The sequence below is a fragment of the Dyella lutea genome, assembly GCF_024158035.1.
Taxonomy (GTDB): Bacteria; Pseudomonadota; Gammaproteobacteria; order Xanthomonadales; family Rhodanobacteraceae; genus Dyella_A; species Dyella_A lutea.
The window spans coordinates 115,147-228,075 of record NZ_JAMZEK010000002.1 but is presented as its reverse complement, the minus strand read 5'-3'; the positions used below and the strand labels follow the sequence as shown (position 1 = coordinate 228,075).

At 68.1% G+C, this 112,929-nt stretch carries 103 protein-coding genes, 1 tRNA gene and 1 riboswitch (2 of these 105 cut by a window edge); of the genes, 36 read left to right on the top strand and 68 right to left on the bottom strand.

Annotated elements, in window-relative coordinates:
- The 3 genes in view from NC595_RS08225 to NC595_RS08215 are tightly spaced (at most 43 nt apart) and all read left to right on the top strand, a layout consistent with a single transcriptional unit that may run on beyond the window.
- A protein-coding gene (locus NC595_RS08225) for an ABC transporter permease (RefSeq protein ID WP_253565888.1) crosses the window boundary here: on the top strand, positions 1-1,195 show its 3' portion. Its footprint begins 1,289 nt before the window's first position; the window shows 1,195 of its 2,484 coding nt (coding positions 1,290-2,484); its start codon lies beyond the left edge, outside the window; it ends in the stop codon at positions 1,193-1,195.
- A gap of 43 nt (positions 1,196-1,238) precedes the next feature.
- A complete protein-coding gene (locus tag NC595_RS08220) occupies positions 1,239-1,868 on the top strand; it encodes a glutathione S-transferase family protein (RefSeq protein WP_253565887.1) in 630 nt (209 codons plus the stop codon).
- Entirely contained in the window at positions 1,862-3,001 is a 1,140-nt protein-coding gene (locus NC595_RS08215; RefSeq protein WP_253565886.1) for an SLC13 family permease, read from the top strand. The genes NC595_RS08220 and NC595_RS08215 overlap by 7 nt, the downstream gene beginning before the upstream one ends.
- Positions 3,002-3,011: 10 nt before the next feature.
- Here the strand turns inward: NC595_RS08215 and NC595_RS08210 are convergent, their stop codons facing one another.
- Positions 3,012-3,785, bottom strand: a complete 774-nt coding sequence (locus NC595_RS08210; RefSeq protein WP_253565885.1) for a DUF4097 family beta strand repeat-containing protein — start codon at positions 3,783-3,785, stop codon at positions 3,012-3,014.
- Between the two features lie 131 nt (positions 3,786-3,916).
- Between NC595_RS08210 and NC595_RS08205 the strand changes: the two genes are divergently transcribed.
- Entirely contained in the window at positions 3,917-4,432 is a 516-nt protein-coding gene (locus NC595_RS08205) for a tetratricopeptide repeat protein (RefSeq protein WP_253565884.1), read from the top strand.
- Between the two features lie 41 nt (positions 4,433-4,473).
- On the opposite strand, the gene mazG is transcribed toward NC595_RS08205, so the two are convergent.
- The 5 genes from mazG to NC595_RS08180 form a co-directional block, all read right to left on the bottom strand.
- Positions 4,474-5,289 carry a nucleoside triphosphate pyrophosphohydrolase gene (gene mazG / locus NC595_RS08200; protein ID WP_253565883.1) on the bottom strand — a complete coding sequence of 272 codons (816 nt, stop codon included), beginning with the start codon at positions 5,287-5,289 and terminating at the stop codon, positions 4,474-4,476.
- 64 nt (positions 5,290-5,353) lie between these two features.
- Positions 5,354-6,169: a 3'(2'),5'-bisphosphate nucleotidase CysQ gene (gene cysQ, locus NC595_RS08195; RefSeq protein ID WP_253565882.1), complete on the bottom strand. Its 816-nt coding sequence runs from the start codon at positions 6,167-6,169 to the stop codon at positions 5,354-5,356.
- Positions 6,166-6,723 carry an ADP compounds hydrolase NudE gene (nudE, locus tag NC595_RS08190; protein WP_253565881.1) on the bottom strand — a complete coding sequence of 186 codons (558 nt, stop codon included), beginning with the start codon at positions 6,721-6,723 and terminating at the stop codon, positions 6,166-6,168. The genes cysQ and nudE overlap by 4 nt, the downstream gene beginning before the upstream one ends.
- Positions 6,724-6,762: 39 nt before the next feature.
- Positions 6,763-7,539, bottom strand: a complete 777-nt coding sequence (locus NC595_RS08185) for an inositol monophosphatase family protein (RefSeq protein WP_253565880.1) — start codon at positions 7,537-7,539, stop codon at positions 6,763-6,765.
- Positions 7,536-8,321: a type II secretion system protein N gene (locus NC595_RS08180; protein WP_253565879.1), complete on the bottom strand. Its 786-nt coding sequence runs from the start codon at positions 8,319-8,321 to the stop codon at positions 7,536-7,538. Before NC595_RS08180 ends, NC595_RS08185 begins: the two co-directional genes overlap by 4 nt.
- Before the next feature lie 69 nt (positions 8,322-8,390).
- Here NC595_RS08180 and NC595_RS08175 point away from each other — a divergent pair, with 69 nt between their 5' ends.
- Together NC595_RS08175 and NC595_RS08170 are read left to right on the top strand one after the other, a co-directional pair.
- Positions 8,391-9,755, top strand: coding sequence for an adenosylmethionine--8-amino-7-oxononanoate transaminase (locus NC595_RS08175; RefSeq protein WP_253565878.1), 1,365 nt, complete (start codon positions 8,391-8,393; stop codon positions 9,753-9,755).
- An 18-nt stretch (positions 9,756-9,773) separates the two neighbouring features.
- A complete protein-coding gene (locus tag NC595_RS08170) occupies positions 9,774-10,508 on the top strand; it encodes a 16S rRNA (uracil(1498)-N(3))-methyltransferase (protein WP_253565877.1) in 735 nt (244 codons plus the stop codon).
- Positions 10,509-10,567: 59 nt separating this feature from the next.
- Here the strand turns inward: NC595_RS08170 and NC595_RS08165 are convergent, their stop codons facing one another.
- The 7 genes from NC595_RS08165 to pilG form a co-directional block, all read right to left on the bottom strand.
- Positions 10,568-11,044: a chemotaxis protein CheW gene (locus tag NC595_RS08165; protein ID WP_253565876.1), complete on the bottom strand. Its 477-nt coding sequence runs from the start codon at positions 11,042-11,044 to the stop codon at positions 10,568-10,570.
- Positions 11,044-12,591 (bottom strand): chemotaxis protein CheB, encoded by a 1,548-nt coding sequence (locus tag NC595_RS08160; protein ID WP_253565875.1) that lies wholly within the window; start codon positions 12,589-12,591, stop codon positions 11,044-11,046. The genes NC595_RS08165 and NC595_RS08160 overlap by 1 nt, the downstream gene beginning before the upstream one ends.
- A gap of 121 nt (positions 12,592-12,712) precedes the next feature.
- Positions 12,713-18,736, bottom strand: coding sequence for an Hpt domain-containing protein (locus tag NC595_RS08155; protein ID WP_253565874.1), 6,024 nt, complete (start codon positions 18,734-18,736; stop codon positions 12,713-12,715).
- 74 nt (positions 18,737-18,810) lie between these two features.
- A complete protein-coding gene (locus NC595_RS08150) occupies positions 18,811-20,841 on the bottom strand; it encodes a methyl-accepting chemotaxis protein (RefSeq protein ID WP_253565873.1) in 2,031 nt (676 codons plus the stop codon).
- A gap of 121 nt (positions 20,842-20,962) precedes the next feature.
- Complete coding sequence (locus NC595_RS08145) at positions 20,963-21,502, bottom strand: chemotaxis protein CheW (RefSeq protein WP_017462745.1); 540 nt, start codon at positions 21,500-21,502, stop codon at positions 20,963-20,965.
- Positions 21,499-21,870, bottom strand: coding sequence for a response regulator (locus NC595_RS08140; RefSeq protein WP_253565872.1), 372 nt, complete (start codon positions 21,868-21,870; stop codon positions 21,499-21,501). Before NC595_RS08140 ends, NC595_RS08145 begins: the two co-directional genes overlap by 4 nt.
- A gap of 32 nt (positions 21,871-21,902) precedes the next feature.
- A complete protein-coding gene (pilG, locus tag NC595_RS08135; protein ID WP_052329397.1) occupies positions 21,903-22,262 on the bottom strand; it encodes a twitching motility response regulator PilG in 360 nt (119 codons plus the stop codon).
- Between the two features lie 365 nt (positions 22,263-22,627).
- Here pilG and gshB point away from each other — a divergent pair, with 365 nt between their 5' ends.
- The 7 genes from gshB (at position 22,628) to NC595_RS08100 (ending at position 28,924) form a co-directional block, all read left to right on the top strand.
- Entirely contained in the window at positions 22,628-23,605 is a 978-nt protein-coding gene (gshB, locus tag NC595_RS08130) for a glutathione synthase (RefSeq protein ID WP_253565871.1), read from the top strand.
- Positions 23,602-24,465, top strand: a complete 864-nt coding sequence (locus tag NC595_RS08125; RefSeq protein ID WP_253565870.1) for an energy transducer TonB — start codon at positions 23,602-23,604, stop codon at positions 24,463-24,465. The genes gshB and NC595_RS08125 overlap by 4 nt, the downstream gene beginning before the upstream one ends.
- A gap of 41 nt (positions 24,466-24,506) precedes the next feature.
- Positions 24,507-25,085 (top strand): YqgE/AlgH family protein, encoded by a 579-nt coding sequence (locus tag NC595_RS08120; RefSeq protein WP_253565869.1) that lies wholly within the window; start codon positions 24,507-24,509, stop codon positions 25,083-25,085.
- Positions 25,086-25,095: 10 nt separating this feature from the next.
- Positions 25,096-25,527 carry a Holliday junction resolvase RuvX gene (ruvX, locus tag NC595_RS08115; RefSeq protein ID WP_253565868.1) on the top strand — a complete coding sequence of 144 codons (432 nt, stop codon included), beginning with the start codon at positions 25,096-25,098 and terminating at the stop codon, positions 25,525-25,527.
- A 26-nt stretch (positions 25,528-25,553) separates the two neighbouring features.
- A complete protein-coding gene (locus tag NC595_RS08110; RefSeq protein ID WP_063672667.1) occupies positions 25,554-26,480 on the top strand; it encodes an aspartate carbamoyltransferase catalytic subunit in 927 nt (308 codons plus the stop codon).
- Positions 26,481-26,547: 67 nt separating this feature from the next.
- The gene (locus NC595_RS08105) at positions 26,548-28,329 is read left to right on the top strand and encodes a hypothetical protein (protein ID WP_253565867.1); all 1,782 of its coding nucleotides are present in this window, start codon (positions 26,548-26,550) and stop codon (positions 28,327-28,329) included.
- Positions 28,330-28,555: 226 nt separating this feature from the next.
- Positions 28,556-28,924, top strand: coding sequence for a BON domain-containing protein (locus NC595_RS08100; RefSeq protein WP_253565866.1), 369 nt, complete (start codon positions 28,556-28,558; stop codon positions 28,922-28,924).
- Between the two features lie 71 nt (positions 28,925-28,995).
- Here NC595_RS08100 and NC595_RS08095 read toward each other — a convergent pair whose 3' ends face one another.
- Together NC595_RS08095 and NC595_RS08090 are read right to left on the bottom strand one after the other, a co-directional pair.
- Positions 28,996-30,162 (bottom strand): PilT/PilU family type 4a pilus ATPase, encoded by a 1,167-nt coding sequence (locus tag NC595_RS08095; RefSeq protein ID WP_017461545.1) that lies wholly within the window; start codon positions 30,160-30,162, stop codon positions 28,996-28,998.
- Positions 30,163-30,255: 93 nt separating this feature from the next.
- Positions 30,256-31,293, bottom strand: a complete 1,038-nt coding sequence (locus NC595_RS08090) for a type IV pilus twitching motility protein PilT (RefSeq protein ID WP_253565865.1) — start codon at positions 31,291-31,293, stop codon at positions 30,256-30,258.
- A gap of 264 nt (positions 31,294-31,557) precedes the next feature.
- Between NC595_RS08090 and proC the strand changes: the two genes are divergently transcribed.
- Together proC and NC595_RS08080 are read left to right on the top strand one after the other, a co-directional pair.
- The gene (gene proC, locus NC595_RS08085; protein WP_253565864.1) at positions 31,558-32,376 is read left to right on the top strand and encodes a pyrroline-5-carboxylate reductase; all 819 of its coding nucleotides are present in this window, start codon (positions 31,558-31,560) and stop codon (positions 32,374-32,376) included.
- A gap of 16 nt (positions 32,377-32,392) precedes the next feature.
- Complete coding sequence (locus NC595_RS08080; RefSeq protein WP_253565863.1) at positions 32,393-32,968, top strand: YggT family protein; 576 nt, start codon at positions 32,393-32,395, stop codon at positions 32,966-32,968.
- A gap of 16 nt (positions 32,969-32,984) precedes the next feature.
- Here the strand turns inward: NC595_RS08080 and NC595_RS08075 are convergent, their stop codons facing one another.
- The 10 genes from NC595_RS08075 to NC595_RS08030 form a co-directional block, all read right to left on the bottom strand.
- Positions 32,985-33,953: a potassium channel beta subunit family protein gene (locus NC595_RS08075; RefSeq protein ID WP_253565862.1), complete on the bottom strand. Its 969-nt coding sequence runs from the start codon at positions 33,951-33,953 to the stop codon at positions 32,985-32,987.
- A 50-nt stretch (positions 33,954-34,003) separates the two neighbouring features.
- Positions 34,004-34,528, bottom strand: a complete 525-nt coding sequence (locus tag NC595_RS08070) for a phosphatidylglycerophosphatase A family protein (RefSeq protein ID WP_253565861.1) — start codon at positions 34,526-34,528, stop codon at positions 34,004-34,006.
- Positions 34,525-35,517: a thiamine-phosphate kinase gene (gene thiL, locus NC595_RS08065; protein ID WP_253565860.1), complete on the bottom strand. Its 993-nt coding sequence runs from the start codon at positions 35,515-35,517 to the stop codon at positions 34,525-34,527. Before thiL ends, NC595_RS08070 begins: the two co-directional genes overlap by 4 nt.
- Positions 35,517-36,086 carry a GNAT family N-acetyltransferase gene (locus NC595_RS08060; protein WP_253565859.1) on the bottom strand — a complete coding sequence of 190 codons (570 nt, stop codon included), beginning with the start codon at positions 36,084-36,086 and terminating at the stop codon, positions 35,517-35,519. The genes thiL and NC595_RS08060 overlap by 1 nt, the downstream gene beginning before the upstream one ends.
- A complete protein-coding gene (gene nusB, locus NC595_RS08055) occupies positions 36,086-36,532 on the bottom strand; it encodes a transcription antitermination factor NusB (protein WP_253565858.1) in 447 nt (148 codons plus the stop codon). The genes NC595_RS08060 and nusB overlap by 1 nt, the downstream gene beginning before the upstream one ends.
- Positions 36,532-36,993, bottom strand: a complete 462-nt coding sequence (gene ribH / locus NC595_RS08050; protein WP_253565857.1) for a 6,7-dimethyl-8-ribityllumazine synthase — start codon at positions 36,991-36,993, stop codon at positions 36,532-36,534. Before ribH ends, nusB begins: the two co-directional genes overlap by 1 nt.
- A gap of 85 nt (positions 36,994-37,078) precedes the next feature.
- Positions 37,079-37,990, bottom strand: a complete 912-nt coding sequence (locus NC595_RS08045) for an LD-carboxypeptidase (protein WP_253565856.1) — start codon at positions 37,988-37,990, stop codon at positions 37,079-37,081.
- A gap of 155 nt (positions 37,991-38,145) precedes the next feature.
- Complete coding sequence (gene ribBA / locus NC595_RS08040) at positions 38,146-39,237, bottom strand: bifunctional 3,4-dihydroxy-2-butanone-4-phosphate synthase/GTP cyclohydrolase II (RefSeq protein WP_253565855.1); 1,092 nt, start codon at positions 39,235-39,237, stop codon at positions 38,146-38,148.
- Positions 39,238-39,400: 163 nt separating this feature from the next.
- The gene (locus NC595_RS08035; RefSeq protein WP_253565854.1) at positions 39,401-40,042 is read right to left on the bottom strand and encodes a riboflavin synthase; all 642 of its coding nucleotides are present in this window, start codon (positions 40,040-40,042) and stop codon (positions 39,401-39,403) included.
- Between the two features lie 78 nt (positions 40,043-40,120).
- Positions 40,121-40,269, bottom strand: a riboswitch (FMN riboswitch).
- Positions 40,270-40,363: 94 nt separating this feature from the next.
- Positions 40,364-41,275 carry a LysR family transcriptional regulator gene (locus tag NC595_RS08030; RefSeq protein ID WP_253565853.1) on the bottom strand — a complete coding sequence of 304 codons (912 nt, stop codon included), beginning with the start codon at positions 41,273-41,275 and terminating at the stop codon, positions 40,364-40,366.
- A gap of 89 nt (positions 41,276-41,364) precedes the next feature.
- Between NC595_RS08030 and NC595_RS08025 the strand changes: the two genes are divergently transcribed.
- Positions 41,365-42,375: a zinc-dependent alcohol dehydrogenase family protein gene (locus tag NC595_RS08025; RefSeq protein WP_253565852.1), complete on the top strand. Its 1,011-nt coding sequence runs from the start codon at positions 41,365-41,367 to the stop codon at positions 42,373-42,375.
- 42 nt (positions 42,376-42,417) lie between these two features.
- Here NC595_RS08025 and NC595_RS08020 read toward each other — a convergent pair whose 3' ends face one another.
- The 5 genes from NC595_RS08020 to NC595_RS08000 all read right to left on the bottom strand — a co-directional run bounded on the left by NC595_RS08020 (position 42,418) and on the right by NC595_RS08000 (position 47,332).
- Positions 42,418-43,440: a Gfo/Idh/MocA family protein gene (locus tag NC595_RS08020; RefSeq protein WP_253565851.1), complete on the bottom strand. Its 1,023-nt coding sequence runs from the start codon at positions 43,438-43,440 to the stop codon at positions 42,418-42,420.
- Complete coding sequence (gene ribD / locus NC595_RS08015; RefSeq protein WP_253565850.1) at positions 43,437-44,537, bottom strand: bifunctional diaminohydroxyphosphoribosylaminopyrimidine deaminase/5-amino-6-(5-phosphoribosylamino)uracil reductase RibD; 1,101 nt, start codon at positions 44,535-44,537, stop codon at positions 43,437-43,439. The genes NC595_RS08020 and ribD overlap by 4 nt, the downstream gene beginning before the upstream one ends.
- A 48-nt stretch (positions 44,538-44,585) precedes the next feature.
- Positions 44,586-45,113: a transcriptional regulator NrdR gene (gene nrdR, locus NC595_RS08010; RefSeq protein ID WP_253565849.1), complete on the bottom strand. Its 528-nt coding sequence runs from the start codon at positions 45,111-45,113 to the stop codon at positions 44,586-44,588.
- A gap of 10 nt (positions 45,114-45,123) precedes the next feature.
- Positions 45,124-46,392, bottom strand: a complete 1,269-nt coding sequence (gene glyA / locus NC595_RS08005; RefSeq protein ID WP_253565848.1) for a serine hydroxymethyltransferase — start codon at positions 46,390-46,392, stop codon at positions 45,124-45,126.
- A 67-nt stretch (positions 46,393-46,459) separates the two neighbouring features.
- A complete protein-coding gene (locus NC595_RS08000; RefSeq protein ID WP_253565847.1) occupies positions 46,460-47,332 on the bottom strand; it encodes a DUF817 domain-containing protein in 873 nt (290 codons plus the stop codon).
- Positions 47,333-47,505: 173 nt separating this feature from the next.
- Here NC595_RS08000 and ettA point away from each other — a divergent pair, with 173 nt between their 5' ends.
- The 3 genes from ettA to pyrF are packed head-to-tail and all read left to right on the top strand — an operon-like array spanning position 47,506 to position 50,498.
- Positions 47,506-49,164 (top strand): energy-dependent translational throttle protein EttA, encoded by a 1,659-nt coding sequence (ettA, locus tag NC595_RS07995; protein ID WP_253565846.1) that lies wholly within the window; start codon positions 47,506-47,508, stop codon positions 49,162-49,164.
- 13 nt (positions 49,165-49,177) lie between these two features.
- On the top strand, positions 49,178-49,654 hold the full coding sequence (locus NC595_RS07990) for a cupin domain-containing protein (RefSeq protein ID WP_253565845.1): 477 nt from the start codon (positions 49,178-49,180) through the stop codon (positions 49,652-49,654).
- A gap of 28 nt (positions 49,655-49,682) precedes the next feature.
- The gene (gene pyrF, locus NC595_RS07985; RefSeq protein ID WP_253565844.1) at positions 49,683-50,498 is read left to right on the top strand and encodes an orotidine-5'-phosphate decarboxylase; all 816 of its coding nucleotides are present in this window, start codon (positions 49,683-49,685) and stop codon (positions 50,496-50,498) included.
- Positions 50,499-50,624: 126 nt separating this feature from the next.
- Here the strand turns inward: pyrF and NC595_RS07980 are convergent, their stop codons facing one another.
- From NC595_RS07980 to NC595_RS07950, 7 genes are all read right to left on the bottom strand, one after another.
- A complete protein-coding gene (locus tag NC595_RS07980) occupies positions 50,625-51,650 on the bottom strand; it encodes a hypothetical protein (protein WP_253565843.1) in 1,026 nt (341 codons plus the stop codon).
- A gap of 607 nt (positions 51,651-52,257) precedes the next feature.
- The gene (locus tag NC595_RS07975; protein WP_253565842.1) at positions 52,258-52,635 is read right to left on the bottom strand and encodes a hypothetical protein; all 378 of its coding nucleotides are present in this window, start codon (positions 52,633-52,635) and stop codon (positions 52,258-52,260) included.
- A 215-nt stretch (positions 52,636-52,850) separates the two neighbouring features.
- Complete coding sequence (locus NC595_RS07970; RefSeq protein WP_253565841.1) at positions 52,851-53,957, bottom strand: acyltransferase family protein; 1,107 nt, start codon at positions 53,955-53,957, stop codon at positions 52,851-52,853.
- Entirely contained in the window at positions 53,954-54,706 is a 753-nt protein-coding gene (locus NC595_RS07965; RefSeq protein WP_253565840.1) for a queuosine precursor transporter, read from the bottom strand. Before NC595_RS07965 ends, NC595_RS07970 begins: the two co-directional genes overlap by 4 nt.
- Before the next feature lie 76 nt (positions 54,707-54,782).
- Positions 54,783-55,064: a DUF427 domain-containing protein gene (locus NC595_RS07960; RefSeq protein ID WP_253565839.1), complete on the bottom strand. Its 282-nt coding sequence runs from the start codon at positions 55,062-55,064 to the stop codon at positions 54,783-54,785.
- A 1-nt stretch (position 55,065) separates the two neighbouring features.
- Positions 55,066-55,602, bottom strand: coding sequence for a peptide deformylase (gene def / locus NC595_RS07955; protein ID WP_253565838.1), 537 nt, complete (start codon positions 55,600-55,602; stop codon positions 55,066-55,068).
- Between the two features lie 76 nt (positions 55,603-55,678).
- Positions 55,679-56,497, bottom strand: a complete 819-nt coding sequence (locus tag NC595_RS07950) for a DUF4197 domain-containing protein (protein WP_253565837.1) — start codon at positions 56,495-56,497, stop codon at positions 55,679-55,681.
- A 168-nt stretch (positions 56,498-56,665) separates the two neighbouring features.
- Here NC595_RS07950 and NC595_RS07945 point away from each other — a divergent pair, with 168 nt between their 5' ends.
- The 3 genes from NC595_RS07945 (at position 56,666) to NC595_RS07935 (ending at position 59,612) form a co-directional block, all read left to right on the top strand.
- A complete protein-coding gene (locus NC595_RS07945; protein WP_253565836.1) occupies positions 56,666-58,744 on the top strand; it encodes a carbon starvation CstA family protein in 2,079 nt (692 codons plus the stop codon).
- Complete coding sequence (locus NC595_RS07940) at positions 58,741-58,968, top strand: YbdD/YjiX family protein (RefSeq protein ID WP_253565835.1); 228 nt, start codon at positions 58,741-58,743, stop codon at positions 58,966-58,968. Before NC595_RS07945 ends, NC595_RS07940 begins: the two co-directional genes overlap by 4 nt.
- Before the next feature lie 137 nt (positions 58,969-59,105).
- Positions 59,106-59,612 carry a DUF2127 domain-containing protein gene (locus NC595_RS07935; protein WP_253565834.1) on the top strand — a complete coding sequence of 169 codons (507 nt, stop codon included), beginning with the start codon at positions 59,106-59,108 and terminating at the stop codon, positions 59,610-59,612.
- A 2-nt stretch (positions 59,613-59,614) separates the two neighbouring features.
- Here NC595_RS07935 and NC595_RS07930 read toward each other — a convergent pair whose 3' ends face one another.
- The 21 genes from NC595_RS07930 to NC595_RS07830 all read right to left on the bottom strand — a co-directional run bounded on the left by NC595_RS07930 (position 59,615) and on the right by NC595_RS07830 (position 76,759).
- Positions 59,615-60,178, bottom strand: coding sequence for a GNAT family N-acetyltransferase (locus NC595_RS07930; protein WP_253565833.1), 564 nt, complete (start codon positions 60,176-60,178; stop codon positions 59,615-59,617).
- 9 nt (positions 60,179-60,187) lie between these two features.
- A complete protein-coding gene (locus tag NC595_RS07925) occupies positions 60,188-60,877 on the bottom strand; it encodes an HAD family hydrolase (RefSeq protein ID WP_253565832.1) in 690 nt (229 codons plus the stop codon).
- A gap of 91 nt (positions 60,878-60,968) precedes the next feature.
- Positions 60,969-61,044: transfer RNA gene (locus NC595_RS07920), tRNA-Lys, on the bottom strand.
- A gap of 75 nt (positions 61,045-61,119) precedes the next feature.
- The gene (queC, locus tag NC595_RS07915; RefSeq protein WP_253565831.1) at positions 61,120-61,803 is read right to left on the bottom strand and encodes a 7-cyano-7-deazaguanine synthase QueC; all 684 of its coding nucleotides are present in this window, start codon (positions 61,801-61,803) and stop codon (positions 61,120-61,122) included.
- An 87-nt stretch (positions 61,804-61,890) separates the two neighbouring features.
- On the bottom strand, positions 61,891-62,562 hold the full coding sequence (gene queE / locus NC595_RS07910) for a 7-carboxy-7-deazaguanine synthase QueE (RefSeq protein WP_253566794.1): 672 nt from the start codon (positions 62,560-62,562) through the stop codon (positions 61,891-61,893).
- Positions 62,563-62,593: 31 nt separating this feature from the next.
- Complete coding sequence (ybgF, locus tag NC595_RS07905) at positions 62,594-63,460, bottom strand: tol-pal system protein YbgF (protein ID WP_253565830.1); 867 nt, start codon at positions 63,458-63,460, stop codon at positions 62,594-62,596.
- Positions 63,460-63,966 (bottom strand): peptidoglycan-associated lipoprotein Pal, encoded by a 507-nt coding sequence (gene pal / locus NC595_RS07900; RefSeq protein ID WP_253565829.1) that lies wholly within the window; start codon positions 63,964-63,966, stop codon positions 63,460-63,462. The genes ybgF and pal overlap by 1 nt, the downstream gene beginning before the upstream one ends.
- 253 nt (positions 63,967-64,219) lie before the next feature.
- The gene (gene tolB, locus NC595_RS07895) at positions 64,220-65,536 is read right to left on the bottom strand and encodes a Tol-Pal system beta propeller repeat protein TolB (RefSeq protein WP_253565828.1); all 1,317 of its coding nucleotides are present in this window, start codon (positions 65,534-65,536) and stop codon (positions 64,220-64,222) included.
- 8 nt (positions 65,537-65,544) lie between these two features.
- On the bottom strand, positions 65,545-66,486 hold the full coding sequence (tolA, locus tag NC595_RS07890; protein WP_253565827.1) for a cell envelope integrity protein TolA: 942 nt from the start codon (positions 66,484-66,486) through the stop codon (positions 65,545-65,547).
- Positions 66,473-66,922 (bottom strand): protein TolR, encoded by a 450-nt coding sequence (gene tolR / locus NC595_RS07885; RefSeq protein WP_253565826.1) that lies wholly within the window; start codon positions 66,920-66,922, stop codon positions 66,473-66,475. The genes tolA and tolR overlap by 14 nt, the downstream gene beginning before the upstream one ends.
- Before the next feature lie 13 nt (positions 66,923-66,935).
- Positions 66,936-67,622, bottom strand: coding sequence for a protein TolQ (tolQ, locus tag NC595_RS07880; RefSeq protein ID WP_253565825.1), 687 nt, complete (start codon positions 67,620-67,622; stop codon positions 66,936-66,938).
- A 33-nt stretch (positions 67,623-67,655) separates the two neighbouring features.
- Positions 67,656-68,057, bottom strand: coding sequence for a tol-pal system-associated acyl-CoA thioesterase (gene ybgC, locus NC595_RS07875; protein ID WP_017461503.1), 402 nt, complete (start codon positions 68,055-68,057; stop codon positions 67,656-67,658).
- Between the two features lie 44 nt (positions 68,058-68,101).
- On the bottom strand, positions 68,102-69,148 hold the full coding sequence (gene ruvB, locus NC595_RS07870; protein ID WP_253565824.1) for a Holliday junction branch migration DNA helicase RuvB: 1,047 nt from the start codon (positions 69,146-69,148) through the stop codon (positions 68,102-68,104).
- Positions 69,149-69,284: 136 nt separating this feature from the next.
- Positions 69,285-71,201 carry a potassium transporter Kup gene (locus NC595_RS07865; protein WP_253565823.1) on the bottom strand — a complete coding sequence of 639 codons (1,917 nt, stop codon included), beginning with the start codon at positions 71,199-71,201 and terminating at the stop codon, positions 69,285-69,287.
- 16 nt (positions 71,202-71,217) lie between these two features.
- Positions 71,218-71,814, bottom strand: coding sequence for a Holliday junction branch migration protein RuvA (ruvA, locus tag NC595_RS07860; RefSeq protein WP_253565822.1), 597 nt, complete (start codon positions 71,812-71,814; stop codon positions 71,218-71,220).
- Entirely contained in the window at positions 71,811-72,332 is a 522-nt protein-coding gene (ruvC, locus tag NC595_RS07855; RefSeq protein WP_253565821.1) for a crossover junction endodeoxyribonuclease RuvC, read from the bottom strand. Before ruvC ends, ruvA begins: the two co-directional genes overlap by 4 nt.
- A 40-nt stretch (positions 72,333-72,372) precedes the next feature.
- Positions 72,373-73,107 (bottom strand): YebC/PmpR family DNA-binding transcriptional regulator, encoded by a 735-nt coding sequence (locus NC595_RS07850; RefSeq protein WP_253565820.1) that lies wholly within the window; start codon positions 73,105-73,107, stop codon positions 72,373-72,375.
- An 81-nt stretch (positions 73,108-73,188) separates the two neighbouring features.
- Positions 73,189-73,836 carry an esterase/lipase family protein gene (locus NC595_RS07845; protein ID WP_253565819.1) on the bottom strand — a complete coding sequence of 216 codons (648 nt, stop codon included), beginning with the start codon at positions 73,834-73,836 and terminating at the stop codon, positions 73,189-73,191.
- Between the two features lie 97 nt (positions 73,837-73,933).
- Positions 73,934-75,700, bottom strand: coding sequence for an aspartate--tRNA ligase (gene aspS / locus NC595_RS07840; RefSeq protein ID WP_253565818.1), 1,767 nt, complete (start codon positions 75,698-75,700; stop codon positions 73,934-73,936).
- Positions 75,701-75,819: 119 nt separating this feature from the next.
- Positions 75,820-76,416: a DUF3011 domain-containing protein gene (locus tag NC595_RS07835; protein WP_253565817.1), complete on the bottom strand. Its 597-nt coding sequence runs from the start codon at positions 76,414-76,416 to the stop codon at positions 75,820-75,822.
- A 67-nt stretch (positions 76,417-76,483) separates the two neighbouring features.
- The gene (locus NC595_RS07830) at positions 76,484-76,759 is read right to left on the bottom strand and encodes an FmdB family zinc ribbon protein (RefSeq protein ID WP_253565816.1); all 276 of its coding nucleotides are present in this window, start codon (positions 76,757-76,759) and stop codon (positions 76,484-76,486) included.
- 257 nt (positions 76,760-77,016) lie between these two features.
- Here NC595_RS07830 and NC595_RS07825 point away from each other — a divergent pair, with 257 nt between their 5' ends.
- Positions 77,017-79,452, top strand: a complete 2,436-nt coding sequence (locus NC595_RS07825) for a TonB-dependent receptor plug domain-containing protein (protein ID WP_253565815.1) — start codon at positions 77,017-77,019, stop codon at positions 79,450-79,452.
- Between the two features lie 69 nt (positions 79,453-79,521).
- Here NC595_RS07825 and clpB read toward each other — a convergent pair whose 3' ends face one another.
- Entirely contained in the window at positions 79,522-82,110 is a 2,589-nt protein-coding gene (gene clpB, locus NC595_RS07820) for an ATP-dependent chaperone ClpB (RefSeq protein ID WP_253565814.1), read from the bottom strand.
- 176 nt (positions 82,111-82,286) lie between these two features.
- On the opposite strand from clpB, the gene otsB reads away from it, so the two are divergent.
- Genes otsB through otsA form a run of 3 tightly spaced genes read left to right on the top strand, consistent with a single transcriptional unit; the run spans position 82,287 to position 86,198 of the window.
- Positions 82,287-83,057 (top strand): trehalose-phosphatase, encoded by a 771-nt coding sequence (gene otsB / locus NC595_RS07815; protein ID WP_253565813.1) that lies wholly within the window; start codon positions 82,287-82,289, stop codon positions 83,055-83,057.
- Positions 83,017-84,822 (top strand): glycoside hydrolase family 15 protein, encoded by a 1,806-nt coding sequence (locus tag NC595_RS07810; protein WP_253565812.1) that lies wholly within the window; start codon positions 83,017-83,019, stop codon positions 84,820-84,822. The genes otsB and NC595_RS07810 overlap by 41 nt, the downstream gene beginning before the upstream one ends.
- Entirely contained in the window at positions 84,819-86,198 is a 1,380-nt protein-coding gene (gene otsA / locus NC595_RS07805) for an alpha,alpha-trehalose-phosphate synthase (UDP-forming) (protein WP_253565811.1), read from the top strand. Before NC595_RS07810 ends, otsA begins: the two co-directional genes overlap by 4 nt.
- A gap of 3 nt (positions 86,199-86,201) precedes the next feature.
- Here otsA and pgeF read toward each other — a convergent pair whose 3' ends face one another.
- Both pgeF and rluD read right to left on the bottom strand, forming a co-directional pair.
- The gene (gene pgeF / locus NC595_RS07800; RefSeq protein ID WP_425493092.1) at positions 86,202-86,978 is read right to left on the bottom strand and encodes a peptidoglycan editing factor PgeF; all 777 of its coding nucleotides are present in this window, start codon (positions 86,976-86,978) and stop codon (positions 86,202-86,204) included.
- Positions 86,965-87,945 carry a 23S rRNA pseudouridine(1911/1915/1917) synthase RluD gene (gene rluD / locus NC595_RS07795; RefSeq protein WP_253565810.1) on the bottom strand — a complete coding sequence of 327 codons (981 nt, stop codon included), beginning with the start codon at positions 87,943-87,945 and terminating at the stop codon, positions 86,965-86,967. The genes pgeF and rluD overlap by 14 nt, the downstream gene beginning before the upstream one ends.
- Before the next feature lie 71 nt (positions 87,946-88,016).
- Here rluD and NC595_RS07790 point away from each other — a divergent pair, with 71 nt between their 5' ends.
- Positions 88,017-88,841, top strand: coding sequence for an outer membrane protein assembly factor BamD (locus NC595_RS07790; protein ID WP_253565809.1), 825 nt, complete (start codon positions 88,017-88,019; stop codon positions 88,839-88,841).
- 193 nt (positions 88,842-89,034) lie between these two features.
- Here the strand turns inward: NC595_RS07790 and sucD are convergent, their stop codons facing one another.
- Together sucD and sucC are read right to left on the bottom strand one after the other, a co-directional pair.
- A complete protein-coding gene (gene sucD / locus NC595_RS07785) occupies positions 89,035-89,907 on the bottom strand; it encodes a succinate--CoA ligase subunit alpha (protein ID WP_253565808.1) in 873 nt (290 codons plus the stop codon).
- 14 nt (positions 89,908-89,921) lie between these two features.
- Complete coding sequence (gene sucC, locus NC595_RS07780) at positions 89,922-91,085, bottom strand: ADP-forming succinate--CoA ligase subunit beta (RefSeq protein ID WP_253565807.1); 1,164 nt, start codon at positions 91,083-91,085, stop codon at positions 89,922-89,924.
- Between the two features lie 326 nt (positions 91,086-91,411).
- Between sucC and NC595_RS07775 the strand changes: the two genes are divergently transcribed.
- The gene (locus NC595_RS07775) at positions 91,412-93,049 is read left to right on the top strand and encodes a sensor histidine kinase (protein ID WP_253566790.1); all 1,638 of its coding nucleotides are present in this window, start codon (positions 91,412-91,414) and stop codon (positions 93,047-93,049) included.
- Here NC595_RS07775 and NC595_RS07770 read toward each other — a convergent pair.
- On the bottom strand, positions 93,042-94,001 hold the full coding sequence (locus NC595_RS07770; RefSeq protein WP_253566788.1) for a LacI family DNA-binding transcriptional regulator: 960 nt from the start codon (positions 93,999-94,001) through the stop codon (positions 93,042-93,044). The two genes, NC595_RS07775 and NC595_RS07770, sit on opposite strands and share 8 nt — an antisense overlap.
- A 364-nt stretch (positions 94,002-94,365) precedes the next feature.
- Between NC595_RS07770 and pgmB the strand changes: the two genes are divergently transcribed.
- The 5 genes from pgmB (at position 94,366) to NC595_RS07745 (ending at position 103,987) form a co-directional block, all read left to right on the top strand.
- On the top strand, positions 94,366-97,407 hold the full coding sequence (gene pgmB, locus NC595_RS07765; protein WP_253565806.1) for a beta-phosphoglucomutase: 3,042 nt from the start codon (positions 94,366-94,368) through the stop codon (positions 97,405-97,407).
- A 68-nt stretch (positions 97,408-97,475) separates the two neighbouring features.
- On the top strand, positions 97,476-99,995 hold the full coding sequence (locus NC595_RS07760; RefSeq protein ID WP_253565805.1) for a TonB-dependent receptor: 2,520 nt from the start codon (positions 97,476-97,478) through the stop codon (positions 99,993-99,995).
- 86 nt (positions 99,996-100,081) lie between these two features.
- Entirely contained in the window at positions 100,082-101,347 is a 1,266-nt protein-coding gene (locus NC595_RS07755; protein WP_253565804.1) for an MFS transporter, read from the top strand.
- Between the two features lie 51 nt (positions 101,348-101,398).
- Positions 101,399-102,505, top strand: a complete 1,107-nt coding sequence (locus tag NC595_RS07750; protein ID WP_253565803.1) for an alpha/beta hydrolase — start codon at positions 101,399-101,401, stop codon at positions 102,503-102,505.
- 72 nt (positions 102,506-102,577) lie between these two features.
- Positions 102,578-103,987, top strand: coding sequence for a sigma-54-dependent transcriptional regulator (locus tag NC595_RS07745; RefSeq protein ID WP_253565802.1), 1,410 nt, complete (start codon positions 102,578-102,580; stop codon positions 103,985-103,987).
- A gap of 38 nt (positions 103,988-104,025) precedes the next feature.
- Here NC595_RS07745 and NC595_RS07740 read toward each other — a convergent pair whose 3' ends face one another.
- The 4 genes from NC595_RS07740 to NC595_RS07725 form a co-directional block, all read right to left on the bottom strand.
- Positions 104,026-105,585 (bottom strand): hybrid sensor histidine kinase/response regulator, encoded by a 1,560-nt coding sequence (locus NC595_RS07740; protein WP_253565801.1) that lies wholly within the window; start codon positions 105,583-105,585, stop codon positions 104,026-104,028.
- A gap of 68 nt (positions 105,586-105,653) precedes the next feature.
- Entirely contained in the window at positions 105,654-106,100 is a 447-nt protein-coding gene (locus tag NC595_RS07735) for a response regulator (protein WP_063672779.1), read from the bottom strand.
- Positions 106,097-107,890 (bottom strand): sensor histidine kinase, encoded by a 1,794-nt coding sequence (locus NC595_RS07730; RefSeq protein WP_425493090.1) that lies wholly within the window; start codon positions 107,888-107,890, stop codon positions 106,097-106,099. The genes NC595_RS07735 and NC595_RS07730 overlap by 4 nt, the downstream gene beginning before the upstream one ends.
- A gap of 88 nt (positions 107,891-107,978) precedes the next feature.
- The gene (locus NC595_RS07725) at positions 107,979-110,294 is read right to left on the bottom strand and encodes a GH92 family glycosyl hydrolase (protein WP_253565799.1); all 2,316 of its coding nucleotides are present in this window, start codon (positions 110,292-110,294) and stop codon (positions 107,979-107,981) included.
- Between the two features lie 133 nt (positions 110,295-110,427).
- On the opposite strand from NC595_RS07725, the gene NC595_RS07720 reads away from it, so the two are divergent.
- The 3 genes in view from NC595_RS07720 to NC595_RS07710 are tightly spaced (at most 48 nt apart) and all read left to right on the top strand, a layout consistent with a single transcriptional unit that may run on beyond the window.
- Positions 110,428-111,483 (top strand): LacI family DNA-binding transcriptional regulator, encoded by a 1,056-nt coding sequence (locus NC595_RS07720; protein ID WP_253565798.1) that lies wholly within the window; start codon positions 110,428-110,430, stop codon positions 111,481-111,483.
- 48 nt (positions 111,484-111,531) lie between these two features.
- Entirely contained in the window at positions 111,532-112,842 is a 1,311-nt protein-coding gene (fucP, locus tag NC595_RS07715; protein ID WP_253566786.1) for an L-fucose:H+ symporter permease, read from the top strand.
- 10 nt (positions 112,843-112,852) lie between these two features.
- Positions 112,853-112,929 carry the 5' end (the start) of a carbohydrate kinase family protein gene (locus NC595_RS07710; RefSeq protein ID WP_253565797.1) on the top strand. The gene runs 901 nt beyond the window's last position, so only the first 77 of its 978 coding nucleotides appear in the window; it begins with the start codon at positions 112,853-112,855; its stop codon lies beyond the right edge, outside the window.

Here is a 112,929-nt window from a genome sequence, read left to right as displayed (position 1 = left end):
CGCCCTGGCGGCGCTGCTGCTGTGGCTGGCACGGCGCGTGGCGCCCGGCGCGCATCCTGCCCTTCGCCTCGGCCTCGCCGCGCTGGCCCGGCGCCGGGGCCTCAGCCTGATCCAGGCCACCGCGCTGAGCCTGGGCCTGGTCGCCCTGCTGCTGCTCGCCGTGGTCGCGCCCTCGCTGCTGGACGGCTGGCGCCGCGAACTGCCCGCCGACACGCCGAACTGGTTCGTGCTGAACCTGCAGGACGACCAGCGTGTCGGCTTCGACGCCGCCCTGCAGAAGCAGGGCGCGAAGGAACTGAACATGCTGCCGTTGGCGGTCGGCAAGCTCGCCGCGATCAACGGCGTGCCGGCGGATCAATTGAACTTCGCCGACCCCCGCGCGAAGGACTGGATCGACCGCCAGCTGCGGGTGTCCTGGGCCGGCGCGCTGCCGCCATCGAACCAGGTGGTCGCCGGTACCTGGTTCGCTCCGCAGCCGACACACGCCGAGGTCTCGGTGGACACGATGTGGCGCGACATGTTCCACCTGAAGCTTGGCGACACGATGCGCTTCACCATCGGCGAGCGCAGCCTGGATGCCACCGTCAGCAGCGTGCGGCAGGTCGACTGGAGCTCGTTCCGGGTGAACTTCTTCCTGCTGCTGGATCCGGCGCACGCCGACACCCTGCCGCACACCTGGCTGGCCAGCTTCTACCTGCCGCGCGATCGCGCCGACGGCCTGGCCCGGGTGTCACGCGACTACAGCAACCTGAGCCTGGTCGATGTCGACTCGCTGCTCGACCGGGTGCGCGAGATCGTGCAGCGGGTGAGCAACGCGGTGCGCTGGATCCTCGGCTTCAGCCTGCTCGCCGGTGCGCTGGTGCTGGCGGCGGCGCTGGCCTCCAGCGCCGCCGAACGCCGGCACGAAGCGGCCCTGCTGCGCACGCTGGGCGCCCGGCGCGGGCAACTGCGGGTGGCGGCGGCCTGCGAGTTCGCCCTGCTCGGCGCGGTGGCCGGACTGACGGCGGCGATCGGCGCGGCCGGAGCCGGTTGGTGGCTGGGGCGTTCGGTCTTCCACATCGAGCATTTCGTGCCACCACTGGGTGCGCTGGCGCTGGAAGCACTGGTTGCCGCGATCGTGGTGATGCTGCTCGGCCTGGCGGGCACGCGGCGGGTGACCCGCACATCGCCCATGCGACTCTTGCGCGAGGGCTGAGCCGCCAGCCACCATCGACGGATTCCCCCGCCCGGAGCAGGCCATGTACACCCTCTACTACTCCCCCGGCACCGCCAGCATGGTGGTGCACATGGCCCTGATCGAGAGCGGTGCGCCGTTCGAGCTGAAGCTCGTGGACATTGAGCGCGGCGCGCAGCGCGACCCGGCGTATCTCGCACTGAACCCGCGTGGCGTGGTACCGACCCTGGTGATCGATGGCCAGTCCCGGCACGAGTCCGCCGCGCTGCTGATGATGCTGGCCGACCGCCATCCGGAAGCCGGACTCGCCCCGGCGCCCGGCACGGCCGCCCACGACGCTTTCGAGCAGTGGCTGGTCTATCTGAGCAACACCCTGATGTCGGCGTACCGCTTCTGGTTCTACCCGCCGGACCTCGGGGCCACCGAGCATCCGCCGCAGGTCCGAGCAGCGCTGGCGGCGAAGATCGAGGGCGTGTGGGATTACCTCGACCGCACGCTGGCCGCGCAAGGCCCTTATCTGCTCGGGGACGCCTTCAGCGCCGCCGACCTGCTGCTGGCGATGCTGATGCGCTGGTCGCGCAACATGCCGCGCCCGGCCAGCCAGTGGCCTGCACTGGCCCGGCTGGCCGACCTGATCCGTGCCCGCCCGAGCTGGCAGCAGGTGTATGCCGTCGAGGGCCTGAGCGGGTGGTGAGATTCCTGCGCGACCGTCTGGTATCGCATCTCTTGCCCTGGCTGCGCACCGAGTGGTTGCTGGCCGCATTCGGCTCGCTCGCCGTCTTGCTCGCGCTGGCCGATCCGCAGCCGCTGGACCGCTACCAAGACTGGCTGCAGGTGCCGACGCTGGCCGGCCTGATGGGGCTGATGATCGCGATCCAGGGCATCCGCGACAGCGGCCTCGTGCAGCGGGCGGCGATCGTGCTGGTGACTCGTGCGCAGTCGCTGCGCGGGCTGGGACTGATGCTGGTGGCCAGCGCCGAAGTGCTGGCCATGGTCCTGACCAACGACGTCAGCCTGTTTCTGCTGGTGCCGTTGACGGTCGCCATCGCCGGCCTGTCCAACCTGCCGCTGGCGCGGATGGTGGTGCTGGAGGCGCTGGCGGTGAATGCCGGTTCGACGCTGAGCCCGATCGGCAATCCGCAGAACCTGCTGCTGTGGCAGTCCTCGCATCTGCCGTTCCTGCACTTCGTTCAGGGCATGGTGCCGGCGTCGGCGCTGGCGTCGCTGCTGCTGTTGGCGCTCACCGCGCTGTGGCTGCCGGGAGGTCGGGTCGAGCTCGATCGTAACGCCCTGGACAGCCGGCCGCTGTTCCCGCCGCTGGCGGTGCTGTCGCTGGTGGCGCTAGCCTCGATGGTGCTGATGATGGAACACGGGCTGGCGCTGGAAGGCGCGCTCGGCCTGCTGCTGCCGTTCGCCCTGCTGGCACGCGACAGCCTGAAGCGGATCGACTGGCCGCTGTTGGCGACCTTCGCGGCGATCTTCGCCGGGCTCGGCCACTTCGCCGCGCTGCCCGTGGTGGGCGCGGTCCTGGATCATTTCGACTTCGACCAGCCGCTGACCCTGTTCCTCGGTGGCCTACTCGGCTCCCAGGTGATCAGCAACGTGCCGGCCACCGTACTGCTGCTGGACCGCGCGCATGACCCGCTCGCCCTGGCCATCGCCGTCAACGTGGGTGGCTTCGGGCTGGTGGTCGGCTCGCTGGCCAACCTGATCGCCCTGCGGCTGGCGCGCCTGCCGCAGGGCCTGCGGCAATTCCACCGCGTGTCGATCCCATTCCTGCTGGTGTGCGCGCCGCTGGTCTACCTGGCGGCGCGCTGGTTGGCCTGAGGCAGACGGCTCAGTCGTCGTCGCGGGGCACGCTGACCTTGCCCTTCACGCCGCTGTAGTCGACATCGCCGCTGCCCTTGGCGCCGAGCGAAAGATCACCGGTGACATCGCGCACGTTGAGGTCGCCCGAGCCGAGCGTATCGGCACGCACGCTGCCACCGACGCGCTTGATGGTCACATCGCCCGAACCGATGCTGCCCACGCGGGCATCGCCGCGCACGCCATCGATACGGGCATCGCCCGAACCGACCGAACCGATCGACAGGCTGCCGATGTCGTTGGCGTCGACGTCGCCGGAGCCCACGCTGGTGGCGAAGCGCCCGGCGATGCGCTTGACGTGCAGGTCGCCGGAGCCGACCTGGCTTTCCAGTTGCTGCACGTCGCTCACATCGGCGTCGCCCGAGCCCACGGCCACGGTGAGCGGCATGCCGGCCGGCAGCTGCACGTTGACGTCGAGGCTGCTGTACGAGCTGCCGAACAGGTTGAAGTGCATGCCCTCGTGGCGGGCCAGTTCGATGATCAGCTGGTCGCCGTCGCGGTGCGATTCCACCGTGAGGCTGTCGAGCACGTCCTTGCTGGAGGCACAGGCGCGGCCATCCAAGGTGAGCGCCGTGGCGGACCGGCTGCCGGTCACGTGCAGGTCTTCGGCATGCACGGCGATCTGCACGCTGCGCACGCCCTTCAGGTCGTCGTGCAGTTGGCGCGGCGCCTCGTACTTGCACTGGTTGGCCGCCAACACGGGCAGCGGGGCGAGCAGGGCAGCGAACAGCAGGAGGTGGCGCATGTCGATCTCCGGTGGAAGGAATACCCCGCTCAGATGCATCCCGGCGCCGAAAGGTTGCAATCGCTCCGGCCGGTCAACGGCGACGGGGGCACCACGTTCATGAGGTCCACGCATTCCTCGTGGGGATCCCCATGCAGCACAAGACCCTGCTCGCTTCCGCCCTGGCCCTGCTGATCGCGGGCAGCGCATCCCTCGCCTTCGCGCAGGACAAGACGCCCCAGGCTCCGCCGGCACCGATGGCCGGTCCGCACGGTATGCCTGGCGCACCCGGCATGGGCCGCCACGGCGACTGGATGCACCACGGTCCCGGCATGCGCCGGATGGGTGACCAAGGCAGCGGCGTGATCGCCGACCTGCGCGGACTGGAGCACCTCTACCGCCAGGCCGGCCGCACCCGCGACCTCGCCGCCGTGTACAACGAAGTGCTGGCCAGGTCGCAGGACCCGCGGGTGCGCGCCTACGCCTATCACCAACTGGCGCGCGCGCAGGCGCAGCCGATCAATCTCGATGCCGCCATCGCGACCATGCGCAAGAGCCTGGACGAGAGCCTGGCCAACGAGGCGAAGCACCGTGCCGAGATAGAACAGATGCGCGCGCGCTGGGAGCAGAAGCAGGGTGCGACGGCAAAGGATGGCGGCGGCAGGTAAAGCCGCGGACGGCGGCGGCGGGTGCGGGCGATACCTGCGTCCTACGCCTGGCCGCCGCGATCCTCTTCGCGCTTGACGGCGTTCCAGAGCAGTTCCTGTGCCGCCAGATCGCGCTGGTCCAGCGGCTGGCCCGCCTCGTCCGCCAATGCTTCCATGCGCCGGAAGCGGCGCTCGAACTTGGCGTTGGCGCGGCGCAGGGCCTGCGAAAAATCCACGCCCGCATGCCGGGCGAGATTGACCAGTACGAAGGCGACGTCGCCGATCTCGTCCTCCAGCCGTCCGGTATCGGCGCCGGCGGCAAACTCCGCGCGTACCTCCTCGACCTCCTCGGCCAGCTTGTCCAGCACCGGCGCCGGGTCCGGCCACTCGAAGCCGGTCCGCGCGGCCTTCTCCTGCAGCTTCTGCGCCCGCTTCCACTCCGGCAGGCCGCGCGACACGCCGGCCAGCGCGCTGGCATCGTGCGTCTCGCCCCTGGCCGCGCGCTCCTCGGCCTTGATCGCCTCCCACGCCGCCTTCTGCGCCTCGACGTCGTCATAGGCGACATCGCCGAACACATGCGGATGGCGGCGGATCATCTTGTCGCTGATCGCATGCGCGACATCGGCAAACTCGAACAGTCCGCGCTCGCGGGCCATCTGCGCATGAAATACCACCTGCAGCAGCAGGTCGCCGAGTTCGTCGCGCAGGTCGGGCCAGTCCTGGCGATCGATCGCATCGGCGACCTCATAGGCCTCCTCGATCGTGTACGGGGCGATGGTGGCGAAATCCTGCTGCAGATCCCACGGGCAGCCGCCCCGCGGATCGCGCAGGCGGGCCATGATGGCGAGCAGGTCGTCGAGGCTGTGGCGGTCGGTCATGGGTATGCGGTCGGCGGCGATGAAGACCGAAGCACCCGAGCGGGGCTCCGGCGGAGCGCGAAGATCAGTGCTCGCTCTGCGCGAGCCGTTCGACCCAGTCGATCTCCGAATCGCCCACGGCGACGAACTCGGGATTGAGCAGCGACTCGCCCCGGTTGTAGCGCAGCGGCATGCCCTCCAGGTCGAGCACCGCGCCACCGGCCTCCTCCAGCACGCACTGGGCGGCCGCGGTGTCCCACTCGCTGGTCGGACCCCGACGCAGGTACAGGTCGGCGTCGGCACGCGCGATCAGGCAAAACTTCAGCGACGAACCCATCGCCAGCGTGGTGAACGGGCCGCCCAGCAACTGCTCGAGCAGCACCGCATCGCTGCCGCCGTGCGAGCGGCTGCCGGCCACCACCGGCGGATCGGACAGCGCCCGGCTGCGCATCGGCAGCCAACCTTCGTCGTCGCGGCGCATCCACGCACCGCCACCACGCTCGGCGGCATAGACCTCGTCCATCGCCGGTGCCAGCACCACACCGAGCACGGGGCGATGGTGGTCGATCAGCGCGATGTTCACGGTGAACTCGCCGTTGCGCTTGACGAACTCGCGCGTGCCGTCGAGCGGATCGACCAGCCAGTATCGATCCCAGCCCCTTCGCACCTCCCAGTCGCTGGCGCGGGCTTCTTCGGAGATCACCGGCAGCACCTCGTCCAGCGCCGCCAGGGCCTGGGCGATCACCGTCTGCGCGGCGAGATCGGCGGCCGTCAATGGCGAACGGTCGTCCTTGTGCTCCACGTCAAAGTCGCCGGCGTAGACCGCCATGATCGCCTCGCCCGCCTGGCGGGCGATCGCTGCGACACGGGCCAGCAGCGGGGAGAACGGCACGGCGCTCATGAGCGTTCGAACCGGCCGGCGAGGTATTCGCGAGCCATGAAGAGAGCCGCGATCGAGCGCCCCTCGGTGACGTCGTCGCGGGAAATCAGGGCATGCAGCTCATCCAGCTTCCAGGGCACCACTTCCAGTTCCTCCGGTTCGTCGCCCTGCAGGCGTTCGGGATACAGGTCCTGCGCCAGCACCACGTGCGCCATGTGGGTCATGTAGGCGGGCGCGAGCGACAGGTGGTGCAGGATGGTGAGCTTGCGCGCGCCGTAGCCGACTTCTTCCTTCAGCTCGCGGTCGGCGCCCTGCTCAACGGTCTCGTCCTGGTCCAGCCGCCCCTTGGGCAGGCCGAGTTCGTAGCGACCCAGGCCAGCGGCGTACTCGTTGACCAGCAGCACCGTCTCCTCATCGATCATCGGCACGATGATCACCGCGCCGAGACCGTGCGACTTCAGCCGCTCGTAGGTGCGCCGTTCGCCATTGGAGAACTCCAGGTCGAGCTGCTCGGCGCGCAGGAACGTGCTCTGCGCGACGTCGCGCCGGGCGTGGATGATCGGGAGCTTGGCCATCGGCCGATTGTAGCCGGTCGCCGGCCGCCCGGCTGCGGCTCAACGGCGCAGCCGCGCCAGCGCCTCGTCGTGCAGCGCCGGCACCCCGGCCAGCACGCTGCGCGTATCCAGCGTGAGCGGCGCACCCTCCAGGTCGGTGAACACGCCGCCGGCCTCGCGCACGATCACCGCCAGCGCGGCCACGTCGAGGATATTCACGTCCGACTCGATCACCAGATCCACCCCGCCACGCGCGAGCAGGTGGTAGTGGCAGAAGTCGCCGTAACCGCGGATGCGGTTGGAATCGCGGATCAACTGGCCCAGCGCGTCCCAGCGCGCGTCGGCGGTGAGCGTCTTGATATTGCCGGTGGAGATCGCCGCCTGTGCCATCGTCGCCGTCGGCGCCACCTCGACGCGGTTGCCATCCAGCCAGGCACCACCACCGGCATGCGCCCACATCGTCTCGCCGTACACCGGCGCGCTGGACACGCCCAGTACCAGTTCGCCCCGGTACATCAGCGCAATCTGGGTGGAGAAGAACGGCGTGCGGCGGACGAAGCTCTTGGTGCCGTCCAGCGGATCGACCAGCCACAGCAGACCGTCGCGATCGCCATCCAGGCCGAACTCCTCGCCGTAGATCGCCGCCTCCGGCAGCGCCTTGGTCAGAATGGCGCGGATCGCCAGCTCGGCCTCGCGGTCGGCCACGGTTACCGGGGTATCGTCGGATTTCAGCTCCACGTCCACGCCCCGGCGCCAGTAGTGCAGGATCACCTCGGCGGCGGCCGCGGCGGCCTCGCGGGCAGCGGCCAGGGCGGGGGCGAGATCGGGGTGGCTCATCGGGAGACTCCGTCGGAAGCAGGGACGGCGCCGAGTCCGGCACCGCGCTGCAGGTGAATGACGCCCTGGGCGTCCGGTGGACCGAAGCGGGCCAGCCAGCGGGCCAGCGCAGGATGATCGCCGCGTGGCGCCAGCTCGGCCTGCAGGCGCCAGCCCAGCGGACTGGCCTGGAGGCGCCCGTCCAGCCGCAGCGGCCCCTGCCCTTCATCGTGCAGGCTCGCCTGGATCACCCCCGCGCGGGCGGTGATCGTCGCGGTCAGGTTGCCCAGCGGCAGAAGGCTGTCCGCACCGTCGACCGCCGCGTCCTGCCAGCGCAGGTGGCCATCCATCGATACCGGCCAGCCGCCGCGCAGGGTGGCGTGTGCCAGTTCGCCGCGGAGCTCGCCCCGCGGCCGTCCGAACGGCGTGGCCGGCGGCGGCATGAGGCGATCCAGCGCCAGCCGCAGCCGCACGTCATGCCAGCGCAGCGTGTCGCCTTCGCGGATGAAGCCGCCCTGCGCAAAGAGCATCGACCCGGCGAGCTCGACGCTGCCCTGCGGCCGTCCCAGCAGGGCGCGGCGCGACAGGGTCCAGCGCAGTCGCCCCAAGTCAGTGCCGTCGGCCGCCACGAGCGCCTCCGCCTGGCCGTCCCAGACGCTGCCGGAAACGCCGCGCAGCGCGACGCCGTGCATGCGTGCGTTGAGCCAGGGCGCAATCCAGCGCGCCGGCGCGGACCACGCCAGCAGCGCGAGCGCCAGCAGCAGCGTCACCAGGCACAGCAGCAGGACTTTCCACCACTTCAACGGGCCGGACTCCGGGATCGGGCGATGCCGCGGCTTGAGTGCCCGGCGCCAGCCCACGATCATAGCCGGATGAACAAGCACGACCGCAGCAACCGCGAGCTCGCCGCGCGCGATCTCCGCCACGTCTGGCACCCCTGCACCCAGATGCACGACCACGAACGCGTCCCGATGGTGCCGATCGTCCGCGGCGAAGGCGCCTGGCTGATCGACGCCGACGGCCGCCGCTACCTCGACGGCATCAGTTCCTGGTGGACCAACCTGTTCGGCCACGCCAACCCACGCATCGCCGCGGCGCTGGCCGACCAGGCCCGTCAGCTCGAACACGTGATCTTCGCCGGCTTCACCCACGAGCCGGCGATCGCGCTGGCCGAGGAGCTGGTGCGCCTCACCCCGCCGGGACTGGAGCGGGTGTTCTTCGCCGACAACGGCTCGGCGGCGATCGAAGTGGCGCTGAAGATGAGCTTCCACTACTGGCTCAACCGGGGCCATGGCGAGAAGACCCGCTTCATCGCGCTCACCGGCAGCTACCACGGCGAGACGCTCGGCGCGCTCTCGGTGAGCGACGTGGCGCTGTATCGCAAGACCTACGCGCCACTGCTGCTGACGCCGATCCTGGCACCCTCGGCCGATACCTACGAAGGCGAGCCGGGAGAGACCCCGCAGCAGCTCGCCGCACGCCGACTGGGTGACTTGCGCGCGCTGCTGCAGCAACACGCCCACCAGACCTGCGCGGTGATCGTCGAGCCGCTGGTGCAGTGCGCCGGCGGCATGCGCATGTACCATCCGGACTACCTCAGCGGCCTGCGCGCGCTGTGCGACGAGTTCGACGTGCACTTCATCGCCGACGAGATCGCGGTGGGCTTCGGCCGTACCGGCACGATGTTCGCCTGCGAACAGGCCGGCGTGTCGCCGGACTTCATGTGCCTGTCCAAGGGGCTCACCGCCGGCACCCTGCCGCTGGCGGTGGTGCTCACCACCGACGGTGTCTACGACGCGTTCTATGCCGAATACAGCGCCGGCAAGGCCTTCTTGCATTCGCACAGCTACACCGGCAATCCGCTGGCCTGTCGGGTGGCGCTGGAGACGCTGGCGATCTTCCATGACGAGCCGGTGCTGGAGCGCAACCGCGCGCTTGCAGCGCACCTGGCTGGGCGGCTGGCGCCACTGCGCGATCATCCGCACGTCGCCGACGTACGCCAGACCGGAATGATCGCCGCGGTCGAGCTGGTCGCCGACAAGGCCAGCCGCACGCCTTTCCCGGCCGGCGAGCGGCGCGGGCTGGAGGTCTACCTCTATGGGCTGGAGCACGAGGCGCTGCTGCGCCCGCTCGGCAACATCGTCTATTTCATGCCGCCCTACGTCACGACGCAGGCGGAATTCGATCACCTGGTCGACACCGCCCTCGCGGGCATCGAACACGCGCTCGCGCGCTGAACGTTCACGGGCCCCTTCATGCGCACGATTCGTATCCACGTCGAACAGTCCCTGGCACCCGGCACCGCGGTCATACTGCCGGCGCAGGCGGCGGAGCATGTGGTGCGCGTGCTACGGCTGGCCGCCGGCGAGCCGGTGGTGCTGTTCAACGGCGATGGCCACGACTACGGCGGACGTCTCGCCGAAGTGGGCAAGCGGCAGGTCACGGTGGTCGTGGAGGGGCGCGAACCGGTCTCCTGCGAATCGCCGCTGCCACTGGTGCTTGCACAAGGCGTGGCACGCGGCGAGAAGATGGACCTGATCGTGCAGAAGGCCACCGAACTGGGCGTGGCGGCGATCGTGCCGCTGGTCACCGAGCGCTCCGAGGTGAAGCTCGATGGGGAGCGGGCCGCCAAGCGCCTGGCGCACTGGCAGGCGGTGATCGCCAGCGCCTGCGAGCAGTGCGGGAGAGCCGTCCTGCCGCGCATCGTCGCCCCCTTGCCACTGACGGCCTGGCTCGGCGGACTGCCGGATGACGGTGCCCTGCGGCTCGCGCTGCTGCCGGAAGGCCACGGGCGCGGGCGCGATCTGGTGCCACCTGCCGCAGGGGCGATTCTGGTCGTGGGGCCGGAGGGTGGTCTGGGCGAGCGCGACGTCGCCAGCCTCACGGCACGCGGTTTCCGCGGATTGCAGTTGGGTCCGCGCATCCTTCGCACGGAGACCGCGGGGCTGGCGGCACTGGCTGCGCTGCAGGCGCTGCACGGCGACCTCTGATCGCGAAAAGACGAACGGCGCGCCCACAGGGCGCGCCGTCCAAGAGCACTGGGGCCGGCTCAGGCCTCGGTCAAGAGCACGCCGGTGAGTTCGCGCTCGAGCATCTCCAGGTCGGGAATCACCGCGAGATCGTCGCGCACGAGCACCTGGGCGCGCACGCCGGGGGGCAGCGCCGTGCCATCGTGGGTGGGGATGATCAGTTCCGCATTGAGCGTGGTCAGGCGGGGGAAGCCCCGCGTCACCACGGCGATGAACGGCAGTTCCGGGTTGTCACCCAGTGCCTTCAGCACGGCGACGCGAACGGCCAGCTCCTGGTCGCCTTCGCCGGCACCGGCCAGCTTGGTGAAAGCCACCAGAGGCACCCTCCAGCCACGCCAGGCGATGCGTCCGAGCACCCACTCCGGGGCACCCTCGACCGGCTCGAGCGCCGGCATGGTGATCACTTCGGCGATCGTGGCGTTCGGCAGCAGCAGGCGCAGGTCGCCGGCCGGCACCAGCACGCAGCGGATCTCGCGCGGTAGGGGCTGTTCGCTCATCAGTATTCCTCGATCAGGCGCGCCGCCAATTCGGCCGGCGTACCGGAAAAGTCCACCAGGTGCTCGGCCATCACGCCGCTGACCATGTCGGCAAAATGTTCGCCCGGGGCATCCTCCACCCAGATCCGGCCACCGCGATCATGCACGGCCTGACAACCCGCGACCGCATCATTGGCCTGCCCGGCGAAGACGATCGCCAATGCGTCCACGCCGAACACGTTGGCCAGGGCGCTGAAGGTGGCGTCGATGGAGGGAGTCGCCGAGGGCGTCGCCTGCGCCGGCTTCAACTCCATCCGCCCATCGCGCGTGACGCGCAATTGATGATCGGCAGGCACCACGATCAGATCGCCGGCGCGGGCCTGCTCGCCCTGTCGCGCGACGCGGCTGTTCAGCGGGCAAGAAGGGGCGAGCGACTGGAGCAACTCGTCCACCGGACGATCGCCCTGGTGCTGCACGTGGATGATCGTCGCCCGCATGCCCGCCGGCAGTTGCGACAGGAACGAGCGCACCGAATCGTGGCTGGCGAACGTCGCACCCAGCAGCACGACCCGGCTGAGTCCGCCACTGAGCTCCTCGAGCATCATCTCGCCACCGCCGAGGGACTCGTAGGGCTTCGGCGCGACCGCCTCTTCCATCGACACCAGCTCGAGCGTCATGAGTGGCTCGACATTCAGTGCCTCATCCCCGGACTCCGGCGCCAGAAAATCCAGCGCGCTGATCTTCTCGATCCCGAACTCGTCGGCCGAAGGCTTCGATGGGTTCGGAAGCGGTGGCGGCCCCACGGTATCCTCATCGTCGACCAGCGACCAGCCGTCAGTTCGCTGGAAAAGCTCATCGGCCCCTCCGGCCGGCGGCGGTGCCGGCACGGCGTGAGGACTGTGGTCATCCGCATCGGCCAGCCGGAGCACGTCCTCGATCAGACCATCATCGACACCGTCGGCGGCGCGCGATACCGGGCCTTCCTCCGAAACCGCTCCGGTGGCCCCGTCGGTGAAATTGCCATCGTAGAGCGGCGGATGGTCGTGGGAATCCAGCAGCAACTCGTCGAGTTCGAAGTCGTCCAGCGTGTCGTCCCCCTCCAGCGGCTGCGAAGCCGTGACCGGCGCAGTCGCTGTGGCGGTGTCGCCCGCAAGCGGATCGTCACCAGGCAGCGGCGCGCCCGAAAGCAACGCCTCCAGTTCCGCCTCGAGCGATTCGGATTCCGCAGCGACTTCGGCATCATGGCCACTGGGTGAGCTTTCGTCTTCCGCGGCGTCCCCAACTCCTTGCATGCCGGACTGCACCGCCTCCGGCGATTCCGTGGCGGGAACGTCGACAACACCTGGCGGACGCGGTGGATCGACGTCCTGACTGGCCAGCACCTTGGCCGCCAGGTGACGCGCCCAGCGCGCCCTCGCCCAACCGTCGAGCGCACGGCTGGACTCAGCCTCGTTGAAAACCACCCGCGGGTGGTCTCCCTCGATCGCCGAATCGAGCCGATCCATCACCTCGTCGACGTCGTCGCCCAGGTTGATGACCAGGACGTCTGCACCGACCCGCTCGACCAATGCGCGATCGAGCTCGCCGGGGCCACCTTCGTGGACGATGCGGGCGCCACGCTCCTGCAGCACGTCGCGCAGCAGCGCCCCAAGATCCGTGTCACCGAACAGCAGGACGACGGCCGTACCTTCAGCCATTGGCCAGCTCCATCGCCTTCTGCTCCAGCACCTCGTGGATCTGCGCCAGCAGGTCGGCCTCCTGGTAAGGCTTGCCGAGATAGCGGTCCACGCCCAGATCGAACGCGCGCTGGCGGTGTTTCTCGCCCGTGCGCGAAGTGATCATGATGATCGGCACGTCGCGCAGGCGCGGATCCGCCTTCATGTGCTCGGCCAGCTCGTAGCCGTCCATCCGCGGCATTTCGATGTCCAGCAGCATCAGGTCCGGCACCCGCTGCTCGTGCAGCTTCTCCAGGGCGTCGACGCCGTCCTTCGCGGTGTTGACCTCGAAGTCGTGGCGCTCGAGCACGCGGCCGGTGACCTTGCGCATGGTGATCGAGTCGTCCACCACCATCACCAGCGGCTTGGTGCGGACCTCCTCCACCACCGGCGCCATCACCGGCGCGAGACCCTCGGCCAGGCGCTGCTCGCGACGGGCGATGCCGTGGCGCACCAGCGGCGGCAGGTCGAGAATCATAAGCACCGAACCGTCGCCCATGATGGTGGCGCCGAGCAGCCCGGGCACCGAACTCACCTGAGGGCCGACCGACTTCACCACGATCTCGCGCGAGCCGATCACCGCATCGATGCGGATCGCCGCGCGCAGGTCGCCGGCGCGGGTCAGCAGCAGCGGCAGCTGGGGCTCGTCCGCGGCGTAGCTCGACGGCAGGCCGAGCAGCTCGGCCAGGTCGTGGATGCCGTAGTCCTCGCCGTTGTGCAGGAACGAGGGTTCGTCTGAAGCGAGATGGATCGCCAACTCGTCCGGGGTGATGCGTGCCACGCCCTGAACCGAGGTCATCGGGATCGCGAAGGTGGATTCGCCGATGCGCACCAGGATCGCCTGGGTCACTGCAAGCGTGAACGGCAGGCGCAGCACGAAGGTGGTGCCTTTGCCCTCGTGCGACTCGATCGACAGCGAGCCACCGAGCTGCTTGATCTCGTTGGCCACCACGTCCATGCCCACGCCGCGACCGGCCAGCTGGGTCACCGCGCTGGCGGTGGAGAAGCCCGGCTGGGTGATCAGGGCGAGCAGTTGGTCGTCGCTCGGCCTGGCCTCGGCGCGCAGTAGACCGCGCTCGACGCCGCGCTTGCGGATCGCCTCGCGGTTCAGGCCACGGCCATCGTCGGTGACGCGGATGACCACCTCGGTGGCTTCGCGTGCAACGCGAATGCGTACCGATCCCTCTTCCGGCTTGCCGGCCTTGCGGCGGTTCTCCGGCGACTCGATGCCATGGGCGATCGCATTGCGCAGCATGTGCTCGAACGGCGCCTTGATGCGGTCGAGCAGGTTGCGGTCCATTTCGCCGTGCGCGCCCTCGACGAACAGCTGGGCGCGCTTGCCTTCTTCCTGTGCCGCCTGACGCAGCGTGCGGCGCAGGTTCGGCACCATCGTGTCGAACGGCAGCATGCGGGTGCGCAGCAGGCCTTCCTGCAGGTCTGCGCTCACGCGCGACTGCTGGATCAGCAGCGTCTCGGACTGACGGGTCAGCTCGTCGAGCATGCTCTGGATCGACACAAGGTCGGAGACCGACTCGGCCAGCGCACGCGAGTACTGCTGCAGCTGCGAGAAGCGGTCCAGCTCGAGCGGATCGAACACCGCCATACCGGCTTCGCGGTGCTCGCGCTGGAAGCGCGCGATGATCTGCGCCTCGGTCTCGATTTCCAGCATGCGCAGCTGGCTGCGCAGGCGCACCACCGTCTGGTCCAGCTCGACCAGGTTGAAGCGGTAGCCGGCAACCTGCTGCTCCAGGCGCGAGCGGTAGATGGCCACCTCGCCGGCGTGGTTCACCAGGTTGTCGAGCAGCTCCGCGCGGACGCGGATCTGTTCCTGCGGCGAGCGCGACTCGTCGTAGCCTTCGGCGGCCACGTCGGGCAGCAGTTCGGGCAGGTTCTCCGCCGCCGGAACCGGGGTCGGCGCGGACACCGCCGCGGCAGCCGCCGGCGCCTCTTCGCGCTCGACGAGGGCCTCCTCGCCAGCGAGGACGAGCAGCCGGTCGATCATGGCCTGCGGGTAGCGGATGCCCTTGTTCTGGCCAATCCGCTGCACCAGCGCGTGCAGCTGATCGAAGCCGCCCTCGAGCGCACCGATCAGCGCCGCCGCCTGCTCTGGATCGCCGCTGATCGGCTTCTCGAGAAGCGTTTCGATCGCATGCGCCAGGTCGCCCACCGGCACGAAGCCGGCGATGCGGGCACCGCCCTTGAGCGTATGCAGGTCGCGCTGCAGTACCGGGACCTGGGCCAGGTCGCCCGGATCGGCGCGCCACTCGGCCAGCGCACCGTCGGCGTGGTCGAGGATCTCGCGCGCCTCTTCGGTGAACACCTCCAGCAGGTCCGGATCGATGTCGCCATGCCAGAGTTCACCCGATTCGTCCTCGCTTTCGCCGGCGTCGAGCACCGGCTCGGCCGCGGCGGGCGCCGACTCGGTGACGGACTCCGGCTCCCGGGCATCGACAACCTCAGCCTCAGGCTCGCTCTCGGCGACAGGCTCCGCGGCGAACTCCTGGTCGAGATGGCCAATGTCCTCCTGCGGCTCCGCGGCATCGGCTTCAACGGCTTCGGGGACCTCGCTCGATCCGGTGCCGTTGTCCAGCTCCGCCATATCGGCAGCGCCGGACGACTCGGCGACCTCGTCGACGGCGGGTGCTGCGGCCCCGGACGCAGCATCGATCGGGGCAGCTTCCGGCGTCTCGCCAAATTCACGCCCGTCGACCAGCCCGGCGAACATGGACGCGAAATCGTCCTCGGCGGCAGGCGGCGCGACCGGCGGCTCCGGCGTGGGCGCGGCCTGGCCTCGCGGGTCGAAAGCGTCCAGCGCCGCCAGCATCTCGCTGGCCAACTGGTCGTGATGGGCGTCTTCCAGCGCCTGATCGCGCTCCGCCTCCTCCGCGGAGGTGGCGACGGCCTCTTCCTCGTGCGCTTCCTCGTCCTCGTGCGCATCGAATACCGCGTGGGCCACCTGCGGCTCGGGCTGGGCGTCACGCAGCTCGGTCAGTCGCGCGATCAGCGTGTCGCAATCGGGCAGCTGGGGATCGGCGGCATCGAACTGCGCCATCACCTGATCCACCGCATCGGCCGACTGCGCCAACAGGTGCACGCCTTCCGAGGACAGCGGAACCCGCGCGGCGCGCAGGCGCTTGAGCAGACTCTCCAGCGGCGACAGCAACTGGGTCAGCAGGGGGATGTCGACCATGGCGATCGCGCCGTGCAACGTGTGCACTGCACGCAGCAGGCCGTCCTCGACGCGAAGCTCGTTGCTGCTGCGGCTGACATAGGAGCGGATCGTCTGCAGGTACTGCGCCACTTCGCTGCGCAGGATCTCCAGCAGGACCGAGTCCACCGGGGGCAGCACCGGCATCGGGATGCTCTCGTCCGTTACGGCGGCCACGGGCGGAGCGGAATCCTCCACATGGGTCAGCGTGGCCGCCGGAATCTCGGCGGCGGCAGCGGCCGAACTCGGCACACGGCGACGCACGACCCGGCGAACCGTTTCGCTGCGGGTGGCCAGCAGGCCGGCCAGGTCCGGATGCTCCCCGGCGGCCACCTGATCGGCCGCCTGCATGATCCCGCTCAGCGGCGCGGTCGGCATGCCCTCGCCGCGCAGGGCCTTGTGCAGTTGCGGCAGCGCTTCGATGGCGTGACGCACCACCGCGACGACGCCATCGTGCGGCTCGACGGTATGGTCGAGCACCCGGTTGAGCATGTTCTCCAAGCGCCAGGCGAACTCGCCCAGCACGCTCGCGCCGACCAGACGTCCGGACCCCTTGAGGGTGTGGAACGAGCGGCGGATGGGAGTGAGCGCGGCAATCTGGGACGGATCGGCCAACCAGGCCTGCTCAGCCTTGATCAGGTTGTCGATCTCTTCCTGCATCTCCTCCAGGAAGATCTCGCGGATGTCGTCGTCGATGCCGTCGGAGGAGTCCTGGAACCCGGCCTGGGAGGCCAGCGGATCGGAGGCTTGTTGCTGCTCGACGACCGCTTCCTCGACCTCCACCCACTCGTCGCCGCCATCCGGCGTCGTGTCATCGGGCATCACCGAGTGCTCGGTCTCCGCCAGGCGCAGACCGGCCACGTCGTCCGCCGGCTCGGCAGGCGCGGTGGCCTCGCCGATGAGCAGTGCCCCGAGATCATCGCCACCGGCCAGGCTGACCGACTCCGACAGCGCCGGCTGGGATGCCAGCTCTTCGTCGAGCCCGGCCAGCGCGGAGGGAACTTCGTTCACACCGTGGTCGCCAGCGGCGACGCCGCCGGTTTCGTCCACCTCGGCGACCAGCGGCTCGCGTGCCGGCGGCACCGGCCAGTAACCGAGCATCTGCAGGCTGTGTTCGGCGACATCGAGGATGTGTTCGAGTCCACCGCGGTGCTCACGCGCTGCTTCGAGGTAGTACTCCAACGCGGCCAGCGCGTCGGCGAGATGATCCATCTGGGCGCTGCCCGGCACGCGGCGGTCGACCAGCAACTCGTTGCCGATGAAGCGACCGATACCCTCGGCCAGTTCGGCCGGGCGGCTGTTGGCCAGCATGCGCAGGGCGCCGGCCACCTCGTCCATCTGCGCCGGCGCTTCCTTCAGGTGCTGGTGCTGCCAACCGGATTCCACGAAACCGACGATCGCATCCTTGACACGAGTGGTGTTGGAGGTGGCCTCCTGCATCAGCGTGGACAGGATATGACGGGCCTCGCTGCGCGGCAGCGTCGGCGCCGCGTGGGCGTCGGAAGCCAGCTCTTCCTCGTTGCTGCCCAGGCTTTCGATGTGATCGTCCAGCGACGCCTCGACGTAGAGCAGTGCGCCCGCGACATCGAGCAGCGTCTCGTCTTCCGGCGCGCGCATGCGACTGGCAATTTCCTCCAGCACGCGGCGCTGCTCGTTGACCACCCGCCGCGGCACGGTGAGCGCCAGCATGCCCAGCGTGTCACCGACCCGCTCAAGCACCTCGCTCTGCGCAGCCAGTTGGGACGGATCGGCGTCGCTCTGGCGCAGGAACAGGTCCAGCGCCTCCTTCACGCGCAGCAGGTCGTCCTTCAGCGCCCGCGACACCGAATCGAGCAGCGCCCGGTTGTGGCCGGCCATCGAGCCACGCGCATGCTCCAGCTCCGCGGCATCCGGCAGCAGACTGTCCAGCGCGTAGGTCCTGCGCAGCAGCTCCATCTGGGGGCTGCGCTGCTTGGCCTGCGCCACGATGAACAGCAGCTTCCGGGCCAGATCGTCGGCGTCGCCACCACGCAGGCTTTCCTCGCCATGCTCCAGCATCTGGCGGATGCTGCGGTCGACCTTGCCGATCAGCTGGCGCACTTCGGCCGATTGCTCCTTCAGGCAACCCTGCTCGAGACCTTCGACGGTACCGGCGGCGATCCACCAGAGCCGGCGACCGGCGGTGCTGTGGCAGCAGCCGGTGATGGCATTGAGGGTGTCGCGCATGCCCTGCAGCTGCTGAGCCGGATTCTGGCCACGGAACCAGCCGAGCAGATGCTGCTGGAAACGCAGACGCAGGTCGGCGACCCGGCTGCGCAGAGCATGTGCCTGGGCTTCGCTGACCGCCGGCGGCGCCTCGGCCGGCAGCGGGTTGTCCAGCCGCGGGCTGAACAACGCCACCTCGGTCAGTGCGGCTACCTTGCGGCTGGCACGCAGATCGTTGAGCAACGGCAGTAGGACCACCGGCACGTCGCGATGCCCGCTGGAAAGGCGTTCGAGGTAGTCCGGCAACTGCATCAGTCCGCGCATCAGCGCGGCGTAGGCTTCCTCGCGTTCGGCGACGTGATCCTCGAGCAGGGCGATGGAGAGCGTCTCCATTTCATCGGCAACCATCGCCGCGCCGTACAGCTCGACCATCTGCAGAGTGCCGTGCACCTGGTGCAGGCTGTCCGCACACGAGCGCATCGCATCCCGGTTGCCCGGATTGTCGACGTACGACTCCAGTGCGTCACGGGCGGCCGCGAGCGTGTCGTCGAGCTCGGGCTTGACCCACTGCAGGGTGGTGAAATCGATATGGTCTTGAAGTCTCATGCGCCCCTCTCTGCGGCTGCGCCTTTAAGGCATAGCGCAACCGGCGAGGTTGCCCCCTGTCGTGAATGCCCGAATCAACCCGGCAGCTTGAAGTGAGCCACCGAGCGGCGCAGATCGCTCGCCAACTGCGCCAGGTAACCGATCGAGTCCGCGGTCTGGCTGGCACCCTGCGAGGTCTGCGAGGTGATTTCCTGGATCGCGTTCATCGACTGGGAGATGTCGGTCGCCGCCGCGGACTGCTGGCGCGCCGCGGTGGAGATGTTCTGAATCAGTGCGGACAGGTCATGCGACACGCGCTCGATGTCTCCCAGCGCGCTACCGGCGTCCTCGGCCTTGCGGGCCCCGGACACCACCTCGGCAGTGGTCTGTTCCATCGAACTCACCGCCTCGTTGGTGTCGGACTGAATCGCCTGCACCAGCGTCTCGATGCGCTTGGTCGCGCTCGCCGAGCGTTCGGCGAGGCGCTGCACTTCGTCCGCCACCACCGCGAAACCGCGGCCCGCCTCGCCGGCCGAGGCCGCCTGGATCGCGGCATTGAGCGCGAGGATGTTGGTCTGCTCGGCGATGTCGTTGATCAGTTCCACGATCGAGCCGATTTCCTGGGAGGACTCACCCAGGCGCTTGATGCGCTTGGATGTCTCCTGGATCTGGTCGCGGATCGAGTCCATGCCCGATATCGTCTCGCGCACCACCTCGGCGCCGCGCGAGGCGATCTGCACCGAGCGCTCGGCCACGTCGGCCGATTCGGCCGAATCCTTCGACACGTTGTCCATCGAGCTGGCGATCTGGTTGATCGCCGAGGTCGCAGTACTGATGCGCTGCGCCTGCGCCTGCGCCGATTCGGCCAGCTGGCGGGCGGTGGTCTGGGTTTCCTGCGCCGACGAGGACACCTGCTCGGAGGTCTCGTTGATGGTGGTCACCAGGGTGCGCAACTCGTCGATGGCGTAGTTCACCGAGTCGGCGATGGCGCCGGTGATGTCCTCCGACACGGTGGTCTTTACCGTGAGGTCACCTTCGGCGAGCGAGCCCATTTCGTCCAGCAGGCGCATGATCGCCTCCTGGTTGCGCTGGTTCAGCTCGGCCGAGTCCTGGAAGCGCCGGCGCTGGTCGCGCACCAGCTGGAATACCAGCAGCAGGGCGAAGGCGACGGTGCCGATCGCACCGAAGATGCCCCACCACAGGTTCGGGAACAGCCGCCGCAGCGGCAGTTTGCCGATCTGGTCAGCCAGCTCGTTGGCGCGCAGCAGCACGTTCTGCGAGTCCAGCGAGGCCTGGTTGCCGGCGCTCTTCACGTCGATGATGTTGCCGGCCGCGGACACCAGCTTGGACACCGGGTCCTGCAGCTGGGTCCAGCTCTCCTGCATGCCCTTGAGGATCTTCTGCGCGTTGGCGTCGTTCATCGCCCGGATGCCGGCGGCGCTGTCGCCTTCCAGCAGGCCGTTGAGCACCGTGCCGTACAGCTGGGCGTCGCGGGCGAGGCCGTCTGCGGCCGGCTGCGCGGAGTCGCCGCCCTGCAACACCTCCTGCACGCGACGGATCATGCGGTCAGCCACCAGCATCTGGCGCGACGAACCGAGCATCTGGTCGGCGCTGCCGTTGCGCTGCTGCAGGATGTTCACCACCTGCTCGGTGCTGGAGTTGAGCAGCGGGATCTGCTTGGACAGGGTGTCGGCGCGACTCGCCGAATCGAGCACGACCGCCTTGTTCGACAGGATCTTGCCGATGTCACCGTCGAGCTGGGACCAGGCATTCTGCAGCGCGGTCACCGCACGGCCCGCCGGCGAGGTGTTGTTGTCCGCGTATGGCTGCATGCCGCCGGCAGGATCGCCCTTGGTCAACCGTTGCACGGCCGAGTCGATGGCATTGCGCGTGCTGGCCAGTTCCTGGAAGGAATTGACGTTGCCGTCCGCCGACTCGATCGCGTACTTCGCGGTCTGCTGCGAAAGCACCTGGATCTGCGTGGTCAGGCCAACCGCCTCGCGATCCTCGGCGTTCTTCTGGTTGAGCAGCACGAAGTCCACGGCCGCCAAACCGATCGAGATCAGCAGCAGAACGATCAGGCCGGTATAGCCGCGTTCCTTGCCGATGCCCCCTGTAGTGCTCATGTTCACCTCACCCTTCCACAGCTTGTGGGTTTGCGCGCCAGCCCTGCCAGGTGCCCGAACCCGAGACTTGCCGCCCCTGTTCCGGCGTCGGTGGACGCCGTCCCAACCATCATTCCGCCCGTCAAGCCGCGGCCTGACGGAAATCCGGGGCGCGTACCAGCCGCCCCATGCTGAACAGCGCCAATTTCTGCTCGCCGACACGATCGTCGACGAAGCGCGCCAGGCGCGGATCGTCCTCCGGCTCGGCATCGCGGCGCTGGATCTCGTCCACCGTGCGCTGGCCGAACACCTCGTCGACCATCAATGCCACGTTGCCGCCGCCCTGCCGCACGATCAGCAGGCGGGTGCGCTCGGTGACCTGGGTGCGGGCATCGAACAGGAACCGGCCCAGATCGATCACCGGGACCAGGTTGCCGCGCACATTGGCCACGCCCAGCAGCCAGGGCTGCGTGCCCGGCACCGTGGTCATCACCGGCACCGCAAGCAGCTCGTTGATCTCGTCGATGCTGCTCACGAACAGCCGCGAGCCCACGCGATAGCCGATGCCGCGCCAGAGACCGGGCGCCTCCATCGTCTGACGGGTATCGGAGGTGTGGGCCAGCGACAGCCGCTCGTAGCGGGCAAGAACCTCGAACGGGGAGAGATTGGCCGCCTCGTTCATGCAGCACTCGGCAACAGGTCGTTGATGCAGGCCAGCAATTCCTTTTCCTTCACCGGCTTGGTGATGAAGGCCCGGGCACCCTGGCGCAGACCCCACACGCGATCGGTTTCCATCGACTTGGTGGTGATCATCACGATCGGGATGTTCGAGGTCGCCGGATCGCGCGTCAGCGTGCGGGTCGCCTGGAAGCCGTTCATGCCCGGCATGATCACGTCCATGATCACCAGGTCCGGCAGGTCGCCACGCACGCGCTCGATGCCTTCCTCGGCCGTGCTGACCGCGGACACGACATGACCGGCCCCCTCCAGGAGGGTCGTGAATACCCGCACGTCGGTCGGCGAGTCGTCGATGATGAGAATCTTTGCCACAGGCCTCCCCTCAGACGCCGTAGTCGTACATGTCAGGCCGCCGCACCGACGTGACGGTGAATCGCTCCGAGCAGCTCGTCGCGCGTGAACGGCTTGGTCAGGTACTGCTCGGCGCCGACGATGCGGCCGCGGGCCTTGTCGAACAGGCCGTCCTTCGAGCTGAGCATGATGACAGGCGTGGAGCGGAACAGCGGGTTGTTCTTGATCAGCGCGCAGGTCTGATAGCCATCCAGGCGCGGCATCATGATGTCGACGAAGATGATTGCCGGCTTCTGGTCGGAGATCTTGGCCAGCGCCTCGAAGCCGTCGACGGCGGTCAGCACGTCGCAGCCTTCCTTCTTCAGCAAGGTTTCGGCGGTGCGCCGGATGGTCTTGGAGTCGTCGATCACCATGACCTTCAGACCGGCCAGACCGTTAGCACTCACGTTCAAGTTCACTCAATCCCCCTGCGGCCCGCCCCAGGCTCAGGTGAAGCAGCGTTAGCGCCTTGGCAGCCTTCGGCGCTATCGCAGCAGATTAAAAATGTCCAGCTTGGTGTTGTTATGACGCGTTTTTTCGCAGAACGCCGATCAGTCGTTGCTGTTTACCGCTTGCCCCCCGGCCCGTCAAGCCGAAAGGCTGCTGGATGCCCAGTACGTCGCGCTCGCGAAAACGGTTAACCGTCGCCGCCGAGAGGGCCGGCGCGCCTTGCCCAGCACCGGCGGGTCGGCGAACATGCCGGTCCCCACAACGGCCCTGCCCCACCCCGGAGAAGCCCATGCCGCTCTCGGTCGCCGTGCTGATGGATCCCATCAGCGCCATCAAGATCGTGAAGGACACCACCTTCGCCATGCTGCTGGAAGCGCAGCGGCGGGGCCATCGGCTGCTCTACATGGAACAGGGCGACCTCGCCCTGCGCGATGGCCTGCCGTGGGCGCGACTGACCCCGCTCAGGGTCAAGGACGATCCCTCGGGCTGGTTCGAGCTGGAGGCGGCGCAATGGCGCGACCTGCGCGACATCGACGTGGTGCTGATGCGCAAGGACCCCCCCGTCGACCAGCAGTTCCTCTACGACACCATGGTGCTGGAGGCTGCACAGCGGGCCGGCACCCAGGTGATCAACGACCCGCGCTCGCTGCGCGACTGCAACGAAAAGGTGTTCGCCCTGCATTTCCCGCAATGCATGGCGCCGACCCTGGTGGCACGCGACCCGGTCGAACTGCGCGCCTTCGTCGCCGAACACGGCGAAGCGGTGCTCAAGCCGCTGGACGGCATGGGTGGGCGAGGGATCTTCCGCGTGAAAGCCGGCGACCCGAACCTGAATTCGATGCTGGAGACCTTGCTGGGCGGCGATTCGCACGGCCAGGGGCGACAGTTCGCAGTGGCGCAGAAATTCATTCCGCAGATCAGCGCCGGCGACAAGCGCGTGCTGCTGGTCGATGGCGAGCCGGTGCCCTATGCGCTGGCGCGCATCCCGCAGGGAAACGAGTTCCGCGGCAACCTGGCGGCCGGCGGCCGCGGCGAAGGCGTGCCGCTGTCCGACCGTGACCGCTGGATCGCCGCCGAGGTTGGGCCGGAACTGGTCCGGCGCGGCCTGCGTTTCGTCGGCCTGGACGTAATCGGCGACTACCTGACCGAGATCAACGTCACATCGCCGACCTGCGTGCGTGAGCTCGACGCCCAGTTCGGCCTTAACATTGCCGGGACCCTGTTCGACGCGATCGAACGGACATCCCAGGAAGCCGTGCCTAAGTGAGTCGCCCCGTCCAACGCGCCACCGGTCCCGACATGATCGGCGCCACCCTGCTGTTTTCGCTGGTGCTGCACGGCGTGCTGCTGCTTGGCATCACATTCGACTTCGTCAAGCCCAAGCCGAGCCTGCCCACGCTGGACGTGACCCTGGTCAACGTGGCCAACCGTGAAGCGCCGGACAAGGCCGACTTCCTGGCCCAGGCGAACAATCGCGGCGGCGGCACCAGCGATCGCGCCGAGCGCCCCTCCAACGCCTTCAGCGGACCGCTGCCCAAGCCAACCCCGGGCGTGGCACCGGCGCCGGTGGACGACGCCAACCCGGCGCCGCAGCCGCCCCGGCCGGACCGCATGGTCACCACCCGCGGCGACAGCCGCTTCACCGTGGATGCCGGCAGCGAGCGGCGCCCGGTGGACAGCGATCCCGCCGACCGCGCGGCGGAACTGCAGCGCCGCCAGGAGATCGCCCAGCTCGCCGCCGAGCTGCGCAACCGCAACGAGGCCTACGCCAAGCGGCCGCGCAAGAAGTACATCTCGGCCAACACCCGCGAATACGCCTACGCCAGCTACATCCGCGGCTGGTCCGACCGGGTCGAGCGGATCGGCAACCTGAACTACCCGGAAGAGGCCCGGCGACGCCAATTGCACGGCGAGCTGATCCTCACTGTCGGCCTGGACCGGGATGGCAGCGTCATCAGCATCAAGGTGATCCAGAGTTCCGGCTCGCCGCTGCTGGACGCCGCGGCCCAGCGCATCGTGCGGCTGTCAGCACCGTTCCCGCCGATTCCGCGCGACAAGGGGGTGGACGAGCTTTACATCACCCGCACCTGGCAGTTCCTGCCCGGCGACGTCCTGCGCAACAAGTGATTTTCCCGCCATGCAGGCAGTACGGCGCGCCGGCGACTACAATGCCGGCCATGCAGATCTCGCCCCCCTCCTCCCTCTCAGGGCATTTCCTCATCGCCATGCCCAGCCTCACTGACGGGCCATTCGCGCGGGGGGTGGTGCTGCTGTGCCAGCACGACGAGGACGGTGCACTGGGTCTGCTGATCAACCAGCTGTCCGAATACCGCCTGGGCGACATCCTGGCGCAGATGAAGCTGGAGTGCGCCGATCTGGACCTGGCCGACGCACCGGTGCTGATCGGTGGCCCCATGCAGCAGGAGCGCGGTTTCGTGCTGCACCGCGAACACGGGCACTGGGAGTCCAGTTTCCGCGTCAACGAGGCCTGGTCGATCACCACCTCGCGCGACATCCTGGTGGCGATGGCCGCCGGCGAGGGGCCCCACCAGGCACTGCTCGCGCTGGGCTACTCCGGCTGGGGCGCCGGGCAGCTCGAGCAGGAGCTGAAGGACAATGCCTGGCTCACCGTCGAGGCGAACGACCGCATCATCTTCGATACCCCGCTGGACGAGCGCTGGAGCGCGGCCGCCGGCCTGATGGGCCTGGACCCGCTGCAGCTGCCCGGCTACGCCGGACACGCGTGAGCACAACCCGATGAGCTGCGTGCTGGGCTTCGACGTCGGCAGCAAGCTGATCGGCGTGGCCGTCGGCAACCGCATCACCGGCAGCGCGCGCGCGTTGGACACGATCGCCATGCGTGAAGGACAGCCGGACTGGGACGCGCTGGACCGCCTGCAACAGGGCTGGTCGCCGGATACCCTGGTCGTGGGCTTGCCGCTGGACCTGGAAGGCCGCGAACAGCCGGCCAGCCGGCTGGCGCGACGTTTCGCCGAAGCCGTGCGCGCGCGCTACGGCATGCCGGTCGCCCTGATCGACGAGCGCCACAGTTCCCGCGAGGCTTCGCGGCGCTTTGCCGACGCACGCGCCGCCGGGCTCAAGCGGCGACGCGACGGCGCACGGATCGACGCCGAGGCTGCCGCCGTCATCCTCGAACGCTGGCTGGCGGAAGCCGGCCCCTCCCACTGACCTCCTACATCGCCGACCGGACCGCCATGAGCTCACGCCTGCGCCACCTCACCACGCTGGAAAACCTGTCGCGCTCGACCATCGAGCGCCTGCTGGACCGCGCGGTGGCTCTGCGCGACGCCTGCGCGCACGGCACCCGCAAGATCGACATGCTGTCCGGCCGCACCGTGCTCAACCTGTTCTTCGAGCCGTCCACCCGCACCCGCACCTCGTTCGAGCTGGCGGCGCGCCGGCTGGGTGCCGACGTGGTGAATTTCGACATCGGCTTTTCCTCCGCCAACAAGGGCGAGGAGCTGTACGACACCCTGCACACGCTCGAGGCCATGCACCTGGACGCGATCGTGGTGCGGCACAAGGAGTCCGGCACCCCGGACGAGTTGGTGCGCCACGCGATGAGCGGCGTGTCGGTGATCAATGCCGGCGACGGCAACCGCGCCCACCCCACCCAGGGCCTGCTGGACCTGCTGACCATCCGCCAGCACCGTCCCGATTTCGAAAACCTCAGCGTCGTGATCTGCGGCGACGTCAAGCACTCGCGCGTGGCGCGCTCGGATGTGCATGCACTGGCCGCCATGGGTGTACCCGACATCCGCCTGTGCGGCCCGGCGGCGCTGATGCCGGAGACGGCCGAGTTCCCGCAGTGCCGCTTCTTCGACGATTTCGACCGGGCGATCGAGGGCGTCGATGCGGTCATCATGCTGCGGCTGCAGAAGGAGCGCATGGCGCAGACTGAACTGCCCGACGAGGCCGCCTATTTCCGCCAGTTCGGGCTGGACACCCGCCGCCTGGCGCTGGCCCGGAAGGGCTGCCTGGTGATGCATCCGGGGCCGATCAACCGCGGCATCGAGATCGCGCCGGATGTCGCCGACGGTGCGCAGTCGCGCATCCTGGAACAGGTGGGCAACGGGGTGTTCACCCGCATGGCGGTGCTCAGCGAGCTGCTCGCACGCTGAGACACGAAGGGCAAACCACGAGGCGGCATAATGGATGCCGCAAGACCACACTCAACTGGGGAAGACTATGCGACCGATGAAGCGCGCACTGGCGCTGGGCGTGACCGGCATCCTGCTGGCCGCCTGCAGCCACAAGGACAAGGATGCACCGCTGGCGTTCGTGCCGGCCGACACGCCGTACGTGGCCGCCAACCTCGACGTGCTCGACGACAGCACGCGCGAGGCGCTGTTCGCCCAGGCCAACGCCCAGCTGCCGGCCCAGGTTGCCCAGATGAAGGCGGCGGCCGACGAGCTGAAGGCCAAGGATCCGGATGCCGCCAATCTGCTGCGCGCGTTTGCCGGCGAATTCGACGGCAAGACCATCGAGCAGTTCGCCAAGAACACCGGACTGGACACCAAGGGCTACTCGGCCTTCTACGGCCTCGGGCTGGCCCCGGTGGCGCGCTTCCAGCTGAGCGACCCGGCCGCCTTCGATGCGTTCGTCGGTCGCCTGGAGGCCGCCTACGGCAAGAAGCTCGAGGTCGCCAAGGTCGGTAGCACCAGCTACCGCCGCTACGTGTCGAAGGAGTCCGGCACCGAGCTGATCCTCGCCGTGGTCGGCAAGCAGGCGGTTGCCGCGCTGCTGCCGGCCGACGTCTCCGACCATCTGCTGCGCGAGGCACTCGGACTGGATCGCCCGGCCAAAAGCCTGCAGGACGCGGGCCGCCTGGCCACACTGGCCAAGGCCAAGGGTTACGGCAAGCAGGCCGTCGGCCTGGTCGATCTGACCCGGCTGCTGCCGCTGATCGCCAGCGGCAAGGACCCGCTTTTCCTGGCCATGTTCAAGGCGCACGCCGAAACTGAGTCGGCCAAGACCGGCGAGCCGGTGGCCAACCAGATGCAGATCCCGGCCTCGTGCGAGACCGATGCCACGCGCATCGCCGCGCGCGTGCCCGCGCTGAGCTTCGGCTACACCCGCCTCGACGCCAAGCACCAGGACATGCGCATGGACCTGTCGCTGGCCAGCGACATCACCCAGGCGTTCTCCGGTCTGAAGGTCGCCCTGCCTGGCCTCGGCACCGACGGCAGCGCTCCGTTCGATGTCAGCTTTGCGCTGCCGGTGACCGAACTGCGCACGTTCTGGAGCGCGCAGGCCGATGCGGTAGCGGCCAAGCCGTTCACCTGCCCGGCACTGGCCGACCTCAACGACGGCTTCGCCAAGCTCGGCCCGTCGATGCAGAAAGCCGCGATCCCGCCGTTTGGCGACCTGCTCGGCGTGCGCATCGCGCTGGACAGCCTGAATGCCGGCAACGGCCAGGGCATGCCCGGCTTCACTGGCCGCATCGTGGTCGGCACCAAGAACCCTGCCGGCCTGCTGGCGATGGGCCAGATGATGACGCCCGCGCTGGCGCAGCTTAAGGTGAGCCCCGATGGCACGCCGGTCGCCCTGCCGGCGGACATGACCCGCATCCTGTCGCAGCCGGGCTGGATCGCAATGGGGGAGAAGGCACTCGCACTGGGCATCGGCACGGGCGAGGATGCCAAGCTGGCCGACACGCTCAAGCAGCCGGGCGGCGATGCCGGGCAGATGATGCGGCTGCACCTGGACGGCGCGATGTACCAGTCCTGGGTGAAGCTGATGATGGACAAGGCCGACAGCCTGGCGGCGATGAGCGAGGCGATGGCCAAGGCCGGGGGCAACGACGCGGACCTCGCTGCCGCGGCCTCCGCACGACAGCAGGCCGCCGCGCGCACCCATGCGCAGCTGTCGGCGATGCAGGCGCAGGCGGCACGCGTCCAGTCGATCTCTTCCGAAGCCCACGTGGATGGTGACGGCCTGGTGATCACCAGCCAGACCGAGTGGAAGTAACGACACTCCGGCCTCGCTGGAACGCACGGCAGGGGCGCCTTCGGGCGCCCCTGTTTTTTCGTGCACGCGACGTGACCGGCGTCTTCGCATGCTTGATGGTCCGCTGAACGCCATCGGCGGCGGGCGACAAGGCCTTCACGGCGCCGCTGTTGCCATGGCTCCACGGACGCCAACCGGGCATCCGGTGGCCTCCGGGCCAAGCCATCACGACAGAAGGAGAGTCCCCATGCGCCATTCCCTGATCCGCAAGAACCTGATCGCCCTGTCCCTGATCGCGGCTTTCGGCGCCCTGCCCGTGGCGCAGGCAAGCGCGCAGGACACCTCGGCCAAGACCCAGATGAAGTCCGACATGCACCAGATGGAGCGTGCTACGTCCGACACCTGGATCACCACGAAGGTGAAGTCGGAGTTCGCCACCACCAAGGGCGTCGACGCCACCGACATCTCGGTCACCACCAAGCACGGCCACGTCACGCTGAGCGGCACCGTCTCCGGCGACTCGGAGATCACCGCCGCCAAGGAAGTGGCGATGAAGGTGAAGGGCGTGAAGAGCGTCGACACCAGCGGCCTGAAGATCACCGGCCACGCCGACTGACCCGGCGTCAACCCGCCCATGAAAAAGGCGCCCTCCCGGGCGCCTTTTTCCTTGCCAGCCGCGCGAGTCGATCAGCGCTGCAGCAATCCACCGCCGAACTGCTGGCGATCGCGGGACTCCTCCAGCTCCACGCCCTCCAGCCCCTGCGACAGCGTGTGCGCATCGCCGCCCTGGGCCAGCTTGATGCGCAGACGCACCTCGTTGGAGCTGTCGGCGTGGCGCAGCGCGTCCTCGTAGGAGATCTCGCCGGCGTGGTACAGCTCCACCAGGCTCTGGTCGAAGGTGCGCATGCCCAGGTTGGTGGACTCCTTCATCACTTCCTTGAGCTTGTGCACCTCGCCCTGGCGGATGTAGTCCTGCACCAGCGGCGTACCCAGCAGCACCTCCACCGCCACCCGGCGCGCCTTGCCATCGGGGGTGGGAATCAGCTGCTGCGCGACGATGCCCTTGAGGTTCAGCGACAGGTCCATGAACAGCTGCTGCCGGCGGTCTTCCGGGAAGAAATGCAGGATGCGGTCCATCGCCTGGTTGGCATTGTTCGCATGCAACGTGCACAGGCACAGGTGGCCGGTCTCGGAGAAGTTGATCGCGTGCTCCATCGTCTCGCGGGTGCGCACCTCGCCGATCATGATCACGTCCGGCGCCTGGCGCAGGGTGTTCTTCAGCGCGTTGTCCCAGCTGTCGGTGTCGATGCCGATCTCGCGCTGGGTGATGATGCAGCCCTCGTGCTTGTGCACGTATTCGATCGGGTCCTCGATGGTGATGATGTGCCCGGTCGAGTTCTGGTTGCGGTAGCCGATCATCGACGCCAGCGAGGTCGACTTGCCGGTGCCGGTACCGCCGACGAAGATGATGATGCCGCGCTTGGTCATCGCCAGCTGCTTGATCACCGGCGGCAGCGTCAGCTCCTCGATGGTCGGGATCTTCGACTCGATCCGGCGTAGCACCATGCCCACGCAGTTGCGCTGGTAGAAGCACGACACGCGGAAGCGACCCACGCCCTGCGCCGAAATGGCGAACTGGCACTCGTGGGACTTCTCGAACTCCTCGCGCTGCGAGGGCGTCATGATGTTCAGCACCATGTCGCGCGACTGCTGCGGGCTGAGCGGACTCTGGGTGATCGGCACGATCCGCCCCTGCACCTTCATCGAGGGGGCCACGCCGGCCGTGATGAACAGGTCCGAGGCCTTCTTGTGGACCATCAGCTTGAGGAACGAGGTGAAGTCGAAGTCGCTCATGGCAAGTCTCCTCCGGGAGACGATAAGGCTCGGTGCGGACGCGGATGCAGGCGGCATCGGTGGCGCGGCGGGCGCCGACCGGCGGTCGCCGGCTTACTTGAAGATGTCCTTGTTCTTGGCGTAGGTCATCGCCTCCTGGCGCGCCACCAGGCCGCGCTTGACCAGGTCCTGCAGGTTCTGGTCGAGAGTCTGCATGCCGTACTGCTGGCCGGTCTGGATCGACGAATACATCTGCGCCACCTTGTCCTCGCGGATCAGGTTGCGGATGGCCGGGATACCCACCATGATCTCGTGCGCCGCAATGCGGCCGCCGCCGACCTTCTTCATCAGAGACTGCGAGATCACCGCGCGCAGGGACTCGGAAAGCATCGAGCGCACCATCGGCTTTTCGCCGGCGGGGAACACGTCGATGATGCGGTCTACCGTCTTGGCCGCCGAACTGGTGTGCAACGTGCCGAACACCAGGTGGCCGGTTTCCGCGGCGGTCAGCGCCAGGCGGATGGTCTCCAGGTCGCGCAGCTCGCCGACCAGGATGTAGTCCGGGTCCTCGCGCAGCGCCGAGCGCAGCGCCTCGTTGAAGCCGTGCGTGTCGCGATGCACCTCGCGCTGGTTGACCAGGCACTTCTGCGAGGTATGCACGAACTCGATCGGATCCTCGATCGTGAGCATGTGCCCGTACTCGGACTTGTTGATGTGGTCGACCATCGCCGCCAGCGTGGTGGACTTGCCCGAACCGGTCGGACCGGTCACCAGGATCAGGCCCTGCGGCTGCTCGATCAGTTCGCGGAAAATCTTCGGGCAACCGAGGTCCTCCAGCGTCAGCACCTCGGAGGGAATCGTCCGGAACACCGCGCCGGCGCCGCGGTTCTGGTTGAACGCGTTGACGCGAAAGCGCGCCAGACCGGGAATCTCGAACGAGAAGTCGGTCTCGTAGAACTCTTCGTAATCGCGGCGCTGCTTGTCCGACATGATGTCGTAGATCAGCGAGTGCACCTGCTTGTGCTCGAGCGCCGGGATGTTGATGCGGCGCACGTCGCCGTCGACCCGGATCATCGGCGGCAAGCCCGCCGACAGGTGCAGGTCAGATGCCTTGTTCTTCACCGAGAAGGCGAGCAGTTCGGCGATATCCATCGGGTACTTCCCCCTCAAAACCGATCGTCTGGAATGACAGCAACACGGGGTGGACGATGCGGCGGCCCCATGCCCCGGACGCTCCTCGCAGCCATTTGCCACGCAGCGCCTGCAGCCTGAAGCGACCCCGGACTTCCCCCATCCGCAGCGGCTCGATACTACTCGCCGCGTGGCCGCCGCGACCAGCCCCGAACGGCGGTTTTGCAACGCATGCACGGGCAGGTGCGCTAAGGTAACTGGCTGACGATCTGCAAAGGAGCGAACATGACACGCATCGCCTTCATCGGTGGCGGCAACATGGCCCGCAGCCTCATCGGCGGCCTGATCCGGACCGGCGTGGCCGCCTCCTCGATCGCCGTCTCCGACCCGCAGGCCGAGGGGCGCCAGGCGCTGGCGCGCGAGTTCGGGGTGGCCGCCTATGCCGAGAACCGGCTGGCCGCCGCCGACGCCGAGGTGGTGCTGCTGGCGGTCAAGCCGCAGATCATGCCGGCGATCCGCGAGGAGCTGCGCGAAGTCTTCCAGCGCCAGCGCCCGCTACTGATCTCGATCGCCGCCGGCGTGCGGATCGACCAGCTCGAGCGCTGGTTCGGCGCCCTGCCGATCGTGCGCTGCATGCCCAACACCCCCGCCCTGATCGGCGCCGGCGCCACCGGCCTGTGTGCCAACGCCCGGGTCAGCCCGCCGCAGCGCGCGCAGGCGCAGCACATCCTGGACGCCGCCGGCCTGACGCGCTGGGTCGACGACGAGGCGCTGATGGATACGGTGACCGGCATCGCCGGCTCGGCTCCGGCCTATTTCTTCGCGCTGGTCGAGGCGCTGGAGGATGCCGCGGTGGCCCAGGGCATGGACCGCGACACCGCCCGCGCCCTGGCCGCGCAGACCTGTCTGGGGGCCGGACGCATGCTGACCGAAAGCGGCGAGGCCCCGGCCGAGCTGCGTCGCCGGGTCACCTCGCCGAACGGCACCACCCAGGCGGCGCTGGAGAGCTTCGCGCGCGACGATCTCGCCGGTATCGTGGCGCATGCCGTGGCCGCCGCCACCCGCCGCGGTGGCGAACTGGCGGCGGAACTGGACAAGACCTGAGCCTGGAACGACCCAAGTGACCTACCTGCTCAACGCCCTCTCGGTGATCCTCCAGCTGGCTTTCAGCCTGGTGGCCACGCTGTTCGTGCTGCGCATGCTGGCCGAGGCGTCCCGTGCCGACTTCCACAACCCGCTCAGCCAGTTCCTGTACAAGACCACCAACCCGGTGCTGGCGCCGGTCCGCCGGGTGATCCCGAACTGGCGCCGGATCAATCTCGCCGCCTTGCTGCTGGCGTGGCTGGTGATGGTGCTGGAACGTGCGGCCCTGTTCGCCCTGATGGGCGTGGCGCCGCACGTCGCCGGCCTGCTGCTGCTGGGCGCCGCCGACCTGATCGACTTCGTGTTGCTGTTCTACCTTGTGCTGATCTTCGGCTGGTCCTTGCTGAGCATGCTGCAGGTGGACCCGTACCAGCCGCTGATGCGCATGGCCGGCGCCATCGTCGAGCCGCTGCTGCGGCCGCTGCGCGGCAAGCTCACCGCCGGCATGCTCGATTTCTCGCCGATGGTGGTGATGCTGGTGCTGATCGTGGCTCGAATCCTTATAGCCCGGCCGCTGATCGATCTCGGTACGGCGCTGGCACTGGGCGGCTGACGCGCCCCGGCGGAGCTCAGGCCACCGCCGCCTCGATCTGCCGCCGGGTCTCCTCGTCGAGGCCAGGCAGCAGATCCAGCGCGTCGAGGTTGTGCGCCAGCTGCTCCGGCTTGCTGGCGCCCAGCAGCACGGTGGAGACGTGCGGATTGGCCAGGCACCAGGCCAGCGCCAGCTGGGCCATCGACACGCCCAGCTCCCGCGCGATCGGCTCGATCCGCTGCGCCCGCGCCACCCGGCCGCACCCCTTGTCCAGCAGCTCGTCACGCAGCCACGCGTAGCCGGGCTGGTTGAGCCGGGCATCGTCGGGGACGCCGTCGCGGTACTTGCCGGTGAGCAACCCGGAGGCCAGCGGCGACCAGATCGTGGTGCCCATGCCGTACTTCTCGTACAGCGACGCGTATTCCTGCTCGACGCGCTCGCGGTGCAGCAGGTTGTACTGCGGCTGTTCGACCACCGGTTCGGCCATGTGCTGCGCCCGCGCGATGCGATGGGCCTGTTCGATCGCCTCGGCCGGCCACTCACTGGTGCCCCAGTAGAGCACCTTGCCCTGGCGCACCAGCAAGTCCATGGCCGCCACGGTCTCGTCGATCGGCGTCTCCGGATCGGGCCGGTGGCAGAAGTACAGGTCCAGGTAGTCCACCTTCAGCCGCGCCAGCGCCTGGTGGCAGGCCTCGATCACGTGCTTGCGCGACAGCCCGCGCTGGGTCGGCTTCGGGTCCGTCGTCGCGCCGAAGTACACCTTGCTCGATACGCAGTAGCTGTCGCGCGGGAAGCGCAGGTCGGCCAGCACGTCGCCCATCAGCTCCTCGGCGTCGCCGGCATTGTAGGTTTCGGCGTTGTCGAAGAAGTTGACCCCGCGGTCGTAGGCCAGCGCCAGCAGTTCGCGCGCCTGCGAGCGGCCGACCTGGCGACCGAAAGTGACCCAGGCGCCAAACGAGAAGGCGGAAAGTTTCAGGCCGGTGCGGCCCATGCGGCGATAATGCATGGCAAGTCTCCCGTGAAGCGGTCAGGCGGCGAAGGATGCCACCGGCAACGTCAACGCCAGGGCAGCGGCATGCCGATCGTCCACGCCAGCAAGCCCAGCGCGACGGCGGCGAAAAGCCCGGCGACCACATCGTCCACCATCACCCCGAGCCCCCCCTTGAGCCGGCGATCCAGCCAGCCGATCGGCCACGGCTTGCCCACGTCGAACAGGCGGAACAGCGCGAAGCCGGCCAGCACCATCCACCACGGTGCCAGCAGCGCCGGCGCGAGCGCGATCCACTGACCGACGAACTCGTCGATCACCAGCGCACGATGGTCGTCCACGCCCAGCCTGCGGCCAGCCACGTTGCAGGCCCAGATGCCCACCACGAACACGACGGCGACCGCCCATGCGTAGACGGAAAGCGGCCACTGCCGCATCCACAGCCACGGCAGGATCGCCAGCAACGAGCCGGCCGTGCCCTGGGCCTTCGGTACCAGGCCGGAGCCGAAGCCGCAGGCGATCCAGCCGGCGGGTGAGGCGATGAGCTCGCGGCGCTGCGCCGGCGTGAGGGTCTTGCGGTCCATGGCGATCATGGGCGAGCGGTCTCGTCCGGAAAATGGTCCCAGCCGGTACGGGCGGGCGTCAGCCACTGGCCATCGATGCCGCGCACGCGCACACCGGCGCCTTCGACGACGCGGCCGACGCGGGTGGCACCGCAGCCGAGCCGGGCCAGGTCGGCCTGCACCTCGCCGGCCCGCGCAGGCGGCACGGCAAAACACAGTTCGTAGTCGTCCCCGCCGGACAAGGCGAAATTGCAGGCTTCCACCGCATTGCAGCAGCCCAGCAAGGCGGAGGACAGCGGCAGCAGGGCCGCGTCGACCTCGGCACCCACGCCGCTGGCCGTGCAGATGTGAGCCAGGTCGGCCAGCAGGCCATCGGACACATCGATGCAGGCACTGGCCCGACCACGCAGGGCGAGGCCGGCGGCGACCCGCGGCTCGGGGCGATTCAGCCTGGCCCGCAGCCCGGCGCGGCGCTTCTCCTCGTCGGAATCCGCGGCCGCTGCCAGCCGCTGCAGGCCGGCGGCGGCATCACCCAGCGTACCGGTGACGAACACCAGGTCGCCCGCGCGCGCGCCGTCGCGGCGCAACGCCTGCCCCGGCGGCACGAAGCCGTGCACCGCCACCGACAACGCGAACGGCCCACGCGTGGTATCGCCCCCGACCAGCGCCACGCGATGCAGGCGCGCCAGCTGCGAGAAGCCCTCGGCGAGCCCATCGATCAGGTCCTGCTGCGCGTCGGCCGGCTGGGCCGGCAGGGTCAGGGCGAGCAGCGCCCAGGCCGGTGTGGCGCCCATCGCGGCCAGATCGGACAGGTTGACCGCCAGCGCCTTCCAGCCGATGTCGGCCGGCGCCGTGCCGCGCGGGAAATGCATGCCTTCGACCAGGGTGTCGATCGCCACCGCCAGCTCCTGTCCGGCCGGCACGGCCAGCAGCGCGGCGTCATCGCCGATGCCCAGCCGCACGTCGTCGCGCGCCTGCGCGGTCAGCGCCTGCAGGCGGTCGATCAGGCGGAATTCCATCAGCGCGCGCCCGGGGCCGGCACGTCGCGCGCGAACACGCCGATCGGCGCGTCGTTGAACATGGTGTCGTACCGGTGCCGGAAGCCGCCTTTTTCGGCCACGCGGATCGAGGCGGGGTTGTCCGGCGAAATGATGCAGACGTCGCGATGCGGACCGAAGTGCGCATCGCCCCAGGCGGTGACCGCCGCCAGCGCCTCGCTGGCGTACCCGCGACCGTGGAAGGCCGGCGCCAGCGCCCAGCCGAGCTCGGGCATGCCGTCGAGCGGCGGCTCGAGATCGCGCTGGAAGTCGGCGTAGCCGAGGTCCCCGATGAACAATCCGGTCGCCTTGTCCTCGATCGCCCAGTAGCCGTAGCCGAGCATCGGCCACATACCGCCGTAACGCAGCAGGCGGAACCACACGTCCTGCCGGGTCGCCGGCTTGCCGCCGATACAGCGGTAGACGGCCGGATCGGACCAGATCGCGTGGAGCGCTTCCAGATCGTCGATCCGGTGCTGGCGCAGGCGCAGGCGCGGCGTCTCGAGCACCGGCGCCGACGGAGCCGAGCCGAGCACGAGCACGCCACGCATCAGCCGCGCTTCTCCACCGCGCGCAGCTGCGCGGCCAGCTTGTCCAGCACGCCGTTGACGTAGCTGTGGCCGTGATCGGCGCCGAAACGCTTGGTGACCTCGATCGCCTCGTTGATCACCACGCGGTACGGCACGTCCGGGCGATGCGCCAGCTCGTAGGCGGCCAGACGCAGCGCAGCGCGCTCGATCGGATCGACCTGCGCCACCTCGCGGTCCAGGTGCGGGCGCAGGCTGGCGTCGAGCTGCTCGACGTTGGCCTCCACGCCGTGCAGCAGATCCTCGAAGTACTCCAAGTCGGCCACCTCCATGTCCTGCTCGTGACGGAACTGCTCGATCACCGCGTTCATGTGACTGCCCGAGATCTGCCAGGCGTACAGCGCCTGCAGGGCACGCCGGCGCGCACGCGAGCGCGCGCTGGCGTCGATGCCCGAACCCTGCGGCGCCATCACAGCTGCCCGTACAGGTTGACCATCTCCAGCGCGGCCAGCGCCGCGTCGGCGCCCTTGTTGCCGGCCTTGGTGCCGGAGCGCTCGATGGCCTGCTCGATGGAGTCGGTGGTCAGCACGCCGAAGGCGACCGGCACGCCGGTATCCATGCCGGCCTTGGCCAGGCCCTTGGCGCATTCGCCGGCGACGTAGTCGAAGTGCGGCGTGGAACCGCGGATCACCGCCCCCAGCGCGATCACCGCGGCGTACTTGCCCGAGGCGGCGGCCTTCTGCGCGGCCAGCGGGATCTCCCAGGCGCCCGGCACGCGGATCAGCTCGATGTTGTCGTCCTTCACGCCATGGCGCACCAGCGCATCGCGCGCGCCGGCGACCAGCGGCTCCACCACGAAGCCGTTGAAGCGGCCCGCAACGATGGCGAAGCGGCCCTTGGGCGTGGCGAAGTTGCCTTCGATGGTTTTCATGCAGTCGTCCTCGGTGGGCACGCGGCCCGGGGCAGACCGCGCATTTTACGGGTTTGCGGCGCCCCCCGCTCGGGGCAGGGGTGGCTCAGCGGTGATGGGGATAGCCGGTGAAGCCCAGCCGGGCCGCCGGACCCTCGACTCGCAGGTGGGCCGGCGCGCCGAACGGTAACGTCAGCTGGCCGCAGCCGTGGCCGTGCGGCAGGCTGTCGATCACCGGAATGCCGGCCACCGCGCGCAGCTGGCCGAACGCCGCCTCCAGCGTGTAGCCGTTGTCGCGCGGACCGGGCCGGCAATCGCTGAAACGGCCCAGCAACAGCGCCCGCTGGCGGCCGAGCACGCCGGACAGGTGCAGCTGGTAAAGCAGCCGTTCGATACGGAACGGCGGCTCGCCGACGTCCTCGACGAACAGGATGCCATCGTCGATCCGCGGGAAATACGGCGTGCCGAGCAGGCTGCACAGCACAGCGAGGTTGCCGCCCCACAGCGTGCCCTCGACATCCAGCCGGGCATCGCCACTGCAAGCCCAGGTGACCTCGGCGGACGGCGCGGACAGCACCTGGCGGAACTGCGACAGGGTCTCGCCGTCTTCCGGCTCCGCACCCAGGTCGGCCAGCAACGGGCCAGCGAGCGTGGCCAAACCGCTGCGCACATGCAGGGCCATCTGCACCGCGGTGAAGTCGCTGTGACCGACCATCGCCAGCGCGCTGCCGGACAGCCGCTCGCGAAGTGCGTCGTAGTGCAGGTGTTCCAGCAGCCGCGCTGCGCCGTAGCCGCCGCGGGTGACCAGGGCGATATCCGGCAGCGTTTCCGCGTCGGCCAGCGCGTTGAGGTCGGCCGCGCGCTCGGCGTCGCTGCCGGCAAAGCGCTGCATCGACCGCCCCAGCACCGCCTCGTTCTCCACCGCGTAGCCGGCCGCGCGCAGGCGCGCCACGCCGCGCGTCATCGCGGCGGGGTCGGCGGGGTAACCGGAGGGGGCGATCAGGCGGATGCGGGGCATGGCTTCGAGGCTAGGAGTGAGGGAAGAGGGGTGAGAAGTGAGAGTGGAGCATGGGCATGCGGAGTGTCAGGGAGAGGGCCGGCAGCGGTCCACCGTGTGGTGTCGGACGAGGTCGCGAGTCTGCCTTCTCTCACTCCTCTTCCCTCACTCCTCGCTCACACGTACTCGACCACCTCCAGCCCGAACCCGCCCAGGCCGACCAGCTTGCGCGGCGTGCCGATCACCCGCAGCCGGTGTACGCCCAGGTCCGCCATGATCTGCGCGCCCAGACCGAGCTGACGCCACTGATTGTGCTGCGCATCCTCCGCACTGATCGTCGCCGGCTGCCCCTTGAGCCGCGCCAGCAGGGCCTCCGCGGTGTCCTCGCCGGACAGCACCAGCAGCACGCCGCGATCCTCGTCGGCGATCCGGCGCAGCGCCGCGGTGACGGTCAGGCCGAGGTCGTCGCGGGTCAGGTGCAGCACGTCGGACAGGGTGTTGCGCACGTGCACGCGGCTGAGCACCGGGGTGCCGTCGTCCACCGTGCCGCGCACCAGCGCGAAGTGCAGGCCGCGGCGGATCGCGTCGCGGTAGGCGACGAGGCGGAACGGACCGAACTCGGTCTGCACCTCCTCTTCGTGCACGCGCTCGACGGTCTTCTCGGTCTCCAGCCGGTAGCGGATCAGGTCAGCGATGGTGCCGATCTTCAGGCCGTGCTTTTTCGCGAACACTTCCAGCTCGGGGCGGCGCGCCATCGAGCCATCCTCGTGCAGGATCTCGATCAGCACCGAGGCTGGCTCCAGCCCGGCCAGCGCGGCGAGGTCGCAGCCGGCTTCGGTATGCCCGGCGCGGGTCAGCACGCCACCCGGCTGCGCGGTGAGCGGGAACACGTGGCCCGGCTGGGACAGGTCCTGCGGCTTCGCGTCGGACTTCACCGCCACCTGGATGGTGCGGGCGCGATCATGCGCCGAGATGCCGGTGGTGACGCCCTCGGCCGCCTCGATCGAGACGGTGAAGTTGGTGTGGTACGGCGAGGTGTTGTCGCTGACCATCGGCTTGAGGCCGAGCTGGCGCGTGCGCTGCTCGGTCAGCGTCAGGCACAGCAGGCCGCGCGCCTCGCGCACCATGAAGTTCACGTCCTCCGGCCGCACCATCTGCGCGGCCATGACGATGTCGCCCTCGTTCTCGCGGTCCTCGTCGTCGAGGATCACGACCATGCGGCCGGCGCGGATGTCGTCGAGGATCTCGGGGATGGTGTTGAAGGGCATGGGGTTCCGATGAGTCTGGGTTTTGGGGATGTCATTCCCGCGAGGCGCTTCTCAACAGCGAAGCTGGTCACGCGGGAATCCATCTTGCTGTGATGCCAGAAGCCGAACATGGATTCCCGCCTTCGCGGGAATGACGGCTTGGGGGATGGCGGTGGATCGAGCGTCAGGCAAATCCGTGCTGCTTGAGAAACTCGACATCGATGCCCGCTCCCTGCCCGCCACCGATCAGCCGCTCGACGTAGCGCGCGATCACGTCCACCTCGATGTTCACCGCGTCGCCCACCCGGCGCGCGTGGAAGGCGGTGTGCTCGACCGTGTGCGGGATCAGGTTCACGCCGAAGCGCGCGCCGTCGACTTCGTTCACGGTGAGGCTGGTGCCGTCGATGCACACCGAGCCCTTGGCGGCGATGTAGCGCGCCAGCGCCGGGGGCACCTCGAAGGTCCAGCGCTGCGAGCGGCCGTCCGGGGTGATCGCCACGACCTTGCCGACGCCGTCGACGTGGCCGGAGACCAGGTGGCCACCGAGGCGGTCGGCCAGCCGCAGCGCCTTCTCCAGGTTCACCGGGTCGCCGGCCTTGTGCCGGCCGAGCGTGGTCAGCGACAGCGTCTCGTTGGAGACGTCCGCGCTGAAGCCGCGCGCGTCCAGCGTCACTGCGGTGAGGCACACGCCGGAGACGGCGATCGAGTCGCCCAGCTGCACGTCGGCGAGGTCGAGGTCGGCGGTATCCACGTGCAGCCGCACGTCGCCGCCACGGGGCTCCAGCCGCACGATGCGGCCCACGCTCTGGATGATTCCGGTAAACATGCAACGTTCTCCTCAAGGCACAAGCGAGAACGCCCCAAGGCATGAGGCAGGCGCAGCGCCCACGGGAGGCGCCACACTGGCCGTCTTCTCTCATCCGGACTGTGACCGTCGGCTCCGGACTTGGACCGGATCTGCTGACCTCGCGACGGGCGTCGCGAGCGCTCGCGGGCTCGTGCCCGAAGGCACCTACCGCCGGTGGGGAGTTTCGCCCCGCCCTGAAGACGTCGCTGAATTGTCGTGCCGGCAAGCCGGCCGGCGGATTCTAGCACCACGCCCCTCGCCGACCCGCCCGGCGGCGTCCATCGGGGCGAACAGCGCGTCTCAGCGACCGCCCAGCTCGCGGGCCAGGAAATCGATGAGGGTGCGCACCGCAGGCACGCGATCGGCACCGGGCAGCCAGACCAAATGGACCGGCGACTGGCTCAGCTGCCAATCCGGCAGCACCTCGACCAGTTCGCCGGAGGTGATCAGCGGATCGCCCATGTAGTCGCCCTGGACGCCGATGCCCACGCCGGCCAGCACGGCATCGCGGATCGCCTTGGAGTCGTTGGTCTGCAGCACCGGCTCGATCCGCACCGATCGCCGCTGGCGCTGCCGGGTGAACTGCCACAACGTGCCGGTACGCAGGCCGCTGAAGGCCAGGCAGCGGTGCGCCTTCAGGTCGGCGGGATCGCGCAACGGCGGCGCATGCTCGAGGTAGGCCGGCGTCGCGCACAGGTAGCGGCGCATCGTGCCGACGCGGCGGGCGACCAGTTGCGAATCGACCAGCCGACCGGCCCGCACCGCGAGATCGACCCGGGACGCGACCAAGTCGGCATAGGCGTCGTCGTAGGTCGCATCGATGCGCACCGCAGGATGAGCCACCATGAAGCGCGCGAGCAGCGCCGCGATGCGCTGGATGCCGTAGTTGCGCGGCAGGTGGATGCGCAGCCTCCCCTGCAGCCCTCCCTGCTGCGGCTGCAGTTCCTCCGCCAGCTCGCCGAGCACGGCGTCCAGCCGATCGCAGTGCACCAGCAACTGCTCGCCGCGCGCCGTCAGCGCCACCCGCCGCGTGGTGCGCAGGAACAGCCGGGCGCCCACCGCTGCCTCGAGCGAGGCGATCCGCCGGCTGAGCACCGAGGGCGTGCATCCCACCTCGCGCGCCGCCTGCGAGAAGTTGAGCAACCGGGCCGACGCGGCAAAGGCGCGCAGCTCACGCACGCGGGTCGGTGTCAGCTCGAATGATTCATTCATTTTTCGAACAAATGAAGTGCATGGATGGCGGATTATCACCCGGCGTCTGCTAGCCCACCATGCCGCCTCCCCTCCTCAGGAGCAACGCCATGCGTGCCTATCGACTGAACGCCTTCGGGCTGGACCACCTGCAACGCACCGAGCTGCCGGAGCCACAGCCAGGCCCCGGCCAGGTGCTGGTGAAGATGCAGGCCGCCGCACTCAACTACCGCGACCTGCTGGTGGCCCGCGGCGAGCTCTATCGCGGGGTGGAACTGCCGCTGGTGCCGGTGTCCGACGGCGCGGGCACGGTGGTGGCGGTCGGCGAGGGCGTGCAGCGTTTCCGGCCCGGCGACCGCGTCACCACGCTGTACAAGGCGCGCTGGCTGGCCGGCGCGATCCGCCCGGAATGGGTCGGCGCCGAACCCGGCGGCCCCGACGACGGCGTGATGCGTGACCTGGCCTGCTTCGACGCCTACGCTCTCGCCCGCGCACCGCGGCATCTCGACCACCGCCAGGCCGCCACGCTGCCGATCGCCGCACTGACCGCCTGGCAGGCACTGGACCTGGCACAGCTGACCAGCGGGCAGTCGGTGCTGATCCTCGGTACCGGTGGCGTGTCCCTGTTCGCCCTGCAGTTCGCCCGGCTGCGCGGCGCGCGGACGATCGTGCTGTCGTCCAGCGACGAGAAGCTGGAACGTGCGCAGGGACTGGGCGCCGACATCGTGATCAACTACCGCCGGCACCCGCAGTGGAGTCCGCTGGTCCGCGAAGCGACCGGCGGCCTGGGCGTGGATGCCGTGATCGAGACCGTCGGCGCCGCGACCCTGGCGCAATCGATCGACGCCGCCGCGATGCACGGCTTCATCGGCGTGGTCGGCTTCATGGGCGGCGACGAGGCGTCCATCCGCCTCACCCAGGCCGTGCTGAAGCGGCTGCGCATCCAGGGACTCTCGGTGGCGCCGCTGGAGCAGCACGAGCGCATGGTCGCGGCGATCGAGCAGGGCCGTCTGGAGCCGGTGGTCGACCGCGTCTTCGGCTTCGACCAGCTGCGCGAGGCGATGGAGTTCATGGCCTCCGGGCAGCACTTCGGCAAGGTCGTGATCGATTTCGAGCGCTGACGCGGAACCCGGGCGGGCCGGCAAGGGCGACGCCCGTCGCGTCTACCGGCCGATCGCCTGCCCGGTCGCCCGGCGCCAGTCGGCCAGCACCTGGTCCATCACCCACGCGGTGCGCAGGGCCGCCGCCGGGGTGGACGGACAGGCACCCGCCTCACCGCGCAGTTCGGCCACGATGGTCTCGATCAGCGGCTGCTGGATGTGCGGCGGGTTGGCCTCGTGGAAGCTTTCGCCGCCCTGCGCGGTCTCGTGCACGATCGGGCCGTCGCCGAAGGTGGCGAAGGCGAGCCGCCCCCGGTCGCCGGTGATCTCGATGCGATCTTCGTAGCGGAAGCTGCCGAACTGCCACAGGCCGGTGCCGACCAGGCCGCTGGCGAAGGCGTAGCCCATCGCCACGCTGTCCTCGGCGGCATAGGCGCCGAGCTGGTTGGTGGCTAGCCCCTTCGCGGTGGCGATGGGGCCGAACAGCCAGTCCAGCAGGTTGAGCGTGTGGCAGCCCAGGTCCATGAACAGGCCACCGCCGGAGATCGCCGGCTGCACGTGCCAGTGCGAGGCGGCCGGGTCGGCATAGCGCGCATGCAGTGGCTGGTGCAGCGACACGTGCACCGAGCGCGGTATGCCGATCGCCCCACCCTCCAGCAATGCACGCACACGGTGGAAGCGCGGCAGTGCGCGGCGGTAGTAGGCGACGAACACCGGCACGCCGGCCGCCCGGCCGGCGTCGATGATCGTCTGGCACTCGGCCGCGTCCATCGCCATCGGCTTTTCCACATAGACCGGCTTGCCGGCTGCGATCGCCATCAGCGCGTAGGCCTTGTGGGTCGAGGGCGGCGTAGCCACGTAGACCGCGTTGACGGCCGGATCGTCGATCAGCGCCTGCGCGTCGTCGTACCACGTCGGCACGCCGTGGCGCTGCGCGTATTCGCGCGCCTTGTCGCCGTCGCGGCGCATCACCGCCACCAGCGAGGAATGGGGCGCACGCTGCAGGGCCGGGCCGCTCTTCACCTCGGTCACGTTGCCGCAACCGACGATGCCCCAGCGCACCGTGTCCAGCGGCGCGGCGCTCATGCCGCGCTCCGCAGGCGCAGCCGCCAGTCGGGGCCGACCATGCGCTGATCGAACACCTGCAGTTGCCAGCGATCGGCCATCGCGTCCAGCGTCGGCAGCGCCATCAGCGGACGCCCCTGGTCGCCGAGGAAGGTCGGCGCGATGTAGAGCAGCAGCTCGTCGGCCAGCCCGGCGGCGAACAGCGCGCCACCGAGGCGCGGACCGGCCTCGACGTGCAGCTCGTTGACGCCGCGGGCCGCCAGCAAGGCGAGGATCTCATCCAGCGCCAGCCGCCCGTTGCCGTCGACCGCCACCCCGGCATGCTCGATGCCCTCGGGCACCGGCACCGGCGCCGGCGCCGGGATCACCCGGTCGTGCAGCAGCAGGGTCGGCGCGCTGCCGTCCATCACGTGGAAGCGCGCGGGGATGCGCAGGTCGCGATCCAACAACACGCGCAGCGGCGGCGTGAAGTCCTCGCCGGCAGGCAGGCGCACGGTCAGCCGCGGGTTGTCGGCCAGCACGGTGCCGCTGCCAGCCAGAATCGCCGAGCTGCGCGCGCGCCAACGCTGGACGTCGGCGCGCGCGGCCTCGCCGGTGATCCACTGCGAGGCGCCGTTGGCCAGCGCGGTGCGTCCGTCCAGGCTCATCGCCAGCTTCACCCGCACATACGGCCGGCCGCGCTCGATGCGGCTGAAGAAACCGGGGTTGAGCGCGCGCGCCGGTTCGCGCATCAGACCGGGCTCCACCGCGATGCCCGCCGCGCGCAGCCGGGCCAGACCGGCGCCCTCGGCCTGCGAGGTGTCCACGGCGGCGATCACCACGCGGGCAATACCGGTGGCGATCAGCGCATCCGCGCACGGCGGCGTGCGGCCGTGCAGGCCACAGGGTTCCAGCGTGACGTAGGCGGTGGCGCCGCGCGCCCGTTCGCCGGCGTCGCGCAGGGCAAACACCTCGGCGTGCGGGCCGCCGGCCCGCTGGTGCCAGCCCTCGCCCACCACGGCGTCGCCGCGGGCGATGACGCAGCCGACGCGCGGATTGGGCTGGGTGGTGAACAGCCCTCGCTCGGCCAGCGCGAGCGCGCGGGCCATGTGGGCATGGTCGGTGGCGGAGAACGGCATGGCGGTTCGGCAGCGGCGGATCAGGCCGGCAGCATACCGCCCGGGCGGCTACTTCTCGCCCTTGCGTGCCTTGCGCGCCGGGTCGGCACCGAGCAGCGAGAGCTGCAGCTTTTCCAGCTCCGGCAGGTCGCGCTCGAGCTTCTCGATCTCCTCGCGGAACGCCTGCACGTCCTCGAAGCGGCGGTAGACCGAGGCGAAGCGCACGTAGGCGACCTGGTCGAGCTTGCCCAGCTCGCGCATCACCAGCTCGCCGATGTGCCGCGAGGGCACTTCGCGTTCGCCGCTGCGGCGAAGGTCATTGATGATCTCGCGCACCGAGTTGTCCACGTCGTGGCTGGCCACCGGCCGCTTCTGCAGCGCGCGCTCGAAGCTGGTGCGCAGCTTGCGCTCGTCGAACGCCTCGCGCCGCTCGCCGCTCTTCACGATCGCCGGCAGCTTCAGCTCGGCGGTCTCGAAGGTGTTGAAGCGCTCGCCGCACTGCGGGCACTCGCGACGACGGCGCACGGTGGCGCCGTCGTCAGCGAGGCGCGAGTCGATGACGCGGGTGTCTTCGTGCTGGCAGAAGGGGCAATGCATCGGCGCCTGATCAGCCGTACACCGGGAACTTCTTGCACTGCGCCTCGACCTTGGTGCGCACGGCGGCGATCACCGCCTCGTCGGCCGGCGCGTCGAGCACGTCGCAGATCCAGTTCGCCAGGTCCACGCAGTCCGCTTCGAGGTAGCCGCGGGTGGTGACGGCGGGGGTGCCCACGCGCAGGCCGGAGGTGACGAAAGGCTTCTGCGGGTCGTTCGGTACGGCGTTTTTGTTGACCGTGATGTGCGCCTTGCCCAGCGCCGCTTCGGCGTCCTTGCCGGTGACGCCCTTGCCGATCATGTCGATCAGCATCAGGTGGTTCTCGGTGCCGCCGGAAACGATCTTGTAGCCGCGCGCGATGATGGTCTTGGCCATCGCCTGGGCGTTCTTCACCACCTGCTGCTGGTACGCCTTGAACTCCGGCTCCAGCGCTTCCTTGAAGGCCACCGCCTTGGCGGCGATCACATGCATCAGCGGGCCACCCTGGATGCCTGGGAAGACGATCGATTGCAGCTTCTTGGCGATCTCTTCGGCCGCCTCGCCCATGCCCTGGTTGCTGGCGACGATGATGCCGCCGCGCGGACCGCGCAGGGTCTTGTGGGTGGTGGAGGTGACCACGTGCGCGTGCGGCAGCGGGCTGGGATAGACGCCCGCGGCAACCAGGCCGGCGACGTGCGCCATGTCCACGAACAGGTAGGCGCCGACCTTGTCGGCGATGGCGCGGAAGCGCGCCCAGTCCAGCACCTGCGAATAGGCGCTGAAGCCGGCCACGATCATCTTCGGCTGATGCTCGACGGCGAGGCGCTCGACCTCGTCCATGTCGACGATGCCGTTGGCGTCCACGCCGTACTGCACGGCGTCGAGGATCTTGCCGGACAGGTTGACCTTGGCGCCGTGGGTGAGATGGCCGCCGTGGGCCAGGCTCATGCCGAGAATCTTGTCGCCCGGCTGCAACAGGGCGAAGTACACCGCCTGGTTGGCCTGCGAGCCGGAATGCGGCTGTACGTTGGCGTAGTCGGCGCCGAACAGCTGCTTGACGCGATCGATCGCCAGCTTCTCGGCCACGTCCACGTATTCGCAGCCGCCGTAGTAGCGCTTGCCCGGGTAACCTTCGGCGTACTTGTTGGTGAGCTTGGAACCCTGGGCCTCCATCACGCGCGGGCTGGCGTAGTTCTCCGAGGCGATCAGCTCGACGTGGTCTTCCTGGCGGCGGCCTTCATCGGCGATGGCCTGGGCCAGTTCGGGGTCGTAACCGGCGATCGTGCAGTCCTTCGGGAACATTCGGGGGCCTCGGCGGGTTGGCGGGGTGGACAAGACCCGAAAGTGTAACGCCGGCGCCGGTTTGCAGCTACCGGCCCGCGCCGCGGCGGTGGACCGCCGAGACCATCACGTAGCTGATCACCATCAGCAGCAGCCAGGACCCCAGCTTGGCCAGTGGCACCGGGTGCCAGCCGGCCCGCTGCGCCGGGTACAGCCAGGCATGGGTGTAGGTCCCCACGTTCTCGGCCAGCCAGATGAACAGCGCCACCAGCACGAAGCCCAGCAGCAGCGGCATCCGCCGGTGCAGGCGGCGGATGCGGAAGTGCACCCAGGTCGGCCCGAACAGCCACGCCAGCGCGGCAAACAGCAGCCAACGGGCATCCGGCAGGAAGTGGTGGCTGAAGAAGTTCACGTAGATCGCCACCGCCAGCGCCACCGTGGCGCCAAACGGAGGGTGCTGGGTGAAGCGGAAATCGAACAGCCGCCAGGCGCGGGCGATGTAGCTGCCCACCGAGGCGTACATGAAGCCGGTGAACAGCGGCACCCCGCCGATATGCAGCACTGATGATCCCGGGTAGCTCCACGAGCCGACCGCGGTCTTGAACAGCTCCATCGCCGTGCCGACCACGTGGAACAGCACGATCACCCGGGCCTCCTCGGGGCTTTCCAGCCCGCTGGCCAGCAGACCGAGCTGGATGGCCAGCGCCGACAGGGTCAGGAAGTCGTAGCGCGACAGCGCCGCCTGGGCCGGATACCAGCGCCAGCTGGCGACCAGCAGGGCCACCATCAGCCCGCCGAACAGGCAGGCGGAGGCCTGTTTCAGCCCGAAGCACAGGAATTCGTGGGCGAACACGGCCACCCGGCCGGAGCGGGCCGCCCGCCGCGCCAGCTGTACGTCGAGCCACCGCCAGCTGCGCAACGGCCTTGCCCGGCGCGCAGGCGCCTCCATCTTCGGGAGCATCGTCGTCCACCCTGCGGAAAACCCGCAGCGTGGCGGGCCTCCGGGCGGCTCCGCGGGCCCTGCCATGGCAGTGCAAAGGCCGATCGGCGATAATCGGAGGCCTTTTCCCCTTTGTTCCTCACTTGCCGGGCCGCGCGCGAACGCGGCTTGCGGACCGCCTTTCGGGAGCCAGCATGCAGTACATCTACACCATGAACGGGGTGAGCAAGATCGTTCCCCCGAAGCGCCAGATCATCAAGGACATCTCGCTCAGCTTTTTCCCCGGCGCCAAGATCGGCCTGCTGGGCCTGAACGGCGCGGGCAAGTCGACGGTGCTCAGGATCATGGCCGGCGTGGACAAGGACTTCCAGGGCGAGGCCCGCCCGCAGCCGGGCATCAAGGTCGGCTATCTGGCGCAGGAGCCGGAGCTGGATCCGGAGAAGACCGTCCGCGAGGCGGTCGAGGAAGGCGTGTCCGAGGTGCTCGACGCGCAGAAGCGGCTGGAGGAGGTGTACGCCGCCTACGCCGAGGAAGGCGCCGATTTCGACGCGCTGGCCAAGGAGCAGGAGAAGCTGGAGAACCTGCTGGCCGCCAACGACGCCCACGCGCTCGAGCGCCAGCTCGAAGTGGCCGCCGATGCGCTGCGCCTGCCGCCGTGGGACGCGAAGATCGGCCCGCTCTCCGGTGGCGAGAAGCGCCGCGTGGCGCTGTGCCGCCTGTTGCTGTCCAAGCCGGACATGCTGCTGCTGGACGAGCCGACCAACCACCTGGACGCCGAATCGGTGGACTGGCTGGAGCAGTTCCTGCAGAACTACCCCGGCACCGTGGTGGCGGTCACCCATGACCGCTACTTCCTCGACAACGCCGCCGAGTGGATCCTCGAGCTGGACCGCGGCCGCGGCATTCCGTGGAAGGGCAACTACACCGAGTGGCTGGTGCAGAAGGACGAGCGCCTGAAGCAGGAAGCCCAGCAGGAGAAATCGCGCCAGAAGGCGATCCAGAAAGAGCTGGAGTGGGTGCGCTCGGCCGCCAAGGGGCGCCAGTCCAAGGGCAAGGCGCGCCTGAACCGCTTCGAGGAGCTGAACTCGGTCGAGTACCAGCGCCGCAACGAGACCAACGAGATCTTCATCCCGCCGGGCGAGCGCCTGGGCCAGGAAGTGATCGAGTTCAAGAACGTCACCAAATCGTTCGGCGACCGCGTGCTGATCGAGGACCTCTCGTTCAAGATCCCGCCGGGCGCCATCGTAGGCGTGATCGGCCCCAACGGCGCCGGCAAGTCCACGCTGATGAAGATGATCATGGGCAAGGAGCAGCCCGATTCCGGCGAGGTGAAGCTCGGCCATACCGTCAAGCTGGCCTACGTCGACCAGTCGCGCGACGCGCTCGATGCGAAGAACAACGTGTGGCAGGAAGTGTCCGGCGGCTCGGACATCCTCACCATCGGCAACTTCGAGATCCAGTCGCGCGCCTACATCGGCCGCTTCAACTTCAAGGGCACCGACCAGCAGAAGATCGTCGGCAGCCTCTCCGGCGGCGAGCGCGGCCGCCTGCACATGGCCAAGACCCTGCTGCAGGGCGGCAACGTGCTGCTGCTCGACGAGCCGTCCAACGACCTGGACGTGGAAACCCTGCGCGCACTGGAAGACGCGCTGCTGGAGTTCCCCGGCTGCGCGGTGGTCATCTCGCATGACCGCTGGTTCCTGGACCGCATCGCCACCCACATCATCGCCTTCGAGGGCGACTCGCACGTGGAGTTCTTCCCCGGCAACTACAACGAGTACGAGGCCGACAAGAAGCGCCGCCTTGGCGACGATGCCGGCCCGCACCGAGTGAAGTACAAGAAGCTGGCCTGATCGGGAACACGCGATGACCGATCACAAGCCTCCTGTCGCAATCGATGCCGGGGACGCCCCCGAGCGAACCGGCTCGGGCTACCCCGCGCCGTTCGGCGCGCAGATGGGCGACCGCTCGCGCCGCCGGCTGGGCGATGTGTTCGGCCTGACCGGCTTCGGCGTCAACCTGGCCCGCCTGGGGCCAGGTGCGCGCTCGGCGCTGCGCCACGCGCACCGGCTCGAGGACGAGTTCGTCTACATCCTCGAGGGCACGCCGACCCTGCTCACCGACGCCGGCGAGACACCGCTGCGCCCGGGCATGTGCGCCGGCTTCAAGGCCGGCACCGGCGACGGCCACGCGCTGGTCAACCGCAGCGACGCCGAGGTGCTCTACCTGGAGATCGGCGCGCGCTGCGCCGGCGAGACAGTCGATTACCCGGACGTCGATCTCAAGGGCGCCACCCTCGACGGGCGCTGGACTTACCTGCACAAGGACGGCACGCCGTACTGACGGTGCGCCCTCCGAAGAGGAACCCGCGATGAGCTTCATGCAGACCCTCGCCGACGCCTGGCAGCGACACGACTCGCTGGTCTGCGTCGGCCTCGATCCCGAGCTGGGCAAGCTGCCGGCGCATCTGAAGGGGTGGCCCGACGCGGTGTTCGAGTTCTGCGCTGCGATCGTCGACGCCACCGCCGACCTCGCCTGCGCGTTCAAGCCGCAGATCGCCCACTTCGCCGCACTGCGCGCCGAAGACACGCTGGAACGGCTGATCGCGCACATCCACACGAATTATCCGGGCGTGCCGGTGATCCTCGACGCCAAGCGCGGCGACATCGGCTCCACCGCCCAGCACTACGTCACCGAGGCATTCGATCGCTTCGGCGCCGACGCGGTGACGCTCAACCCGTACATGGGGCGCGACTCGATCGCGCCGTTCCTTGAGCGCGCCGACAAGGGCGTGATCCTGCTCTGCCGCACCTCCAACCCGGGCGGCGCGGATTTCCAGGCGCTGGACTGCGGCGGCGAACCGCTTTACCTGCGCGTGGCCGAGACGGTCGCCCGCGACTGGAACGGCCACGGCAACTGCGCCTTGGTCTGTGGCGCCACCTGGCCGGAGGAACTGGGCCAGGTCCGCGCCCGCGTCGGCGACATGCCGCTGCTGGTGCCGGGCATCGGCGCCCAGGGCGGCGACGTGGCCGCCGTGCTGAAGCACGGCCTCACCGCCGACCGCACCGGCCTGATGATCAACTCCTCGCGCGGCATCCTGTATGCCGGCTGCGGCGAGGATTTCGCCTCGGCGGCACGGGTGGCGGCGCAGGAGCTGCGGGCCAGCATCAACGCGCTGCGCCACTGATCGCCACCGCACGGCATCGACCGTGCCCGCGGTTTCGCGATCCCGCGATCCCGGCCATATGATGAAAAAGTAAGGGCCGCGGCTCGCGCCGCGGCCCTTTCGCTTCCGGATAGCCGGAGGGTGGTCTTACTGCACGACCGGATGCGCGATGTCGCACTCGTTGGTGTCGTTCGACCAGGTGCTCTGCATGGCGTAGGTGCCGTTGGCCATCACCACGTCGGCCGACTTACCCTGGCCGGACGAGATCCAGGCGCACTCGTCACCGTTCTCCTGGCCGTAGCTGCTGCTGCGGCGGTTCCGGTTGGTCCAGCCGCCGGCAGGGTTCTGGTCGGTCACCGTCTCGGCGTACTCGTGGCCTTCGACGATCGAGAAGCCATCCAGCTTGCCGCTGGCGCCGCTGTTGACGAAGTTCTGCCCGCAGCTGGTGCCCATGTCGTAGACGTACGGCATGTTGGTGAACGCCACATCGCCCACCGGCGAGCTCACGCTCCAGTCGCCATTCCAGTCGTGCCACGCACAGAACTGGCCGTTGGAGGTATTGAAGCCATCCGGATGGGTACCGGTCGGCGACAGGATCACGTACTGCACGTAACGGTTCGACGCCGCCGTGGTATTGCCGAAATGCTGCGCCGCCTTGATCGCTTCCTGCGCCAGCTGGGCACCGGTGGCGCTCGACGGCGAAGCCACCGAGTTGTCGTACCAGATGCCGGCAAAGGCGCCGCCCGTCGGATAGCCGATGTGCGGAGCCCCCGACGGACAGGAGGTCGCTCCCGTGGAGACCAGCGAACCGTCGCAGTACTGGGTCATCGTGCCCGACCACAACTCGCCGCCAGTGCCCAATCCCTTGAACAGGTTCTCGAGGTAAGGCACCGCACCGACCGAGTCACCTGACAGGGTCATGTTGCCGTTGGCATCGGTCCCGGCGGTACCCCACTGGCTGCCGTAGACGACCAGGTAGACCTTGGGAGTGCCGCTGGTGACGCCAATGCCATCGACGCCTCCGCCATAGCTCAGGGCCTTGCCCGATGACGTGGTGCGCGCGCCCCTGGCTGCGTGCAGCGCGGCCCAGGCGCGCATCTGGCTGTGTGCTTCACGAGTAGCCACCACGCCATGACGGTACGAGTGGCCGTAGGCTGGCGAATAAGGGTTCATCCCGTCGTCCTGGGACGGGCCGGCGATCGCGCCGGCCGAGAGGCCGAGAAGAGCCGAGGCGGCCGCGACAGCAAGCCACCGACTATTGAGTCTGGACATACATTCTCCCCGCATTGATTGAGTTGAAAGCGAACTGAGACGTGTTGGCGCTTGAAGCGCATCACGGGTACGCAAACAAACTCCGGCGCGACATAAAGACATCGCGACGCAGGCCTGGCCTTCCTCCCCAGGAAAACCAGGCACGCGGAAACTAATCGAATGACACTACCCCGCACAATGGGAATTTTTTCCCTAATATCAGTGATCTACGCAGCCACCCATGGCTTCGCCGGGATAAAAAGCGTTCCGCGGCAGAGGCTTGCAAAATCATGCGTCCGCATTATCTTGCGGCAGCACCGAAAGAGCGCATTCCTTTAGCATGCAGCGCGATTTATTACGTATCGTAAGTGCGATGCAGATCAAATTTCCGTCACTGGCCTGATCGAAAACAGTGCCATCGGCGCACGGATGCGGGCAGCGCGAAACGCCCATCGGACCACGCCTGATCCAGACCCGGCCACCGAGGGCGGGCGCACTTCGCCGCAGCGATCGCGACCAGGGAAGTGCTTCAGCGGGTGTGCACCCAGTACACCTGGAGCCCGCGGGAACGATCCCCTTCGCGACGGCCCTCGCGGCTGTCCACCACCGCGCCCCAGGTCGACCGCAGCCCCCCGTGCTGGAACCGGTCCACCCGCACCTGCTCGCCGTTGGGAATGATCGCCTGACTCACCACGACAAGTACGCCCGGCTGCTCGTGAACCAGACTGCCCGGCCGCCCGGTACCCGCCCCCCATCCCACGTGGAGCTCGCAGGGAACCGGCTCGGACACGCCGCGGTTGTCCAGGCTCCACCCTTCGGTCTTGCTCAGCAGCGACTGGAGCTTGGGATCGCTCCAGTCGACCGTGTTGGCCGAAGGACCCGATGGTGGCTTGCCGAAATGATTCATGGTCGCAACGTTCTCTCCGCGGGCGTCAAGATCGCGTCGCGACCATTGGCGTTGGACCGGGTATGCAGGGAACGGGCCATGTCACCGGAGCGGGTATCCGGCACCGGGAAATGACGGATAGCCCCGTAGGAAAGCGCATCCGGACGGGTCCTGCACGTCTTCATGCCGGGCATATCGACCGCCCGCGGGGAGACTTGAGCGTTTTCCTGGCGTCGCTAGGGCCAGCGCCTGCGCCACCGGCGTTCGCAGGGCTGCGTGAGGAACGTGGACAGGCCCCAGCCGAGCGCCAGGCTGCCTGCCAAAGCCGGCAGATACCAGATCACCCCGCTGCGCGGATCCGCTCCGGCGAATCGCCACAGGCGCACCGTCGCGAACACCACGAACATGTGCGAAAGGTAGATCTCGTAACTCAGACGGCCCCAGCGCTCCAGCCAGCGCCAACCCCTGACCGAGCGCGACGGATGCGGTGAGGTACGCATCCCCACCAGCAGCGCCCCCGTCGCAGCGACCAGCACAATCATCACGCCGTCGTGCAGCCATCGCCACAGCCACGGCATCGCCAGCATGACGAGGGCGAGCACCCCCGCTCCCGACCAGCGCATGAGCCGCGCCACCCAGGCCCGCGGCGGCCTACCGTGAACCCACAACGCCCCGAGCACGCCCGTCGCGATCGCGGCCATGCCGGGCAGGTAGGCCTTTTCCTTCCAGATCTCGTTGTCGCCGAGCGTCGCCAGCGACCATGGCAGCGATACCGCGAGCAACAGCAGCAGCGGAACCAGCACGCGTCGCCGGCGCGTCAGCAGGCAGACCAGCGGGAAGCCGAGGTAGAACGCCTCCTCGATCGACAGCGACCACAGCACATCCCAGCTGCCCGGGAGGTAGCCGGTGCGCCCCTCGTACCAATTCAGGCAGAGCCCGAGCGCCGAGGCCACCGCGCCGGCCAGGGACTGTCCCGGGCGATGGATCACGTAGTCCGCCACACCCAGTCCATGCAGCAGCGCCAGCACCGCGACCAGCAAGAGCAGCAGCGGCAGAATCCGCGAGGCGCGCCGCGTATAGAACGCGCGCAGATCGATCCGCGCCAGGTCGCCCCAACGGTCCAGCGTGTTGCCCGCGATCAGGAAGCCGCTGACCACGAAGAACACGAACACCGCTTCGTAGCCGTTGTAGTTGAGCGCGCCCAGCACGCGCCGGGGCAGCCAGTCGGCCAGCACGGTCTCGCGCAAAGGGATACGTAGCCCGAGGTGATGCAGCACCACCAGCACGATCGCCAGGCCGCGAAGGCGATCGATGCCGTGATGACGCGTCGGGGCCGCACTCATCCGTAGCGCCGCAGCTCGCCCTCGTCCTTCAGGCTGAAGGGGTTGAAGTGCGTGTCTTCATCGAAAGTGTCCACGCCTTCATGGCGCTTGAGGAACCCCACCACGGCGTAGGTCAGCGGGGTGAACACCACTTCGACCGTGACCTTCATCAGCCAGTTGAAGACGATCACCTTGGCGATGGTCTGGCCTTCCCAGATGCCGATGAAGGCGATCGGATAGAACGTGAGGCTGTCCACCCCCTGCCCGACCAGGGTCGAGCCGATGGTGCGCGTCCACAGCCAGCGTCCGCGCGTGACCAGCTTCATCTTGGCCATCACGAAGGAGTTGGCGAAATCGCCGATCCAGTAGGCCAGCAACGAGGCGGCCGCGATCCGCCAGGTCCCGCCGAACACCACCTCCAGCGCCGGCTGCAGCTGCGCGTTGAACGGCTCGGCTGGACTGGCCGGCATGCGCAGGATCACCTGGGTCATGAAGGTGGCGAACAGCATCGCGCCGAAGCCGGCCCAGATCGCCCGCCGCGCCCGTGCATAGCCGTAAACCTCGGTCAGCACGTCACCGAAGATGTAGCCGATCGGGAAGAACAGGTTGCCCGCGCCGAAGGTCAGCGCGCCGACGACCGGCAACGTGACCGTACAGACCTTGGCCGGCCCGATCAGGTTGGAACACAGCAGTACGGCTACCATGCCGCCGACCAGCAGGTCGTAGTAGCGGAAGCCGCGCAGGGGCGCGGTTCGGTCAGGAGAGTGCATGGTGATCCCCGGCGGACGAAGCGGGCAGCATACCCGTGCCTCGATACGACGGCGCACCGTGCCCGGATGCGGCGGCTCAGTCGACGACCTGCACACCCTTCCAGAAGGCGACGCGCCCGGCGATGGCGCGGGCGGCGTCCTTCGGCTCCGGGTAGTACCAGGCCGCCGCCGGATTCAGGCGGTCGCCCACTGCCACGTCGTAATAGCTGGCGGTGCCCTTCCACGGGCACACCGAGTGCCGGTCGCTGTCGCGAAGGTACTCGCGCCGCAACGCCGTTGCCGGGAAATAATGGTTGCCCTCGACCACGATGGTGTCGTCGCTCTCGGCGAGCACCGTGTCCTGCCAGATCGCGCGCATCTCAGTCGTCTCCCATGTCCTGCCCGGGGAACAGCACGTCGGTGAAGCCGAAGCGGCTGAAGTCGGTGATACGCGAGGGATACAGGCGACCGATCAGGTGGTCGCACTCGTGCTGCACGACGCGTGCGTGGAAACCCTCGGCACGTCGATCGATCGGGGCTCCCTGCGGGTCGATGCCCTGATACCGGATCAGGCTGTAGCGACTGACCACGCCGCGCATGCCGGGCACCGAGAGGCACCCCTCCCAGCCCTCATCCATGTCCTGCGAGAGCGGCGTGATCATCGGGTTGAGCAGGATCGTGCGTGGCACCGCCGGCGCATCGGGGTAACGATCGGCATGATCGAAGCCGAAGATCACCAGTTGCAGGTCGACGCCGATCTGCGGCGCGGCCAGCCCGACGCCACCGGCCTCGTGCATGGTCTCGAACATATCGGCGATCAGCGCATCCAACTCGTCGCTGCCGATCATCGCGTCGGGGACGGGCGGTGCCACGCGCAGCAACCGCTCGTCGCCCATCCTGAGGATCTCGCGGATCATCCGTTTCTCCTTCGCCAGGGGGATCCGGTTGGGATGAGGCCGCGCAGCGCCGGTTCAAGGGCGCTGCGCCGGCAACTCAGCCGCCGCCGAATACCTTGCGCAACAGGTCGGTCGTGCGCGCCGCCGGGTTCTGGCGGATCGACTGCTCCTCGTCGCCGATCTCCGTGAACAGGCCATCCATGGTCTTGCGGGTGACGTAATCATCGAGATCGAGCGAGCTGCCCTCTTTGCTGGCGTGGCCGCCACCCAGCGCGCCGAGCGACCCCAGGGCGTTGCCCAGCGCTCCGCCACTGCTGCCGGACATGAACGCCTTGTACTTCCTGGTCACGCCGACCTTGTCGGTCGCCGCGGCCACGATCGGTCGGATCCGCGCGGCCAGATCGTCACCGGCCACGCGACGGAAAAAATCCGTAGCCGCATGGTCGCCGCCGCTGAGGATGCCGCGGGCGTCCTGCAGGGTCATCTTGCGGATCGCGTTGCCGAAGATGTCCGCCACCTGCGGCACGGCTTTCTCCGCCGCACGATTGAGGCTGAGTTCGAAAGCGTCCACCTTGGCCCCCTGGCCAAGCTCGCGGGCGAGTTTGCCCGCCTGTTCCAGCTTGCCCGGCAAGGGAATGCGCACTTTGGCGTTGTTCGAGAACCCGCCTTCGCGACCCAGCGAATTGATCGCCTTGGTGGTGCCCTTGGCCAGGGCCTCCTTGAGTCCCGCCGCGATATCGCTGCCGGGCAGATGGCCGCCCTGCGCGTTGCCGTTCACCTGCTCCTTGGCCGCCTGCTTCGCCTTGTCGAGCAGATCCTTGAACTGGTCATGGCCGGCGGCCGCGGCGAGACCGGGCGCCAGGACGCATGCAGCGAGGGCCACGCAGCGCGCGTGGCGACGGAAAACTTCACGCATGGGTTGCTCCCGCTTGACGTCGATGCGCGCAGTGTAATCCCGTGCCCCGGGACACATGCCAGCCATGACAACCATTCGACCAATGGCTAATGGAGCGGGGCGCTCCGGGGCATTGACCACCCCTGCCCGGCGGCGGACCCTTGGGTATCTCCAGCGGAGGACCCCCGAATGAATGCCACTGCGTCATCCCCATCCAGTCCCGCAGGAAAAATCCTCTGGGCGGCAATCGCCATCGTCGGCGCCTTCTGCCTGGGCGTCGTCGCGCTCAGGCGGGGCGAGCCGATCAACGCGATCTGGCTGGTCGCCGCTGCCATCGCAGTATTTGTGATCGGCTATCGCTTCTACGGCACCTTCATCAACAACAGGGTGCTGCAGCTCGATCCCAGCCGTGCAACACCTGCCGTGCTGCGCAACGACGGACTGGACTACGTCCCCACTGACAAGTGGGTGGTCTTCGGCCATCACTTCGCCGCGATCGCCGGCGCCGGTCCGCTGGTCGGACCGGTCTTGGCCGCACAGATGGGTTACCTACCCGGCACGCTGTGGATCCTGTTCGGCGTGGTGTTCGCTGGCGCCGTACAGGACTTCATGATCCTCGGCCTGTCGATCCGCCGCGATGGCCGCTCGCTCGGCAACATGCTGCGCGACGAATTGGGGCCGTTGCCCGGCATCGTGGCGATGTTCGGCGTGCTGGTGCTGATGATGATCGTGCTGGCGGTGCTGGCGCTGGTGGTGGTCAAGGCGCTTACGCACAGCCCGTGGGGCACGTTCACCGTGGCCTGCACGATCCCGATCGCACTGCTGATGGGCGCCTACCTGCGCTGGTTCCGGCCGGGACGCATCCTCGAGGTATCGCTGATCGGCCTGGTGCTGCTGCTCGGCTCGATCTGGCTGGGCAAGGCCGTATACGACTCGCCGGTGTGGGGCCCGATGTTCGACTTTGACGCCAAACACCTGGCCTGGATGCTGATTGCCTACGGCTTCTGCGCCTCGGTGTTGCCGGTGTGGCTGCTGCTGGCGCCGCGCGATTACCTGTCGACCTTCCTCAAGATCGGCACCATCGCGCTGCTGGCGCTGGCGATCTTTCTCGCCGCGCCGATGCTGCAGCTGCCGGCGGTAACCCGGTACATCGACGGCACCGGCCCGGTGTTCGCCGGCAACCTGTTCCCGTTCCTGTTCATCACCATCGCCTGCGGCGCCGTGTCGGGCTGGCACTCGATCATCTCCTCCGGCACCACACCCAAGCTGCTGGCCAACGAGGGCCAGGCGCAGTTGGTCGGCTACGGCGGCATGCTGATGGAGGCCTTCGTGGCGATCATGGCGCTGGTCGCCGCCGCCTCGCTGCACCCCGGCGTGTACTTCGCGATGAACTCGCCCAGTGCACTGATCGGCACCACCGTCGAGCACGCTGCCACCACAATCAGCCAGTGGGGCTTCGTGGTCACGCCCGACCAGCTCACCCAGACCGCCAAGGACATCGGCGAGAACTCGATCCTCAGCCGCGCCGGTGGTGCACCCACGCTGGCGGTCGGCATGGCCCAACTGCTGCACGGGATCATTCCGGGCGAGGGCATGATGGGCTTCTGGTACCACTACGCGATCCTGTTCGAAGCGCTGTTCATCCTGACCACGGTGGACGCCGGCACGCGCGTCGGCCGTTTCATGATCCAGGAGATCGCAGGCCTCATCCACAAGCCGCTGCAGCAGACCGAGTCGTGGACCGGCAACCTTCTGGCCACTGCGATCTGCGTGGCCCTGTGGGGCTACTTCCTGTACCAGGGCGCGGTCGACCCGCTGGGCGGCATCAACACCTTGTGGCCGCTGTTCGGCATCGCCAACCAGATGCTGGCGGCGATCGCCCTGATGCTGTGCACGGTGGTGGTGGTCAAGCTCAAGCGCCAGCGCTACATGTGGGCGCCGGGCATTCCGGCGATCTGGCTGGTGGTATGCACGCTGACCGCCGGCTGGGAGAAGCTCTCCGGCCCCATCAGCTTCACCGCGGCGGCGAACAAGTACGCCCAGGGCATCGCCGACGGCAAACTGATCGCCCCGGCCAAGAGCGTCGATGAGATGCATCGCATCGTCAGCAACAACCATGTCGACATGGTGCTGACCGGCCTGTTCATGGCGTTGGTGGTGGCGATGGTGCTGTTCGCGCTGCGCGCCATCGCCCGGGCGACGCAGATGGATCGACCGACGGCGCACGAGGAGCCCTATGTCGCCCTGAGCAGCGTGGCGCAGTCATGATCGCCACGCATGCCGCTCCACACCGTACCTTGCGCACCGCCGGTCGGGCGGTGTGGAAATGGGCTGTGCAGACGGCACGGCTGTGCTGCGGCGTGCCCGACTACGACGTCTACGTTCGGCATCTGAAACAGCATCACCCGGGGCGGAAGATCCCCAGCTACGAGGAGTTCTTCCGCGAGCGCCAGGAGGCCCGCTACAAGGGTACTGGCGGGCGTTGCTGTTGACCGCCGCCTGATATCCGCTCCCATCGGCCGCGCCGGAGACGGCGCGGCCTTTTTTCATCCGGCGGGCATGCAGCTTCCGACAGGTGGCATCTGCGCGGCCTGCCCGCGACAATGACGAGTCCCGCCCACCGCTCCCCATGTCCCGCCTCCCCGTTTCCCACCGCACCGACGACGACACGCCCGAGTCGAAGCACCGCTTCGGCCTGCGGCTGATCGCGACCTACAAGATCGTGCAGGCGCTGGCCCTGATGCTGGCCGGGGCCGCCGCTTTTCAGTTGCATCGGCAACGCGCCATCGACGAGCTGCTGGACTGGCTCGAGCACCTGTCCATGGGCGACACCGGTGGCCTTCGCCAACACCTGATCGACGCCATCACGCAACTCGGCCCCGGACGCTTCGTGGCGATCGGGGTGATCGCGCTGGCCTACGCCGCGCTGTTCATGATCGAGGGGATCGGACTGTGGCTGCGCAAGCATTGGGCCGAGTGGTTCACGGTAATCGCCACCGGCTCGCTCATCCCGGTGGAACTGTACGAATTGTTCCACGAAGCGAGCTGGCTCAAATTCGGCGTGCTCGTCGGCAATGTAGTGATCGTGATCTACCTGGCCCGCATTGCCATGCAACCGCACCGACGGCGCGGCTGAGTTCAGCGCTGCGTACCTGCCCGCCATTCCTGCGCCAGCAGGCCGTAGAAGACGGTATCGGCTACCGCGCCGCCGACGATCCAGCGTTCGCGTAACAGCCCCTCCTGACGGAATCCGAGCCGCTCAAGACTGCGTCTGGAGGCCATGTTCGCCGGATCGACGTCAGCCTCCAGCCGATGCAGGCCCAGCGGGCCGAATGCCCAGCCCAGCCACTGCACGAGTGTCTCGTGCATCAGGCCACGACCCCACACCGACCGTGCCAGCGCGTAGCCGATTTCCGCGCGGCGGTTGGGCTCGCTGCGGTTGAACAGCGATACCGTTCCGACCACCCGGTCCTCGTCGCATAGGGTCACCCCGAGACGGACCGCCGCGCCGGCCGCGTATGCCTCGCGGTCGGCGCCCAGCATCCGCCGGGCCTCTTCCCGCCCGGACCAGGGTGACCCGCTCCAGTAGCGAACCACCTCCGGGTCGCCGAAGATCGACAGCAGGTCGTCGACATCCGTATCGGTCAGTGGACGAAGCACGACCCGGCCAGGTACCGGGATGAATGCGGGAAATGGCGTCACTTCATCTCCTCAGCCGGCCGAGGCGACCGGCGCGATCCGGCGTAGTGCATCGAGCAACGCCGGAAGGTGGGCCATGTCATCGAATACATAGTCCGCGCCCGCCTCGACGAGCCGCTCCAGCGACAGGCCGCCCGCGTAGCCGAGCACGGTCATCCCGGCGGCGCGTCCGGCGGCGATGCCGGTAGGTGAGTCTTCCACCACCACGCAGTGCTCGGGCCTGGCACCGAAGGTCTTCGCCGCCAGCAGGTAGATGTCCGGCGCCGGCTTGCCATGTTCGACATCGTCGATACCGAACCAGCGCCCATCGAAGCGTGGCAACAGGCCGGTCACCTGCAGGGTAATCGCCATCTTCACCCGCAGGCCATTGGAAGCGATGGCGCATGGCAGATCGATCGCATCGAGCATCGAGCCCACGCCGGCCACCAGCGTGACCTGCTGTGCCAGGGCGGCACGACTGCGCTCCCCGTAGCGTGAATCGAAGCCCGGCGGCAGCGGCCGCCCAAGCAGATCGGCGGCTATCGTCAGCGAGTCGGCGGTACTGCGGCCGACGCAGCGTCCGGACAGATCGTGATCGTCGACGTCGGCGCCAAGCTCGCGCAGCATGTCCGCGAACACACGGCCGGTGATGCCCTCGCTGTCGACCAGCACGCCATCGCAGTCAAAGATCACCAGATCGATGGGATGCGGCGATGGGTTCATGGCAGTGATGGCGTCATGGCGGGGGGCGGCCATTGTTCCATGACGACCGCATAAAAAAACGCCCGGCCAGCATGGCCGGGCGTTTCGTCGATGGTGGGCCGTCCGAGACTCGAACTCGGGACCAATAGATTAAAAGTCTACTGCTCTACCAACTGAGCTAACGGCCCCTAAGAAGGACTCGCGTGCTGGCACGCAAGCCGCTCATTTTAAGCAGTGTGCGCTGGGCACACAAGCAAATCCCCTCAGGCGTAGCGCGTTGGATCCGGCATGCCGGCGTCGCGAAACCCCTGCGCGCGCAGGCGGCAGGCATCGCAATGACCGCAGGCACGGCCCTGCGCGTCAGCCTGGTAGCAACTCACTGTTTCTGCGAAATCCACACCAAGCCGCTGGCCCTCCCGCGCGATGTCGGCCTTGCTCATGCGCATCAACGGCGCGTGCACGCGCAAGCCCTGCCCCTCCACGCCGGCCTTGGTCGCCACATTGGCGAGCTTCTCGAAGGCCTCGATGAAAGCCGGGCGGCAGTCGGGATAGCCGGAATAGTCAACCGCGTTCACGCCGCACCAGATGTCCCGGCTGCCGAGCACCTCGGCCCAGCCCAGTGCGATCGACAGCATGATGGTGTTGCGCGCCGGCACGTAGGTCACCGGGATCCCTGAGCTCTCCTGATCCAGCGGTACGTCGATGTCGGCGGTCAGCGCCGAACCGCCGATGCTGCGCAGGTCGACGTGGACGGTCTTGTGCTCGACCGCACCGAGCATCCCCGCGACCCGCGCGGATGCCTCGAGTTCGGAACTGTGCCGCTGGCCGTAGGCCACGCTGAGCGCGTGCACCTGGTAACCCTGCTCGCGCGCGATAGCGATGGTGACGGCCGAGTCCATGCCACCGGAGACGAGCACGACGGCCCGGGGAAGCGCGTTGTCAGACATGTGTTGCCTTCCTGCAATCGACCGGTCACCGGTCGGGATGCGCCACCGGCAGCACAGGCCGGCGCGCGGTTGCTTCGACGACCGGGCTCAGTGCCCCGGCGCGTCGTTCCAGAGCAGCTTGTGCAACTGGAGCTGGAAGCGTACCGGCAAGCGGTCGGCGATGATCCACTCGGCCAGCTCGCGCGGCTGCACCGCACCGTGCACCGGCGAGAACAGCACCATGCAGCGGCGGTCGATGGCGTGCTCGGCGAGCACGCCACGTGCCCACTCGTAGTCGGCGCGACTGGCAATGACGATCTTCACCTGGTCGTGCGACAGCAGGTACGCGAGGTTCGTCCAGAGGTTGCGGGCGCTCTCGCCGGAATCGGGCGCCTTCAGGTCCATCACCTTGCGTACGCGCGGATCGACCGCCGAAATATCCAGCGCCCCCGACGTTTCAAGGGATACCTCGTATCCGGCATCGCAAAGGCGCGCCAACAGGGGGATGCAGCGCTTCTGCGCCAGCGGCTCTCCACCGGTCACGCAGACATGGCACGCGCCGTAGCTGGCCACCTCGGCCAGAATGTCGTCGACTGTGTGCCAGTCGCCGCCGTGGAACGAATACTCGGTGTCGCACCAGATGCAGCGCAGCGGGCATCCAGTCAGGCGAACGAACACCGTGCGCCAGCCGATCGCATCGGCCTCGCCCTGGATCGAATGGAAGATCTCGGTGATGCGCAGCCGGTCGCCCGACTGCCCTGCCGGGCGGACCGCAGCCACGCCCGTGTCGCTCTCGCTCACCAGGTCGGCCTCAGTTCGCCGACTGCGCGGACTGCAGCTGGATCCGATTCAGGCGCTCCTGCGCCAGGCTGGCGGCCTTGCTGCCGGGATACTTCTTCAGCACGTCCTGCAGGGTCGCCTTGGCCGCATCGACCTGCTTGAGCTCGTACTGGGTGTATCCGACCTTGAGCAGCGCGTCCGGCGCCTTTTCACTCTGCGGAAACTGCGTCAACAGACGCTTGAACGCTTCCAGGGCCACCGAATAGTTGGTGGTCACGTAATAGGACTCGCCCAGCCAGTACCAGGCGTTCGGCGCCAGCGCGCTGTCCGGGTGCTGCTGGATGAAATCGCGGAACCCTCGCGACGCCGCGGCATAGTCGCCACCGCGCAGCGCGTTGAAGGCCGTGTCGTAGGCAGACTGCTCGTCTGCCGTGGCCGGCGTCGGTGCCGGCGTGGTACCTGCTGCCGTACCGGACGCACCCGCCGCACTGCCTGCGGCCTGAGCGGGCCCGCCCGCGGCCGCGCCCGCTGCGGTACCAGCGGCTGCCGGAGCGGCCTTGGTCCCCGCGGCGGCTCCGCCCTCGAGGCGCCCGAGGCGGGAATCCAGATCTACGTACTGTGCCTTGCTCTTGTCGTCGAGCACCTGCAACTGATGCTGCAGCTCCTCGATCTGACCCTGCTGCTGCTGCAGCTGCGATTGCAGTGCCTGCACCTGGTTGACCAGACCAATGCCACCCTTGTCCTGGTTCTGTGCCTGCTGCTCGAGCCGCGCGACACGCTCGGCGAGGCTGAGGCGGGAATCCTGTGCCGACGCGGGACCAGCCAACAGCATGGCGGACGCAAATGCGCCCGCCATGCCCACGCTGGCTACGAGACGATGAGCCAGACGCGTCTTCATCACTTCGCCGTGTAGACGATCTCGACGCGACGGTTCTTGCTCCAGCAGTCCTCGTTGTGCTCACGGCACACCGGCTTTTCCTTGCCGTACGAGATCACCTCGATCTGGCTGGCCGAACCGCCGGCCGCCTGCAGCGCGTCGGACACGGCATTGCCGCGGCGCTCGCCCAGGCCCAAGTTGTACTCGCGGGTGCCGCGCTCGTCGGTGTTGCCCTCGAGACGCACGTGGGCTTCCGGGCGATCCTGCAGGTACTTGGCGTGGCACGCCATGATCTGCTGGAACTCCGGCTTGATCTCGCTCTTGTCGAAATCGAAGTACACGACGCGCTGACGCAGGCAGGCGTCGGTGTCGAGATCGGCCGGCGTGTACTTGCCGTCGCTGGGCGCCGGCTGGGTCACGGGGGCCGGCTCCGGCTGCGGAGCAGGCTTCACTTCCTGCTTCTTGGAGCAGGCGGCCGCACCCACGCACAGCAGGGCGACCAAGGCAACGCGAACGGTCTTATTCATGGTGACGTTCCTTAGAAACGGGTTGTTTTCCGACAGTCAATGACGATTACGGTTTCGGGACAGCATGCGCCGGTGGTCCGGCTGTTCTTTTGACTAAAAACAGAAGTCGAAGTGGCGGGTTGCCTCGCCCCTCGACCACGGGTTGCCGTCAGACACCCGGCGACCCAAAAACCGAGAGGACGCCCGCAGACGTCCTCGCGGGCCCACTCCGTGGGCGGCCGGCGCGGCGATGAGCTGCCGCGCCTGGAGAATCTCAGCGCTGCCGGAACGGGCCCCAGGCGGGTTCACGGACATCGCCATCGGCCAGCACCAGTCGCTGCCGGACCATGCCGTCGGCCGACGTGGCGTAGAGGACACCGCGGGGACCTTCGGTCGCGGCATACAGCAACATGCTTGCATTGGGGGCAAAGCTGGGCGATTCGTCGATGGGACCCGGCGACAGGAAACGCACTTGCCCGCCCAGACTATTGTCCATGACAGCAATACGATACACGTTCCCGTTGCCCTGCACCATGGCGATCTGCTTGCCGTCGTAGCTGATGTTCGCCTCGGCGTTGTACTGCCCCTGGAACGTCACGCGCTCGGGCGCACCGCCGGTCGCCGGCATCTTGTAGATCTGCGGCCGGCCCGAGCGGTCGGAGGTGAAGTAGATGGACTGGCCGTCCGGCGACCACTTCGGCTCGGTATCGATCGCCAGGTTGTTGGTCAGCCGGGTTTCCTTGTGGGTCGCCAGGTCCAGCACGAAGATCTCGGGGTTGCCCACGTAGGAAAGCGATACTGCCAGCTTGGTACCGTCCGGCGACCAGGCCGGCGCACCGTTGATGCCCTTGCGGTGCGCCTCGACCAGTTGCCGGGCACCGGTGGTGATGTCCTGCACGTAGATGTTGGAGTTGCCGCTTTCGAATGAGACGTAGGCGATCTTCTTGCCGTCCGGCGACCAGGTGGGAGACAGCAGGGATTCGCGCGAACGGGCGACCACCTGCGGGTTGTACCCGTCCGAATCGGCCACGATCAGCGAATAGGTGGTGTGGTTGCCTAGCCCAACCGCGGTGATGTAGGCGATGCGGGTCCAGAATGCGCCGCGCACGCCCGTGATCTTTTCGTAGATCTGGTCGGCGATCTGGTGGGCCACGCCGCGCAGGTCGCCGACCGGGGCAGTCATCGACTGCGACAGCAGGCTCTGCTGCTTGTTCACGTCCCACAGCTCGTAGTCGACCCGGACCAGGCCACTGCCCGCGTCGCTGATATGGCCGACGGTGATGTAATCCTGCTTGAGCAGCTTCCAGGTGGCGAAATGGATGTCCGAACCCTTGGATGGGAATTCGACGATCTCGCTCTTGGCCAGCGCCCGGAACTTGCCCGAACGGTTGAAATCGTTGCGCATCACCTCGGCGATGTCGGTCGGCAGCGGTGCCCCACCGTCCTGGGCGAACGGCACCACGGCGATCGGGGTGGCCGTCTTGACGCCACCGACGATGTCGACATTGAGGGACTGGGCGGAGGCCCGGGGGCCGACCAGGGTCGCAAGAACCAGCGCAGCGAGGGCGAAAAGCAGGTTGTGTTTACGCATGAGCCTCATCATTGCGGCCTGAAAGTGAAGGTGAGATCACGCTGGAACACGCTCTCGAAACCCTTGTAGGGCAAGGGTTGCGCGCGCAGTACCGCATTTTCCACCGAGCGGCGCCCGGCATCGTCGTACGGGCAGCTGCTGTCGACCTTGGCGCTCATGACGTCGCCGCCAGGCAGCTGGGTGATATGAACGACACACGGAGCGCTCGGCATGTTATCCGGGCGCAGCCAGTTCTGCGTGACCGCGTTCTGAATCGCTGCTTGATACTTGGCCAGCAGGCTGTCGTCCTTGCCGTTGGTGCCGGTCTGCCGCTGGGGCGCCGCCGGCACGTCCGGCAGGCCGTCGTCCTTGGTGTTCTGCAGATCCTTGAGCTGCTGTTCCGCCTGGCGCTTCTTGTTGTCTGCCTGGCGCGTGGCCGCCGACGCCTTGTCCAGCTTGGCGAACAGCTCGTCGATCTTCTTCTTTTCCTCTTCCTTTTTCTTCGCCGCCTGGGCGTCCAGCTCGGCCTGGCGCTGGCGCTGGCGCTCCTCCTGCTCCTTCTTGGCGTTCTCGGCTTTCTGCAACGCCTCGGCGACGATCTTCTCCTGGTCGACCACGTCCGGATGCTCCGGCGGGGGCGGCAGCGTCTTCACCTGCGGGGCCTGCACCGTCGGCGTGGGCGGCGGCACGGCCGGGGGCGGCGGGGTCGTGTTCGGCACGGGGCGAGCCTTGGTCGGCTTCGGCGGCGGCGCGCCGGTCGGGCCGATCAGCACCGCCTCGATCGGCTGGCCGGGCAGCTCCAGCGGCTTGGCGCAGGCGATCGGGTTCCACCCGGCCGGCAGGTGCAGCAGCTCGAACCACTTCTCGTAGGTCGAGCAGGGCAGGATCGCCAGGTAGAGGAACGCCAGGATGCCGAGGTGCAGCAGGGCCGCCAGCACCACGGCCAGGGGTGTGCGCTTACTTTCGTCCATCGGACGCGCTCGTCCCCTGCGGCGGCTGGCTCATCAGGCCAACCTTGGCCACGCCGGCCTGCTGCAGGTCGGCCAGCACCTGGTAGACGCCGTCGTACTTGCCGTCGCGGTCGCCGGCCACCAGCACGCTGACCTCGGGATTCGCCTTGACGAAGGCGCCGACCTTGGTCTTCAGGCCTTCCTCGTCGATCGGCTCCTTCTTGGCATCGCCGAGCGTGAGAAACAGCTTGCCGTCGGCGCCGACGGAGATGATGACCGGGTCCTTCTTGTCCTTCAGCGAGCGGGCGTTGGCCTGCGGCAGGTTCACGTCGACGTTCGCGTTGAGCATCGGCGTGGTGACCATGAAGATGATCAGCAGCACCAGCATCACGTCGATGTAGGGAACGACGTTGATCTCGGACTTGAGCTTGTGCCGCTTGCGGTGGGTGGGACGCATGGCAGGCGGCCCCTCAGCGGATGTCGTCGGACTGGATCTGGCGCTGCAGGACCGAGGAGAACTCCTCCTGGAACACCTCGTAGCGCGAGGCGATCCGCTCGACGCGGTTGGCGTAGCGGTTGTACGCCCACACCGCCGGGATAGCCGCGAACAGGCCCATCGCGGTGGCGATCAGCGCCTCGGAGATGTGCGGCGCCACCGCGGCGATGGTCACGTCCTTCATCTCGCCCAGGCCCTGGAACGCGCCCATGATGCCCCACACGGTGCCGAACAAGCCGACGTAGGGAGCGATCGAGCCGACGTTGGCGAGAAACTCCAGGTTGCGCTCGAGCAGCCCGATCTCGCGGGTGCCGGCCACGCGCATCGCGCGCTCAGTGCCTTCCATCACGATGCGCATGTCGTGGGTCTTGCGCTGGCGCTGGCGGGCGAACTCGCGGAAGCCGGACTCGAAGATGGTCTCCATGCCGCCGTTGTCCGCCCCCCGCCCGCTGACCTCGCGGAACAGGCCGGCCAGGTCGCCACCGGACCAGAAGCGCTCCTCGAACTCCTCGGCGCTCTCGGTCGCGGCCTTCATCTGCGTGTACTTGCGGATGATGATCACCCAGGACATGAAGGAGAACGCCAGCAGCACCAGCATGACGAACTTGACCGGCCAGCTCGCATCGGCGACCAGCGTGAAAATGTTCAGTCCACCGTTCATGGCTTGGGGAGTTCTCCGAGGGGAAAAGGGAATCTAGGGGGTCAGGCCGGGGATGGCGTCGTCCGGTATCCGTACCGGCACCATGCGCTCGACATCGACGCAGGCGACGCGCACCTCGGCCTCGATCAAGCGGGTCCCGTCGCGACGCCGGACGACCTGACCGAACAGGATACTGGCAGCGCGGCGCTCTTTGACTTCCACCGTAACGAGCAATTCATCATCCAGCAGGGCAGCCTTGAGGAAATCCAGCTTCATCGAGCGGACCAGGAATGCCAGGCCGGTGCGAGCCTTGAACTCGGACTGGGCCACGCCGAGGCTGCGCAGCCACTCGCTGCGGGCACGCTCCATGAAGCGCAGATAGCTGGCGTGATAGACCACTCCACCGGCGTCGGTGTCTTCCCAATACACGCGTACCGGCCATTCGAAGGGGGGCATCGTCGGACTCTCTTGCGAAGGGGGAGGCCGGACGCCGCGCCGGATCAGCGCTCGTCCGGTTCAGGAGAAAACAGGTCCGGCGCCAGCGCCTGCCTCGGCGGCGGAGCCAGACCGAGATGGCGCCAGCCCTTGGCGCTGACCATGCGGCCGCGGGCTGTACGCACCAGATAGCCCTGCTGGATCAGGTAGGGCTCGACCACGTCCTCGAGGGTGCCGCGGTCTTCGCTCAACGCCGCCGCCAGCGATTCCACGCCGACCGGGCCACCGTCGAAGTTCTCGATGATCAGCGCCAGCAGGCGACGGTCGAGCTCGTCGAACCCCTGCGGATCGACCTTGAGCATGCCGAGCGCGGCCTGCGCCGCTTCCAGGGTGATTGCCCCGCCTGCCCTTACCTCGGCGTAGTCGCGTACCCGGCGCAACAGGCGGTTGGCGATACGCGGAGTGCCGCGCGAGCGGCGGGCGATCTCCTGCGCACCCTCCGGCTCGCAGGCGATGCCCAGGATGCGGGCGGCCCGGCGCACGATGTCGGCCAGCTCGTCGGCCGTATAGAACTCCAGCCGCTGCACGATGCCGAAGCGGTCGCGCAATGGCGCGGTGAGCATGCCGGCGCGGGTGGTGGCACCGATCAGGGTGAACGGCGGCAGGTCCAGCTTGATCGAACGGGCGGCCGGCCCCTCGCCGATCATGATGTCGATCTGGAAGTCCTCCATTGCCGGATAGAGCACCTCCTCGACCACCGGCGACAGCCGGTGGATCTCGTCCACGAACAGCACGTCGTGCGGCTCGAGGTTGGTCAGCAGCGCGGCCAGGTCGCCGGCACGCTCGAGCACCGGGCCGGAGGTCGTGCGTACGTTGACCCCGAGCTCGTTCGCGATGACGTGGCTGAGGGTGGTCTTGCCCAGCCCGGGCGGTCCGAAGATCAGCACGTGGTCGAGCGCCCCGCCTCGCTTCTTCGCCGCCTCGATGTAGATGGACAGCTGCTCGCGCACCGGCGCCTGGCCGAGGTATTCGGCCAGGCGCTTGGGGCGGATGGACGCCTCCAGCGCCTCATCGTCGAGTTGGGCAGCGGCGGTCACGATGCGGTCGGTCATGCCGGCATTATGGCAGGCGGCGGCTCACCCGTAGGAGCGCACCCTGTGCGCGACGGCCTTCGCCCGAGACCGAATCCGGCGCCGTCGCGCACAGGGTGCGCTCCTATCCCCGATCGTGCCAGCCCAGGCCAGCCGCTCAGATCTCGACCTGCGCGCCCAGCTCGATCAGGCGGTTGCCGGGAATCTGGAAGAACGCCGTGGCGGGCAACGCATTGCGCGCCATGAAGGCGAACAGCTTGTCCCGCCATAGCGCCATGCCCGGCCGTCGCGCACCCGCCACGATGCTCTCGCGCGACAGGAAGAAGGTGGTGTCCATCAGGTCGAACGGCAGGCCGCTGCGCGAGCACTGCCCCAGCGCCAGCGGAATGTTCGGATCCTCGGCGAAGCCGAAGCGCAGGGTCAGCAGGTAGAAGCCGCCGCCCAGTTCCTCGAGCTGGATCCGCTCATCGGCCTCGGCCACCGGCGTCTCCAGCGTTTCCACCGTCAACAGTACGTTGCGCTCGTGCAGCACCTTGTTATGCTTGAGGTTGTGCAGCAATGCGTGCGGCACGGCGTCCTGGTTGGCGGTAAGGAACACCGCGGTTCCGGGCACGCGCAGGGGGGGGTGTTCGGTGATGTTGGCAATGAATGGCCGCAGCGCCAGTCCGCTCTGCTTGATCTCGCGGACCACCAGATCGCGACCGCGGCGCCAGGTGGTCATCACCACGAACATCACCAGGCCGAGCACCAGCGGGAACCAGCCGCCCTGCAGGATCTTCAGCGTGTTGGCACCGAAATAGCTCAGGTCCACCGACAGCAGGGCGATCGCCGCCACGATGACCAGCGCCCGGTTCCAGTGCCACATGCGGCGTGCCACGATCATCACCAGCACGGTATCGATGGCCATCGTGCCGGTCACGGCAATGCCGTAGGCACCGGCCAATGCATTGGATGACTGGAAGCTCACGACCGTGGCGATCACCGCCACCATCAGCGCCCGGTTCACCCACGGCAGGAAGATCTGCCCGATCGCCTCGCGCGAGGTGTGCACCACCTGCATCCGCGGCACGAAGCCCAACTGGATCGCCTGCCGGGTCACCGTGAAGGCGCCGGAGATCACCGCCTGCGAAGCGATTACCGTGGAGGCGGTCGCCAACCCGATCATCGGGTAGAGCGCCCAGTCCGGCACCGAGTGGTAAAACGGATTGCTGATCGCCGCCGGCTCGATCAGCAGCAGGCCGCCCTGGCCGTAATAGTTGAGCAACAGCGCCGGCATCACGAAGAAGAACCAGGCCGCGCGGATCGGGAAGCGGCCGAAATGGCCCATGTCGGTGTACAGCGCTTCGGCACCGGTCACGCACAGCACCACCGAGCCAAGGGCGAGCGCGGAGGCCATGCCGTGGGTCATGAAGAACTGCACGGCGTACCAGGGGTTGAGCGCGTACAGCACGCCGGGCGCCTTGAGGATGTTCCACACGCCGATGGTACCCAGGCTGAGGAACCACAGCGCCATGATCGGGCCGAACACCGCACCAACCTTGGCCGTGCCGTGGCGCTGCATCCAGAACAGCCCCAGCAGCACCACCACCGTCACCGGTACCACCCAGTGCGCAAGTCCCGGCGCCGCGACCTCCAGACCCTCAACTGCCGAAAGCACCGAGATGGATGGCGTGATCACGCCATCGCCGAAGAACAGAGCCGCCCCGAGCAGGGCCATCAGCACCACCAGCTTGCGCATGCGCGAGGACTGACCCACCGCCCGCTGGGCCAGGGTCATCAGCGCCATGATCCCGCCCTCGCCCTTGTTGTCGGCACGCATCACCAGGCTGACGTACTTCAACGCCACCACGATGATCAGCGACCAGGTCACCAGCGAGAGGATGCCGAGCACCGTGGCCGGCCGCGGATGCAGGCCGTGCTCGGGAAGAAAGGTCTCGTGCATCGTGTACAGCGGGCTGGTGCCGATGTCGCCGAACACCACGCCAATGGCACCGAGGATCAGCGCCGGAACGCTACCGTGCTGGCCACCTTCGGTCGATGTGTCCTGCTGCGAAGCTTGCGATGGCTGGCTCATGCGATTCCCCACCCGCCTAGCCGCCGAGGGCGGCACGCAGCGCCTTACGGATGATGGCCTCGGCGCTGTCGCCCTCGGTGGCGACCTTCTGCACCAGCCGGGTGACTTCGACCGGCTTGTAGCCGAGCTGCTGCAGCGCGACCGTTGCCTCCCCGGCCGCATCCAGCGGCGCACCGGCAGCGGCCTGGCCGGGCAGCCTCACGTGCTCCAGCCCCCCCACGCGATCGCGCAATTCGACCACGATACGTTCCGCGGTCTTCTTTCCGATACCCGGGATCTTGGTCAGTGCGACCACGTCGCCGGCCTGCACCAGCCGCGCAAAGTCGCCCGTCGATACGCCGGAAAGCACGGCCAGCGCGATCTTCGCGCCGATACCGCTGACCTTCAGCAGGTTGCGGAACAGGGCGCGTTCGGACTCGTGCAGGAAACCGTAGAGCGCGACGCTGTCCTCCTTCACCGCGTGATGGGTGAGCAGGATCACTTCCTTGCCGGTCGCCGGCAGGTCGAAGATCGTCGACATCGGGGCCTCGAGCTCGTAGCCCACGCCACCGACGTCGACCAGCAGCCACGGCGGCTGCTTGGAGATCAGGGTGCCACGCAGGCGACCGATCATCGGCCACGCCTCCAGGCGGTGCGCGGGATGCCGACACGGGCCAGGCTGGAACGGGTGTGGGCATGGGTCACGGCGATCGCCAGCGCGTCCGCCGCATCGGCCTGCAACGGCCCCTTGAGGCCAAGCAGGATGCCGATCATGTGCTGTACCTGGGTCTTGTCGCCGCGGCCACTGCCGACCACCGACTGCTTCACTTCGGTTGCTGCGTATTCGTGCACCGCGATCCCCTGGCTGACCACCGCGCAGATCGCGGCGCCCCTCGCCTGTCCCAGCTTCAATGCCGAGTCGGCATTGCGTGCCATGAACACGCGCTCGATCGCGCACTCGGCAGGACGATGGGCGGCGATGATGTCACACAGCTCGTCAAAGATGCGTTTCAGGCGCAATGGAAACGACGCCTCGTTGCCCACCACCAGCGCACCGTGGAACACGTGCGACAGCTTGCCCTGGGCATCGACGTCGATGATCCCGACGCCGGTACGCTGGCTGCCGGGATCGATGCCGAGGATGCGGGTCATGCGCTGCACGCGCCGACACGGCCCGGGGGCCGGCGCCGGATCAATCCGTCGCCTCGGCCGGCAGGATCGCGTTGTGGTAAACCTCGCTGACGTCGTCGAGCGCATTCAGTCGCTCGAGCAGGTCCTGCATGGTTTCCTGCGCATCCGCGGGCACCGCCACGCGGTTGTTCGGACGCATCCCGACGCCGGCATGATCGGACTCCAGCCCGGCCGCGGCGAGCGCCTGCTGCACCGCCTCGAAGTTTTCCGGCGCGCAGATCACCGTGCTCTCGCCGTGCTCGTTCACCACGTCGTCGGCGCCGGCCTCCAGCGCCGCCTCGAGCACCTTTTCCTCGGCCGCCTCGTCGCCACCGGTGGCGAACACGATCTCGCCGCATCGGGTGAACTGGAACGCCACCGAGCCACTGGTGCCGAGGTTGCCGCCGTGACGCGTCAACGCGTGGCGTACATCGGCCACCGTGCGGGTCGGGTTGTCGGTGAAGCACTCGATGATCAGCGCCACGCCGGCCGGGCCATAGCCCTCGTAGCGCAGTTCCTCCATCGCGGCACCGCCATCGGCACCGGAACCGCGCTTGATCGCGCGCTCGATCGTATCCTTCGGCATGTTGGCCGAGAGCGCCTTGTCGACCGCGGCGCGCAGGCGCGGGTTGCCGGATGGGTCGGCGACACCGGCACGGGTGGCGACGGTGATTTCGCGGATCAGCTTGGTGAACACCTTCGCACGCTTGGCGTCTTCGGCGTTCTTGCGACCTTCGATGGACGGGCCTCTACCCATGGCGTTGCGCAACCTGACTGTGGACAAGCGCCGAATTTTACTCCATCCCCCCGCGGGCGGTGGAAGGGCGTCGCCGCGGACTCAGCCCGTCGGCACGACAGCTGCGGCGAAATGCCCCTCGCGCAGGAACCGGGCGGTCAGGCGCGCCACATCGGCCGAAAACAGCAGCCCGGTGTGGTTGGTGTCCACCACGCAGTGGTCGGCCAGCCCCAGCAACCGGGTCTCGGCGACCGCGACCGTACCGTCGTGGTCGCCCTCGATATGGGTCAGCACGGACCCCAGCCCGATCGGCGACCGACCGGCGATCACGCCCACCTCGCGCTCACCGTCCCAGCGCTCGAAGCCCTTCTCGATCAGGTCGCGGTTGTGGCCCAACAGCACCTCGCCACCACGACCGAACCGCGCAAACTCGCGCGCCGCGGCGCTGCCGCGCAGGGGGGAACCCAGGCACACCACGCGTCCTGGCGGCAATCCGTGCGCAACGTGGCAGGCCTTCAGCGCGAGCAGCCCGCCCAGGCTGTGCCCTACCAGGTGCACCGCGCCGCCGATCTCGCCGATGTCGCGCATGCGGGCATGCAGGCGCTCGAGGATGTGTTCCTGCGTCGCCGCCACGCTGAGGTAGTCGAAGCGGTGCACCCGGAAACCGGACTCCATCATCCGCCGGTGCAGCATGGCCAGCGCGAAGCCGCGCATCCACAGGCCGTGCAACAGGATGACCTGGTCAGTCATGGGCATCGATCAACCGGAAAGAAAAGGCCCCGCCCACCGGGCGGGACGGTGCATTCTGCCGGCACCGTCCCCGGCCTTCCGCCGACGGCATCGCGCTTCAGACCGACGGCTCGACGGCCGTGCGCACGTGCAGCTCCTTCAGCTGCGCCTCGCCCACCGGCGAAGGCGCGTCGGTCATCAGGTCCTGCGCGCTGGTGGTCTTGGGGAAGGCGATCACGTCGCGGATCGACTCGGTGCCGGCCATCAGTGCGGCGATGCGGTCGATGCCGAAGGCCAGGCCGCCGTGCGGCGGCGCGCCGAACTTCAGCGCCTTGAGCAGGAAGCCGAACTTCATCTCGGCCTCCTCCGCACCAATGCCGAGCAGCTCGAACACCGCGCTCTGCATCTCCGGGCGATGGATACGGATCGAGCCGCCGCCGATCTCGTTGCCGTTGAGCACCATGTCGTAGCCGCGGCTCACCGCATTGGCCGCATTGGCCTTGAGGTCAGCAATGTCGTCGACCTTCGGCGCGGTGAACGGGTGATGCAGGGCGACGAAGCGCTTTTCCTCCTCGTCGTATTCGAACATCGGGAAGTCGGTGACCCACAGCGGCTTCCAGCTGTTCTCGACCAGGCCGCGGTCCCTGCCCACCTTCAGGCGCAGTGCGCCCATGAAGTCGGTGACCGTCTTCCACTTGCCCGCGCCGACGAACACGATGTCGCCGGTCTGCGCGCCGGTGGCCTTGAGCAGGCCGTCCAGCGCCGCGTCGTCGAGGAACTTCGCCGCCGGTGAGTTGATACCCTCGCGACCCTTGGCCAGATCCTCGACCTTGAGCCAGGCCAGACCCTTGGCGCCGTAGCGGGCGACGAACTCGGTCAGCGTGTCGATTTCCTTGCGCGACAGCGTGGCCGCCTCCGGCACGCGCAGCGCGGCGACGCGGCCGGCCGGATCGTTGGCCGGCTCGGCGAACACCTTGAACTCGACATGCTTCAGCGCCTCGGCTACGTCCACCAGCTCCAGCGCGATGCGCAGGTCCGGCTTGTCCGAGCCGAAGCGGCGCATGGCTTCCTCCCAGGTCATGCGCGGGAAGCTGGCATCCAGCTCCACGCCCTGTACCTCGCGGAACACGTGACGGATCAGCTCTTCGACGAAGTCCTGCACGTCCTGCTCTTCGACGAAGGCGAACTCCAGGTCGAGCTGGGTGAATTCCGGCTGGCGGTCGGCGCGCAGGTCCTCGTCGCGGAAGCAGCGCGCGATCTGGTAGTAGCGGTCGAAGCCGGCCATCATCAGGATCTGCTTGAACAGCTGCGGCGACTGCGGCAGCGCGTAGAACTGGCCCGGATGCACGCGGCTGGGCACCAGGTAGTCGCGTGCGCCTTCCGGCGTGGCCTTGGTGAGGATGGGCGTCTCGATGTCCTGGAAGCCGCGCTCGTCCAGGTAGCGGCGCAGCGCCTGCACCAGCTTGATGCGCTTGCGCATCATCGCCTGCATCTCGGGGCGGCGCAGGTCGAGGTAGCGGTAGGTCATCCGCATGTCCTCGTTGGGGTTCTCATGCAGCGCGAAGGGCAGATCCTTCGCCGCGTTGAGAATCTCCACCTTCTCGGCCAGCAGCTCGACCGTGCCGGTCTTGAGCTTGTCGTTCACCGAGATCCGCGCGCGGATCGTGCCGGTCACGCGCAGGCAGTACTCGTAGCCCACCTCGCCGGCCACGGCGAAGGCGGCGGCGTTCTCGCGCTCAACCACCACCTGCGCGAGACCTTCGTGGTCACGCAGGTCGATGAAGGCGACGTGGCTTTGCAGGCGGGTCTTGTTGACCCAGCCGCACAGGGTGACGGTCTGGCCGACCAGGGACTCGTCGATGAGTCCGCAGTAGTGGGTGCGCATGCGCTTGGAACTCCGGGCCGCGATCGCGGGATAAGCAGGGAAAAGACCGGCAATGGTAGCACCGCAGCGGGCGCGAGCCGCCGACGGCAGGGTGGGTCAGGACCCGCTCCGCGACCGCCTCACCAGCGCCGCTCCACCACGAACTGGCCGCGGCAACCGTGGTCGACCCACACTCCCGCGCGGTTGTAGCCCCAACTGTAGCCCTCGGTACAACGCGAGCTGGAGAGCTGCCGCACCAGTCTGGCCCGGCCGTGCCACCCCGTGTCGACCCGGCACATCTGGTAATGGCGGCCATTGCTGTCGCACTGCAGACGGATGTCGCGATCCCAATCGTGCCCCGGGCGCCAGCCGCCACGATCATCGTCGTCACGATGGTGCCGGCGGTCGCGGTCGTCGCCATCGCGCCAGCCGCCGTCATCGCGGTCGCCGTACCCGCGGTCGGCGGCCACGAAGAGGCCGCGGCAGCCGCGATCGACCCACAACACGCCGCGATCGACACCCCAGCTCTGCCCGCGGATACAGTCCGCCCTGGACTCCTGACGAAGCAGGCGGGCGTTCCGCCAGGGCATGACACAGCGGGCGTAACGTCCGTCCTGGCTGTTGCAGCGGACCGGATCGTTCCAGCCCTGCCGGGCCTCCACCGGGCCAGGGAAAGAGAGGGGCAGGATCGCGATGGCCAGGGCCAGACCGCCGAAAGCGGCGAGAGAAATCCGCATGAAAACCCCTTCGAAGACAGGTGGCCGAACCCTATAGCCGCCCGGCCCAACAGGGTTTGAACCGTGGTCAGTCGCTGCCGGACGAAGGCGCCGGGGCCGCCGGAGCCGGAGCCGGGGCCGAGGCGGCCGAATCCCCGGCGAGGTTGCGCTTCTTGTCGCCGTCCTTCTTGAAGTCGGTCTCGTACCAACCGCTGCCGGCCAACCGGAACGACGGCGCGGTGACCTGCCGTTGCACCTGCTCGGCGCCACAGGCCGGGCAGACGGTCGGGTCGGCATCGGAAAGCTTCTGCAGGCGGTCGAAAGCATGACCGCATGCCTTGCAGGCAAACGCGTAGATGGGCATGGATCGGAATCTCCAGGGAACCTCGATGGCGCCGGTCTATGGCGGCGCACCGGGCATTTTCAAGCATGGCACCCGACGGACCACGGGACACCTTTGTTACATATTACTAACGTCAGGTTGACAGAACGGCGTCCGCTGCCTAGCTTCCGAAGACAGGGAATCATGCCGCATCGCAACATCTCACGCGATCCGGCCCACTGCTGCAGGGATATCCGTCGCGCCCCACACGCGACCCGTCGACCCCGGGGAGAAACATCATGCTTGCACGACCCACGCTGACCCGCACCGCACTTGCTGCCGCCACCCTGCTCGCCTTGTCGCAGGCGGCCGTCGCGCAGGACGCGTCCGCCAACCAGGACGCTGCCAAGAAGAAGACCACCGAACTGCAGACCGTGGTGGTCACCGGCACCCGCTCGTTCGACCGCACCGAGTCCACCTCGCTGGCGCCGATCGACGTGCTGACGCCGAAAGACCTGCAGAACACCGGCGCCCCCAATCTTGCGAGCGCGCTGCGCACGCTGCTGCCGTCGTTCAACTTCCCGCAGCCCTCGGTCACCGACGCCACCGACGCGACCCAGCCGGCGCAACTGCGGGGCCTGTCGCCCGACCAGACGCTGGTGCTCATCAACGGCAAGCGCCAGCACCCGACCGCCATCGTCAACGTCAACGGTTCACTCGGGCGCGGCTCGTCGCCGGTGGACATCAATGCGATCCCGATCAACGCCATCGACCACGTCGAAGTGCTGCGCGACGGCGCCGCCGCGCAATACGGTTCCGACGCCATCGCCGGCGTGATCAACATCATCCTCAAGGGCGGTGCCAGCCACGGCTCGGCCAGCCTCACTGGCGGCCGCTACGACACCGGCGACGGCAAGACCTGGCAGGGCGGCGCCGACGGCGGCTTCAAGCTCGGCGACAAGGGCTGGATCCACCTCAGCGCCAACGCCACGCACCAGGATCCGACCAATCGCGCAGGCCCTGATATGCGCTATCCGGCCGATCCGACCTACAACACGGTCACCTTCCACTACGGCCTGCCGCAGACCCGCTCCAAGCAGGCGGCGATCAACGCCCAGTACGACCTGAGCCCATCCGCCCAGCTGTACGCTTTCAGCCTATTCAACAAACGCAACGTCAGCGCCGGCGGCTTCTTTCGCTCGATCTCAACGTATAACGGCAGTCCAAAAAGCGACGGGACGTTCAACCCGGATTACCCCGGCGCGGTGGCAACCTACCCGAACGGCTACCTGCCGATCGAGAACAGCGCCATCCGCGACGACTCCGAAGTCCTCGGCGTGCGCGGCAAGGTAGCGGGCTGGAACTACGACCTGAGTGCAAACACCGGCGGCAACCACTGGAAGCTGCACACCGCTGATACCTACAACTACTCACTCGACCCGATCTCGCCGACCGGCTTCTACATCGGCACGCTGACGAACCGTCAGAACAGCTTCAACGCCGACTTCAGCCGCGACTTCGACGTGGGAGGCCTGCAGAGCCCGCTGACCGTGGCCTGGGGCCTGGAGTCGCGCCACGAGGAATTCACCATCAAGGAAGGCGACCAGGCGTCCTACGCCGGGGCCGGTGCACAGGTGTTCCCGGGCTACCAGCCAGGCGACGCCGGCAAGCACAGCCGCAACAGTGAAGCGGCCTACCTAGACCTCGAGACCGACTTCACCTACAAGTTCTCCGGCGGCTTCGCGGCGCGCTATGAGCACTACAGCGACTTCGGCAGCACCACCTCGGCGAAGCTGTCGGGCCGCTACGCGTTCACCGATACCGTGGCCGTGCGCGGCACCGTGTCCAACGGCTTCCGTGCACCGTCGCTGCAGCAGGAGTACTACTCATCCACTTCGATCAACTTCGTCAACCAGGGCAACGGCGTGCTGGTGCCGTACACCGTCCGCACCTTCCCGGTCAGCGATCCGGCGGCGCAGGCGCTGGGTGCGCAGAACCTCAAGCCGGAAAAGTCGCGCAACTACAGCGTGGGCCTGGTATTGACGCCGGACAGCGGCCTGTACACCACGCTGGACCTGTACCAGATCTACATCAACAACCGCATCATCCTCAGCGGCAACCTGGTCGGCACCGCGGTACAGAACTACCTCACCTCGGTGGGCATCCCGTTCGTCAGTGGCGGCCGCTTCTTCACCAACGCGGTGGATACCCGCACCCGCGGCGTGGATCTGGTCTCGACCTACCCGGTCGAGCTGCAGAACTCCTCGCTGAAGATGACCTTCGGCTTCAACTACAACAAGACCAAGATCACCTCGATCGCGGCGAATCCGCCGCAGCTGGGCCTGGCCGGACTGACCCTGCCGATCATCGACCGTACCCAGCAAGGTCTCATCACCAAGGGCACGCCGAATACCAAGGCGTTCCTGGCCAGCGACTGGACGATGGGCAACTGGAGCCTGCACGGCCAGGTGACCCGCTACGGCGATTGGACCACCTTCGCCACCAGCCCGAGCGGTGACCAGACCTACCGCGCCGCCGTGCTGCTGGATCTGTCGGCCAGCTACAACTGGAACGACTGGAGCTTCACCGTCGGCGGCAACAACGTCACCAACCGCTATCCGGACAAGAACCAGCCGCGTACCAGCGCCTTCAACATCATCCTGCCGTACCCGAACTCCTCACCGTACGGTTTCAGCGGCTCTTACTGGTACGCCACCGTGGCCTACCACTGGTAAGCCCAGCTGGGCAGGAAACGAAAAAGCCCGCCGTACGGCGGGCTTTTTCTTGGAGCGATGCGCTGTCGATCAGGCCTTGCCGAACACCAGGTGCCCGCCCTCGGCATCCACCGCCACGGTGGCGCCGGCCGGGAAACGTCCCTCGAGGATTTCCCGCGACAGCGGATTCTCCACCTGCTGCTGGATCGCCCGCTTCAGCGGCCGCGCGCCGTACACCGGATCGAACCCGACGTTGCCCAGCAGATCCAGCGCCTTCTCGCTGATGGTCAGGCCCAGCTGGCGCTCGGCCAGCCGCTTCTCCAGGCTGCGCAGCTGGATCCGGGCGATCTGCCGGATCTGCGGCTTGGTCAGCGGGTGGAACACCACGATGTCGTCCAGCCGGTTGATGAACTCCGGCCGGAAGTGCGCCTGCACCACGCCCATCACCGCGGCCTTCATCTGCGTATAGGCCTCCGGCGAATCATCTCCGGCCAGCTCCTGGATCTGGTGCGAGCCGAGGTTGGAGGTCATCACGATGACCGTGTTGCGGAAGTCCACCGTGCGACCCTGGCCGTCGGTGAGGCGACCGTCATCGAGCACCTGCAGCAGGATGTTGAACACGTCCGGATGCGCCTTCTCCACCTCGTCCAGCAGGATCACGCTGTACGGCCGGCGGCGCACCGCCTCGGTGAGATAACCGCCCTCCTCGTAGCCGACGTAGCCCGGGGGCGCACCGACCAGTCGCGATACGGCGTGCTTCTCCATGAACTCGCTCATGTCGATGCGCACCATCGCATCGGCCGAATCGAACAGGAACTCGGCCAGCGCCTTGCACAGCTCGGTCTTGCCCACGCCGGTGGGGCCGAGGAACAGGAACGAGCCGCTGGGCCGGTTCGGATCGGACAGCCCCGCGCGCGAGCGGCGCACGGAGTCGGCCACCACCTTGATCGCCTCGTCCTGGCCGACCACGCGCGCGTGCAGCGCGTCTTCCATCTTCAAGAGCTTCTCGCGCTCGCCTTCGAGCATCTTGCTGACCGGGATGCCGGTCCAGCGCGAGACCACCTCGGCAATCTCCTCGGCGGTGACGCGGTCCTGCACCAGCTTGAAGTCACCCTGCTGCTCGGCGGCCTGCGCCGCGGCGAGCTGCTTTTCCAGTTCCGGCATGCGGCCGTACTGGATCTCGCTCATCTTGGCGTAGTCCTGCCGGCGCTGCGCCGCCTCCAGCTCCACGCGCGCGGCCTCGATCTGCTCCTTCACCTTGGTCGCGCCCTGCAGTGCGGCCTTCTCGGATTTCCAGATTTCGTTGAGGTCGGAGAACTCGCGCTCGAGCTTCTCGATGTCGGCTTCCAGATCGGCGAGGCGCTTCTTCGATTCCTCGTCTTTCTCCTTCTTCAGCATCTCGCGCTGGATCTTCAGCTGAATCAGCCGGCGCTCCAGGCGATCGAGCTCTTCCGGCTTGGAGTCGATCTCCATGCGGATGCGGCTGGCCGCCTCGTCCATCAGGTCGATCGCCTTGTCCGGCAGCTGGCGGTCCGGGATGTAGCGGTTGGAGAGCGTGGCCGCGGCGACGATCGCCGGATCGGTGATCTCCACGCCGTGATGCACCGCGTAGCGCTCCTTCAGGCCGCGCAGGATCGCGATCGTGTCCTCCACCGTCGGCTCGCCCACGAACACCTTCTGGAAGCGGCGCTCCAGCGCGGCGTCCTTCTCGATGTACTTGCGGTACTCGTCCAGCGTGGTGGCACCGATGCAGTGCAGTTCGCCGCGCGCCAGCGCGGGCTTGAGCATGTTGCCGGCGTCCATCGCGCCGTCGGCCTTGCCGGCGCCGACCATGGTGTGCAGCTCGTCGATGAACAGGATCACCCGGCCTTCCTGCTTGGCCAGATCATTGAGCACGGCCTTGAGCCGCTCCTCGAACTCGCCGCGGAACTTCGCACCGGCGATCAGCGCGCCCATGTCCAGCGACAGCACGCGGCGATCACGCAGGCCTTCAGGCACCTCGCCCTTCATGATGCGCTGGGCCAGCCCTTCGACGATGGCGGTCTTGCCCACGCCGGGTTCGCCGATCAGCACCGGGTTGTTCTTGGTGCGCCGCTGCAGCACCTGGATCGTGCGGCGGATCTCCTCGTCGCGGCCGATCACCGGGTCGAGCTTGCCCGACTCGGCGCACGCGGTGAGGTCGATGCAGTACTTCTCCAGCGCCTGGCGCTGCTCCTCGGCGTTCTCGCTCTGCACCTTCTCGCCGCCGCGCAGCTTCTCGATCGCCGCCTCGATCGCGGCCTTCTGCGCCCCGGCCGCCTTCAGCGCGCCACCGAGCTCGCCCTTGTCCTCCAGCGCCGCCAGCACGAAAAGCTCGCTGGCGATGAACTGGTCGCCGCGCTGCTGCGCCAGCTTGTCGGTGAGGTTGAGCAGGCGCGACAGATCGTTGCCCACGTTGATGTTGCCTTCCTGCCCGCGCACCTGCGGCAGGCGCTCAAGCATCTCGCCTACGCGCTGGCGCAGCGCCGGCACGTTGACCTGCGCCTGGGTCAGCAGTGGCCCGGTCGAGCCGCCCTGCTGATCCAGCAGCGCAGCCATCACGTGCACCGGCTCGAGCATGTTGTTGTCGCGTCCAACCGCCAGCGACTGCGCGTCGGCCAGCGCCTGCTGGAAACGCGAGGTGAGTTTGTCCATCCGCATGAGGTGTCCCCCTCCAGAAAATATTTGGCGGCCGTGCCGCCACTGGCCCGGAAGATGCGGACAGGGCCCGCCGATTCAAGCGATGCGCCTGGTCTTCACATGCTCCCGGCTACGCTGCCCGATCCATGAGCGCCGGCCTTCCTCCCTCCGACCTGCCCGCCCCGCCGATGCCCGCCATGGGCGAACGTTGGGCGCTGTTCCTCGACGTCGACGGCACTCTGCTGGAGTTTCACGACGACCCTGCGGCCGTCGCCGTCGAAACCGGGTTGAGCCGCCGGCTGCAGGCCGTGCACCGGGCGGTCCACGGCGCACTGGCCCTGGTCAGCGGCCGCGCGCTGGCCGATCTGGACCGGCTGTTCAACCAACCCTGGGCCGCGGCCGGTCTGCACGGCGTGCAGCTTCGCCACGCCGATGGCTCCCGCCGCGACCTGCCGGTGGATCCGGCCGCCCGGGAACTCCTCCGGCGGCGTGCACGACAATTGGTCCGGACGCTGGATGGCGTCCAACTGGAAGACAAGGGTGCCGCGATTGCCCTGCACTGTCGTCGCCAGCCGGATCGTTACGAAACCCTCCTCGCCGCCGCGGCCGAACTGGCCGACTCGCTGGAAGGGTACGAGTTGCAGACCGGCAACCTGGTGACCGAGATCAAGCCGGAGGGCATGGACAAGGGACGCGCCGTGAGCGAACTGCTCGAACATCCCCCCTTTCGCGGCCGCCGACCGGTCTACCTCGGCGACGATCTCACCGACGAGCACGCATTCGAGGTCGTCGGACGAAGCGGCGGACTGGCGATCCGCGTCGGCGACCGGACGCCGACCGCCGCCCGCTTCACGCTTCCTAGTCCTGCTGCCGTGCAGCATTGGCTGAGTTGCGTCCTCGACGCGATCCAGCAAGGAGCCCCGTCCCATGCCCTCCGATCCGAAGGAGACTCCTCCGGCTCATCTTGAGCTCGGCGTGGTCGGCAACGGTACCGTCGCCGCCCTGATCGATCGACGCGGAAGCATCGTCTGGTCCTGCCTGCCCACGTTCGATGCCGACCCGGCCTTCTGTGCCCTGCTCTCGCCTCGCGGGGGCGGCGGCGACTGGGGCATCGAACTGCTCGACCTGGCCTGCAGCGGGCAGCAATACGACCCGAATACCGCCGTGCTGATCACCCGCCTGCACGACCACCATGGCGGCGCCATCGAAATCACCGATTTCGCACCCCGCTACCGTACCCACGGGCGGATGTTCCATCCGGTCATGCTGGTGCGGCGCGTGCGGCCGTTGCACGGCTCGCCACGCGTGCGCGTGCTGATGCGCCCGCGAAATCGCTATGGCGCCGAGGTGCCGCCAGCCACCGGCGGCAGCAACCACCTGCGCTACCGGCTGGCCGACACCACTCTGCGGCTGACCAGCGACGTGCCGGTGCCGATGATCGAGCGAGCCCTGCCGTTCGGGCTCGACCGGGCGGCACACTTCGTGTTCGGTCCCGACGAGACCCTGCACGAGAGTCCGGCCGATTTCGTGTCGCTGGCCCTGAAGCGCACGCGCGAATACTGGCTGGACTGGGTGCGCTACCTCTCGATCCCCTATGAGTGGCAGGACGCGGTGATCCGCGCCGCGATCACGCTCAAGCTGTGCCAATACGAAGCCACCGGTGCCATCGTCGCCGCGCTCACCACCTCGATTCCCGAGGCGCCCGGGACCGAACGCAACTGGGACTACCGCTACTGCTGGCTGCGCGATGCCGCCTTCACCGTGCGTGCGCTCAACCGTCTCGGCGCCACCCGCACGATGGAGAGCTACATCCGCTACGTGTTCAACCTGATCGCCACCGACCGCGACGACGAGGTGGGGCCGGTGTTCGGCATCACCTTCGAACGGGAGCTGCATGAACGGGTCGAGCCGCACCTGGCCGGCTATCGCGGCATCGGGCCGGTGCGGGTCGGCAACGATGCCTGGCGTCAGCGCCAGAACGATGTCTACGGCTCGGTGGTGCTGGCTTCGGCACAACTGTTCTTCGACCGTCGCATCGAGCAGAGGGGTGATACCCGCACGTTCGAGCGCCTGGAGCGCATGGGGCAGCTGGCGGTGCGCATGGCCGAAGAGCCGGACGCCGGACTGTGGGAATTCCGCGGCCGTGCCGCCGTGCACACCTATTCCGCGGCAATGTGCTGGGCGGCCTGCGACCGGCTCGCCCACATTGCCACCGAACTGGGCCTGGACGAGCGCGCCCGCCATTGGCACGACCACGCGGTGGCCTTGCGCGAACGCATCCTGGCACACAGCTGGAACGAGCACCTCGGCCATTTCGTCGACGCCTTCGGCGGGGAGCATCTCGACGCCAGCCTGCTGCTGCTCGCCGACATCGGCTTCGTGGATCCGATGGATCCGCGCTTCGTGGCAACGGTCGACGCCATCGGCACGGCGCTGGGCCGGGGTGACTACCTGTTCCGCTACATCGCACCGGACGACTTCGGCACGCCGGAGACCAGCTTCACCATCTGCACGTTCTGGTACATCGAGGCGCTTGCCGCGACCGGTCGCCGGCAACGCGCACGGGAGATGTTCGAATTGCTGCTGGCACGCCGTAATCCGCTCGGCCTGCTCTCGGAGGATCTGGCACCGGCATCGGGCGAGCACTGGGGCAATTTTCCGCAGACCTATTCGATGGTCGGCCTGATCCAGGCGGCGATGCGCCTGTCCCGCCGCTGGGAGGATGCACTGTGACCGGCACGAAGGCTCCGGGACGACTCGTCGTGGTCTCCAACCGGGTCGCGCTGCCGAAACAGACCGCCACCGGCGGCCTCGCCTCGGCGATGCGTGCGGCGATGCGCGAGCGCGGTGGCCTGTGGTTCGGCTGGAGCGGCAAGATCGGCAGCGACACCGGTCGCCTGCGCCGCGTACGCGACGACACGGTGGAATACGTCACCCTGGACCTGTCCCGTACCGATCACGACCAGTTCTATGCCGGCTTCGCCAACCGCGCGCTGTGGCCGCTGCTGCATTATCGCCCCGACCTGGTCGACTACCGGCGCGAGCAACTGGAGGGTTACCTGCGGGTGAATGCGTTGTTCGCCGACCATCTCGTGCAGATGCTCGAACCGGACGACGTGATCTGGGTCCACGACTACCACCTGATTCCGCTGGCCGCCCGGCTGCGCGCCCGTGGGGTGAAGAACCGCATCGGCTTCTTCCTGCACACCCCGCTGCCCGCGGCGGCGCTGCTGATCGGGCTGCCGCGCCACCAGGCGTTGTTCGAGACGCTGTCCGCCTATGACCTGGTCGGTCTGCACACCGCGCGCGACCTGCGCGCTCTGGAGGACTACTTCCTGCACGAAATCGGCGGCGCCATGCGCCCCGGCGGGCGTCTGCGCGGGCCGGACGGGCGCAGCTTCCGCGCGGCGGTGTTCCCGATCAGCATCGATACCGCCCAGGTAGCGCAGAGCGCACGCGAGGCCACCCGCCTGGACGAGATCGCCCAGCTCGAGACCAGCCTGCAGGGTCGCGCGCTGATCATCGGCGTGGACCGGCTGGACTACTCCAAGGGCCTGCCCGAGCGCTTCCGCGCCTATGACCACCTGCTCGAGCACCGTCCAGACCTGCATCGGCGGATCAGCTTCCTGCAGATAGCACCGCCGTCGCGCGGCAGCGTGCCGGAGTACCGCCAGATCCGCCGCGAGCTCGAGCGCCTGGCCGGGCACATCAACGGCAAATACGCCGCGCCGGACTGGGTACCGATCCGCTACGTCAACCAGTCCTTCCCGCACTCCCTGCTCACCGGCTACTACCGTACCGCCCGGGTGGCGCTGATCACCCCGTTGCGCGACGGCATGAACCTGGTGGCCAAGGAATACGTCGCCTGCCAGGACCCGAAGAATCCCGGCGTATTGGTGCTCTCGCGATTCGCCGGTGCGGCGGCCGAGCTGCGCGATGCGCTGCTGGTGAACCCGGCCGATCCGGCCGAGCTGGCCGATGCGCTGGGGCGCGCGCTGACCATGCCCTTGCGCGAGCGGCGCCAACGCTGGCGGGCGATGATGGACGTGCTGGAGAAGCAGGATATCGACGCCTGGTCGAAAGCCTTCCTCGAACGCCTGACCAGCTGAGGCTCAGACCCCGGCCAGCCAGATCAGCGAGGCGAAGCGTCCGCTGCGCGCACCATCGCGGCGATAGGAATAGAAGCGCGCATCGGTGAACGTGTCGAAGCCGCCGCCCTCGATACGGCCGACCCCGGCGGCCTGCAGGGTGCGCCGCGCCAGGCCGGCCAGGTCGCACAGCCAGTGGCCCGGGCGCGTCGGCGCAAAGCAGCTGGCGCAATCCGCATCGCGGGCCAGGAAGGCCTCGCGGACTTCCTCGCCGACCTCGTAGCTCGGGGCGCCGATGCTGGGCCCGAGCCATGCGACGACCCGGGCAGGAGACACGCCCATCGCCGCCACCGTCCGCTCCAGCACCCCGGCAGCCAGCCCGCGCCAGCCGGCGTGGGCGGCGCCGACCACTTCGCCTGCGAGGTCGCAGAACAGCACCGGAAGGCAGTCGGCGGTGAGGATCGCCAGCGATCGCCCCGGCTCGCGGGTCACCGCAGCATCGGCGACCGGCTCGCCGGACACCGACGCGGCGCCGAGCACAGCTACTTCGCAGCCGTGCACCTGCTGCAACCAGCATGGGGCCGACGGTGGCGCCAGGGTGGCCGCGACCGCCGCGCGGTTGCCCAGGACGACCTCGGGCACGTCACCGCTGCGCAAGCCGAGGTTGCAGCGGTCGAAGGGAGGCTCGGAGCTTCCCGGGCCCTGTCGGGTGGTCACCGCGGCGCGCACCCGTGCGGGTACCGACCAGCCGGGCACCACCCAGTCGGAGCCCAGGGCCCGCGGGTGATCAGAAGTCGTCATCGACCGGTCCGCGCTCGGCGAAATCCTCCCGCAGGGCGCCGATCAGCGCCTCGAAATCGGCCGGACGCGGCGCCGCGAACGCCAATGCCTCGCCGGTGGCCGGATGCACGAACGCCAGCCGCTCGGCATGCAGGGCCTGTCGCCGGAAGCCGCGCAGGGCGACGACGAGTGCGTCGGAGGCACCCTTCGGCAGGCGCAGGCCGCCGCCGTAGAGCGGATCGCCGACCAGCGGATGATGGATGTGCGCCATGTGCACGCGGATCTGGTGGGTGCGGCCGGTTTCCAGGTTGCACTGGATCAGGGTGTGCGCGCGGAAGCGCTCGCGCAGACGGTAATGGGTGACGGCACGCTTGCCGTCCTCTTCGTCGCGCACGGCCTGGCGCAGGCGGTCGCCGAGATGACGCCCGATCGGTGCGTCGACCGTGCCGCCGGCGACCAGGGTGCCCAGCACCACCGCCTCGTACTGACGCTCCACGTCGTGGCGCGAGAGCATGTCCACCAGCGCGGTGTGGGTGGCCAGGGTCCTGGCCACCACCATCAACCCCGAGGTGTCCTTGTCGAGTCGATGAACGATGCCGCCCCGCGGCAGCTCGGCCAGTGCCGGGTCGTGGTGCAGCAGCGCGTTCAGCATCGTGCCGGTCGGATTGCCCGCGCCGGGATGCACCACCAGCCCGGCCGGCTTGTTCAGCACCAGCAGATGCTCGTCCTCGTGGACGATGTCCAGCGCGATCGCCTCGGGCGCGGAGCTGACCTCGACCTCGAGTTCGACCTCCAGGCGAACCTTCTCGCCGCCCTTGAGCAGCTGCCGCGGCGGCGCCTTGGCGCCGTCCAGGGTGGCTGCGCCGGCCTTGATCCAGCCCGCCAGGCGGGAGCGGGAGTAGTCGGGGAACATCTCGGCCAGCGTCTGGTCGAACCTCCGACCTGCAGCAGCCAGCGGGACCACCGCCTCGTGGCGGATCAGGGTCATGCCCGACCCCGCGAGGTCCGGCCGGTTTCGGCTATCATGCCTTTTCGATCAAACATCTGAATTCCTTGCCCATGCGCCTTTCCAAACTGCTCGTCGTGCTCGGTGTCACCCTCACGATGAGCGCCTGCTCGCTGTTTCACGGCAAGCGAGCCACCATCGACACGATGCCGCTGCCGCAGCTGTACGCAAAAGCGCACGGCGACCTGGAGAACAGCGACTACTCCGCGGCGACGAAAGCTTATCAGCGTCTGATCGCGCGCTTCCCCTCCGGCGAGTACAACGAGCAGGCGCAGCTGGAGCTGGCCTACGCGCAGTACAAGGACAACCAGCCCGACGACGCGTATTCGACGATCAACCGCTTCATCAAGACGTATCCGACCAACAAGCACGTCGACTACGCCTATTACCTTCGCGGCCTGGTCAACTTCGGCCGCACCTCGGGCATCATCGAGCGATACATTTCGCGCTCCGGCGCCGAGAGCCGTCGCGACCAGGGCTACAACCTCAAGTCCTTCGACGATTTCACCGAGCTGACCCGCCGCTTCCCGGACAGCGCCTACGCCGCGGACGCCCGCCAGCGCATGATCTACCTGCGCAACGTGCTGGCCCAGTACGAGATCAACGTTGCCGAGTTCTACCTGCGCAACAAGGCCTACGTGGCCTCGGCCGACCGCGCCCAGTACGTGGTCGAGCATTACCAGCAGGCGCCGCAGGTCGGCGACGCGCTGGCGATCCTTTCGCGCAGCTACCTGTCGCTGGACCAGAAAAAGCAGGCCGACGAGGTGCGCAAGGTGCTCGCGCTGAACTATCCGGACCACCCGTACCTGACCGACCCGAAGTGGCCGCACGCGCCGTCCACGCTTCGCAAGATGGTGCCGTTCTCCGGCCACCACTGACCGACGGGTCATCGAGGACCAAAAAGGCCGGCGAGCAATCGCCGGCTTTTTTGTGGCCGCGAGCGAGGGCGGCGCAGGTCGGCCCGGTTCGCGGCAGGCTCGCCCGCGGCAAAGGCCCTCCGCCGGGAAACGGGCAAACAAAAAGGCCGCGCGATGCGCGGCCTTTTCGCGTCGGTGCCCGAGGGCGACCGGCTTACTTCATCAGCTTGGCCAGGGTCTTGCCCAGGTCGGCCGGCGACTTCACCGTGGTGACCCCCGCCTTCTCCAGCGCGGCGAACTTGGCTTCCGCCGTGCCCTTGCCGCCGGAGATGATCGCGCCGGCGTGGCCCATACGCTTGCCGGCCGGGGCCGACGCACCGGCGATGAACGACACCACCGGCTTGGTCACGTACTCGGCGATGAACTCGGCCGCATCTTCCTCGGCCGAACCGCCGATCTCGCCGACCATGATGATGCCTTCGGTCTGCGGATCGTCCTGGAACAGCTTCAGGCAGTCGATGAAGTTCAGGCCGTTGATCGGGTCGCCGCCGATGCCGATGCAGGTGGACTGGCCCAGGCCTTCGTTGGTGGTCTGGAACACCGCTTCATAGGTCAGCGTGCCCGAACGCGACACGATGCCGACCTTGCCCGGCTTGTGGATGTGGCCCGGCATGATGCCGATCTTGCACTCGCCCGGGGTGATGATGCCGGGGCAGTTCGGTCCGATCAGCACGGTTTCCGGATGCTGCGCCAGCACGTTCTTCACGCGCAGCATGTCCAGCACCGGGATGCCCTCGGTGATCGCCACGATCACGCGGATGCCCGCGTCGATCGCCTCGAGGATCGAGTCGGCCGCGAACGGCGGCGGCACGAAGATCACCGACGCGTCGGCGCCGGTCTCGGCGACGGCTTCATCCACCGAGTTGAACACCGGCAGCCCGATGTGCTCGGAACCGCCCTTGCCCGGGGTCACGCCGCCGACGACCTTGGTGCCGTAGTCCAGCGCCTGCTGCGCGTGGAAGGTGCCCTGCTGGCCGGTGAAGCCCTGCACCAGCACCTTGGTGTTTTTGTTGACGAGAACGCTCATGTTTCGATTGCTCCTCAGGCCTTGGCCGCAGCCACGGCTTTCTGCGCCGCATCGTTGAGATCGTCGGCCGGCGTGATCGCCAGGCCGGAGTTGGCCAGCAGTTCGCGGCCCAGCTCGACGTTGGTGCCCTGCAGGCGCACCACGACCGGAATCTGCAGACCCACGTCCTTCACCGCGGCGATGATGCCCTCGGCGATCAGGTCGCAGCGCACGATGCCGCCGAAGATGTTGACCAGGATCGCCTTCACCTTGTCGGAGGACAGGATCAGCTTGAACGCCTCGGTCACGCGCTCCTTGGTGGCGCCGCCGCCCACGTCGAGGAAGTTGGCCGGCTCGCCGCCCGCCAGCTTGATCACGTCCATGGTGGCCATGGCCAGGCCGGCGCCGTTGACCATGCAGCCGATGGTGCCGTCCATGGTCACGTAGTTCAGGTTGTGCTGCACGGCAGCCGCCTCGGCCGCGTCTTCCTGGGTCAGGTCGCGCATGGCGGCCAGGTCGGCGTGGCGGAATTCGGCGTTGTCGTCGGAGTTGACCTTGCCGTCGAGCGCGGCGAGGTTGCCGTCCTCGAGGATGGCGAGCGGGTTGAGCTCGACCAGCGACAGGTCCTTTTCGTTGAACAGCTTGTACAGGCCCAGCATGATCTTGGTCAGCTGGCCGACTTGCTTGGCGTTCAAGTCCATCGCGAAGCCGAGCTGGCGGCACTGGTACGGCTGCAGGCCCTCGACGAAGTCCACCACGATGGTGTGGATGTCTTCCGGGGTGTCCTTGGCCACCTGCTCGATGTCCACGCCGCCGTGCTTGGAGGCGATGAACGAGACCGACTTGGAATCGCGGTCCACCAGGATCGACAGGTACAGCTCCTTGGCGATGTCGGTGGCGTCGGTGACCAGCACCAGGTTCACCGGCAGCGCGCGGCCGGCCGACTGGTAGGTCTCCATGTTGGTGCCCAGCATGCCCTTGGCGGCGGCGCGGACGTCATCGAGGCTGCGGCAGAACTTGACGCCGCCGGCCTTGCCGCGACCGCCGGCATGGATCTGCGCCTTGACCATCCACTGCGAACCGCCCAGCGCCTTGGCGGCGTCGACGGCTGCATCGGGGGAATTGGCAACCTTGCCCGGCGGTACGGAAATGCCGTACTTCGCGAACAGCTCTTTGGCCTGGTACTCGTGGAAATTCATTCGATACCTCGAGTGAATGGGGGACGTGTCGGTTCCACGCCATGGCGGCGGCGGGGATCCGGGAGAGTCGCTTCGGCAGTGGAGGAGCCCTGCCGGCACATGCACAGCGCAGCCGTGGCATCCGGCCGGCGCGCCCGGGGCGCGGGGACCGGTCACCGCAAAACGGCGCGATATGGCCGGGCATTTTCGCAGGCGCGGGGCCGGATGGAAAGGGCAGGCCGTCGCGCGACCACGCTGCGCGCGGCCCTGCAGGGCGTCTATACTCGCGCGCAGATGCCCAGAAACCCCGCCGCGGAGTGCACCCGCCCGTGTCCAGCCCCGCCCTGATGCCTTCGCCGGCCCCCCGCCGGGCCACCACGGCCACGCGACACGAGCTGTTCTTCCTCAATTACTTCCGCCTGGCGCAGGCGGTGGTGTACGTGGCGCTGGCGTTCGCCCCGGTCGACATGCGCTGGATCCGGCTGACCCACCCGGACCTGGCGCAGAGCGTGGTGATCGCCTACTTGCTCGCTGCCGTGGCCATCCTGCTGCTGACCCGCCGGCTCGCCGTGATCGCCCCGGTGACCGTGTCGCTGACCCTGGTGGTCGACATCGGCGTGGCGGTGATGGCGGTGATTGCCATGCACGACGCACGCATCGGCATAGCGATGATGCTGGCAGTGAACCTGAGCGCCGGCGCACTGGTGCTTCCGCTGCGGCTGTCGCTGTTTTTCGCCTCCCTGGCCACGCTGGGCATGCTCGGCCACACCACGCTGGAGACCTCGCCCAACACCCCCATCGACAGCCACGAGCTGCTCGAGGCCGCGTTGTTCGGGCTGGCCTACTTCGCCACCACCACGCTCTGCCACGTACTGGGTCGCCAGTTGCGCGCCACCGAGGCACTGGCCGAACAGCGAAGCATCGACCTGGCCAACCTGGCCCAGGTGAACGAACTGATCATCCGCCGCATGAAGACCGGCGTGCTGCTGGTGGACGACGCCAACCATATCCACCAGATGAACGAATCCGGCTGGATGCTGCTGGGCAGCCCGCCGGCCGACCAGCGCGACCTGGGCAAGCTGGCGCCCGAGCTCTCGCGCCGGCTGTACCACTGGATGACCTCGGGCAAGCTGGACGAGACCTCCACCCAGCTCGCCGACGGCACGCCCGAGGTGGTGCCACGCTTCACCCGGCTGGCGCCGAACGACGATTCGCACGTGCTGATCTTCCTCGACGACACCTCGCTGGTGTCGCGGCGTGCCGAGGAGCTCACGCTCAGCTCGCTGGGCCGGCTGTCGGCATCCATCGCCCACGAGATCCGCAACCCGCTGGCGGCGATCCGCTACTCCGCCCAGCTGCTGGCCGAGTCGCGCAACATGCCGCCGACCGATCAGCGCATGGTGGAGATCATCAACAACCACTGCGTGCGGCTGAACGAGATCATCGAGAACATTCTGCAGCTGTCGCGGCGCGAGCGCTCGCGCCCGGAAACGCTGGACCTGGGCAACTGGGCCAATGCCTTCGTCGAGGAATATCGCCAGGGCAACGACCTCGGCGAGGACTCGCTACGGGTGATCAACTCCAGCGCTCCCGTCGCCGCGGTGGCCGACCCGCAGCAGCTGCAGCAGGTGGTGTGGAACCTGGTGCAGAACGCGCTGCGCTACGGGCGCCTGCCCGGCGAGCCGGCCCGCGTCATGGTGGTGACGCGCCCGGGCGAGCACGGCGTGCCGATCCTGGAGGTGATCGATCGCGGCCCGGGCATCGCCCCGAAGGTCGCGGCGCAGATCTTCGAGCCGTTCTACACCACGCACGAGTATGGCACCGGCCTCGGCCTGTACCTCGCGCGACAGATGACCGAGGCCAACCAGGCCTCGCTGGAGTATGTGCGCGTGGCCGGCGGCGGCAGCTGCTTCCGCATTACGTTGACGCCCGCGCACGCTCGGCAGACCGGCGACCCGGCGATCGCCGACGAGAGCGTCAGGTAGCGCGCGCCACCAGGCTCACCGGCAACACCTGCGACTCCACCGGCTCGCCGGCGATCAGCGCCAGCATCTTCTGCGCGAGCAGGCTGCCGCCCGCCTGCCAGTCCTGGCGCACCGAGCTCAGCGCCGGCTGGAACGCCGCGGCCATCGGCATGTCGTCGTAGCCGACCACCGAACAGTCGTCCGGCACCTTGCGGCCGAGCTCCTGCACCGCGCGGATGGCGCCCATCGCGAGCAGGTCGCTGCAGGCGAACAGCGCATCGAACGGCACCCTACGGGTCGCCAGCGAATGCACCGCATCGATGCCCGACGCGAGGGTGAATTCGTCCCGCCGCAGCAGCAGCGGCTTGATGCCGTGGCCGGTAAGCGTGTCCACGAAGCCACTCAGGCGCTCGAAGATCTCCGGGTGGCTCGGATTGCCGACGAACACCGGATGCCGCCGCCCCTGGCGCAGGAAGTGCTCGGCCACCAGCCGGCCGCCCATCCGGTTGTCGCTGCCGACGACGGCGTGCGCATCCTCCTCGCCGTGCGCGCCCCACACCACCATCGGCAACCCCAGCTTGTCGAAGCGGCGCACCGCATCCTGGCGCACGCCCTGGCCGAGCAGGATCAGCCCGTCGGCCGCCTGCACCGCCGCCGCCGCCGCGCCCTGGCGCGTGGTCAGCAGCACGCTGTAGCCGGCCGCGGTGAGTTCCTGTGCAATGCCGCCGAGCAGGGTCAACGGATAAGGGTCGAGCATGGTGCGGTCGCTGGACGGCTTCATCTCTACGATGACCGCAACCGTGTGGCTGCGACGCAACCGCAGGTTGCGCGCACTCACGTTGAGCTTGTAGCCGTGGTCGCGCGCAAGTGTCTGGATCCGCTCGCGCGTCTCGGGCGTCACCAGCGGACTGTCGGCCAGCGCACGCGACACCGTGATCTTGGACACGCCGGCCAGCTCGGCCAGATCCGCCATGGTGAGGCTGCCGGTGGGGCCCGGCCGGTCTTTGCGGGTTCGACTCAAGTACATGGCCTCCGGGCCGGATTCCGGATCGGGCCAGGCGAGCCGGCCGCGTCCTGGCCAAGTGTGGCGATTTGCGGGCCCGGCGTCTAATCCGCCGCGCCGCCGCAACCAGGCCGCCTCGACATGGCGGCCTCTCCCCGGAAAACGGCAGTCCGAAGCCCTTTGAAGACCCCGCCCGGCGAACCCTCGGCATGCTGTGCCGCACCAATGATATCGATGTCTTGATATCGATATCATTAGCTGTCATCGTCGCGCCCCGCCAGCCGGAACCAAACCGCCACGGCAGCACGACCGAATGTTCACAGAGGGGTATCGCTTGGAAAAGCTCGACGCCGCGCCGGTGCCGCTACCGGCGCATACGCCACGCGGCAGTCAGGCCTGGCCATCGGTGACGGCAACGCCGGATCCCTGGCGCGTCGTACGCCATGGCACCGATCCGGCCGGTTTTGCCCAGGACGAGAGCCTGTTCGCGCTGTCCAACGGCGCGCTCGGTGTCCGCGGCGGACTGGAGGAGGCGCCCGGCACCACCCAGGGCAGCTTCCTCGCGGGCGCCTGGGAGCGCAGCCCGATCGGCTACCACGAGCGCTTTCCCGGCTTCGCCGCTCATACCGACACCCGCATTCCGGTGGCCGACGCGATCGGTATCCAGCTGCGCCTGGGCGAGGTTCCGGTGCGGCTGTCCGAGGGCGAATGGCTCGCCTTCCAGCGCGAGCTGGACCTGCGCACGGGATGCTATCGCCGACACCTGCGCTGGCGCGCCCCGTCCGGGGCGACACTGGATATCCGCGCCGAGCGCCTGGTGCTGCTGGAAGAACCGGGTCTGCTGGCGATCCGCTACAGCGTGCAGTCGGACGATTACGCCGGCCCGATCAGCCTGGAGTCCACCATCGATACCGGCCGCGACGCGGTCGAGCAGGGCTTCGACCCTCGCATCGGTACGCACGTGGACGGCGGCTTCCGCACCCTGGCCGCGGCCGCCGACGAGCACCGCGCCTGGCTGGTCCAGGAAACCGCCCACAGTGGGGTCCGCGTGGCCTGCGTGCAGCAGCATCGTCTGGGCGACGCCCTGCGCTGCCGCTACGGCGGCCACGCGCCCCACGGCGTGGCGCAGATCATCGAGGGCGAACTGGCTCCCGGCCGCCAGGTGACGCTGGAGAAATATGCCAGCTACGCCTGGAGCGGGCCGCACGAGGATCTTCCCGCCGAAGCCCTCCGCCAGCAGGCCGGCAGGGCACTGCAGCGCGCCGGCGACGCCGGTTTCGATGCCCTGCTCGCCACCCAGACCGCCGCGCTCGCCCCCCTCTGGGAACAGGCTGATCTGGCGATCGACGGCGACCCCTCCGTGGAGCAGGCGCTGCGCTTCAACCTGTTCCACGTCTACCAGTCGAGCAGCCGCGACGGCCGCGCCAGCGCCGCCGCCAAGGGCCTGACCGGCGAAGGCTACGAAGGCCACTATTTCTGGGACGCCGAGGCCTTCATGCTGCCGGCGCTGGTCAACGTAGCGCCCGAGCTGGCGCGCAGCATGCTGACCTACCGCCACGCCACGCTGGAGCGCGCGAGACTGCACGCGCGCGAGATGAACCACGGGCGCGGCGCGCTCTATGCCTGGCGAACCATCAGTGGCGACGAGTGCTCGTCCTATTTCCCCAGCGGCTCGGCGCAATACCACATCAACGCCGCCATCGCCTGGGCGATCCGGCTCTACGTGGATGCGACCGACGATCAGGCCTTCCTGGTCGAAAAGGGAGCGGAAATTCTGTTCGAGACCGCCCGTGTCTGGCTGGACGTGGGCCATTTCAATCCGCGCCGCGACGGTGCGTTCTGCATCCATGCGGTGACCGGACCGGACGAGTACTCCGCCGTGGTGGACAACAACCACTACACCAACCGCATGGCGCAGAAGCATCTGCGCGACGCGGCGGCGGTCGCCCGCTGGATGGCGGAGGAACGGGCGGCCGAATTCGATGCGCTGGCCGCCCGCATCGGCCTGGGCGCCGACGAGATCACCGCCTGGACGCGCGCCGCCGATGGCATGCACCTGCCGGTCGACCCCATCCTCGGCATCTTCCCGCAGGACGACGCGTTCCTCGACCGGCCGCGCCTGCCGCCCCGCCCGCGTGTCGAAGGCAAGCGTCCACTCCTGCTGGAACTGCACCCGCTCACCATCTACCGCCACCAGGTCTGCAAGCAGGCCGATACCCTGCTCGCGCTGATGCTGGCCGGCGACGACGTCGACCGCGAGGCAAAACGGCGCAATTTCGACTACTACGCGTCGGTCACGCTGCACGACTCCACGCTGTCGGCTTCCACCTTCAGCGTGATGGCGGCGGAAGTCGGTTACGCCGACCAGGCCTATCGCTATTTCCTGGACACCCTGCGGGTGGATCTTGACGACCTGCACGGCAATGCCGCGCACGGCGTGCACATGGCGGCCATGGCCGGCAGCTGGCTCGCCCTGACCTGGGGATTCGGCGGGCTGCGCGTGGTCGACGGCCTGCCCAGCCTCGCCCCGTCGCTGCCGGCCGCCTGGACCGGCTACCGCTTCGGGCTGCGCTGGCGCGACGCGCAGCTGCGCGTGGAGGTGACCCGCCAGGGCGTGCGCTACACCTTGTCCGGCACACGATCGTTGCGCTTCCGTCACGGTGGCGCGCTGCAGGAGCTGACCCCGGGCGGATCGATCGACGTTCCGCTGGCAACGCCCGCACGCCTGCCGCGACCACTCAAGGCGGTGATCTTCGACCTCGATGGCGTCATCGCCGACACCGCCGTGGTGCACGACTTGGCCTGGCGCCAGTTGGCGAGCGAGCTGGGCGTGCCGTTCGACAATGCCACCGGCGAGCGCATGAAGGGAGTCGACCGTCTCGGCTCGCTCGACATCCTGCTCGAACGGGCCGACCGCCGCTACGCCGAGCACGAGCGCCTCGCCCTGGCCGAGCGCAAGAACGGCTACTACCGGGAACAGATCGAGCGCTTCGGCCCCGAGCAGTTGCTGCCCGGAGCGCGCGATGCGATCGCCGCCACTCGCGCGGCGGGCCTGAAGGTGGGCCTGGCCTCGGCCAGCCGCAACGCATCCTTGCTGCTCGAGCGGATGGGCATCGCCGACCTGTTCGACCACGTGGTCGATGCCGGACGCATCGCCCGCTCCAAACCCGATCCGGAAATCTTCCTCGCTGCTGCCCGCGGGCTTGGCGTGGAACCCCACGAATGCCTCGGCGTGGAAGACGCCGCGGCCGGTGTGGACAGCATCCTCGCGGCCGGGATGGCCGCGGTGGCCGTGGGCGACTCGCCCGCGCTGGCGCATGCGGATGCGCGCATCCCGAACGTCGCCGCGTTCGACATCAAGCACTACACAACATGAAGGCGAACCGGCGGCCCCGGGGTGGGCGTCCGCCATCACAAACGATCCATCGTGGGGAGTACAAGCCGATGAACAACAAGCACCTGACCCGACTGGCCCTGACCGCGGCCATTACCGCCTGCCTGCTGCCCGCGCTGGCCGCGGCCCAGGACGCCACCGCCAGCAACAAACCGGCCAAGAGCGCCAAGCCCAATGCCAGCGCCGCCAAGACCCTCGACCAGGTCGTGGTGACCGGCAACGCCGCCACCGGCGGCCTGAAGAAGATCGACACCAGCTACTCGGTGGTCAGCGCCAGCGCCGAGCAGATCAAGATGGCCAATCCCAAGAGCACGGCCGACCTGCTGAAGATCTCCCCCGGCCTGTGGCCGGAATCCACCGGCGGCCAGACCGGCGCCAACATCGAGATCGCCGGCTTCCCGGGCGGCGGCGATGCACCGTTCTTCTCGACTCAGCTGATGGGCTCGCCGCTGTACGGCATGCCCACGCTGTCGTTCTTCGAGACCACCTCGATCTTCCGCCTCGACGACACCGTGGACCGCGTGGAGATCCTGCAGGGCGGCCCGTCGGTGGTGTTCGGTGACGGCCAGATCGGCGCCACCGCCAACTTCATGCTCAAGACCGGCACCGATACGCCCAGCGGCAGCATCGGCGTGACCTACGGCAGCGAGAACCTGCGCCGCGTGGACGGCTTCTACAGCTTCCCGATCGCCAACAATTGGTATGGCACCGTCGGCGGCTTCTACCGCGACTCCGATGGCGTGCGCGACCCGAAGTTCTCCGCCGACAAGGGCGGTCAGTTCACCGCCACGATCAGCCACGACAGCGACAACGGCACCATGACGCTGTACGCCCGCGCGCTGAACGACAAGAACCAGTTCATCACGCCGATCCCGCTGATCCAGCACGGCACCGACCAGTTCAGCGCCTACCCCGGCTTCGATCCGCTGACCGACACCTACAACGGTCCGGAGATCCAGCATGTCTACCTGCCGGGCTACCCGGGCGGCGGCACCCACGCGAACCTGGCCAACGGACGCGGCGCCAAGTTCAACTTCTTCGGCGGCAACTTCGACTACGACCTGGGCAGCGGCTGGACGCTGTCGGACAAGTTCCTGCTAGACGGCGGCGACGTCGACACCAACGCGCTGTTCTCCGGCACCAACCCCGGTTCGCTCAACGACATGCTCTACACCGACGGCTCGAGCATCGGCGCGTTCAACCTGGCCCCCGGCTCGGCCACCGCCACCTACGTCGACGGCGGCGGCGTGGTCGACCCGAACCAGAGCGTGATCCACCAGGGCTGGTGGTACATCCACAAGCACCTGAAGAACATGAGCAACGACTTCCGCCTGAGCAAGGAGATCTTCGACGGCAACACGCTCACCGGCGGCATCTACCTCGCCCACTACACGATGAACGACAAGTGGGCGCTGGGTAACCAGATGCTGATGACCAACACGCCGAACGCGCGGCCGATCCAGGTCACCTACCAGCAGAACGGCCAGACCAAGTACCTGACCGACGGCCAGGGCTTCCTCGACTACGGCGGCTACAACATCGCCCAGCACGGCACCGCCACCAACAAGGCGTTCTACCTGTCCGACGTCTGGCGCGTGGGCAAGTGGCTGTTCGACCTGTCCGGCCGCATCGAGAACGAGAACGCGGTCAACAACGTCTGCAACCTGACCAACCAGAACCTCGACGGCAACGCCAACACGCTTTACGACAACAGCGTGCCGGTGTGCAACGGCAGCTACGCCCGTACCAGCTACAACAAGACCCACCCGTCGTGGACCTTTGGCGTGAACTACGAGCTCGCCGACAACATGAGCGTGTACTTCCGCACCAACAAGGGCGCGCACTTCGGCGACTTCGACAACGCGCTGCGCGGCAACACCACCGGCAACACGCCGCCGCTGCAGAAGATCACCAACATCGAAGGCGGCTTCAAGTACCAGTCCGACATCGTCTACGCCGACATCAGCATCTACCACCGCCTGTTCGACGGCCTGGTCTACCAGCCGACCAACAACCAGGGCGTGCCGGTCGGGACGCAGTCGCTGTATGGCTCGGACTCCAAAGGCATCAACCTGACCGGCGCGGTCACCCCGTTCAAGAACTTCAGGGTGCAGGTGGTGGCCGACTACCTCGATGGCCACTATTCGCACAACAACTCCTGCTTCCTCTACACCGACCTGGCCAGTGGCACCACGCAGTGCATCAGCGTCAACGGCAAGCAGCTGCAGCGCCAGCCGAAGGTGCGCTTCATGCTGACGCCGAGCTACCGCATCCCGTTCGACTGGGGCGACGTCACCGCCTTCGTCACCTACACCCACGTCGGCCCGCACACCCAGGACCAGTCCGGCCTGCAGCAGCTGGGCAGCTACGACACCTGGGATTTCGGCGTGGTCGCCAACGTGCAGAAGAACTGGGAACTGCGCCTGCAGGGCACCAACATGACCAACGAGCTGGGCCTGACCGAGAGCAACTCGCGTATCTTCGGTTCGGCCGCCGGCACCGACGGGGTGATCCTCGCCCGTCCGCTGGAAGGCCGCGAGGTCAACGTGCAGGTCAAGTACAAGTTCTGATGGCCTGAGGGTTACCCCGGAACGGTCCGGACCGCGGTGGCATCGCGGTCCGGACCGCCGTTTTGTCGACTGCCCGCGAGTACCGCATGAACCGACTCCGCATGATCGTCGCGCTGGCGCTGATCTACATGGTCTTCGCCATCCTGCTCAACAGCGTCGGCACGGTGATCCTGCAGTCGATGGCCAGCTTCGGCATCGACAAGCCTCGGGCCAGCCTGCTGGAACTGTTCAAGGACCTGCCGATCGCCATCACCTCGTTCATGGTGGCCTCGTTCCTGCCCCTGCTCGGCTACCGCCGGGCGATGATGGGCGCACTCACCATCGTCGGCGGCGCCTGCCTGCTGATGCCGATGTTTCCCGGTTTCCACACCACCGAATTCCTGTTTGCCTGCGTCGGCGTCGCGTTCGCGCTGGCCAAGGTGGCCGTGTACTCGTCGATCGGCCTGCTCACCGCCGACCGCGCCGAGCATTCGCGCCTGACCAACACCATCGAAGGCCTGTTCATGGTCGGCGTGCTCGTCGGCGGCTGGCTGTTCAGCGCCTTCGTCGACCCGGCCGCCCCAGGCGACTCCCGCTGGTTGCGCGTTTACTGGCTGCTCGCGCTGATCTGCGCGGCGGTGATCGCCCTGCTCGCGGCTTCACCGCTGGACGAATCGGCGGCCCGTGACCGGACGCGCCGCTCCGCGGCTGCCACCGTCGGCGAGATGCTGCAGCTGATGGCCCGCCCGCTGGTCTACGTGTTCCTGCTGTCGGCCTTTCTCTACGTGCTGATCGAGCAGAGCTTCAGCACCTGGCTGCCGACCTTCAACAACGAGATCCTCAAGCTGCCCAACGCGATGAGCATCCAGATGGCATCGATCCTCGCTGGCGCCACCGCGCTGGGCCGGATCGGCGCCGGCCAGGCGCTGCGCCGCGTCAGCTGGCACCGCCTGCTCAATCTCTGCGTGCTTGGCATGGCGGCGCTGGTGCTGCTGGTGCTGCCGATGGCACGCGGTGTCAGCGTGACGCCGGACGTGGGCTGGCTCAGCGCGCCGGCAGCGGCGTACCTGATCCCGTTGATCGGCCTGCTGATGGCGCCGATCTACCCGGTGATCAACTCGGTGGCGCTAAGCTCGCTGCCCAAGCCGCTGCACGCCTCGATGACCGGGCTGATCGTGGTCTTTTCGGCGCTCGGCGGGACGCTGGGCTCGCGCATCACCGCGATGGTGTTCGCCCGCTTCGGCGGCATCCACGCGTTCTACTTCTCGCTGGTGCCGATGACCCTGGTGCTGGTGACGCTGTTCTTCTTCCGCCGGGAAACCGAGCGTGCCGGCGTGCTGGCGCCGGTGACCGTGGGTATCGGCGGCAAGTGATCCGATGATTGGCGCCGGCAGCAGCCGGCGCGGCCTGCCCGGGAAGTCCGCATGCACCGCCTCGCATCCGTTCCTCTGCTGCTCGTGTTCAGCTCACTGGCCGGCGTGGTGCAGGCCGGGGACGCACCTCCCGGCGTGCAACCGGATGGAACCGTGACTTCCCCGGCGATCTCGGTTCCCTATTCGGATCTCGCCTCGCCCGAGGCGCGCGCGCTGTTCCCGCGATTGCTGGCCGAGGGCGCCAAGGCCCCGCCGATCACCGCCCCCATCGCCGAAAGCCGCGCGTTCTACGACCGCATGAACAGCGACCGCGTGGCGCGCATGCGCCAGCGCTATCCGGTCGCCATCCGCCCCGAAACGATCGCCGGCGTGCGGACCCAGCTGGTATTACCGGCCAACGGCATCGCACCCGCCAACCGCCACCGCGTACTGGTCAACCTGCACGGCGGCGCGTTCCTGTGGGGTGCCGGCAGCGGCGGCCTGGTCGAGTCGATCCCGATCGCCAGCGTGGGCCGCATCAAGGTGATCTCGGTGGATTACCGGCAGGGGCCGGAATACACCTTCCCCGCCGCCAGCGATGACGTGGAGGTGGTCTACCGCGCGCTGCTGAAACGTTACCGGCCAAGAGACATCGGCATCTACGGCTGCTCGGCCGGCGGCATCCTTACCGCCGAATCGGTGGCGCGGTTGATCCGGGACAAGGTGTCGGTACCTGGCGCGATCGGCACCTTCTGCGGCTCGCTGCTGGACCTGACCGGCGACTCGTCCTGGGTCGCGCCCCTGCTGAACGGCCAGGGTGTACCGGCACACCGCCTGGGCCTCGGGGACCTGCCCTATTTCCGGGGCGCCGATCCGCACGATCCGATGGTGCAGCCGGGGCTGTCACCCACGCTGCTGGCCAGGTTTCCGCCGACCCTGTTGATCACCGGCACCCGCGACATGGCGATGAGCTCGGAGGTGCGCAGCCAGGCCCTGCTCCAGCAGGCCGGCGTCGAGACCGAGCTGCACGTGTGGGAAGGCATGTGGCACTCGTTCTTTTCCGACCCCGAACTGCCGGAGTCGCGCCAGGCCTACCGAACCATCGTCGACTACTTCGCCCGGCACCTTGGCCGGCGCGACCCTGATCGGGGGCACGCCGCCCCTGCCCGGACGCCCTGAGCGCCCGGGCCTGCTTTGCCGACGGTGGACGCGGCGAGTATCCTGCCCGCCAACCCACGATCCCCAGAGCCCATGAGCCTACAGACTGTCCTGGTCGTCGACGACGAACGCGACATCCGCGAACTGCTCACCATCACCCTCGGCCGCATGGACCTGCAGGTGGACGCGGTCGGCACCGTCGGCGAGGCCAAGCGCGCGCTGGCCGAACGCAGCTACGACCTGTGCTTCACCGACATGCGCCTGCCCGACGGCACCGGCCACGAGGTGATCGAACTGATCGCCGAACAGCACCCGGACACACCGGTGGCGATGATCACGGCCTACGGCAACGTCGATGCGGCGGTGAGCGCACTGAAAGCAGGGGCCTTCGACTTCGTCTCCAAGCCGGTGGACATCCAGATGCTGCGGCGGCTGGTGCGCACGGCGCTGAAGCTGGCCGAGGAAAAGCGCGGCGAGGGTGGCGCCAGCACCGGGGGCGGCTCCAGCGACCGGCTGATCGGCGACTCGGCGGTGATGCAGCAGGTGCGCGCCACCATCGGCAAGCTGGCGCGCAATCAGGCCCCGGTCTATATCGCCGGCGAGTCCGGCGTCGGCAAGGAGCTGGTCGCCCGGCTGATCCATGAGCAGGGTCCGCGTGCCTCCGGGCCGTTCGTGCCGGTGAACTGCGGCGCGATTCCCACCGAGCTGATGGAAAGCGAGTTCTTCGGCCACAAGCGCGGCAGCTTCACCGGTGCGGCCAGCGACAAGGAAGGCCTGTTCCAGGCCGCCAACGGCGGCACGCTGTTCCTCGACGAAGTGGCCGAGCTGCCTCTGCACATGCAGGTGAAGCTGCTGCGTGCGATCCAGGAAAAGGCCGTGCGACCGATCGGCGCACGCGAGGAGGTGCCGGTGGACGTGCGCATCCTCTCGGCCACGCACAAGAACCTGGCGGCCCTGGTCGACCAGGGCCAGTTCCGCCAGGACCTGTTCTACCGCATCAACGTGATCGAGCTGCGCGTGCCGCCGCTGCGCGAGCGTCGTGGCGACGTGCCGCTGCTGGCGGCGCATATCCTGCGCCAGCTGGCCGCCAAGAGCGGCATGGCAGCGGGCCGGCTGCTGCCGGCGGCGCAACAGGCGCTGGACGAGTACGACTTCCCCGGCAACGTGCGCGAGCTGGAAAACGTGCTGGAGCGTGCGATGGCAATGAGCGACGGCGAGAGCATCGACGCCGCCGACCTGATGCTGCCGCAGCGTACGTCGCGACCGGCCTTCGATGCCGGCGTCGTCGCTCCGCCGGCAACCGTGGCCGGCGCCGCCGAGGCCGCGCCGCCGGCCACTCCGGGCAGCGGCGTGGCGCTGGAGGACTACATCAGCAACCTCGAACGCACGGCGATCATGAAGGCGCTGGAGGAGTCGCGCTACAACAAGACCGCCGCCGCCAAGAAGCTCGGCATCACCTTCCGCGCGCTGCGCTACAAGCTCAAGAAGCTGGGTATCGACTGAGCCGCCCGCCCTCATGCGGTACACGCGAGGCCACCGCTTCAGGTGGCCTCGCTGTTTTTGAGGGCCAGACGCAGGGTCTGCAGCAGGCCGCGCGCCGTCACCGGCTTGTCCACCACATGCAGGTGCTCCAGCGACGGCAGTTCCTCGAGCCGCGGCGGTGCCTCGGGGCGGGCCAGCAACAGCACCGGGCCGGCATAGCCACGGTCGACCAGCGCGGCGAGCGTGCGCACCCCGGTGAACAGGTTCATCTCCGCGTCCATCACCACCACGTCAGGCAGGCCCTGGGCCTCGATCCACTGCAGCGCCACGGTGCCACTCTGGCTGCCGTGGGCCTGGTAACCGTAGGCGTCGAGCATGTCCGCCAGCAGCGAAAGCTGCGCGGCTTCCTCGATCACCACCAGCACCCGCTCGGCCTCGCCCTGCAGCCAGTCGTCGCCGCTCTCGGAGCTGTCCGTCTCGTCCTGAACCTCCAGCGGCAGGTAGAGGTGGAACGCGGTGCCCTCGCCCGGCTTGCTCTCCACCCGCATCACGCCGCCGTGGCTGGCGACGATCCGCTTGCACGACAGCAGGCCCAGGCCGGTACCGGTCTGCTTGGTGGTGAAGAACGGCTCGAACAGGCGCTCCAGCGTGTCCCCGTCCATGCCGTGACCGGTATCGGCAACGGTCAGTCGCAGGTATTCGCCCTCCCGTGGCTCTTCGTCGTCCAGGAAGAAGTCATCCGGCAGCGCACAGCGGCTGGATGTGATGTGCAGGCGGCCGCCATCCGGCATCGCCTGGATGGCATTCAGGCAAAGATTCAACAAGCACTGCTGCAGCTCGGTGTGATTGCCCTCGAACGTCAGCTCCGGATCGTCCAGCGTCATTTCCATGGCCACTGCGCGGGGCACCGAACCCTGCAGCAGAAGCTCCAGCGCATTGGTCAGCGCTCCCAGCCGCACCTGCTCGGCACGGCGTGCGCCGCGGGCGAACGAGAGCATCGACTGCACCATTTCCAGCCCGCGCTTGCCGCAGTCACGCACCAGCGAGCCCAACCTCGCCAGACGGGGATCGTCCTGGTAGTCGAGCAGGCTGTCGCCGGCCAGCAACAGCGGTTGCAGCAGGTTGCGCAGGTCGTGGCTGAGACCGCCGGCCAGCATCGCCAGCGCCTCGAAGCGCTGGGCGCGGATCAGCTCGGCCTCGGCGCGATGGGCCGCACGCTCCGCCTCGGCCTCGCTGAGCGCGCGACGCACCGCACTGGCCATGCGCGCCGGGTTCTGCTTGAGAATGTAGTCGGTGGCGCCATTGCGCAGCGCCTCGATCGCCGCCTCCTCGCCCAGCGTGGCGGAGACGAAAATGAAGGGCGTACCGTCGTCGCGGGCACGCAGCAGTTCCAGCGCGCGCTGGCCTGAGAAGCCCGGCAGGCTCAGGTCGGACAGCACGATGTCCGGCCGGAACGATTCCAGCGCCTCGAGGTAGCTGGCTTCGTCGTCAACCAGCCGTGCCGAATAAGCAAGACCGTCCGCCTCGAGCTCGCCGAGCACCAGCTCGGCGTCGAGCGCGTTGTCCTCCACCTGGAGGACGCGGATGGGAGAGAGGGTCCGGTTCAACCTGTGAGGCATGGAAGCTGTATCCGATCTGCGTCCTTGTCTGCCGCGCAGCGTAGCGCGGCCACCTTGCCCCGTCGCGGTCAGTCCAGCGCCGGCGACTGGTTGAGCACCGCCCAGAACTGGCCCAGGGTGCGCACCGCCTCGAAGAACTGGTCCGCATCGACCGGCTTGATCACGTAAGCGTTCACGCCCAGGTCCCAGCTGCGGGCCAGATCGCTCTCCTCGCGCGAGGAGGACAGGATAACCACCGGGACCCGGCGCAGACGCTCGTCGCTGCGCATCTGGGTAAGTACGTCCAGGCCGTTCATCCGCGGCATCTTGATGTCCAGCAGCACCACCGCCGGCTCGGCCCGCTCGCGGGTCGCCCAGGCACCGCGGGCGTAGAAATAGTCCAGGCACTCCACCCCGTCCTCGAGGTGGATGACCGGGTTGGCCAGGTTGGCCTCGCGCAGCGCATCCATCGCCATTTCGGCGTCGGCGAGGCTGTCCTCGACCAGCAGGATGGGGCGGATAAGGCGATTGCTCATGAACGGTCCTGTCGATGGGTGTCGCCGGCCTCGGAGGCCGGCAGGGAAAAGTGGAAGCGTGCGCCCTTGCCCGGCTCGCCCTCGGCCCAGACTCGTCCGCCATGGCGAGCCACGATGCGACGGACATTGGCCAGCCCGATGCCGTTGCCGGGAAAGTCGGAGGCGCGGTGCAGCCGCTGGAACACGCCGAACAGCTTGCCGGCGTATTCCATGTCGAACCCGGCGCCATTGTCCGCCACCGTGAACTGGTAGTCGCCGTTGGCCGCGCGCGTGGTCTCGATGCTGATCCGGGCCACGTCGCACTTGCCGGTGTACTTCACTGCATTGCTGACCAGGTTCTGCCAGACCATGCGCAGCATGTTCTCGTCACCGACCACCACCGGCAACGGTGCCACCTTCCACTCGACGCGGCGATCGGTGGTGTCCGGCTCGGCCAGGGTGCGGGCCTCGTCCACCAGCGACTGCATGTCCACCGGCTGCAGGCGCAGCGCGCCACGGCCGAGGCGGGAGAACACCAGCAGATCGTCGATCAGCTGGGCCATGCGCTGGGCCGAGCCGGAGATCACGCCGAGGTAGTGGTGCCCCTTGTCGTCCAGCCGCTCGCCTAGATGGCGCTCCAGCTTGCCGGCGAAACCGGCGATGTGTCGCAGCGGAGCACGCAGATCGTGCGACACCGAGTAGCTGAAGGCTTCCAGCTCGCGGTTCACGTCGGAGATCTGTTCGACCTTGCCCTCCAGCTGCCGGTTGAGCTCCTTGACCTGCCTTTCCACCAGCGCACGCACGGTGATGTCGCTTACCGTCACCAGCAGCGCCGGCTCGTCGCTTTCCTGCTGAACGCGGCGCGCGTTGATCACCACCCGGCGATCGGCGCCGTCCGCGGTGCGCTGGTTGAGCTCGTAGTCCCACAGCTCGCGGTCGCGCAGCATGACGTCGCCCAGCCGCTGCAGCAGCGGCCCGTCGTCCCAGGCACCACCCCCCAGTTCGGCCAACGGCAGGGACTGCTTCTCGTCCGGATCCATGCCGTACAGCTCGGCGAACGCGGCGTTGACCAGCAGCGTGTTGAGTTCCTTGTCCAGCAGCACGATCGGCTCGCGCACCGCCTGCACGATCTGCCGCGAACGGCGCACCGCCTGGCTCTCGCGCTCCTCCGCGCGCAGGCGTTCGCCGATCTGCCGCTCTGACACCACCACGATGATGCCCAGCAGCAGCATCTGCGCGAACGCTCCGATGCCGAGCACGAGCCGATAGTTGCTCGACTGGGCCTCCGCTGCCTTTCGCCGGTCGACAAGCAGCCGGTCTTCGGTGCTGACGATCTTGTCGAGGACGTCACCGAGCACAAACAGTTTGCCGGCGTCGCGCAGCGCCTTCTCCGCGCCCGGCCGGTCGTTGTGGCGGGCGCGCCAGAGTGCCTGCCACATCAGGGTGGAGCGGCCGCTGATGGTGGTCTGCAGCGAACCGATCAACGCCTGCTGGTCCGGGTTGTCGCGCGTGAGGTCGCGCAGCTGCCAGATCAGCTTGGAAATCGCATGCGAAGCATCGTCGATCCGTGCCTGCGCCGCCTCGTCATCGCCGCTCAGCACGATCCGGTAGGAGGCCGCCTCGGCATCGCGACTGAGATAGGCGATTCGGTAGGTGATCGACTTCACCTCCGAGGAATGCGTCACCCACTGGGACGCATCCAGCGCATCGTTCGAGGTATTGCGGGTGATCGCATACGGCAGCGCAACGATCACCACCACCGACAGCAGCAGGCCGACGACCCGCCAGCGCAGGAAGCTCAGGTTCCTCATCTGCATCTACCGACCGACCCCCGACAGGCTGGACGGGGCATTCTGGCATGCCCGCGCGTCACGCGGATCCGTCGCGGATACGGCGTGCTCAACGCGCATCGTCTGCCGTCGCGCCGGCAGGCGGGTGGGCCACCATGGTGAAGTGCAGGGTGCCGCCGGCGACCAGGTCGCCGTGGTGCAAGAAGGGTTGCCTGAGCGGGTGGCCATCGAGGGTGATTTCGCCGACGTACGGATGCAAACCGTCGAAGGGTGATGCAGTGACCGTGAAAGTCTTGTCGCCGCCCAGGTGCAGCACCGCCTTCGGGACGAACGGCCGGCCGATCGCGTAGATATCGCTCGCCGGCGTCACCGGGTAGAAGCCCAGCGCGGTGAACACGTACCAGGCGGACATCTGGCCCAGGTCGTCGTTGCCGGCCAGACCGTCGGGCGTGGCCGCGTACTGGGTATCCATGATCTGCTTCAGGCGCTGCTGCGTCTTCCACGGCGCACCGGCGTAGTCGTAGAGGTAGGCCATGTGGTGGCTGGGCTCGTTGCCGTGCGCGTACCAGCCGATCAGGCCGGTGATGTCCTCCACGTTCTTGAAGTGGGCCGGGTCGACCTTGGCATCGAAGGTGGCGTCGAGCTTGGCGATGAACTTGTCCGCGCCCCCCATCGCCTTAACCAGCCCCGGCACGTCCTGCGGCACGTACCACGAGTACTGCCAGGCGTTGCCCTCGGTGTAGTCGCTGCCGTAGCCGGCGAAGGTCGGGTCGAACGGCTCGCGGAACTGCCCGTTGCTGAGCCTGGCGCGCATGAAGCCGGTCTTCGGGTCCCAGGCGTTGCGCCAGTAGGCGGAGCGTTTCATGAAGGTCGCCGCGGTGTCGGACTTGCCCATGGCCCGGGCCATCTGCGCCAGCGACCAGTCGTCGTAGGCGTATTCCAGGGTCTTGGAGGCGGCTTCCGGCTCGTGGTCGATCGGCACGTAGCCGAGCTTCATGTAGTCGGCCAGGTCGCCGTAGGGTTTGTAGGTGGCGCTGGCCACCATGACCTTCAGCGCCTCGTTGGCGTCGAATCCGCGCACGCCCTTGACGTAAGCGTCGGCGATCACCGGCACGGCGTGGTAGCCGATCATGCACCAGGTCTCCAGGCCCTGGTACGCCCATACCGGAAGGATGCCGAACGGGCTGTCCCTGGCGGCGGCGACCAGCGAACGCACGAAGTCGGTGCTCATGTCCGGGCGAAGCAGCACCATCAGCGGCTGCTGGGCGCGGTAGACGTCCCACAGCGACCAGGTGGAGTAGAAGTCGAACCGGCCATTGGCATCCTTCGCCTCGTGCACCTGGTGGTCCGGGCCGCGGTACTGGCCGTTGACGTCCATGCTCAGCGTGGGCGACAGGAAGGCGTGGTAGAGCGCGGTGTAGAACTGGGTGCGCTGCGACGGCGAGCCGTCCACGTCGATGGCGGCCAGCGCCTTGTTCCAGGCTTCGGTCGCTTCGCGGCGGCGGGCATCGAAATCCCAGCCCCTGCCGTGGGTATCGAGGTTGGCGATGGCGTTGTCCGCACTGACCGAGGAGATCGCGACCTTCACCTCCAGCGGCTTGCCCAGCGCACCGAAGTCGAACACCGCCTCAAGCGCGCGGCCATTCTGGTCGTCCTGGTCCTTTGCCTGGTTGCCCGGGCCCTTGAAGCCCTTGTACGGCATGTTCTGCTCGCGGTTGTACAGCGTGCGGCCGGTCATCGGCTGGTTGAAGCGCATCGCGAAGCACAGCTCGCGTCCGCGCGCCCAGCCGTTGGTCAGCCGGCAGCCGGTGACGGTGCCGTCCTCACGCACACGCAGGCGCGACCACAGCACCTTGCCGTCGTAGTCGTAGATCGAGGGACGCAGGTCCAGCAGCAGGTGCGCCGGCCTGCCCTTGGGGAAGGTGTAGCGATGCCAGCCGATGCGCTTGCCGGCGGTGAGCTCGGCGCGGATGCCGTAGTCGCTCAGGGTCACCGCGTAGTAGCCGGCCCGCGCCACCTCGGTGGCGTGGCTGAAGCGCGAGCGGTAGCCGCTGCCCGGCTGGCTGGCATCGCCCGGGTCCAGCTTGACGTCGCCCGCGATCGGCATCACCAGCACGTCGCCCAGGTCCGAATGGCCGGAGCCGGAGAAGTGCGTGTGCGAGAAGCCCATGATGGTCGGGTCGCCGTACTGGTAGCCGGCGGCCCATGCGTAGGCGTGGTGGAAGTCCGGCATGGCCGTGTCCGGTGACAGCTGGATCATGCCGAACGGCACCGTGGCACCCGGAAAGGTGTGGCCGGCGCCACCGGTACCGATGCGCGGGTCGACCGAGGCAGCGTGTCCCGCGGTAGCGGAGCTCGCAGCGACGGCCGCCGTCGATGCCAAGACGAGGAAGACCGACGTTGCGAGTACCCATTTGTGCTTCATGACACGCCCTATTTAGATCGTTCTAAAAAATAACGCTATCATCCCCCGGCCGGTCGCCGCATGCTGCAGCGCCGGAGGGCGCACCCGCGCCGTTGCAGGTACATTCGAACCGATTTGCAGCCGATTGCACCCCATGCCCAGCACCCACGCCCCGATTCGCCGCAAGGTCACGCTCATCGACATTGCCGCTGCCTGCGACGTCTCGCGGGCCACCGTCTCGCTGGTGCTGCGCAACAGTCCACTGGTGAACCGCCACACCCGCGAACGGGTGCAGGCCGAACTGCAGCGGCAAGGCTATATCTACAACCGGGCGGCAGCCAATCTGCGCAAGCGCACCTCGTCGAGCATCGCGCTGGTGCTCAACGACCTGGCCAATCCGTTCTTCGCCGAATTCGCCGCCGGCGTCGACGAAGAGGTGGGAGCAGCCGGTTTCGTCACCCTGCTCGGCAGCACCGGCGAGTCGCCGGAGCGACAGCAGGCCGTGCTCGGCTCGCTGATCGAGCACGGTCCCGGCGGCATCATCCTGTCGCCGGCAGAGGGCAGCGACGCGTCCCGCGTGATGGAGTCGCTGGGCCCGCAGATGCCGGTGCTGCTGTTCAACCGCGAACTGGGCGGGGACCTGCCGGCATCCGCCCACTGGGACCGACTGATGCTGGACAACGCGCGCGGCGCGGAGCTGGCCACCATGCACCTGATCGAGCAGGGACACCGCCGCATCGCCTTCTTCGGCGGCCACGCGCAATCGAGCTCCTGCCAGCAGCGCCGCGCCGGCTTCATGAAGGCGATGAAGCGCGCCAGACTCAAGGTGCCCGGGGATTACCTGGTCGAGAGTGCACCGACCCGGCTCGACGCCGCACGCGCCTGCGATGCCCTGTTCGCCAGCGACCCGGCGCCCACCGCCGCGGTCTGCTACAACGACGCGGTCGCCCTCGGCCTGATGCTCGGCCTTGGCCAGCGGGGCCTGCAGCCCGGCCGCAATTTCGCGCTGACCGGCTTCGACAACATCGGCGAAGCCGCCATGGTCTCGCCCTCGCTCACCACCATCTCCACCGCCCCGCGCGAGCGCGGTCGCCAGGCCGCCCGCCTGCTGCTGGCTCGCCTGGGGCACCCGCAGGAGCGCGGCGAGCGCACGATCGTCCCGGTCGAGCTGATCGTCCGCGACAGCAGCTGCCCCCCACTGGCGGCCTGAGCCGCTCCCTCTCCTCCAACGGAATCCGCCATGGCACTCGCCTCACCCATGCCCTCTCCGCGTACGCCCTCGTCGCCGCCCGGCAGCGGCCGCTACACCGATTACCCGATGGCGATGGTGGTGCTCACCGTCATCTTCTTCATGTGGGGTCTGCTGACCGCCATGAACGATGTGCTTATCCCTCACCTGAAGTCGAGCTTCCAGCTCAGCTACATGCAGGTGATGTTCGTCCAGTCGACTTTCTTCGGGGCCTACTTCCTCATGGCGCTGCCCGGCGGCAAGCTGGTCGCGATGCTCGGCTACAAAAATGGTGTTGTGGCAGGCCTCGCCATCGCGGGCATCGGTGCGTTCGGCTTCTGGCCAGCGGCGGCACTTCATTCGTATCCAGCCTTCCTCTGCGCACTCTTCATCCTCGCCACCGGCATCACGGTCCTACAGGTAGCTGCCAATCCCTACGTGTCGCTACTCGGCCCGGAAAAAACAAGCTCGAGCCGGCTTACCCTCGCACAGGCACTCAATTCTCTGGGCACCGCAATCGCGCTCTGGTACGGCGGTAAGCTGATTCTCTCCGCGATTGTAAAGACGCCCGAACAAATCGCCGCTCTGAGTCCGACTGATCACCTCGCCTACCAGGCCCAGCAGGCGCATGCAGTGCAAGGCCCTTATCTTGGCCTGGCGGTCATTCTCGTATTGCTCGCGCTCTTTGTCCGCATGTTCCATATCCCTGCGCTGCGCGAAGCAACGGAACAGGTAGAAGTCGTCCACCATAGTTATGCCGACGTGCTGCGGCACCGCCATGTGTTCTACGGCGTACTGGCGATCTTTTTCTACGTTGGCGCTGAGGTCGCCATCGGCAGCGCCATGGTCAACTATCTCTCGCTGCCTGACATAGGCAACATGAGCGAGCAGAAGGCGGCGTACTACACCTCGTTCTACTGGGGCGGCGCCATGGTCGGTCGGTTCATCGGTTCCGCGCTCACCGCCGCGATGTCTCCCCGCAAGCTGCTGGCAGCCTTCGCTGCGATCAACATGGCTCTCGTGCTGACCACGATGTCTACCCATGGAGACCTCGCGATGTACAGCGTGATTGCCATCGGCCTGTTCAATTCGATCATGTTCCCGACCATCTTCGCGCTGGGTATCGAGCGGCTCGGGCCGATGACCAGCAAGGCCTCGAGCCTGCTGATCATGGCGATCGTGGGTGGTGCGATAGTTCCACCGCTACTGGGCGTAATCGCCGACCGCTTCGGCCTGCAACATGCCTTCATCCTGCCGCTGCTCTGCTACGCGTACATCGTGTTCTACGGCGCGTCCGGTTCGCGCGTGCGGGACAACGCACCCATAGCCCCGCACGCATGAGGCGGATGCCATGAGTCGCCCCGTCCTGTGCTTCGGCGAAGCGCTGATCGATTTCCACGGCGAGGGCCGTGACGACCGCGGCTTCGC

Excerpts from the sequence above, each read along its gene's own strand:
- tolQ (WP_253565825.1), bottom strand. The coding sequence starts at position 67,622 with ATGAACGGTGGACTGAACATTTTCACGCTGGTCGCCGATGCGAGCTGG.
- NC595_RS08165 (WP_253565876.1), bottom strand. The coding sequence starts at position 11,044 with ATGAGCGAACAGCCCCTACCGCGCGAGATCCGCTGCGTGCTGGTGCCG.
- NC595_RS08090 (WP_253565865.1), bottom strand. The coding sequence starts at position 31,293 with ATGGATATCGCCGAACTGCTCGCCTTCTCGGTGAAGAACAAGGCATCT.
- ribH (WP_253565857.1), bottom strand. The coding sequence starts at position 36,993 with ATGAAAACCATCGAAGGCAACTTCGCCACGCCCAAGGGCCGCTTCGCC.
- sucC (WP_253565807.1), bottom strand. The coding sequence starts at position 91,085 with ATGAATTTCCACGAGTACCAGGCCAAAGAGCTGTTCGCGAAGTACGGC.
- NC595_RS08095 (WP_017461545.1), bottom strand. The coding sequence starts at position 30,162 with ATGAGCGACTTCGACTTCACCTCGTTCCTCAAGCTGATGGTCCACAAG.
- clpB (WP_253565814.1), bottom strand. The coding sequence starts at position 82,110 with ATGCGGATGGACAAACTCACCTCGCGTTTCCAGCAGGCGCTGGCCGAC.
- cysQ (WP_253565882.1), bottom strand. The coding sequence starts at position 6,169 with ATGAGCGCCGTGCCGTTCTCCCCGCTGCTGGCCCGTGTCGCAGCGATC.
- NC595_RS08170 (WP_253565877.1), top strand. The coding sequence starts at position 9,774 with ATGCGCACGATTCGTATCCACGTCGAACAGTCCCTGGCACCCGGCACC.
- NC595_RS07965 (WP_253565840.1), bottom strand. The coding sequence starts at position 54,706 with ATGCACTCTCCTGACCGAACCGCGCCCCTGCGCGGCTTCCGCTACTAC.
- ruvX (WP_253565868.1), top strand. The coding sequence starts at position 25,096 with ATGAGCTGCGTGCTGGGCTTCGACGTCGGCAGCAAGCTGATCGGCGTG.
- ruvC (WP_253565821.1), bottom strand. The coding sequence starts at position 72,332 with ATGACCCGCATCCTCGGCATCGATCCCGGCAGCCAGCGTACCGGCGTC.
- NC595_RS08175 (WP_253565878.1), top strand. The coding sequence starts at position 8,391 with ATGAACAAGCACGACCGCAGCAACCGCGAGCTCGCCGCGCGCGATCTC.
- NC595_RS07835 (WP_253565817.1), bottom strand. The coding sequence starts at position 76,416 with ATGCGGATTTCTCTCGCCGCTTTCGGCGGTCTGGCCCTGGCCATCGCG.
- NC595_RS08030 (WP_253565853.1), bottom strand. The coding sequence starts at position 41,275 with ATGAATGAATCATTCGAGCTGACACCGACCCGCGTGCGTGAGCTGCGC.
- NC595_RS07945 (WP_253565836.1), top strand. The coding sequence starts at position 56,666 with ATGAATGCCACTGCGTCATCCCCATCCAGTCCCGCAGGAAAAATCCTC.
- ettA (WP_253565846.1), top strand. The coding sequence starts at position 47,506 with ATGCAGTACATCTACACCATGAACGGGGTGAGCAAGATCGTTCCCCCG.
- fucP (WP_253566786.1), top strand. The coding sequence starts at position 111,532 with ATGCCCTCTCCGCGTACGCCCTCGTCGCCGCCCGGCAGCGGCCGCTAC.
- NC595_RS08150 (WP_253565873.1), bottom strand. The coding sequence starts at position 20,841 with ATGAGCACTACAGGGGGCATCGGCAAGGAACGCGGCTATACCGGCCTG.
- NC595_RS07770 (WP_253566788.1), bottom strand. The coding sequence starts at position 94,001 with ATGGCGGATCTGGCCGAGCTGGCCGGCGTGTCCAAGATCACGGTGTCG.
- sucD (WP_253565808.1), bottom strand. The coding sequence starts at position 89,907 with ATGAGCGTTCTCGTCAACAAAAACACCAAGGTGCTGGTGCAGGGCTTC.
- NC595_RS07735 (WP_063672779.1), bottom strand. The coding sequence starts at position 106,100 with ATGAGCAATCGCCTTATCCGCCCCATCCTGCTGGTCGAGGACAGCCTC.
- NC595_RS08100 (WP_253565866.1), top strand. The coding sequence starts at position 28,556 with ATGCGCCATTCCCTGATCCGCAAGAACCTGATCGCCCTGTCCCTGATC.
- NC595_RS07845 (WP_253565819.1), bottom strand. The coding sequence starts at position 73,836 with ATGACTGACCAGGTCATCCTGTTGCACGGCCTGTGGATGCGCGGCTTC.
- rluD (WP_253565810.1), bottom strand. The coding sequence starts at position 87,945 with ATGACCCTGATCCGCCACGAGGCGGTGGTCCCGCTGGCTGCTGCAGGT.
- NC595_RS07990 (WP_253565845.1), top strand. The coding sequence starts at position 49,178 with ATGACCGATCACAAGCCTCCTGTCGCAATCGATGCCGGGGACGCCCCC.
- NC595_RS07740 (WP_253565801.1), bottom strand. The coding sequence starts at position 105,585 with ATGCCTCACAGGTTGAACCGGACCCTCTCTCCCATCCGCGTCCTCCAG.
- NC595_RS08060 (WP_253565859.1), bottom strand. The coding sequence starts at position 36,086 with ATGCGTGGCGTGCTCGTGCTCGGCTCGGCTCCGTCGGCGCCGGTGCTC.
- NC595_RS07935 (WP_253565834.1), top strand. The coding sequence starts at position 59,106 with ATGTCCCGCCTCCCCGTTTCCCACCGCACCGACGACGACACGCCCGAG.
- ribBA (WP_253565855.1), bottom strand. The coding sequence starts at position 39,237 with ATGCCCTTCAACACCATCCCCGAGATCCTCGACGACATCCGCGCCGGC.
- aspS (WP_253565818.1), bottom strand. The coding sequence starts at position 75,700 with ATGCGCACCCACTACTGCGGACTCATCGACGAGTCCCTGGTCGGCCAG.
- NC595_RS07940 (WP_253565835.1), top strand. The coding sequence starts at position 58,741 with ATGATCGCCACGCATGCCGCTCCACACCGTACCTTGCGCACCGCCGGT.
- NC595_RS08045 (WP_253565856.1), bottom strand. The coding sequence starts at position 37,990 with ATGCCCCGCATCCGCCTGATCGCCCCCTCCGGTTACCCCGCCGACCCC.
- NC595_RS08070 (WP_253565861.1), bottom strand. The coding sequence starts at position 34,528 with ATGATCGCCATGGACCGCAAGACCCTCACGCCGGCGCAGCGCCGCGAG.
- tolR (WP_253565826.1), bottom strand. The coding sequence starts at position 66,922 with ATGCGTCCCACCCACCGCAAGCGGCACAAGCTCAAGTCCGAGATCAAC.
- ybgC (WP_017461503.1), bottom strand. The coding sequence starts at position 68,057 with ATGCCCCCCTTCGAATGGCCGGTACGCGTGTATTGGGAAGACACCGAC.
- NC595_RS07950 (WP_253565837.1), bottom strand. The coding sequence starts at position 56,497 with ATGCGTGAAGTTTTCCGTCGCCACGCGCGCTGCGTGGCCCTCGCTGCA.
- nrdR (WP_253565849.1), bottom strand. The coding sequence starts at position 45,113 with ATGCATTGCCCCTTCTGCCAGCACGAAGACACCCGCGTCATCGACTCG.
- nusB (WP_253565858.1), bottom strand. The coding sequence starts at position 36,532 with ATGGCGCCGCAGGGTTCGGGCATCGACGCCAGCGCGCGCTCGCGTGCG.
- NC595_RS08155 (WP_253565874.1), bottom strand. The coding sequence starts at position 18,736 with ATGAGACTTCAAGACCATATCGATTTCACCACCCTGCAGTGGGTCAAG.
- proC (WP_253565864.1), top strand. The coding sequence starts at position 31,558 with ATGACACGCATCGCCTTCATCGGTGGCGGCAACATGGCCCGCAGCCTC.
- NC595_RS07730 (WP_425493090.1), bottom strand. The coding sequence starts at position 107,890 with ATGAGGAACCTGAGCTTCCTGCGCTGGCGGGTCGTCGGCCTGCTGCTG.
- NC595_RS08205 (WP_253565884.1), top strand. The coding sequence starts at position 3,917 with ATGCAGCACAAGACCCTGCTCGCTTCCGCCCTGGCCCTGCTGATCGCG.
- NC595_RS08035 (WP_253565854.1), bottom strand. The coding sequence starts at position 40,042 with ATGTTTACCGGAATCATCCAGAGCGTGGGCCGCATCGTGCGGCTGGAG.
- ruvB (WP_253565824.1), bottom strand. The coding sequence starts at position 69,148 with ATGACCGACCGCATCGTGACCGCCGCTGCCCAACTCGACGATGAGGCG.
- NC595_RS08210 (WP_253565885.1), bottom strand. The coding sequence starts at position 3,785 with ATGCGCCACCTCCTGCTGTTCGCTGCCCTGCTCGCCCCGCTGCCCGTG.
- NC595_RS08020 (WP_253565851.1), bottom strand. The coding sequence starts at position 43,440 with ATGAGCGCCGCGCCGCTGGACACGGTGCGCTGGGGCATCGTCGGTTGC.
- mazG (WP_253565883.1), bottom strand. The coding sequence starts at position 5,289 with ATGACCGACCGCCACAGCCTCGACGACCTGCTCGCCATCATGGCCCGC.
- NC595_RS08120 (WP_253565869.1), top strand. The coding sequence starts at position 24,507 with ATGCCGGCCATGCAGATCTCGCCCCCCTCCTCCCTCTCAGGGCATTTC.
- pgeF (WP_425493092.1), bottom strand. The coding sequence starts at position 86,978 with ATGACGACTTCTGATCACCCGCGGGCCCTGGGCTCCGACTGGGTGGTG.
- NC595_RS07775 (WP_253566790.1), top strand. The coding sequence starts at position 91,412 with ATGCCTTCGCCGGCCCCCCGCCGGGCCACCACGGCCACGCGACACGAG.
- ybgF (WP_253565830.1), bottom strand. The coding sequence starts at position 63,460 with ATGAAGACGCGTCTGGCTCATCGTCTCGTAGCCAGCGTGGGCATGGCG.
- NC595_RS07760 (WP_253565805.1), top strand. The coding sequence starts at position 97,476 with ATGAACAACAAGCACCTGACCCGACTGGCCCTGACCGCGGCCATTACC.
- NC595_RS08110 (WP_063672667.1), top strand. The coding sequence starts at position 25,554 with ATGAGCTCACGCCTGCGCCACCTCACCACGCTGGAAAACCTGTCGCGC.
- NC595_RS07980 (WP_253565843.1), bottom strand. The coding sequence starts at position 51,650 with ATGAACCCTTATTCGCCAGCCTACGGCCACTCGTACCGTCATGGCGTG.
- NC595_RS07830 (WP_253565816.1), bottom strand. The coding sequence starts at position 76,759 with ATGCCCATCTACGCGTTTGCCTGCAAGGCATGCGGTCATGCTTTCGAC.
- gshB (WP_253565871.1), top strand. The coding sequence starts at position 22,628 with ATGCCGCTCTCGGTCGCCGTGCTGATGGATCCCATCAGCGCCATCAAG.
- NC595_RS07755 (WP_253565804.1), top strand. The coding sequence starts at position 100,082 with ATGAACCGACTCCGCATGATCGTCGCGCTGGCGCTGATCTACATGGTC.
- def (WP_253565838.1), bottom strand. The coding sequence starts at position 55,602 with ATGATCCGCGAGATCCTCAGGATGGGCGACGAGCGGTTGCTGCGCGTG.
- ribD (WP_253565850.1), bottom strand. The coding sequence starts at position 44,537 with ATGCCGTTCTCCGCCACCGACCATGCCCACATGGCCCGCGCGCTCGCG.
- ruvA (WP_253565822.1), bottom strand. The coding sequence starts at position 71,814 with ATGATCGGTCGCCTGCGTGGCACCCTGATCTCCAAGCAGCCGCCGTGG.
- NC595_RS08025 (WP_253565852.1), top strand. The coding sequence starts at position 41,365 with ATGCGTGCCTATCGACTGAACGCCTTCGGGCTGGACCACCTGCAACGC.
- NC595_RS07960 (WP_253565839.1), bottom strand. The coding sequence starts at position 55,064 with ATGCGCGCGATCTGGCAGGACACGGTGCTCGCCGAGAGCGACGACACC.
- NC595_RS08145 (WP_017462745.1), bottom strand. The coding sequence starts at position 21,502 with ATGAACGAGGCGGCCAATCTCTCCCCGTTCGAGGTTCTTGCCCGCTAC.
- NC595_RS08075 (WP_253565862.1), bottom strand. The coding sequence starts at position 33,953 with ATGCATTATCGCCGCATGGGCCGCACCGGCCTGAAACTTTCCGCCTTC.
- NC595_RS07720 (WP_253565798.1), top strand. The coding sequence starts at position 110,428 with ATGCCCAGCACCCACGCCCCGATTCGCCGCAAGGTCACGCTCATCGAC.
- otsB (WP_253565813.1), top strand. The coding sequence starts at position 82,287 with ATGGGCGAACGTTGGGCGCTGTTCCTCGACGTCGACGGCACTCTGCTG.
- pyrF (WP_253565844.1), top strand. The coding sequence starts at position 49,683 with ATGAGCTTCATGCAGACCCTCGCCGACGCCTGGCAGCGACACGACTCG.
- NC595_RS07850 (WP_253565820.1), bottom strand. The coding sequence starts at position 73,107 with ATGGGTAGAGGCCCGTCCATCGAAGGTCGCAAGAACGCCGAAGACGCC.
- NC595_RS08105 (WP_253565867.1), top strand. The coding sequence starts at position 26,548 with ATGCGACCGATGAAGCGCGCACTGGCGCTGGGCGTGACCGGCATCCTG.
- NC595_RS07725 (WP_253565799.1), bottom strand. The coding sequence starts at position 110,294 with ATGAAGCACAAATGGGTACTCGCAACGTCGGTCTTCCTCGTCTTGGCA.
- NC595_RS08185 (WP_253565880.1), bottom strand. The coding sequence starts at position 7,539 with ATGAGCCACCCCGATCTCGCCCCCGCCCTGGCCGCTGCCCGCGAGGCC.
- glyA (WP_253565848.1), bottom strand. The coding sequence starts at position 46,392 with ATGTTCCCGAAGGACTGCACGATCGCCGGTTACGACCCCGAACTGGCC.
- NC595_RS08220 (WP_253565887.1), top strand. The coding sequence starts at position 1,239 with ATGTACACCCTCTACTACTCCCCCGGCACCGCCAGCATGGTGGTGCAC.
- queC (WP_253565831.1), bottom strand. The coding sequence starts at position 61,803 with ATGTCTGACAACGCGCTTCCCCGGGCCGTCGTGCTCGTCTCCGGTGGC.
- tolB (WP_253565828.1), bottom strand. The coding sequence starts at position 65,536 with ATGCGTAAACACAACCTGCTTTTCGCCCTCGCTGCGCTGGTTCTTGCG.
- NC595_RS07810 (WP_253565812.1), top strand. The coding sequence starts at position 83,017 with ATGCCCTCCGATCCGAAGGAGACTCCTCCGGCTCATCTTGAGCTCGGC.
- NC595_RS07745 (WP_253565802.1), top strand. The coding sequence starts at position 102,578 with ATGAGCCTACAGACTGTCCTGGTCGTCGACGACGAACGCGACATCCGC.
- NC595_RS07825 (WP_253565815.1), top strand. The coding sequence starts at position 77,017 with ATGCTTGCACGACCCACGCTGACCCGCACCGCACTTGCTGCCGCCACC.
- NC595_RS07790 (WP_253565809.1), top strand. The coding sequence starts at position 88,017 with ATGCGCCTTTCCAAACTGCTCGTCGTGCTCGGTGTCACCCTCACGATG.
- pal (WP_253565829.1), bottom strand. The coding sequence starts at position 63,966 with ATGAATAAGACCGTTCGCGTTGCCTTGGTCGCCCTGCTGTGCGTGGGT.
- pilG (WP_052329397.1), bottom strand. The coding sequence starts at position 22,262 with ATGGTGATCGACGACTCCAAGACCATCCGGCGCACCGCCGAAACCTTG.
- NC595_RS08000 (WP_253565847.1), bottom strand. The coding sequence starts at position 47,332 with ATGCTCCCGAAGATGGAGGCGCCTGCGCGCCGGGCAAGGCCGTTGCGC.
- NC595_RS07970 (WP_253565841.1), bottom strand. The coding sequence starts at position 53,957 with ATGAGTGCGGCCCCGACGCGTCATCACGGCATCGATCGCCTTCGCGGC.
- tolA (WP_253565827.1), bottom strand. The coding sequence starts at position 66,486 with ATGGACGAAAGTAAGCGCACACCCCTGGCCGTGGTGCTGGCGGCCCTG.
- nudE (WP_253565881.1), bottom strand. The coding sequence starts at position 6,723 with ATGGCCAAGCTCCCGATCATCCACGCCCGGCGCGACGTCGCGCAGAGC.
- NC595_RS07925 (WP_253565832.1), bottom strand. The coding sequence starts at position 60,877 with ATGAACCCATCGCCGCATCCCATCGATCTGGTGATCTTTGACTGCGAT.
- thiL (WP_253565860.1), bottom strand. The coding sequence starts at position 35,517 with ATGGAATTCCGCCTGATCGACCGCCTGCAGGCGCTGACCGCGCAGGCG.
- NC595_RS07865 (WP_253565823.1), bottom strand. The coding sequence starts at position 71,201 with ATGAGCCAGCCATCGCAAGCTTCGCAGCAGGACACATCGACCGAAGGT.
- NC595_RS07975 (WP_253565842.1), bottom strand. The coding sequence starts at position 52,635 with ATGAATCATTTCGGCAAGCCACCATCGGGTCCTTCGGCCAACACGGTC.
- NC595_RS07750 (WP_253565803.1), top strand. The coding sequence starts at position 101,399 with ATGCACCGCCTCGCATCCGTTCCTCTGCTGCTCGTGTTCAGCTCACTG.